Here is a 112,420-nt window from a genome sequence, read left to right on the forward strand (position 1 = left end):
CTGGCTCTGAAGCCCGACATCGTGGTGCTGGATGAGGCGGTATCCGCGCTCGACGTGCTGGTGCAGGATCAGATCCTGCAGCTGCTCGCCGATCTGCAGTCCGAGCTCGAGCTGACCTACCTCTTCATCACGCACGACCTCGCGGTCGTTCGGGTCTCCAGCGACCTGGTCTGCGTCATGGAGCAGGGAAAGATCGTCGAGCAGGGCACGGTCGACGAGATCTTCAGCAACCCGCAGCAGGAGTACACGGATCGTCTGCTGCAGGCGATCCCCGGTGCGTCGATCACCCTGGGTGGCGCCGCATCGTGACACCCAGCAGTTCCCCCGAGGGCGTACGGACATTCCGTTCGCCCTCGGGGCTTGTCATGATGATCGCATCCGGCGCGCTGGCCCTCTTCCTGCTGGGCGATGCCGTCGTACGCGCGAGCTGGAGCCAGATGATGCTCCTCGCGCCCTGGGTGCTTCTGGCGCTGTGGCTCGTCTACGAGCTCAGCTTCAGCTCCTTCGTGCGCATCGATGACTCCGGCGTCGTTGTTCAGAACATGCTTCGCCGTACGCAGTTCGGCTGGCGGCGCGTCCGCGACATTGACATGCGCTGGCAGCTCGAATTCGCCCTGGACGATGACCGGACGGTGACCGCCCTCGGCGGCCCGACCCGTGCACGTCCGCCGAGAACGACCCGGAGCGACCGCGAGGGTGGGGGAGTGCGCGTGCCTGCGGGCCTGCGCGACCTGACCGAGATCCGAGACCGCTGGGATGGGGCGCAGGGCGCAGATGTTGATGCGCCGATCCGGCGCACCTGGGACGCCCCCGCGCTCGTGGCGATCGGAGTGATCGCGGTCTGGGCTGCGGCATCTGTCGCCGTCGTGAACATCCGCTAGGCCAGTTCATAGCCTGCGTTGGCATGATCTGTGCATGCAGTGTCCCGCAGATGGTTCCACCCTGGTCATGAGCGAGCGCAGCGGCATCGAGATCGACTACTGTCCGCAGTGTCGTGGCGTGTGGCTGGACCGTGGTGAGCTCGACAAGATCATCGAGCGCTCGGTCTCCCCGCAGCCTCAGTCTCAGAGTGCCGGCCAGGATCGCTACGCGCCTCCCGCCTACGATCGTCGCGAAGAGCGACCACGGTACGAGGACCAGCGCTACGACGACCGTGGGTACGGCGGACAGAAGCGCAAGCGCGAGAGCTGGCTGAGCGAGCTCTTCGACTGACCCTGCGCGCGCGGACTCAGCCAGGAAGCCCGAAGAGTCCCGGCCACGTGGCGGCCGCCCACGGGTACCCGACGAAGACGGCTGCATCGATCAGGAAGTGCGCGACGAGGAAGGGCAGCAGCCTGCCGGTGCGGGCGAAGAGCCATCCGAAGAGCAACCCCATCGCCAAGTTGCCGAAGAAGGCGCCTGGCCCCTGATAGAGGTGGTAGCTCGCTCGGAGGATCGACGTCGCGATGATGATCGGCCAGATGCTCCAGCCCAAGGTGCGCAGTCGCGCGAACAGGTAGCCGAGGACGACGATCTCCTCTTGCAGTGAGGCCCGAGCGGCGGCGAGCAGGAGTACGGGAATCGTCCACCAGTGCTGGGCCTGCGCGCCGGGGTCGACCGCGACGAAGAGCTCCAGGCTGCGTCCGACCAGGTAGAAGGCGAGGCCCGGGATGCCGATGGCGAGCACAAGGCCCACTCCCGAGGCCGTGTCACGCCAGGGGTGGCGACCGTCCAGCCCGAGTGCGCCCAGGTGAGGGCGTTGCGGGTTCCAGAGCAGGAAGCAGACGAGCAGGATCGGCACGAGCGAGAAGCCGATACCCAGCAGCTGATACACGAGGTCGAACACCTCTCGATCGCTGCGCGCCGGGTTGAGGGTCGCGGTCTGCTGGCCCAGTGGTGTCTCGCTCGTGAGGCGGTACGCGAGCTGCACGATCGCATAGACCGCGGACTGGCCGAGTCCAAGCGCGAGGACGATGGCGATCTCCCACCACAGGCGGCGACGCGACGGAGCATCCGAAGAGGTGAGATTCACCCCTCGATCGTAGGCGCCAGCAGGGGTTCTCTGCCTCCGCTCAGCGAGAGCGAAAGCCGGGTGCGCTATTCTGGAACGTCGGCATCCCGGCGCTCCCACTCCACTTCTTAGGATTCCTGCATGGCGCACGCCCTCCGCACTGACCTCCGCAACGTCGCTATCGTCGCGCACGTCGACCACGGAAAGACCACGCTCGTCGACGCGATGCTTCGCCAGACCGGCTCGTTCGGCGAACACGCGCACGTCGAAGAACGCTCGATGGACTCGGGTGACCTGGAACGCGAAAAGGGCATCACGATCCTCGCGAAGAACACGGCGATCACCTACAAGGGTGAGCACGCCGGCGGCAAGGAGATCACGATCAACGTGATCGACACCCCCGGTCACGCCGACTTCGGTGGCGAGGTCGAGCGCGGCCTCTCCATGGTCGACGGTGTCGTGCTGCTCGTCGACGCCAGTGAGGGCCCGCTGCCGCAGACTCGCTTCGTGCTGCGCAAGGCACTCGAGGCCAAGCTTCCGGTGATCCTGCTGGTCAACAAGACCGACCGCACGGATGCTCGCATTCCCGAGGTCGAGGCCGAGGCGCAGGATCTCCTGCTGGGCCTTGCCTCCGACCTGGTCGACGACGTGCCCGACCTCGATGTCGACGCTCTGCTCGATGTTCCCGTGGTGTACGCCTCGGGCCGTGCGGGCGCAGCATCGCGCAACCGTCCGGAGAACGGCGCGCTGCCCGACAACGACAACCTCGAGCCGCTGTTCGAGGCGATCCTCGAGCACATCCCGGCCCCGGCCTACGACGATGAGGCACCGCTGCAGGCCTGGGTCACCAACCTCGACTCCAGCCCCTTCCTCGGACGTCTCGCACTCCTGCGCGTCTTCAACGGCACGCTGAAGAAGGGACAGACCGTCGCCTGGGTGCGCTCTGACGGCACGACGAGCAACGCCCGCATCACCGAGCTGCTGAAGACCCGTGCGCTGGAGCGCTACCCGGCCGAATCCGCAGGCCCCGGTGACATCGTCGCGATCGCAGGCTTCGAGAACATCACGATCGGCGAGACGATCGCCGACCCCGAGGATGTCCGTCCGCTTCCGGCGATCACGGTCGACGACCCCGCCATCTCGATGACGATCGGAACCAACACCTCGCCGCTCATGGGCAAGGTCAAGGGGCACAAGCTCACGGCCCGCATGGTCAAGGACCGCCTCGACAAGGAGCTCATCGGAAACGTCTCGCTCAAGGTCGTCGACATCGGACGCCCGGACGCCTGGGAGGTTCAGGGCCGTGGTGAGCTGGCGCTGGCGATCCTCGTCGAGAACATGCGTCGTGAGGGCTTCGAGCTCACGGTCGGCAAGCCCCAGGTCGTCACCAAGAAGGTCGACGGCAAGGTGCACGAGCCCTTCGAGCACCTGACGATCGACACCCCCGAGGAGCACCTCGGCGCGATCACGCAGCTTCTCGCGAACCGCAAGGGCCGCATGGAGAACATGACGAACCACGGCACCGGCTGGGTGCGTATGGAGTTCATCGTTCCCTCCCGTGGTCTCATCGGCTTCCGCAGTGAGTTCCTCACCACGACCCGTGGCACCGGCATCGCGAACGCGATCTCGCACGGCTACGAGCCGTGGGCGGGTTCGATCACGACGCGTCAGAACGGCTCGATCGTCGCCGACCGCCAGGGTGTCGTCACCCCGTTCGCGATGATCGCGCTGCAGGAGCGCATGTCGTTCTTCGTGCAGCCGACCGCCGAGGTGTACGAAGGTATGGTCATCGGCGAGAACTCGCGTGCCGACGACATGGACGTCAACATCACGAAGGAGAAGAAGCTCACCAACATGCGTGCGGCGAGCTCCGACAGCTTCGAGTCCATGACGCCGCCCCGCGTTCTTACCCTGGAAGAGAGCCTCGAGTTCGCGCGCGATGACGAATGCGTCGAGGTCACGCCGGAGGCCGTGCGCATCCGCAAGGTGAATCTCGACCAGAACACGCGTGCGCGTGAGGCGTCGCGTCTCAAGAAGCAGGGCTGAGCGCCTCAAGCCTCAGTGCTCAGAGGACCACGCCTGAGTCACGCATCGAAGACCCCCGCCGTCGCACACGCGATGGCGGGGGTCTTCCGCATGTGCGTGGGGCGAAGATAACGAACCTGTAACACATCTTCCTGGGGATGTGCGCGCCGATTCTCGGCGACTGGACGGGGAATGTCCAGGCCAGGGCAGGGATTCGCCCAGGGAGGCGGCGCAGGCTTGTTCTTCGTGCCCGGGTACTCGCTCCCGATGAGCAGCCCCAGCGCGGGTCCGGGCCGACGACGACCCGAAAGTCGAACCCATGCTTCATCTTCAGAACACGCGCGCCTCCCGGCGTGTGGCATCCGCAGCGTCAGCGCACTCAGCCCTGCGTCGTCCACTGATCGGCGTCGCCATCGGCGCCTCGCTGCTCGCCAGCGCCGCCGCGGGCATCGCGTTCGCGCCTGCCGCACTTGGCGCGGTCCCCTCGGAGGCGGCTCTCGCTCAGGCGGCCCAGGCTGTCGACCACGGAAAGGTCGCGCTGACCAACGCCCAGGCAATGAACAATGTCGTCGCGCAGTCGGCCGTGCAGCCGACCGCCGCCGCGATCGTCGCTGTGGGTGAGCTGCGTGACGACGTCCGTGCCCTCTCTGCGCCCGACGACATGTCTGGGCAGCGCCTCATCGAGTTGACCGAAGAGGTCGCTGAGGGCACCGCGGCCTTGCGCGGCCAGACGACCGCGCTTCGGGATGCACTCGGTGCGGCACGGGTGGCTCAGGCCGCCGAGGATGCGCGTGTGCAGGCAGAAGCCGCCCGCATCGCGGCGGAGGAGGCCGAGGCTGCGGCCCAGGCTCTCGCTGCGGCGAACACCCCGGAAGGTGCGAAGGCGACGGCGGCGGCTATGGCATCCGAGGTCTACGGCTGGGGATCCGGTGAGTTCTCGTGCCTGGAGTCGTTGTGGACGAAGGAATCCGGCTGGAACTATGAGGCCTACAACAATGACGGCGGAGCCACCGGCATCCCGCAGGCGCTCCCCGGAGACAAGATGGCAACCGCGGGTGCGGACTGGCAGACCAACGCGACGACGCAGATCGCGTGGGGTCTCGACTACATCCAGCGTGCGTATGGCTCCCCGTGCAGCGCGTGGGGTCACTCGCAGGCGGTGAACTGGTACTGACGCGGATCAGCGCAGTTCGCTGATCAGCACGGCACTTGTGCCGACCGCGTGTGACTCGAAGAGGTGCGGCGCGTCACCGGGGTACGACAGGTAGTCACCGGGGTGCAGGAGCACGGGAGCATCGGCGGGACCGATGAGCGCCTCCCCGCTCAACAGCACCACGTGCTCGGTCGTGCCGGCATGGTGGGGGAGTGAGCGTCGAGGCTCTCCGGGCTCTGCCTGGATCAGGTAGATGTCTCTGCGCGTGCCCGGTGCGGCTGCGGAGAGAAGTGTCGCGAGGTAGGGCGACGCAGTGGACGGGACGCCGGCGTGATCTCCGAGGCGGATGAGCCGTGGTGCCGTCGTTCGCTCTTCGACCAGCGTCGCGAAGGGAACGCCCAGTGCGTCGCCGATCGCCCACAGCGTCTCGACGCTGGGATTGCCTGAGCCGTTCTCGAGCTGCGAGATCGTCGCCTTGGAGACGTTCGCGCGACGGGCCAGCTCCGAGACGGAGAGGCCGAGCGTCTCGCGCTCGCGACGGAGCGCGCGTGCGATCCGGGCTTGAAGATCATCCATTCGTTCAGTATTCCAAACGAACGTTCACTTTGACAGCCGACTCGCAACCGTTCAGAATGGTGGACATACGTTCAGTCGAGTGAACGGCCGCGAGGGAGCGAGGCGAGTGGATGGATGACGCAGATCCGGCGACCCAGGTGCGCAACGCGCGTCGCGAAGCCGTCGGCGTCTCTCTCGCAACGAGCGCATACGGCATCTCCTATGGCGCACTTGCCGTCGCCGCCGGGCTCGATGTCTGGCAGACCTGTGTTCTCAGCCTCGTCATGTTCACGGGGGGATCGCAGTTCGCGTTCGTGGGGGTCTTCGCCGCGGGCGGCGTGGCGGCGCTGCCGTCGGCCGTGGCCTCCGCTGTCCTCCTCGGCGCGCGCAACATCGCCTACGGCATCCGGATGTCTCCGGTCATCGGATCAGGCTTCTGGCGGCGCCTGGGCGCCGCCCACTTCACGATCGACGAGAGCACCGCGGTCTCGCTGGCGCAGACCGATCGCCGAGCGCGGCTGATCGGGTTCTGGGTGACCGGGATCGGCATCTACATCGGGTGGAATCTCGCATCGCTGCTCGGAGGTCTGCTCGGCGACGTACTGGGTGACCCCAAGACCTGGGGGCTGGATGCCGCCGCTGCCGCCGCCTTCCTCGCACTCCTCTGGCCGCGCCTGCGCCAACGCCAGGCCATCGCGGTCGGTGTGGCGGCCGCATTCGTCGCCGCCGTACTCACGCCGTTCGTGATGCCCGGCCTTCCCGTGCTCATCGCCGCCGTCGTTGCCCTCCTCGTCGGGTGGTTCAACTGGTTCGACGGTTCGCGGACAGAGCGCGTGCGGGAGGTGCGCGCATGACCCTGTGGAATGCGATCCTGCTTGCCGCGATCGCCTGCCTGGCGCTCAAGGCCGTCGGCTATCTCGTGCCCCCGTCGGTGCTCGAAGCGCCGCGACCGGCACGCATCGCCGATCTGCTCACCGTCGCCCTGCTCGCGGCGCTGGTCGCAGTGCAGAGTCTGGCGAGCGGTCAGGAGATCATCGTCGACGCGCGCGTGCCCGCCGTGCTTGTCGCGGCGGGACTGCTCTGGATGCGCCAGTCGTTCCTCGTGGTCGTGTTCGCCGCGGCACTGGTGGCGGCGCTCCTGAGGCTGTTCGGCCTCGCCGCATAGAGTCGGCGCAGGGCGGTCGAAGCTACACTGGCAGGATGCCGACCTGGATCATCCGCACTCTCTCCTGGCTGGCCGCAGGCCTGGTCGGCGCCGTCTTCGGGGTTGCGGCGACTATTGCGCACAGTGCCACCTGGGGGCCGATTCCGGTCGGGATGATCCTCGGAACGATCGCCTGCGCCGGCATCCTGATCGCGATCCGTGCACTCACCGGCGACCGCTGGTCGGCGTTGGCTGCGGGAATCGGCATGCTGCTGCTTCTCATGATCATCTCAGGGCGGGGACCCGGAGGCTCCGTCGTCGTCCCGGATACCCTCTACGGGCGCATCTGGGGATACATCGTCGCGGGCGTCGTCATGCTGGTCGTGGCCTGGCCGGACCTTTCGCGGCTCCGTGCCCGTGACGAGAAGTAGACTGAACCCGTGACGTATGTGATTGCTCTTCCGTGCGTCGATGTGAAGGATCGCGCCTGCATCGACGAGTGCCCCGTGGACTGCATCTATGAGGGTGACCGGATGCTCTACATCCACCCCGACGAGTGCGTCGACTGCGGTGCCTGCGAACCGGTGTGCCCGGTCGAGGCCATCTACTACGAGGATGATCTTCCCGAGGAGTGGGCCGATTACTACAAGGCCAACGTCGAGTTCTTCGATGAGGTCGGCTCGCCCGGCGGTGCCGCCAAGGTCGGTGTGATCCACTCGGACCACCCCGTCGTGAGCGCGCTTCCTCCGCAGGCCGAGTAGTGTCCGTCGGAAACCTGCCGGATTTCCCCTGGGACTCCGTCGCACCGTACGCCGCCACCGCGCGCGCCCATGCCGACGGAATTGTCGACCTCTCGATCGGCTCGCCCGTCGACGAGACGCCGCCGCTGGTGCGTGCCGCGCTGGCCGCAGCGACCGATGCGCACGCCTACCCGCAGACGGTCGGCACGCCGGCTCTGCGCGCCGCCATCGTCGACTGGTTCGCCCGTCGTCGCGGAGTGACGCATCTCACCACTGATCAGGTCGTTCCCACCGTCGGCTCGAAAGAGCTCGTCGCCCTGCTGCCCATGCTGCTGGGTGTCGGCGCGGGCGACACTGTCGTCTATCCGCGCGTCGCGTACCCGACGTACGAGGTCGGAGCCCGACTTGTAGACGCCACACCGCTGGCGTCCGACGATCCCGCCGAATGGCCCGAGGGCACGCGCCTGATCTGGGTGAACTCGCCGGGCAACCCGGACGGCCGGGTATGGACGGCGGAACAGCTGGCTGCTGCCGTCGCGCGCGCCCGTGAACTGGGTGCGGTCATCGTGGGCGACGAATGCTATGCAGAGCTCGGCTGGGATGCTCCGTGGGACACCACGCCCATCCCGTCATTGCTCGACGCGCACGTGACCGGCGGAGACGACACGGGGGTGCTCGTCACCTACTCGCTCAGCAAGCAGTCGAACCTGGCAGGCTATCGGGCGGCGTTTCTCGCCGGGGACGAGGCGCTCATCGCCACCGTCACCACGGTGCGCAAGCACCTCGGGCTCATGGTTCCGTGGCCGGTGCAGCACGCGATGGTCGCCGCGCTCAGCGACGATGCGCACGTGCAGGTTCAGAAGGAGCGCTACCGTGAGCGGCGCGACATCCTGCTGCCGGCACTGCGTGAGGCCGGGTTCCGCGTCGATCAGTCGGAGGCGGGGCTCTACCTCTGGGTGACCGAGGGGCGCGATGCCTGGGAGACGATGCAGCGCCTCGCCGAGATCGGGATCCTTGCGGGACCGGGGCCCTTCTACGGCGCAGACGCTGTGCAGTATGTGCGACTGTCGCTCACGGCGACGACCCCCAGGGTGCATGCCGCCGCCGAGCGGCTGCGCCACAGCATGCGGAATCTGTAGAAGACCACAGTCGAACGTCGGTACCTCTTGGCGATTGTCACAGTAGGTCTCTGGGCGCACTAGGCTGTAGAGGCGATTTGGCATCGAGAGCCGTGGCATTCGCGTGCCATTACGAAGAATCGCCCTCGACGAACAACCTGCAAGGAGGTCCGCGTGAGTGCAGCGGGAGATCGGCCCACCACGGCGAAACTGACCATCGGTGAGACGACTGCTGAGTTCCCTGTTCTGCACGGGACCGCAGGCCACGACAGCATCGACTTCTCGACGCTGACCCGGCAGACGGGCCACACGGCCCTCGACTACGGGTTCGTGAACACGGCGTCGACGAAGTCGGCGATCACCTTCATCGACGGCGATCAGGGCGTCCTGCGCTATCGCGGCTATCCGATCGATCAGATCGCCAAGAACTGCACCTACCTCGAGGTGGCCTGGCTGCTCATCTACGGTGAGCTGCCCTCGGCGAGCGAGCTCGCTGACTTCGATGAGCGCATCCGTCGGCACACGCTTCTGCACGAAGACCTCAAGCACTTCTTCTCGGCGCTGCCGCACACCGCGCACCCGATGTCGGTGCTCTCCTCGGCTGTCGCGGCGCTCTCGACCTACTACGAGGGCCAGACCGATCCGAACAACCCCGAGCACATCGAGCTCAACATGATCCGCATGCTCGCGAAGCTGCCGGTCATCGCCGCCTACGCGCACAAGAAGAGCGTCGGCCAGGCCTTCCTGTACCCGGACAACTCGCTGAGCTTCGTCGACAACTTCCTGAAGCTCAACTTCGGCGTCCACAGCGAGGCCTACGAGGTCAACCCGGTCATGTCCAAGGCGCTTGAGCTTCTGCTCATCCTGCACGAAGACCACGAGCAGAACGCCTCGACCTCGACCGTGCGCCTCGTCGGCTCGACCGGGGCGAACCAGTTCGCATCGATCTCTGCCGGCATCCAGGCGCTGTCGGGCCCGCTGCACGGTGGCGCCAACGAAGCCGTCCTCACGATGCTCGCGCAGATCCGCGACTCGGGCGAGAGCATGCAGCGCTTCGTCGAGCGGGTGAAGAACAAGGAAGACGGCGTCAAGCTCATGGGCTTCGGACACCGTGTCTACAAGAACTACGATCCGCGGGCGAAGCTCGTCAAGGAGGCCGCCGACGAGGTGCTCGCCTCTCTCGGTGTCACCGACCCGCTGCTCGACCTCGCGAAGGAACTCGAAGAGATCGCCCTCGCGGACGACTACTTCCGTGAGCGTCGCCTGTACCCGAACGTCGACTTCTACACCGGTGTGATCTATAAGGCGATGGGCTTCCCGACGCGCATGTTCACGGTGCTCTTCGCGATCGGTCGTCTGCCGGGATGGCTGGCGCAATGGCGCGAACTGCAGCTGGACCCGCAGACCAAGATCGGCCGCCCGCAGCAGCTGTACACAGGCGCCGCAGAGCGTACCTTCCTCCGCCCCTGAGCGCATAAGAAAAGGCTGGCCGCCCCGTGAAGGGGCGGCCAGCCTTTTCTGTGCCGTGTTGTGTCAACTACGGGCGCTGTGCGCGGCGCGGCTGGCGCGCGGGACGCGCGGTCGCATCCGAGGCGCGTCGATTGTCACGCGGCTCGTGGCGGGATGCGGGGGCCTGACCGGTGTGCGCCTGCGCGGCACGCGTCTGCGTACCCTGCGTGGCAGCCGGACGCCCCTGCGAGGAGTGACGGGGTGCGGACGAGCGCTGACCGGCCTGAGGCTGGCCGCCCTGGCCGGAGCCACCGCGGCGGCGGCGCCCCTGGCCAGTGCCCTGTCCCTGTCCCTGAGGCGCCCCAGCCGGCTTCTTCTTGGCAGCGGGACGCGCCTGCTGCTGCACCGGAACCGGCTTGACGTAGGGCGCGTGCTCGCCGACGAGATCGACGACGGCAGCACTGTCGGCCGTGACCTGCTCGATGCCGACCGCGATCTGCGCCTTGCGCAGGAGGTCCTTCACATCGCGACGCTGTTCGGGCATGAGAATCGTGACGACCGTGCCGGAGGCACCGGCGCGCGCCGTGCGTCCCGAGCGGTGCAGGTACGCCTTGTGCTCCGCCGGCGGGTCGACGTGGACGACGAGTTCGACGTTGTCGACGTGCACGCCGCGGGCGGCGACGTCGGTCGCGACGAGCACACGCACGCCACCGTCGGCCGGGTCACCGGAGAAGGCCGCGAGGTTGCGCTCGCGTGCGTTCTGCGACAGGTTTCCGTGCAGATCCACGGCGGGGATGCCCGAGGACGTCAGCTGCTTCGCGAGCTTCTTCGCCTGGTGCTTGGTGCGGGTGAAGAGGATGCGGCGCCCGAGGCCCGACGCGAGCGTCTGCACGAGCTCCTTCTTGGCGTCGGCGTCGCGCACTTCGAGCACGCGGTGCTCCATGTCGGCTTCCGGCACGCTCGACTCGTCGACCTCGTGGCTGACGGCGTTCGTGAGGAACTTGCGTGCCAGGGTGTCGATGCCGTTGTCGAGTGTTGCGCTGAACAGCAGACGCTGACCGCCCGAAGGCGTGGCGTTGAGAATGCGCGTGACACCGGGCAGGAAGCCGAGGTCAGCCATGTGGTCGGCCTCGTCGAGTACGGAGACCTTCACCGCATCCAGTCGGACGACGCCCTGCTTCATGAGGTCTTCGAGGCGGCCGGGGCAGGCGACGATGATATCGACGCCGCGTCGCATCGCGTCTTCCTGGGGGCGCTGGCTGACGCCACCGAAGATCGTGGTCACGCGCAGGCCGGCGGCCTTCGCCAGCGGCTCAAGGGTCGCCGCGATCTGGGTGGCGAGTTCGCGCGTCGGCGCGAGCACCAGGCCGCGCGGGTGACCCGGGCGGGCAGAAGTGCCGGTGAGGCGCGCGACGAGCGGCAGTGAGAACGCGATGGTCTTGCCACTGCCGGTACGGCCACGGCCGAGCAGGTCGCGCCCGGCGAGGGAGTCGGGCAGGGTGTCGCGCTGGATGGGGAACGGCTCGGTCTTGCCCGAGGCGGTGAGGACGGCGGCCAGCGGTGCGGGCACGCCAAGGTCAGTGAAAGAGGTCATTGAGAATCTCCGTGCGCGCACGAACGAGGGCGCGCAGATAAGGGTGGGCGACGGCGCGGGATCGCGCATCGGTTCGCCGTTCGAGAAGGCAAGAGGCCTGAATCGAGAGGGGAGCCGGTGGCTCGTTCTCTCGTTGAGAATCCTGAATCTGACGACGCGGCTGCCCGGCTCTACGCACAGGCAACTAGTCGACTGTACCAGGAGTTCGCTGAGCGGATGCTACGCGTGCAGCGCCTCGTTCAGCGTGACACCGACGCCCGCACGACGCACGGCCTCGACCGCGCCGGTCAGCGAGTTTCGTCGATAGAGCAGCCCGTTCTCGCCAGAGAGGTCTGCGCCCTTCACGATCGGCAGCGCGCCCGTGGCATCCGGGGCCTCGTCGGCGCGGACGATCTTGCTGCCCGCGGTGACGTACAGCCCGGCTTCGACGACGCAGTCATCGCCGAGGGAGATGCCGATGCCCGCGTTCGCGCCGAGGAGGGTTCGGGCGCCGATGGCGACCCGATGCGAACCTCCGCCGGACAGCGTTCCCATGATGGAGGCGCCGCCGCCGATGTCACTGCCGTCACCCACGATCACGCCCTGCGAGATACGACCTTCCACCATGGAGGCGCCGAGGGTGCCGGCGTTGAAATTGACGAAACCCTCGTGCATGACGGTCGTGCCGGGGGAGAGGTAGGCGCCGAGACGCACGCGCGAGGCGTCGGCGATGCGCACCCCTTCGGGCAGTACGTAGTCGGTGAGCCGCGGGAACTTGTCGAGTCCCTGCACCTGGATGCCGGCACGCTGCAGCGCCGGACGCACCAGCGCGGCATCCGACGGAAGCATCGGCCCCGCGGAGGTCCAGGCGACGTTCGGAAGGAAACCGAAGATGCCGTCGAGGTTGAGCTCGTTCGGGCGCACCAGCAGATGTGACAGGGCGTGCAGACGCAGGTAGACGTCGGCGGTGGATGCAGCGGGAGCGTCGAGGTCGATCTCGAGTTCGATCACCTGCAGTGTGACGCGGCGACGCTCGTCCGCGCCCGCGTCGGACTGCAGCTCAGCAGCGAAAGTGGCGTCCGCGGGGAGTGCACCTTGGCCGAGCGAGGGGAACCACGCGTCGAGGATCGTGCCATCGGAGGCGATCGTGGTGAGTCCTGTACCCCAAACGGTGCGCGCGTACGTCATTCCATCAAGGCTAGCGAACGCGAGAAGTCACACGCGCCCGTGTGTCGTCGCGCGTCGCAAGTAGGCTGATCGTATGGCGCTCGATCTTCGACTCTCCTCTCTCGACATCACGCGCGCGATCTGCGATGTGTACAGCGTGTCGGGCTCCGAGCAGCATCTGGCCGATCTCATCGAGGAGGCCCTCGGCGCCTATCCGCACCTGCGGGTGCTTCGTCACGGCAACACGATCGTGGCCCGGACCGAGCTCGGCCGCAGCCAGCGAGTCGTCATCGCAGGGCACATCGACACGGTCCCCGTGAACGCGAACCTCCCCACCCGAGACATCGAGATCGACGGCACGCCCTACCTGTGGGGACGCGGCACGGTCGATATGAAGGCCGGCGTCGGGGTGCAGCTCAAGCTCGCCGCAGAGCTCACAGACCCTCCGATCGACATCACCTGGATGTGGTACGACAACGAAGAGGTCGATGCATCCCTCAACGGACTCGCCCTGCTCGCCGCGCAGCATCCGGAGCTCTTCGTCGCCGACTTCGCGATCCTCGGCGAGCCGACGGATGGGCAGATCGAGGGCGGATGCAACGGCACGCTCCGGGCGAGCGTGCGCACGAGCGGAGTGCGTGCCCACAGTGCGCGGTCGTGGGTCGGCGAGAACGCGATCCACCGGGCAGCGCCCATCCTCATGCGCCTGGCCGAGTACCGAGCACGCGAGGTCGCGGTGGAGGGACTCGTCTACCGTGAGGGACTGAACGCCGTGGGCATCTCGGGTGGCATCGCAGGCAACGTGATCCCCGATTCCTGCGTCGTCGAGGTCAACTATCGCTTCGCCCCGGACAAGACAGCCGCGGAAGCGGCCGAGTACGTCCGCAAGGTCTTCGCCGGATTCACGGTCGACATCACGGATGCCGCGGATGGCGCGCGCCCAGGGCTCGATGCCCCGATCGCACAGCAGTTCCTCTCCGCGGTCGGTGGCACAGCGCATCCGAAGTACGGGTGGACGGATGTCGCCCGCTTCTCCGCACTCGGGATCCCCGCGGTCAACTACGGCCCCGGCGACCCGCATCTTGCGCACCACGACGAGGAGCGAGTATCGGTGGCGCAGATCCTCGCGGTCGAAGAAGGCCTGCGCGCCTGGTTGAGTGCGCGCTGACGCCGGCATGTCCGCCGCATCCGCGCCATCCTGGCTCTCCTCTGCCGCCCAGCGTGTTCGACGCCTGCCGGCGCCCCTCACGATCGCACTGATCTATCTGGCTGCCCGGACGATCACGACCGCCTTCCTCGCGGTCGCCGCTGTGCAGTCGACCTCGCTCTCGCGCTTCGGCGCAGGGGCGACCGTCGGAGATCTGTCTCTCGGCTGGGACGCGCAGTGGTACTGGCTGATCGCGGTCGCCGGTTATCCGAGTGAGCTGCCTCTGACCGATGCCGGAGAGGTGGCCGAGAACGCGTGGGCGTTCATGCCGGTGTATCCGATGCTCGCACGGGCGGTCGGACTTCCGCTCGGCAGCTGGGGCGCAGGGGCCGTCGTGGTGTCCTTCGTCGCCGGATACCTCGGATGCCTGGTCCTGCATCGTCTGCTCTCGCCGCGCATCGGGGGTGGGGCGGCGCTCGTCGCGGTGGTGTTCTTCGCCAACGGTCCGCTCGCGGCGCTGTTCCAGGTCGGCTACGCCGAGTCTCTTGCGATGCTGTTCCTGCTCCTTGCCCTGGATGCGGTGCTGCGGCGTCGCTACTTCTGGTTGTACCTGCTTGTTCCTGTGCTCGGGTTCACGCGGCCAGGGGTGCTCGCGTTCGCGCTGTTCCTCGGGCTGGTGCTGGTGTGGCGTTGGATGCGCCGACGCATCGACCCGCTGCCAGGAACCGAGATCGCGCACTTCTTCGCGCTCGGTGCGCTCGCGACGATCGTCGGATTCTCGTGGCAGATCGTCGCGGCGGTCGTGACGGGTGATCCGGGCGCCTACCTGGCGACCGAACTCGCCTGGCGGCGCAACTGGGGATCGAGCGGGGCTGCCGGCTTCATTCCGTTCGAGGGATGGGTCGATGCATCCGCCTTCTGGTTCACGTTCTGGGGGCTGCCCACGTTCCTCGGGCCCGTGGTGCTCGTGCTTCTCGTGGCGGGCGCGGCCGCGCTGCTGCTGTTCGACCGTCGTGTGCGCGCCCTGGGCGTCGAGGTGCGGCTGTGGAGTGCGAGCTACCTGCTCTACCTGCTGGCGGTGTTCTTCCCGCAGTCGAGCACGCTGCGACTGCTGTTCCCTCTCACGCCGCTCTGGGGGGCTGTGGCGATTCCGCGCTCCTGGTGGTATCGGGCGGGCGTGCTTGTGCTGTGTCTCGGAGCCCAAGCGGCCTGGATCTACAACATGTATGCGATGGGCGACACCTTCTGGAGAGTGCCTTGAGCGTCATCTGAGGGCGCGTGCGGGCGACAACGTCTTCAAAACCGATAAACTTGAGGTAACGACCACCGAGGAAAGGGAGCACCGCGATGGCAGCGATGAAGCCGAGGACCGGCGACGGACCCATGGAGGCCGTGAAGGAAGGACGACTCATCATCGTCCGTGTTCCGCTTGAGGGTGGCGGACGCTTGGTCGTCTCTGTAAACGACGCAGAGGCCAAGGAGTTGCACGGCGTGCTTGACGCCGTCGTCAACCCGGCCTGATATTACTTCGACGGTAAGAAGGGGTGAGAAGCGCTCAGCGCCTCTCACCCCTTCTGCGTAAGCAGCAGATGCTGCTCAGGCGTCCTCTGCGGCGATGCTGACCAGTGGATACCAGTGCCGCTCGCGCAGTGGCGAAGATCGGCCCTGGAGGGAGAGCCAGCTGCCGTCGATGAGTGGTGGATGCTCGGACTCCCAGATGCCGAAATGCGCCAACGGGCGAGGCCAGGGGTAGTCTGACCCGGCCGAATCGACGACGTTGCGCACCGCCCCCAGATACCGCGGCGTGGGGGCGGGGCCGATGACCGAATCCGCGAGCGTGGTGATCGACACCGCGCCGTCAGGATCATCGGCGACAGTCAGCAGCATGGGAAGGTCAAGCGCGTTCGAGTCGACGCGTGGTACGCAGAAGACGTCATCCCCGCGACGCAGGAGCAGTCTCACGACCGACATCGGCTTCGGCGGCTCCGTGCCCTGGATGACTTCGGCTCGGCCAAGCGACGGGAGCCATGGCGCGTTCAGCCGGGTGTGTACGACCCGGTGCTCAGACATCATCACACGAGGAAACGGGCACAGCTCAGACGTTCTCAGCTGCGATGCTCGTGAGCTGCAGAAGGCCCTCGCCAACCGTCGAGATCGCGGCGAGCACGGCTGCGGACTGCTGCGTCTCCTGGATGAGGGAGCGGTAGGCGACCGTGACCGCGTCGCGTTGCACAGGATCTGCGACGCGGCCGCCCGCGAGGACGCGAGGGACCAGCACAGTGCCGCCTGCGCGGACGAGACGCAGACCATGCTCGACATACTCGATGACGTTCTCGGGATCGGCGTCGACGAACACGATGTCGTATGCAGCCTCGTTCATGCGGGGCAGCACATCGGCGGCGCGTCCGGTGATGAACCTGGCGCGGGTGGCGGGGATCTTCGCGTCGTGGAAAGCGCTGCGGGCGGCGGCGAGGTGCTCGGGCTCATTGTCGATGGAGGTCAGCACGGCCTTGGGGGCACCGCGCATGAGCCAGAGACCGGAGACGCCGGCGCCGGTGCCGATCTCGAGGATCGCCCTGGCGTCGGTCGCGGCGGCGATGAGCGCGCTCTGCGCACCCACTCCTGCACTGATCGGGGCCGCGCCCAGCTCGACCGCGTGCGCGCGCGCACGAGCGATCGCATCGGGCTCGACGATGGCCTCGCGGATGTATCGCGCGTTGGCGTCGTGCTCGCTCACTGGTCCTCCGTTGGCCGGGTCTCGGGCACCGCGCGTCGACCGGGCGGTGTTTTCGCGGCCGCATCCAGCGTAAAGCGCGAACACCACCATCGCGCTCAGGCGCGACGGGTACGCTGAACACATGAACTTCAACGGGATCACGCTCGAGAAGCTCGTGCTGATCGCCGTGATCGCGGGGATCATCATCGGGCCGGAGAAACTGCCGGGCTACGCCGAGAAACTCGCGCAGATGGTGCGCAAGGGCGGCGAGATGCTCAAGGGCGCGCGCAGCCGCATGCGTGAAGAGATCGGCGCGGAGGCGGACGACCTCGACTGGCGAAAGCTCGATCCGCGTCAGTACGACCCCCGTCGCATCATCCGTGATGCTCTGCTCGACGACTCGCCCGCGCCGCGCCCGAGCGGCCAGAGCGCGATCGTCGAGCCGGCGAAGCCCGCGGCCCCCAGCGTTCTCGGGCGGGAGTTCTCTCGCGAGACACCCCCGCCGTTCGACCTCGAAGCGACCTGACCCGGCGCTGACCGCTTCAGACGCTCAGCGGAAGGGAGCGCCCGGACAGCCCGCGCCCCTGACGATCCAGGGACTCCGCGAGGGTGATGATCGCGTGCGCCGCGGGATCTGCGGGGGCGCTGAGGACGACGGGTGTGCCGGCGTCTCCGCCCGTGCGGAGTGCGGCACTGAGGGGAACGGATGCCAGGAGTGGAACGACCTCTCCGCCGGTCGACAGCGCCTCCGCGACGGCCGCGCCGCCGCCGGCGCCGAACAGGTCGAGCACGGTACCGTCGGGCAGTGTCATCGCCGCCATGTTCTCGACGACGCCGATGAGGCGCTGCCCGGTCTGACGGGCGACGAGCCCACTGCGGATCGCGACATCCGATGCCGCCTCCTGCGGGGTCGTGACGACGAGCACCTCGGCATGGGGGAGCAGCTGTCCGATCGAGATGGCGATGTCGCCCGTGCCGGGAGGCATGTCGATCAGCAGGACGTCAAGGTCGCCGAAGAAGACATCCGTGAGGAACTGCTGCACAGTGCGGTGCAACATCGGCCCGCGCCAGGCGACGACCGACTCGCCCTCGCGGAGGAACATGCCGATCGAGATGACCTTCACATCGTGTGCCACGGGCGGCAGCATGAGGTCGTCGATGCGGGTCGGATGCGGCGCGACGCCGTTCTCCATCAGCCCGAGAAGCCCCGGGATCGAGAAGCCGTGCACGTCGGCGTCGATGAGCCCGACGCGGCGGCCGCGCGCGGCGAGCGCGACAGCGAGGTTCGCGGTGAGGGACGACTTCCCGACGCCGCCCTTGCCGCTGCTCACGAGCATGACACGGGTCAGCGAGTCGGGGCCGAAGGGCATCGTGCGCGGCGCGCGTCCGGCTCGAAGCCGCTCGGTGAGGGCTTTGCGCTCCGCCGGAGTCATGACGCCCACCTGCACGTCGACGCCGGTGATGCCGGCCACGGATGCCGCGGCCGCACGGACATCGGATTCGATGCGCGTCGCGGCGGGGCATCCGACGATCGTCAACGCGATCCCGACGTGCGCGACACCTCCGATCACGGTGATGTCGCGCACCATGTCGAGCTCCGACAGGGGACGCCGCAACTCGGGGTCCACGACGGAGCCGACAGCCGCGCGAACTGCATCGACTGCCCCAGGAAGGGCGGTCATGCCGAGTTCTCGCGTTTCGTCGTGGGGGGGTCGTCCTCGTCCGATTGCAGCTCCGCGAGCAGGGCACGGAGCTCCTGGCGGAGGACATCGCGGGTCACGACCTGTGTGGTGCGATCTTCCAGCGCCATCCGGAGGGCGACGATCTCGCGAGCGAGGTACTCGGTGTCCGCGAGATTGCGCTCGGCGCGCTGTCGATCCTGTTCGATCTGGACGCGGTCGCGATCATCCTGACGGTTCTGCGCGAGCAGGATCAGTGGAGCGGCGTAGGAAGCCTGCAACGACAGCATGAGCGTGAGAGCGGTGAAGCCGAGAGCCGCGTCATCGAAGCGGATCCCCTCGGGCATGAGCGTGTTCCAGCCGATCCAGAGGATGCAGAACAGGCTCAGGATCACCAGGAACGCCGGTGTGCCCATGGCGCGGGCGACCCATTCGGTGAACCGGCCGAAGCGGTCACGAGACGGCTGCGGTGCGCGTGACTTCGCACCGTGGCGCGGGGCGTCGAGCCCGACGCGTGTGCCGCGGGCCATCACTGTGCACCTCGCGTCTTGGGCGAGTCTTCACTCGCATCCTGGGACCGCCAGTCATCGGGCAGCAGATAGTCGAGCACGTCGTCGATGCTGATCGCGCCGACCAGCCGGTGCGCCTGATCGACGACCGGGAGAGAGACCAGGTCGTAGCTGGCGAGGCGCCGGGCCACCTCTGCCGCCGACGCCGTGACCGACACGGGCTCGAGGGAGTCATCGACGATCGCGCCCAGACGCTCGTGCGGGGGATAACGCAGCATCCGCTGGAAGTGCACGACACCCAGCAGGCGACCCGTGGGCGTCTCGAACGGGGGAAGGGTGAGGAAGACCGCCGCGGCGAGGGCGGGGTGCAGCTCGTGGCGTCGGATCAGGGCGAGCGCCTCGGCGACCGTCGCGTCCGCCGACAGGATGATCGGCTCGGGAGTCATCAGACCGCCGGCCGTGTCGGGACCGTACCGCAGGAGCATCCGGACGTCTTCCGCCTCTTCCGGCTCCATGAGCTCGAGGAGGTGTTCGAGGCGACCCTGGGGAAGCTGCGCGAGCAGGTCTGCGGCGTCGTCGGGTTCCATCTGGTCGAGGATGTCGGCGGCACGCTCATCGCCCAGTCGATCCAGGATGTCCATCTGATCGTCTTCGGGCATCTCTTCCAGCGCGTCGGCGAGGCGCCCGTCAGGAAGCTCTTCTACGACCTCGATACGTCGCTGCTGTGGCAGATCGAGCAGCGTGTTGGCGAGGTCGGCGGGGCGCAGCTCGGAGAAGCTTGCGACGAGCTGCTCGGCGGACTGCGCTTCACCGGGAGCGTGCTGCTCAAGGACCTCGGACCAGGCGGCGAACGTCGTCGGCCCCTTCGCGAAGGGAGAGGCGCTCGTCTTCGGCTTGCGGAGGAAGAGCTGGCCGACCGCCCATTCACCGAGACGGTTCGGCTCGATCGCGATGTCCTCGATGACAGCGCTGCCACTGCCGTCGGTGAGGTCGACGCGGCGGCCGATGAGCTCGGCCATGACACGGACCTCGCCCGGACGCGGTTGGAACCGGCGCACGTTGATGAGGCCGGTCGTGATGACCTGGCCGGTGCTGATCGAGGTGACCCGGCCGATGGAGAGGAATACCTGGCGTCGCCCGGGAATCTCGCACACCAGGCCGATCACACGAGGCGCCGCGGTACTTCGATACACGACGACGACATCCCGGACCTTGCCGAGCCGGTCGCCGGCGGGGTCGAAGACGGCGCAGCCTGCCAGGCGCGCGACGAAAACCCGCTGAGTGCTCACTTGACCAGCGTAGCCCTGCCCTGCGGGGAGGCCTGGGAGGATGACAAGGTCCGCGTGGGACAATGACCGCATGAGCATGCTGAATCGTCCGGCCGCGAGTACCGAAATCGGCGAGACCGTCGCCACGATGACGGAATACGAGGCTGCCCAGAAGATGGTCTCAAAGCTGATCGCGGCAGAGGTTCCCGCCCGCGACATCGCGATCGTCGGCATCGGCGTCCGCACGGTCGAGCGCGTCACCGGACGACTCGGCTACGCGACGGCCGCACGTTCGGGTGCGATCAACGGCCTCCTGATCGGTCTGTTCCTCTCGGCGATCTTCGTGCTCGGAAACCCCGCCGCGACGATGGGCGCGTTTGTTGGTGTCCTGCTGGTCGGCGTCGCGGTGGGCATGCTGCTCAGCATCATCACGTTCACGATCGTGCGCCGTCGCCGCGACTTCGCCAGCGTCACGCAGCTCGCCGCCGACCACTACGACGTCACCGTGATGCCGGCGTCGCTGCACAAGGCGCGCACGGCGCTGGGACGCCACACCACGCCTCGCCCTGCCCCCGTGATCTCAGACGAGCCTCCGCGCTACGGTGAGCGGATCGACCCGGCGACGGCTGCGGCGGCAGCGCAGGCGAAGCCCGGTGCGGGAGTGCCGGATGTCCCTGCGGCCCCCGTGATCCCGCCGCGTCCGGAGGCTCCTCGCTACGGAGTGCGCGTGGAACCGAACGCCGCACCTGTTCTGGGCGAGCAGCCGCCGGCTGCGCCCGTTGCCGAAGAGGCATCCGCACCTGCGACAGCTGAGCCGACTTCGGAGTCGGCGGAATCCTCTGCTCCGGCAGCGCAAGAGCCGGAGACGGATTCCGACCGTCCCGCCGCGCCGGGACAGGCGTGAACGCACCCGCAGAGACCCACCTACGAATCGCAGTCGCCCTGCCTTCGGGCGACGCGACAGTCAGCGCCGCTTTCGGTGCCGCAGGTTCGGGCGCGCGCGGAACGATCGTGATCGCGCATGGCGCGGGCGCCGGAATGGATCATCCGTTCCTCACCGGCTTTGCCGACGCGATACGCGCCGAGGGCTTCTCGACGGTGCGGTTCAACTTCCCGTACCTGGAAGCCGGGCGGCGCATGCCTGGGCCCGCCGCCCATGCGACCGCCACCTGGCGTGCGGTGATGGACCGTGCGCCAGAGCTCGGTTCCGGGCCCTTGGTCGCATGCGGAAAGTCGTATGGCGGGCGGATGGCGTCGATGGCGGTCGCGGAGGGCATGGATGCTGACGCGCTGGTGTACCTCGGATACCCACTGCACGCGCCGGGAAAGCCGGAGAATCCGCGTGCCTCGCATCTTCCGGCGATCACCGTGCCACAGCTGTTCGTGGAGGGATCGAATGACCCGTTCATCCAACCCCTGGCACAGTTCGAAGACGTCGTCGCCGGGTGTCAGAATGCGCAGATCGCCTGGATCGACGGCGGCGGCCATGCCTTCGAGGTGAAGGGGCAGAGGCGCCCGGCGGAGGCGATCGGGGCGTCGCTCGCTCCGATTGTGGCAGCGTTCCTCGACGTCTGAGCGGCGGGCCCAGCCCTCGATCCGGACACGAAAGGAGCCTCCCGTCGGTCCACGCGGGTGAAAACAGACGGAAGGCTCCTTTGCGCGAGGGCTCAGCCTTGGATGCGCGCGATCCAGGCCTCGACTTCCGTGGAGGTCCGCGGGATGTCAGCCGAGAGGTTCACCGGACCGTCGGCGGTCATGAGGATGTCGTCCTCGATGCGCACGCCGATGCCGCGGTACTCCTCGGGGACCGTGAGATCGTCAATCTGGAAGTACAGGCCGGGCTCGATCGTGAAGACCATGCCCGGCTCCAGGATGCCGTCGTAGTACATCTCACGACGCGCCTGCGCGCAGTCATGCACGTCGATGCCGAGGTGGTGGCTGGTACCGTGCACCATGTAGCGGCGGTGCTGACCGCCCTTGTCGGCGTCCAGGGCCTCCTGCGCGGTGACGGGAAGAAGACCCCACTCGGCGGTGCGGCGCGCGATGACGTCCATCGCGGCCTCGTGGATCGTGCGGAACGGCACTCCGACGCGGGCGGCGGCGAAGGCGGCATCCGCAGCCTCGACGACCGTATCGTAGATGCGGCGCTGCACCTCACTGAACGTGCCGCTGACCGGTAGCGTGCGCGTGATGTCGGCGGTGTAGAGACTGTCGGCTTCTGCGCCTGCATCGATCAGGATCAGGTCGCCCGGCAGCACGGCGCCATCATTGCGCGTCCAGTGCAGGTAGCAGGCGTGCGGGCCGGATGCGGCGATCGTGTCGTAGCCCTCCCAGTTGCCGTCGCTGCGGGCACGCTGGTGGAAGACGCCTTCGACGATGCGCTCGCCACGAGGGTGCGCGATCGCCCGCGGCAGGTCACGGATGATGTCGTCGAAGCCGTTCGCCGTGATCTCCACAGCCCGGCGCATCTCGGCGATCTCGAACTCGTCCTTCACAAGACGGAGCTCGGAGACGACGCGAGTGAGCTCTTCGTGCTCGTCGACGACGAGATCGGCCTCACCTGCGCCGAACTCGTGGAGATGCGCGGTCGCGACACCGAGGTCGGCGGCGACGCCGCCGAGGGCGGGACGCGGGCCGATCCAGAACTCACCGATCGTGGCATCCGAGTAGAACTCCGCCGTCGTGCGGTCGGCACGCTCACGGAAGTACAGGGTGACGTCGTGACCACCGGTGTTCGGCTCGAAGACCAGCACGGAGTCCGGCTCGGAGTCCGCCTCCCAGCCGGTCAGATGGGCGAAGGCGGAGTGGGCACGGAACGGGTAGTCGGTGTCATTGCTGCGCTGCTTGAGCGACCCGGCCGGGATCACCAGGCGCTCGCCGGGGAATGCCGCGGAGACACGGGCACGGCGCGCTGCGGCGAACGAGGCCTGCGCCCGCGGTGCGGGCAAGGACTCGGGATGCTCCGCCCACCCGGTCGAGATGGTGTCGAGGAATCCGCGGGGGAACGGCTGCTTGCGGTTCGTCTTGGCGGCTTCGGCGGTGGCCTCAGTGTCGGTGGTGATCGTGTCACGCTCTGCGCTGCTCATTCCTCCAGTCTCTCACCGAACCCTGTGCAGACGTAGGCTGGCATCATCATGACTTCCCACTTCCGTCGCACGTCCGCCGCGCTCATGGCGGGCATCGACGTCGTTCTCGTGCTGATCTTCGCGACGATCGGGCGCGCCAGTCACGAGCGGGGTCTGTCGGCCCTGGGCATTCTCGAGACGGCCTGGCCGTTCCTTGTCGCGTGGGGAATCGGATGGCTCGCGCTGCGCGCGTGGCGCGCTCCGGACGCGGTGCTGCGCACCGGGGTTCCGCTGTGGATCATCACCGTCGCCGGAGGCATGCTGCTGCGCGCCGTCACCGGAGCCGGAACCGCGCTGCCGTTCGTCATCGTCGCCACTCTCACGCTGCTGATCCTGCTCGTCGGCTCACGTCTGGTCGCGACGCTCATCCGCAGCCGCCGCGCGGCGTCGACGCGCTAGCCCGCGGGCTCGTACTGCACGACGACCGCGCGATGGTCGCTGCGCGAATCGGCGCTGCTGAGCACGTGCGAACCGGTCGGGGTCCAGTTGGGCGTCGCCATGATGTGGTCGATCGGGGATCCTGCGAGGGCCGGGATGCTGGCGGGCCAGGTTCCCGAGAGGCCGTTGCCCGTGCGCGCCGCCGCGTCGCGACAGGCGCCCATGTCGCCGCCGTCGACGCCGAGGCCGCTCATGTGGTCGAGCGTCGCATTGAAGTCGCCGGCCAGGATCACATTGCCGCCGGGGCACTGGTCGGCCACCCACTGGAGATCACTGCGCCACTGGTCCATGTCGTCGGGACGCGGCGCGACCGCGTGCACCGCCACGACGGTCGGACCGTGACCGTCGATCGGCATGACCACCGCGCTCGGCACCGAGCCGGTGTTGCTCGTGCCATCCGTCGAGGAGGGGATCACGGAGTAGTCGCCCAGTTCCGGCGAGATGAGGATCGTCGTGAACCAGGACTGCGGGCCGTTGGTCACCTCGGGATTGAACTGGACATGGTGCACCCACATGGGCTGCCCCTGCTCGCGCATCATCAGCGCGATGCGCTCGCCGACCTCCTCCGAGGTCTCGGGCAGCGTGACGATGTCGGCGCCGTTGGAGACGATCTCCTGGGCGATGCGCTCGGCGGACACCGCTTCACCGGCGGTGTTCCAGGTCATGACGCGGATGCTGGCTTCGGTCGGCTCCGGCATCTCTCCGGGGCCGATGCCGCGCGTCACTCCGATCACGGCTGACGCGCCCCCGCCGAGAAGGGCGATGATCGCGATCGAGGCGGCGAACCCTCGCATCCGTCGGGAGATGCTCAGCAGCAGTGCCAGCACGAGAACGAGTGCGAATCCGACGACCAGCCAGCCGCGCACCGCGACGAGCTGGGCGAACGGGAAGCTCTGTTCCAGGCGGAAGAACTGCGGCCAGGTCACGATCGCCGTTGCGATCGCGAACAGCACGGTCAGCAGCACGCCCAGAAGTCGAAACACGCTTTCGAGCCTAGGGGAGCCGGCTGGGAAGGCTCTGGCGTGCGTCATTGACCCAGCTGGGAAACGCGGTGCGCGGATGCGACCGTGGGCGTCTCTTCGCTCGCTACGCTCGAAGGATGACCATGCACGCAGATTCGGCCGCCCCCCGCATCCGCGGACCGATCGATCTGCACCTGCACTCGAACCGCTCCGACGGCACCGAGACGCCCGCGGACGTCGTCCGCCAGGCGCACGCCCATGGTGTCCGCACGCTCGCGCTCACCGACCATGACACGACGGTCGGATGGGAAGAGGCGGCGCAGGAGGCGGCTGCTCTGGACATGACGTTCATCCCCGGCATGGAGATGTCTGCCCGCGACGGCTGGCGCAGCGTGCATGTCCTGGCGTACCTCTTCGACCCGACGCATCCCGAACTCGTCGCGGAGCTCGAGCGCGTTCGGGAAGATCGGGTCGGTCGTGCCGAGCGGATCGTCCGAAACATCGGGCGTGACTATCCGCTGCACTGGGACGACGTGCTCGAGCAGCGTCGGGGGGATGCCACGGTGGGGCGCCCGCACATCGCGGATGCTCTCGTCGCCCGAGGCATCGTCCGTGACCGTGTCGAGGCCTTCGACAGCATCCTGCACCCGCGTGCGGGGTACTTCGAGGGGCACTACGCGCCCGATCCGCTGCGCGTCGTCGAGCTGATCACCGCGGCCGGGGGAGTGTCGATCATCGCGCACCCCGCCACGGGTGAGCGTCAGCGCATGCCTGAGACGCTCATCGAGCGGCTCATCGAGGCGGGCCTCGCAGGCCTGGAACGCGACCACCGTGAGAACACCCGCGCCGGGCGTGAATGGCTGCAGAGCCTCATCGACCGACACGATCTGATCGTCACAGGCTCCAGTGACTACCACGGCGCGGGAAAGCCGAACCTTCCGGGCGAGAACCGCACAAGCGAAGACATGCTGGCGAGGCTCATCGCGCGGGCGCGCTGACACCTCGCTGGGACGAAGAAGGGGAGCGGATGCTGCGCAGCATTCGCTCCCCTTCTTCGTTGTGTACTCGGGTCAGGCACCCACGGGTGCTGCGCCGTCCGCGCCGCCACGGCGACGGCGGCGACGGCGACGCTGGGGTGCGGCATTGCCGTCGTGGTGCTCGCTGCCCTTGCCGTCATGAGTGCCGGCGCCGTCGTCGTCGCGGGCGGCGGCGGGCGCCGCATCCGCGTTCGTGGGTGCCTCAGCGCCCTCGGCAAAGGTCGAGCCGACCTTCTCCGCGGTGCGGCGGCGGCGGCGACGGCGCGTGCGCTCTTCGCCAGCACCCTCAGCGGCGGCATCCGCGGCACGAGCCGGACGGGGAGCCTTCGGGGCCTGCGCCTTCGGTGCGGTGACCAGACGGCCCTTCGTGCCAGCCGGGATGTTCAGATCGGTGTACAGGTGCGGGCTCGACGAGTAGGTCTCGGTCGGCTCGGGCTGACCGAACTCGAGAGCGCGGTTGATGAGCGCCCACTTGTGCAGGTCATCCCAGTCGACGAACGTGACCGCGATACCGGTGCGGCCGGCGCGGCCTGTGCGGCCGGCGCGGTGCAGGTACGTTTTCTCCTCGTCGGGGATCGTGTGGTTGATGACGTGGGTGACGTCATCGACGTCGATACCGCGGGCGGCGACGTCTGTCGCGACCAGAACGTCCTTCTTCCCGGCCTTGAACGCGGCCATCGAGCGCTCGCGCTGATCCTGGCCCATGTCGCCGTGCACGCCGCCGACGTTGAAGCCGCGGTCGCTGAGCTCGTCGACCAGGCGCTGTGCGGCGCGCTTCGTGCGTGTGAAGATCACGGTCTTGCCGCGCCCCTCCGCCTGCAGGATGCGCGCGATGACCTCGTCCTTGTCGAGGGAGTGCGCCCGGTAGATGAGGTGCTGGATGTTCGCCTGCGTCAGACCCTCGTCCGGGTCGTTCGCGCGGATGTGCACCGGGTTCGTCATGAATCGGCGAGCAAGCGCGACGATGGGGCCGGGCATCGTCGCCGAGAACAGCTGGGTGTGGCGCACAGCCGGCACCTTCTGGAAGATCTTCTCGATGTCGGCGAGGAAACCGAGGTCGAGCATCTTGTCGGCCTCGTCGAGCACGACCTCTGTCGCGTTCGAGAGGTCGAGCAGACGCTGACCCGCGAGATCGATCAGACGACCCGGGGTGCCGACGACGATTTGTGCGCCGGCCTTGAGCTGGTCGATCTGACCCTCGTAGGCCTTGCCGCCGTAAATCGCGACGACGCTCGTCGAGCGGCCCGAGGTCAGCAGGTCCATGTCTTCGTAAACCTGCACCGCGAGCTCACGGGTCGGAACGACGATGAGCGCCTTGACGCCAGGCTCCGGGTTCTGGCCGAGACGCTGCACGACGGGAATGCCGAAACCGAAGGTCTTGCCAGTGCCGGTCTTGGCCTGGCCGATGATGTCCTGGCCGGGCAGGCCCAGCGGGATGGTCTGTTCTTGAATGGGGAAGGCATCCACGATGCCCTTGGACGCGAGTGCGTCGACGATGTCTTGATCAATGCCGAGATCGGCGAAAGTCGTCACTATGGTTGCCTGTCCGGCGGCCGCGAAGCCGCCTCGATACGAATCCACGCCGTTTCGAAGCTCAGGCGCGGGGGCTCCGATCCGATGCCGGAGCAGGGCAATCCTACCCGAGCGCCACACGGCCGCACGGTAGGCTGATCGCGTGGTGAGGTGGTTCTGGCAGCGCGACAAGGCGCCCAAGCGTACTCTGGCGCTCCGATCGCGAGGCGATCTGGGGGATGCGACGCGCGTGGATTTCGCCGAGCTCGCCCCGGAACTCGACACGTTCCTCGGGCAGGCCGCGTATCTGCAGCTGGGCTATTTCGAGACGCTCACCCGCCTGATCCGCGGCACGCCGGAGCTCTCCGAGAAGGAAGCGCTGTCCCGCGCGGCGGGAGCGGCACTGACCAAGCATCGCGAGATCGTCGAGATCATCCGCAGTCGCGGCGACGACCCGACCCACATCATGCTGCCGTTCCGTGAGCAGCTCGATGCTTTCCGCCGCAAGACGATCGGCGTGCGCCCGCGCGAGACGCTGCTCGCTGTGTACATCACGGCGGGGATGCTCGACGACTTCTACCGCGCTGTGGCCTCCAGCTACGGTGACGTCGGTGCCCGTGTGGTCGAGATCCTCTCGGCGGACGACGAGACCCACGAGATCGTCGAGATCGTCCAGGCGACGATCACGAGCGACGAGGAATGGCGCTCGCTGCTGTCGATGTGGGCCCGCCGCCTCGTCGGCGACACGATCCTCGTCGCGCGCGCCGCGCTGCGACCGGGACCGCTGGCGATCGACGATGAGAAGCGCGTTGAGCCGGTATTCACCGAGCTCATGGGTGCGCACGCACGCCGCATGGATGCGATGGGACTCGCCGCGTAGAGGCGATCCGGTCTAGATGCCGAGTGCGCTGCGCTCTGTGGCGTCCGTCCGGCGTCGCTGTGCCGTGAGCAGCGCACCGGCGATCGCGCTGAGTGCCAGCCCGCCGCCGATCGACGCGAGCCACAGCCAGAAGTCGTCCTCCGCGACGCCTGCCCACTGCAGGCCGGTGTAGACGAGCGCTGCGGCGACGGTCGCGATCGCGGGCACCACCGCCACGCCCCGCAGTTCGCGATCGGGCAGCAGGAAGTGCACGGCGATGGCGAGGGCGCAGGCGGCGATGACCGCGAGAAGGATGAACATCGAGGTGTCAGCCGACGAAGCCGATGCGGCGGGATTCTTCGGTGCCCAGCTCGACGTAGCCGATGTTGGCGGTCGGAACGATGAAGGAGTTGCCCTTCACATCGGTGAAGCTGACGATGGGGGTGCTCTGCTCGAGGGCAGACGTGACGAGTCCGCGGATCTCGTCTGCTGCCGTGTGGGTCTCAAAGCTCAGTTCGCGGCCGGTGTTGATGATGCCGATGCGGATTTCCACGCGCCTACTCCTTGCAGATCAGTTGTGACGCCACTCTATCGCTGACCGTCGGCGGGCGAGCCGAGTGCGGCGGAGTCCGTGAACGCTGAGGGCGAACGGCCGGAGGGGCGCCCTGCGGCAATGTCGGTGTCCGCGACTACCGTGGAGTACGTGATCGTGGATGCCGCTCAGCGTCGTGTCACCGAGGCGCCAGTGACGTCCTCGGCAGTTGTCATCGGCGCACCCGGAACAGGAAAGACCGCGGCTCTGATCGAGCGCATCGTGCACCTGTTGGGCTCTTTCGGACTGGCACCCGAAGAAGTGCTGGCGCTCACTCCGAGCCGACAGGCCGCCACCGCGCTGCGCGACCGCATCGGCGTGCGCATCGAGCAGGCGACGCCGGGGGCGATGGCGCGTTCGCTCGGTTCGTTCGCGTTCCAAGTCGTGCGCGGAGCCGTCGTCCGCGAGGGCGCAGAGCCGCCCGCGCTGCTCACCGGCGCCGATCAGGACCGCATCATCGCGGACCTTCTCGCCGGTGACGCCGAAGACCAGCGCATCGCGTGGCCCGAGGCACTCAGCCCACCCGTACGGGCATCGCGCGGCTTCCGCTCCGAGCTGCGCGCCTTCCTCGCCGCGTGCACCGAGCTGGGGGCCGATGCGCACGAACTGCGGGCGCTCGACGATCCGGTGTGGACGGCCGCGGCAGATTTCATGACCGACTATCACGCCGTGCTCGCCGGACTCCGCGTCGATCACCGCGACGCGAGTGAACTGCTTGCTGAGGCCGCGGCGATTCTCCAGCGGGCGGATGCTGCCACGCTGGGCCCGCTTGCCCACCTGCGCGTCGTGCTCATCGATGATGCGCAAGAGCTCACGAGGGGCGGCATCGCGATCGTGCGCGCCCTGCGGTCGCGGGGCGTCGCCGTGCTGGCCTTCGGCGACCCCGACATCTCCTCCGGAGCGTTTCGCGGTGCGAGTGCCGAGCTGTTCGCCGAGCTCGCCGGTGCGCTGGGCGACGTGCTCGTACTGGATGCGCCGCATCGACAGAACGCCGCGCTCACGGCGCTCACCCGCACGATCACCCAGACGATCGGTGTCGCCGGTCGGGTCGATCATCGCCGCGCGCCGCTGCCGGTCGACGATGATGAGAATGCCGCGGTCACCACGTTCATCGCCCCTTCTCCGCATGAAGAATTCGACCGGATCGCAGGGTTCCTGCGGGACTGGCATCTGAACGCCGACATGCCCTGGGATCAGATGGCCGTGATCGCTCACGACACTCGTCAGATCACCATGCTCGAGACCGAACTCGCAGCACGAGAGATTCCCACGCGCGCGGCCGGCGTGCAGCGTCCCCTGGGCAGCGAGGGCGTCGTGCGTGACATCGTGGGCATCGTGCGGCTGGCCCTGATGCCGGCGGAGGAGCGCACGGCCCCGCTCTGGGAAGAGGCCCTGCTCACCCCGTTCGGGGGGATGGACGCGATCGGCCTTCGCCGTCTGCGGGCGCGTCTGCGCCACCTCGAGCTCGCCGACGGCGGGGCGACACCGGCGCGCGAGCTTCTGCGGCAGGCGATGGCCGCCCCCGCGCACTTCCTCCTCATCGACGCCCCCGAATCACGCGTCGCCGGCCGCTTCGCAGAGACGGTTCAGGCGCTCGCCGCGGGGGCTGCCGAGGGGGAGACGATCCACGATCTGCTCTGGCGGCTGTGGGACCGTGCGCGTGCGGTCGACGGCCGCAGCTTGCAGATCGCGTGGCGTGAGGCATCCCTCAAAGCCACCGGAGCCGAGACCGCGGCGGCACTCGATGCCCTCGTGTCCCTGTTCGATGCGGCGAAGCGCTTCGTGGAGCGCACGCCGAACGAGAAACCCGACGCCTTCGTACATGACATCCTCGACAGCGAGGTTCCCGAAGACTCGCTGTCCGCGCCCGATCGACCGGGCAGAGTGACCCTGCTGACGCCCGCGACGGCACTGGGCACCGAGTTCGACGGCGTGGTCGTGGCCGGAGTGCAGGACCGCATCTGGCCGAACGTGCGCCTGCGCGGGGGCATGCTCCAGACCTGGCGTCTCGCGGATGCGATCCTCGCTGCACGCGGTGGCGCGCCTGCCGAAGACCTGGGCGTCGTCGATCGACGCCGCGGGGCCTTGCACGATGAACTGCGCCTGTTCGTGCGGGCCGTGTCCCGTGCACGGTCGCGTCTGCTGATCACGGCGGTCGACGACGATGACCTCACCCCGAGCCCGTTCTTCGCCTTTCTGCCGCAGCCGGATCCGCCCGAGCGCCACGCCTCGGCGGAGCACCCGCTCACCCTGCGCGGCCTGGTGGCACGCTATCGGCGTGTGCTCACGGCGGTGCCCGCAGGCACGCCCGCGAACGATGCACTGCGGGCAGAGGCGGCAGCGCAGCTCGTCGTTCTCGTCCGGGAAGACGTGCCGGGTGCCGACCCTGAGGACTGGTATGGCGTCGCTGCCGCATCCACAAATGCGCCGCTGCGCGACCTCTCACGGTACAGCGCCCGGGTGTCGCCGTCGAAGCTGGAGTCCTTCGAGGAGTGCGGCCTGAACTGGGTCGTGTCCGCGCTCGGCGGAGACACCGTGCTGCCACCGACCGCGGGAATCGGCACGATCGTGCACGAGGCGATGGAGCGCGTTCCCGAGGGCGACCTCGCCGAGATGCAGCGCATCCTCGCCGAGCACTGGCCCGAGCTCGACTTCGAGACCGAGTGGATCGGCAACAAGGAGCGGCGTCGCGCCGACCTCTACATCGAACGGCTGCACGCGTATCTGCGCGCGGTCATCGACGACGGTGGCCGGGCGCTCGCGAGCGAGGTCGAGTTCCGATTCGCGGTCGACGTTCCCGACGACGAGCAGACGGATGCTGCGGCGGAAGCGCATCCGGTCGGCGAAGACGCATCGGGCCAGGCGATCGTGCACGGCTACATCGACCGCGTCGAGGTGTACCCGCGGGACGCTGGGGAGCATGCGAACGCCCGCGGACGCGGATGGGAGAAGATGTCGGTGCCGGGCGAGAGAGTAGTCGTGGTGGATCTGAAGACGGGCAAGCGCGACCCGGAGTCCGACGGGCTGGTGCGTGAGCATGCCCAGCTCGCGGCGTACCAGATCGCGGTGCAGCAGGGACTCGTCGACGGCGCGGCGCCCGAGGCGCTCGCCGGGGCGCGCCTCGCGATCGTCTCGAAGACACTCGCGAAGAGCGACTACCGGATCGCCCACCAGCACACGCTCGACGACGACGAACGCGCGCTCTTCCTGCGTCGCGTGGCCGACGCTGCCCGCGGCATGTCCGCTGCGAGCTTCACCGCGCAGGTCGAGGCGCACTGCGCCGATACGCAGGGTCACACGAAGGCGTGCCGTATCCACACCGTTCCTGCGGTGAGCGCATGAGCATGCTCGAGACGGTGCACGATCACATCGGCCTGACGCAGTGGCCGGGAACCCTGGCCCTGTCCGCGACCGATGTCGCTGCGGCCCTCTCACAGCCTTCGCCCACGCCGGCGCAGCAGCGGGTCATCGAGGCGCCTCCGGCACCGGCGCTTGTCGTCGCCGGGGCGGGAAGCGGCAAGACCGAGACGATGTCGGGGCGAGTCGTCTGGCTCGTCGCCAACGGTCATGTGCGCCGGGATGAGATCCTCGGCCTCACCTTCACCCGCAAGGCCGCAGGCGAACTGTCCGAGCGCATCGCCGCCCGGCTGAGAGTTATCGATGAGTTCGGGCATCGTGGGCTGCTCCCGCACCTGGCAGAGATCGTGGCCTCGGGTGCGTTGCGCCGGGTCGATGATGCGGCCCCCGGGCGGCAACGCGAACTCGTGCGCACGCACGTGCTCGACGAGCTGGCCGAAAGCTACGCGACGGGGTGGGACCCGACCGCACCGCGCACAGCGGAAGAGATTATGATCCGCCCCCGCGTGTCGACCTACAACGCGTTCGCCGACGGCATAGTCCGCGAGCACGCCGCGCGCATCGGGCGCGACCCCGATGTGGCGATGCTGAGCCAGGCGGCGTCCTGGATGCTGGCCCGCGATGTCGTGCTGCGCGCGGATCTGCCTGAGCTCGAAGAGATCGAGTACTCACTCGGCACCGTGATCGATGCGGTGCAGAAGCTCGCGGGCGAGGCGCTCGATCACCGTGTCGATCTCGACCGTGCCGTGGCGCTCGCCGCCGCGCAGGCTCGAGAGTTCGAGCCTTATCGCAGCAACGGCGATGTCGACAAGGCGAGTGCGAACCTCCTGAGCCTGTCGACACTGTCCCAGCTCGTGCGGTCGTACGTCGCAGAGAAGCAGCGCCGCGGCGTCTTGGACTTCGCCGATCAGGTCAGCGGTGCCTATGACATCGTCGAGTCCGCGCCCGACGTGCGTGCCGAACTGCGCGAGCAGCATCGCGTGGTGCTGCTCGACGAGTATCAGGACACCTCGGTCATCCAGACGCAGTTCCTGGCAGAGCTGTTCCGCGACTCCGCCGTCATGGCGGTCGGCGACCCCCACCAGTCGATCTACGGATGGCGCGGGGCGAGCGCCGACAACCTCTACGCCTTCTCCCGAGCCTTCTCGGCAGACGGCTCCGCGCAGACGTACAGCCTGATGACGAGCTGGCGCAACGACCGACGCATCCTCGACATCGCCAATCGTGTGCTGGAGCCGCTGCAACGGCCCGGGCTCGACGTGCCGCCGCTCGATCCGCGTCCGGGGGCCGATGAGGGGGCGGTGGATGTGCGCTTCGCCTTCACGGTGGACGACGAGGCCGACGAGGTGGCGGAGTGGTTCGCCGCGCGCCGTGAATCGCATGATGCTGTCCGCGCCGGGCGCCCGCACACCGGAGCGCTGCTGTTCCGCTCGAAGAAGCACATGCAGACCTTCGCGGCGGCGCTCGCCGCGCGCGGCATCCCGCATCGCATCCTCGGTCTCGGAGGCCTGCTCGCGACACCCGAGGTGGTCGACGTCGTCTCGACGTTGCGCGTCGTGCACGATCCGACCGCCGGTTCCGCGCTCATCCGCCTCCTCACCGGTCCGCGCTTTCGCATCGGCGTGGCCGACATGGCCGCGCTCTACGACCTCGGACGGACGCTCGCGACGCGCGACCCCGCCATGACGCCCCTGCCGGACGAATTGCTGGCGCGCGTGCGGTCCTCGCGCGGAGCGGATGAGGCCGTCTCCATCATCGATGCGGTGGATGTGGTCCGCGCGGTGCGCGACGACTACCGCCTGCTGGAGAACATCACCCCGGAGGGGCGTGCCCGGGTGCGCGCCGCGGGGGAGATGCTGGAACGGCTGCGGCGGGCGGCGTCGCAGCCGATCCCGGAGCTGCTGCGACTCATCGAGATCGAGCTGCGGCTGGACATCGAACTCGCCGTGAACGAGACACGAGGGCCGGCTCGCGTCGCCGCGACGCAGCTGCGGGCGTTCTCGGACGAGGTGCGCACATTCCTCGCCGCGGATGATCGTGGTTCGATCGGCAGTCTGCTGGCCTGGCTCGACAAGGCGGAGAGCAGCGACGAGCTCATGCCGCGCCCCGAGCCTCCCGAGCCCGGAGTCGTGCAGCTGCTGACGATTCACGGCTCGAAGGGACTGGAGTGGGACGCGGTCGCCGTCGTGCGTCTCGTCGCAGATGAGCTCCCCAGCCGCACCTCCGACACCGCGGGATGGTTCGGCTTCGGCGTCGTGCCGTTCGCGCTGCGCGGCGACCGCGACGCGCTGCCCCGGTTCGAGTGGGATCCTCATGCAGAGATGGGCGATGAGATCGACGAGGGCAGACGCCAGAAGCGCGCGCAGTCCTCGCTCTCGGGGGGCGCGACGAAGGCGAACCCGCAGGGCGGCGCGCTCAAGCGCTTCAAGGACGCCTACCGCGAGTACCAGCAGCAGGAGGAGCGTCGACTCGCGTACGTCGCGGTCACTCGCGCGCGCACGCACCTGCTGCTGAGCGGTGCCCACTGGGCGGGACAGAAGTCGCCGCGAGCGGCGAGCCCCTACCTGGAAGAGGCGCAGGAGGTGCTCGGTCTCGATCCGATTCCGGCGGTCGACAAAGACGAGAACCCCTATGACGGACCCGGTGCCACGCTGAGCTGGCCCCAGGATCCTCTCGGCGGGCGTCGCGGCGTCGTCATGGCCGCCGCAGAAGCGGTGCGCGCCGTAGCCTCCGCGTCGCGACCACTCGAGCCCACGGAAGAGATCGCCCGGCTCCTGCAGGAGCGTGCGGCCCGTCTACGCGGCGCTGATGTCCCGGCGCCGACACGCGTGCAGGCGTCGCGCTTCAAGGACTACATCACCGACTTCGAGGGCACGCTGTCGGCGATTGTTCGGCCCATGCCCGAGCGGCCGTACCGGCAGACTCGACTCGGGACCCTGTTCCACGCATGGGTCGAGCATCGCTCCGACCTGGTCGGCACGGGCACCCGCATCGACGAGGCGCTCTGGGACGTCGATGAAGAAGCACCCGACGATCAGGGAGTGTTCGCTGCCGATGCCTCGGCGGCCGATGCGGCCGACCTTGCCACGCTGCAGACGATTTTCGAGCGGAGCGAATGGGGCGCGCTGCGTCCCGAGGCCGTCGAGATCGAGATCAACTTCTCCCTCGGCGACGCCGGGCACATCGTGATCTGCAAACTCGATGCGGTCTACCGTCGCGCGGACCGAGGTGGGCGCATCGAGATCGTCGACTGGAAGACCGGGCGACCACCGGCGACGGCGAAGGAGCGCGAGGAGCGGATGCTGCAGCTTGCGCTGTATCGCCTCGCGTACCACCGCATGTACGGGGTGCCACTGGAAGACATCGACGTGGCGCTCTTCTATGTCGCGGACGATCTCGTGATCCGCGATGAGCGGGTCTACTCGGAGGAGGAATTGGTCCAGCGCTGGAACGCCGCGCGCGCGGCGCGCTGAGCGTCTTCTTCCTCGGCGGCCCGGTGCTGTTGCGCCTCAGTGTGTGCGGCGACGTCCTCGATGAGCATGGACGGTTCGGGCAGGTCGATGGCTCCGGTCGCCAGGTCGTCGTCCGCGGAGACATCCCTCGCGGAGGTGTCGTCTGCGGCCGCCTCCTCGACGTCGGGGTCCTCGGGGTCGAACAGGCGCGGCTGGGCGGCGGTCGTTGCGGTGTCGTCCGCACCATCCTCCGGCTCGGATGCGCCGACGCCGTAGCCGCGGGTGTCCGCGCCGTAGAACTCACCCGGGTCGTAGGCATCGGTGTGCATCGACGTGTCCGCCGCGGGTGCGGCGTGCGCGGGGACGCTGTCGAGAGCGCTCATCGCCTCATCGACGTCGCTCGTGCGTCTGGCACGGGGAAGCAGGTCTTCATCGCGGACACCGTCCGCGAGTGCGTCCAGAAGCGCTGCGGCGTCGTCCACGATGTCGGCACGGTGGGTCTTCGTGCCGTGCACGAGCCAGCGCGCGAACTCCAACTCGGCGAGCAGGCGCGCGCGGATCGGCAGCGCGGCGTCCGGGGATCGCAGGGCGCTGCGACCGTAGCCGAGGTGCACGGAATCAGCTGCGTCCGGGGCGGAGGAGAGCCACGCCAGATCGGCCGCCGGGTCGCCTATGGACAGTCCGTGCCATCCGATCACGCCGACGACCTGAGGGCCGACGAGCTCATCGTCCTCGAAGACGAAGGAGGCGGCATGCGCGGCACCGAGGACGACGGTCGACTCGAAATGCCACAGCTCGTCGGCCTCGACGGCTTCACGCCAGCGCACCGTGAGTCGCGCCGAGACGCGGCCCGTCGCGGCGGCGCGGTCGACGAGTTCGCGGACCTCCGCCCGCACCTCTGCGGGCGTGCGTTCGGACAGCCCTGCACCTCGGACGACCGAGGCGGGAAGCGCGTGCACGCCGGCGATCGCGGCACCGATCGCCTCGGCGGCGCCGCGGCCCGCCGGGATGTCGGCTTCGGCGACCTGGAAACCGCGGATCAGAGAGGTTACGAGCGCACGTGCCTCGCCGACACGCACCTCCCCGTGATACTCGGGCGCGTCGAAGGGAAGCATCTCGCGGGCGCCGGCGGTCAGCGCACGCAGCGCGAGGCTCTCCGCGGCGAGCTCGCCGGCGGTCTCCTCGTCGGTCGCGGCTCTCAGCACCACTTCGCGTCCGTCCGCGAGCGAGGCGACGGCGGAGTCGAATCGCGCGTCACCGTGCGCGGTGAGAGCGCGAGCCCCGACGACCTCGGCTCCAGGCATCGCCGCGGTGACGGCCGCGGCTAGAGTGAAAGGTGAGCGTGCCATGCCCCCAGGGTAGGCGCGTGGAAGGGCGCGATCGCCGACGCCACGCTGCGAGAGAGGGAGTCGATGACCGCAATGGCACCGATGATCGACCGGCTCGCCGCTCGACGCGCCGAGCCGAATCTGATTGATGAACTGCGCGCCGACGCCTCGGTGAAGGTGCTGATCGTGCGTCACGGTCAGGTTCCCGCCGGCGACGGACTCCGTTTCGCGACGACCGCCGAGACGGAGCACCTCGATGCGGAATGGGCCGCTCTCGCGGCACTCGCCGACGGCACGGTCGTGCTCCTCGCGGCGATCGCCGACGCCGATGACGACCCCTCAGCAGTCGACGATGCGCCACGCTGGGCGGGAGTGCGAGAACTCGCGCCCGGACTCAGCACCGAGCACAGTGAACTCCTCGTGACGGCCGCCGCCCTGGGCGCATGGTTGCGGGACTCGCCGTTCTGCGTCGGGTGCGGCACGCGCACGACAGTGCATCAGGCCGGCTGGGCACGCTCCTGCCCGCAGTGCGGACGCGAGCACTTTCCCCGCACCGATCCTGCGGTCATCGTGGCAGTGGAGAGCGCCGACCGTGAGCGCCTCCTCCTCGGTGCGAACGCCCAGTGGCACGGCGCCGTCTATTCGTGCTTCGCCGGATTCGTCGAAGCGGGGGAGTCGCTTGAATCGACCGTGCATCGTGAGATCCTCGAAGAGGCGGGTGTGCGCCTCCGTGACATCCGCTATCGGGCTTCACAGCCCTGGCCCTATCCGCGCTCGCTGATGCTCGGATTCCGGGCCATCGCCGTGGATGAGTCGACGGCACGCGGGGACGGCGAGGAGATCCTGGATGCCCGGTGGTTCACCCGCGCGGAGATCGGCACCGCACTCGCGGGCGACGCGGACTTCCGTCTGCCTGGCTCCGCCTCCATCGCCTCCCGACTGATCCGAGAATGGTACGAAGAACGAGCATGAGCGCGCTGGATGGACTGGACGAACGACAGCGCGAAGCAGCATCTGTGCTCCGCGGTCCCGTCGCCGTGCTCGCCGGTGCAGGGACGGGAAAGACCCGCGTCATCACGCATCGCATCGCCCACGGCGTGGAGACGGGTGCGTACACGCCGTCGCGCGTCATGGCTGTCACGTTCACGGCGAAGGCGGCAGGCGAACTGCGTGGCCGTCTGCGTCGACTCGGTGTGGAGGGCGTGGCCGCGCGGACCTTCCACGCGGCAGCGCTCTCGCAGCTCGGCTTTTTCTGGCCGACACTCGCCGGCGCCCCTGCTCCGGCGATCGTCGACAACAAGGTGCGACTGCTCGCCCAGGCTGTCGAAAGCCTGCGGATGCGTCCCGACACCGCGACGCTGCGTGACATCGCCTCTGAGATCGAGTGGCGCAAGGTGTCGATGCTGTCGATCGATGAGGCCGTCGGGCGGGGACGCGTCGTGGGCAAGCTCCCGCCGTCGACGCTCGCCGACATCATGCGCGCGTACGAGACGTTGAAGGACGAGCGCCGCCAGCTGGATTTCGAGGATGTCCTGCTGGCCTGCGCCGGGATGCTGGAGGCCGAGCCCCGAGTCGCCGCTGCCGTGCACGAGCAGTACCGGCACTTCACGGTGGATGAGTACCAGGATGTCTCGCCTCTGCAGAACAGGCTTCTGGAGCTGTGGCTCGGCGACCGCAAAGACATCTGCGTCGTGGGGGATGCGTCGCAGACGATCTATTCCTTCGCGGGGGCCGACCAGAAGTACCTGCTGGAGTTCGAGCGACGCTATCCGGATGCCACGGTCGTGCGTCTGGAGACGAACTACCGTTCTGCGGGTCCCGTGCTCGCGGCGGCGAACGCGCTGATGCGCGGGCGCTCCGGTGCGCTGGAACTCACGCCCGCTCGTGCTCACCCCGCGGCGGAGCCCCCGCTCGTCACCGCCTACGAGACCGAGACCGACGAGGCTGCGGGGATCGCTCGACGCGTCGCCGCGCGGATCGCAGAGGGCGAGTCTCCGCAGGACATCGCCGTCCTCTACCGTGCGAATGCGCAGTCCGCTGTGCTGTTGTCTGCGCTCGCTGCAGCCGGGGTCGCGACGACGACCCTCGGTGGCAAGCGCTTCTTCGATATGCCCGAGGTCCGTCAGGCGATCCTCGCGTTGCGCGGCGCGGCCGTTGCTCCGAACGATCTTGGTTTCCTGCCGACGGTGCGCGATGTGCTGCGCAGCCTCGGCTTCCGCGAGGATCCGCCCGAGGCCGGAGGGGCGCTGCGCGACGGGTGGGAAGCACGCCGCGCGCTGCTGCGCTTGGCGGAGGAAGCTCCGCAGGGTATGACTCTTCGCGTCTTCAGCGATCAGCTGCTCGCCCGCGCGAAGGACCAGCACGAGCCCACGCTGCAGACGGTGACGCTCTCGACGCTGCACGCGGCGAAGGGGTTGGAATGGCCGCACGTCTACCTCGCGGGGTGGGGCGAGGGTGCGCTGCCGATCTCGTACGCCAAGGGTTTCGACGCGATCGACGAGGAGCGTCGCCTCGCCTACGTCGGCATCACGCGAGCCGCGCGAACGCTGGAGCTGTCGTGGTCGCGCACGGCAGGACGAGGGGAGCGCGAACCGTCTCGCTTCCTGGGAGAGATCGGCAGTGGCATTCTTCGTGAAAGCGCACCGCGCGCGATTCGCGGTGGCCGTCGCTTCTGATGCGGATGCTGCGCGTCTCGGTGAGCTCGTCTGCCGCACCTTCTGCGGCGAAGAGCTCGGCCACGGCAGCGGCCGCGGCGACGATGTGACGCAGCGGAATCATCTCGGGGGCGCGTGACATCAACTGGGTGTGCACCGCGGCCCAGCCCGGCACCGTGTCGCGATCATGCCCATCACGGCATACAAGGCAGGGTGTGACTCCGGGACGCACCAGTGGCCCCGCCGTCACGCCGTTGCCGTCGAACGCAATGGGCAGGTGCGCCTGCTCGCTCTGCAGGAATGTCGCGGTGCGGGTGGCGACAGCGACGCCGTGGAACAGGATGAGCGCAACTGTGGGGGCATCGTCATTCGCGTCTGTGCGGATGCCTTCGTCGTCGAGTGCCTCGCAGAGCCGATAGGCGGTCGCGACATCGACGTCGTCGGCTGCCGTGACGCGCACGGACGGGGGCAGCGCGGGCTCTGCGGCGAGGACGGGCGTGAGCTCTGCGAGGAAGGTGCGTGCCGCCGCGCGGGGCGCTCCGTGCTCATGCGCCACTGCGTCGAAAGCGCGCCGGCGAACACCCGCACGGAGTGCGAGGACGATTCGGTCCATCCACGGTTCGGTGATCGTCAGCGTGACGATGGCATCCACGCCGAACTGCAGCGTCTCGCCGTCTTGCCAGAGCGGCGGATGTGCGGGGTCGAGGCGCAGCAGATCCATGCCCCGATTCTCGCGGGAGAGGCGTGCTGTCGGTTCTCCGTGGACGAATCCGTGGAGAACCGACAGTCACCCGGCGCCCGTGCAGAAGACGCGGACGAGCGGTGCTCAGACCGGGCGCTCGCCGCCCGTGGAATCGTCATCCGTGTCTGCGTCGGAGTCGCCGCTGGTGGCATCGTTCGGTGCGGCATCCGTCTCTCCTGACGGTGCGGAGAAGTCGTCGCCGTCGAGCAATCGCGCAAGCGCCTCGTCGAATTCGTCGGGCTGTGGCTGCTCGCCGCGTGCGTGCGCCTGCAGGCGCGCCACGAGTGCCTCGGGGTTGTCGATGTCTTCCGCGGTGGGCATGAGGTCGGGATAGTCCCAGAGTGCGTCGCGATCGGCGATGCCGACCGCGTCGGTGACCGCACGCCACATCGCGGACGCTTCGCGCAGACGGCGCGGACGCAGCTTGAGGCCGACGAGCGCCCCCAGGGCATCTTCGGCGGGGCCGCCCGCCGCACGACGGCGGCGTGCGGACTCGGCGATGCGCGCGCTCTCGGGCAGGCGAGCGGTCGCCTCGGTGGTGACCACATCGACCCATCCGTCGATCAGGGCGATGAGGTTCTCGAGGCGCTCGAGAGCCTCACGCTGGGCGTCGCTCTGCGCCGGCAGCAGCGCGCCCTCTTCGATCGCGGCGCGCAGTTCCTCGGGGTTGCTCGGGTCGAGGCGACCGGCCAGGTCTTCGAGAGCATCCACGTCGACGGTGACGCCCCGCGCGAAGTCGGTGATCTGGCTCATCACGTGCAGGTGCAGCCAGCGTGCGTGGCGATACAGCCGCGCGTAGGCGAGTTCGCGCGCGGCGAGATACAGGGCGATCTGGTCTTCGGGGATCTCGAGTCCCTCGCCGAACGTCGCGAGGTTCTGCGGGATCACGGCCGCCGTTCCCGGCGGCAGGACCGGGATGCCCACGTCGCCGCCGCTCACGACCTCCAGTGACAGGTTTCCGAGCACCTGACCGAACTGGGCCGCGAAGAGGGATCCGCCCAATCCGCGCATCAGGCGTCCTGCCCCCTGCACCATGCCCTTCATGTCGTCGGGCACCTGACTGTCGAGGGCAGTGGTCAGCGCGTCGGCGATGCTGGTCGAGACGGGGGAGGCGACCTCCTTCCACACGGGCAGCGTGCGTTCGACCCATTCGCCGCGGGTCATCACGCGCGCGGGCTCGGCGAGCTCGGAGATCGTCGTGGCTTCGCTCAGCCAGAGATTCGCGAGTCCGAAGGCATCCGCGACCGAGTGGCGGCTCCCATCGGTGATGCCCAATCCTTCGCGGTTGGCGATGTGCAGAGCGGCGCGCTGCGCAGCATCCCAGGGGTCGCCGTTGAAGGCCTTCTGGAACTGCTGCATGAATCCGGCCATCATCGCCGGGTCCAGACGCAGTCCTTCCAGGCCCTCCATGTTCTGCAGTGCGCTCAGGTCGAAATCGGCGCCGGATGCTTCGAACATGCGGCGCAGGAACTCTTGGAAGTCTTCGGGGTTCGGGTCGTTGTCTGCCATGGCGGGCCCTCTCAGCGCGTGTATAGCCGTGGGATCTACGCTAGTTGCAGGATTTCGATCACGCCCGTGAACTGCGGGCATCGCTGTACGCCGCTCGCGAACGAGCACAGGAGGACACCCGTGACGCAGCCGCGTACCGAAGCCAGTCGCACAAAGGTGGGACTCACCGCGCTCGCGATCGCACTCGTCGCCCTCGTGGCACTGACCTTCCTGCCGACTCCCTACGTGATCCAGAAGCCTGGGCCCGTCTACAACACTCTCGGCACGGCTCTGGACGCCGACGGCGAAGAGATCCCGCTCATCCAGATCGATGACGCGGAGACGTTTCCCACCGATGGCGCGCTCGACCTCACCACTGTCCAGGTCGTCGGGAGCCGGGAGCGCCCGGTGTCGTGGTTCGAGCTCGCGCTCGCCTGGGTCGATTCCTCCAAGGCCGTCGTCCCCATCGAGAGCGTCTTCCCGGAGGGCGTGACGCGCGAGCAGCGCGAACAGCGCAACTCCATGCTGATGATCGACTCCCAGCACGAGGCGACGGCCGCCGCCTTGCGCCAACTCGGCGAAGAGGTCCCGGCGACGATCTCCGTCGTCGAGGTGCTCGACGACGGAGCCTCTGCTGGGGTACTCGAGGCAGACGACCAGATCACCGAGATCGACGGCGTTGCGGTGTCCGACATGGATGCGCTGCGCGCGAAGATCCAGGAGGCCGAGGGCAAGGCGGTCACGCTCACCGTCGTTCGCGATGACGAGGAGCAGACCGTCACGGTCACGCCGCAGAAGCGTGAGGCGAACGGCACGACGACCTGGCTCATCGGGGTCACGCTCATCCTCGAGTACGAGTTCCCGATCGATGTGACGCTGCAGCTCAACAACGTCGGCGGTCCGAGCGCCGGGCTCATGTTCGCCCTCGGGATCATCGACGTCCTCACTCCGGGTGAGCTCAACGGCGGTGAGAAGGTCGCCGGCACCGGCACGATCAACGGTCTGGGCGACGTGGGGCCGATCGGCGGTATCCGTCAGAAGCTGTACGGTGCCCGTGACGCGGGTGCGACCTTCTTCTTCGCCCCGGAAGCCAACTGCGCCGAGGTCGTAGGGCATGTTCCGGATGGGCTTCAGGTCGTCAAGACCGCGACGCTGGATGATGCGCTGGACGCGCTGGAGGTCATCGCCGAGGGTGGTGACGTCGCCGACCTGCCGACCTGCGCGGCAACGGCGAAGTAGGTTCACTTTCGGCGGAAAAAGGACTCTGGAGAGCACAGCCTGCGCTCATATTCCTTCCCTAGGATGGAAAGGTGACCTCGACTTCAGAGCCGCAAGCGGCCACACCATCCCCTTCACGACGCATTCTGACTGTGGTCGTGACGATCATCGCGGCGCTCATCGCCGCGTTCTTCGCGTTCTCGTCGCTCTTCACGGACTTCCTCTGGTTCGACCAGCTGGGGTACACCGAGGTGCTGACCACGAAGTGGATCGCCACGGTGGTGATGTTCCTCGTGGGGTTCATCGGCATGGCCGTCCCGCTGTTCGTCACGATCCAGCTGGCCTACCGAATGCGCCCGGTGTACGTGCGCCTGAGCTCGCAGCTCGATCGCTACCAGGAGGTCATCGAACCCCTGCGTCGCTTGGCGATGTGGGGCATGCCGATCTTCTTCGGACTGTTCGCCGGTTTTGCCGCGGCGGGCTCCTGGGAGACCGTCTGGCTCTGGATCAACGGCGTCGCGACGTCGACCACCGACCCGCAGTTCGGCGTCGACACCGGCTTCTACCTCTTTGCGATGCCCTTCTACCAGGCGCTCGTCGGCTTCATCTCCGCCGTGCTGATCCTGTGTCTGCTGGTCACGGCACTCGTCTCGTACCTCTATGGTGCGGTGCGCATCGGTCAGGGAGAGCTGCGCATCTCGAAGTCCGCGCGCATCCAGCTCGCCATCATCGCCGGCCTCTACCTGCTGACACAGGCCGCAAGCCTCTGGCTTGACCGCTATGTCACGCTCGTCACACCGGAAGACCGGATCACGGGTGCCGCCTACACCGGCGCCAACGCGACGATCCCGGGTCTTGCGATCCTGTCGATCATCGCCGCGCTCGTCGCCGTGCTCTTCTTCGTCACCGCGATCATCGGCCGCTGGCGCTTCCCGCTCGTGGCAACAGGTCTGCTGCTGGTCGCATCCCTCGTCGTCGGAGTCGGCTACCCGTGGGCGGTCAACACCTTCCAGGTGAAGCCGAACCAGAACGCCTACCAGGCCGAGTTCTATCAGCGCAACATCGACGCGACCCACGACGCCTACGGCATCGGTGACCTGAATGTCACGCCCTTCAAGGCGCAGACCGATGCCGAGGCTGGCCAGCTGCGTGAAGACGCCGACACGACCGGATCCATTCGCATCCTCGACCCGATGATCGTGAGTCCCACGGTGCAGCAGCTCGAGCAGTACCGCGGCTACTACCAGTTCAACTCCGAACTCGACGTTGACCGCTACGAGATCGACGGCGAGATGCAGGACACCGTGGTCGCCGTCCGCGAGCTCGATGTCGATGAGCTCGGCGACGCCGGTAACTGGAACAACCGGGCTGCCGTGTACACGCACGGCTATGGACTGGTCGCTGCCGCCGGAAACCAGCGAACGATCGAGGGTGAGCCGGTCTTCCTGGAGCGGGGCATCCCCTCGGCGGGCTTCCTCACGGACGGGGAGAAGTTCGAGCCCCGCGTCTACTTCGGTGAGAAGTCTCCGGAGTACTCGATCGTGGGCGCCCCTGAGGGCACGGCTCCGGTCGAGATCGACTACCCGCGCGGCAAGGAGGGTGCGACCGACACGAAGACCACCTTCGAAGGCTCGGGCGGGCCGGCGATCGGCAACCTCTTCACGAAGGTGCTCTATGCGCTGAAGTTCCAGTCCGAGCAGATCCTGTTCTCGAACCTCGTCAACGAGGAGTCGCAGATCCTCTATGACCGCGACCCCAAGACGCGTGTGCAGAAGGTCGCGCCCTACCTGACCCTCGACAGCGATCCGTACCCGAGCGTCGTCGACGGCCGCATCGTATGGATCGTCGACGGCTACACGACGAGCTCGACGTACCCGTACTCGTCGAGTGTCGCCCTCTCGAGCGCGATCAGCGACGCGAACAATGCCGCGCCCAGTTTCGTGACCGATGAGATCAACTACATCCGCAACTCGGTCAAGGCGACCGTCGACGCGTACGACGGATCGGTCACGCTGTATGCCTGGGATGACGAAGACCCGCTGCTCCAGGCATGGTCGAACATCTACCCGACGACGATCGAGCCGATCAGCGAGATGTCGGGTGATCTCATGAGCCACGTGCGCTACCCGACCGACCTGTTCAAGGTGCAGCGGGCGATGCTCGGTGTGTACCACATCGATGACGCGCAGTCCTTCGCACAGCGCGACAACGCGTGGCAGACGCCGAACGACCCGCAGGCCGCCGACAACCTGCAGTCGCCGTACTACATGACGATGAAGATGCCGGGACAGGAGTCGCCGCGCTTCTCGATGTTCACGACGTTCATCCCGGCGTCTCAGGGTGAGAACTCCCGAGAGGTGCTCATGGGCTACCTCGCGGTGGATTCGGATGCAGGATCCACAGCGGGCAAGAAGGCGGATTCGTACGGCGAGCTGCGGATGCTCGAGATCGACGCCGACACCACAGTGCCGGGCCCCGGTCAGGTGCAGAACACGTTCGACACCGACCCGCAGGTCGCGCAGCAGCTCAACCTGCTCAAGCAGGGGCAGTCCGAGGTTCTTCCTGGCAACCTGCTCACGCTTCCCGTGGGGGGCGGTCTGCTCTACGTGCAGCCTGTCTACGTCGAGGCATCCAAGGGTACGAAGCTGCCCCGTCTGCAGAAGATCCTGGTGGCCTTCGGAGACCGGATCGCCTTCGCAGACACCCTGACCGAGGCGCTCGACGAGCTCTTCGGAGGCGACGCCGGTGCGACCGGTGGCGATGACAACGTCGAACCCGCCGAGCCGACCGATCCGGCGAATCCGACTCCCGAGGTGCCCGTGACCGCGGACGCCGCGATGAAGGCCGCGCTTGAGGACGCACGCACGGCGATGACGGCCCGTGATGCCGCGCTCAAGGCCGGCGACCTCGCGAAGTTCGCTGAGGAGGACAAGAAGCTCACGGACGCGATCAACAAGCTGCTGGAGCTGGATGCGGCCGCAACGCAGGAACCTGCGGCTGACGACGCGAAGTAGTCTCACCAGACAGATGGGCGCCTCCTCCGGGAGGCGCCCATCTGCGTCTCCGGGGGAGCGGCGTCGTGCTACTGTTTCGGTGTACCGCACGGGTGGCGGCCTTCCTTATCTGATCCTTCTTGATCCCTGTGGAGGCCAAACATGAATTCTGCTCCCCGCGCCCGCCTGTTCCGCCGCGATGATCGCGACCAGCTCGCCGACCTCGTGAACGCGCATCTCGCCGCTGTGATCCCTGGCGCACGCGTGTCGGTCAACACTGTGCTGAGTGCCCTCGAGCGTCAGCCGGAGGAGTATGTCGTCGACCCGTGGGTCACGGAGCGGGTCACGATCGTCGTCGAGGTGCGCGAGCGCATCGTCGCCGCCGCACACCTGCAGCGGTTCGCGGACGATCCTCGCGTGAGCGACGATTATCGGCGCGCAGGTCTCATCCAGTGGGCGCTGGCCTACCCCGGAGACCCCGGCGACGAGGAGAGTGCTGCGTCGGCGCTCGACGCGACGGGGATGCTGCTGCGGGCCTGCGACGCTCAGTTGCATGCCTGGGCTGTGACGGTCGCGTACGCCGACGGACAGCTTCCGTATCCCGGTGTCTACGGGGTTCCGGCGCAATGGCCGCACGTGCGTGATGCCTTCGCACGGGCAGGATTCGTGTGGGACGGAGCGCGGGAGAGCATCCTGCTCGCGACGCCTCAGACGCTGCCGGCCGTGTGTGGCGACTTTGCGGCGCGGAGCGCCCGCGTCGAGCGCACTCTCGGTGCCGCTGGCGCGCGATTCACGGCGTACCGCGAAGAGGATGTGCACGGCTTCGTCGAGCTCGATCTGACGGCCGGGCGCACCGAACGTTTCGGGACTGACCGAGCGGTCGCCGAGATCGCGGACTGGGACGCACCAGGGGCCGAGTTTCTCACCCGGATTCTCGTGGAGGTCCGGGAGTGGCTGGAACTCAGCGGCGTGCGGCACCTGCTTGCTGCGACCGACCCCGACGACGCGGAGGAGACGCGGATGCTGGAGGAGGCGGGCTTCCGTGAGGTGACGACCACCGCGCGCGGATGGCGTCGGGACCTGCGCTGATTCGGTGCATTGTCTGACCCGTGAAACCCGGGTCGGACAATGCAGAAGGCCCTGATCGGGATTTCTCCTGATCAGGGCCTTCTCTTGGTTGCGGGGACAGGATTTGAACCTGCGACCTCCGGGTTATGAGCCCGGCGAGCTACCGAACTGCTCCACCCCGCGTCACAAGAGATAGCCTAACACGGCCCTGGAGGGGTGGCGAATCGAGGGGCATGTGGGTGCGGCCCGGGCGCGTCGTGCGAGAGGATGAGGGCATGTCCGCTGCGCCTCTCGTCACCGTCGCCGTCTGCCAGTTCGCGCCCACCGCCGACCGGGAGAACAATCTTCTGCGCATCGCAGAGCAGACGCGCACGGCCGCGGCCCGAGGCGCTCAGCTCATCGTGTTCCCCGAATACGCCAGCTACTTCGCGGCCCCATTCGATGCCACACTGCGCGAGAACGCCGAAGAGCTGGACGGGCCCTTCGTACACGGCCTTCGTGCGATCGCCGGCGAGCACGATGTGACGATCGTCGCTGGCCTCGTCGAACGGAGCGGCGACGCCGCGCTCGTCCGCAACGCCCTGGTCGCGGTCGACGCCGTCGGCATCCGGGCGCGGTACCGCAAGCAGCACCTGTACGACGCCTTCGGCGCACGCGAGTCGGAGTGGCTGAGCGCGGGGGACATCGGCGCCCCCGAGACGTTCGAGTTCGGCGGCATCCGCTTCGGACTCATGACCTGCTACGACCTGCGCTTCCCGGAGGTGGGGCGCACCCTCGTCGACGCCGGGGCGGATGCACTGATCGTGCCGGCGGAGTGGGTCCGCGGTCCGCTCAAGGAGCACCACTGGATGACTCTTCTCGAAGCGCGGGCGATCGAGAACACCGCCTACGTGATCGCCGCAGACCATCCCGCACCGGTCGGTGTCGGGCACTCCGCGGTGATCGACCCGCAGGGGGTGCGCATCGCCGGGGTGGGCAGCGAAGAAGGCGTCGCCATCGCCGAACTCGATGTCGAGTTGATCGCGCGCACCCGAGAGATCAACCCGGTGCTGCGCGTGCGTCGCTATCGCGTCGTGCCCGCCGCGCAGAGCTCAGAGGGAGCCTAGGCGCTCGACGGCTTCCTCCAGCACCTCGCGCCTCTTGCAGGCGGCGAAGCGGACGAGCCCCGCATAGTCGTCCCGGTGCTCCGGGAGGACGAAGGCCGAGAGGGGGATGGCGACCACACCGGCGCGCTCGGGGAGTGCTCGACAGAAGGCCGCCGCGTCCGCACCGCCGAGCGCCGTGGCATCCGCCACCGTGAAGTAGCCGCCCTGCGGCGGGCTCACAGTGAAGCCCGCACCCCGGAGGCCGTGGCCGAGGAGCGCGTGCTTGTCGGCGAAGGCGGATGCTGCGCCGCGGAAGTAGTCCTCGCCGAGGCGCAGTCCCGCGGCGACGGCAGGCTGGAACGGGCTGCCGTTGACGTATGTGAGGAACTGCTTGACCGTGAGGACCGCGGTGATGAGCGCGGCGGGCCCGTGCACCCAGCCGATCTTCCAGCCCGTCACCGAGAAGGTCTTGCCCGCCGAGGAGATCGTGAGTGTGCGCTCGGCGGCACCCGGGAGCGTCGCGATCGGGACGTGCGCGCTGTCGAACGTCAGATGCTCGTACACCTCATCCGTCACGATGATCGCGTCGTGGCGGTCTGCGAGCCGGACGATCTCCTGTTGCACCTCCGCGCTGAACACGGTCCCTGTCGGGTTGTGCGGGTCGTTGACGAGGATGATGCGGGTGCGATCAGTGACAGCGGCGGCGAGCTCTGCAAGATCGGGTTGGAAATCCGGACGTCGCAGCGGAACGGTCCGCAGTCGCGCACCGGACAGCGCGATGATGGCCGCATAGGAGTCATAGAACGGCTCGAAGACAACGACCTCGTCGTCGGGGGAGTCGATCAGAGCGAGGAGCGTTGCCGCCAGCGCCTCGGTCGCACCGGCGGTGACGATGACCTCACGATCCGGATCGACGGAGAGGCCGTAGAAGCGCTGCTGGTGCTCACTGATCGCAGCGAGGAGATCCGGGATGCCACACCCGGGCGGATACTGATTCGCACCGCGTGCGATCGCTTCACGGGCGGCCTCCAGGACGACATCAGGACCGTCCTGATCGGGGAAGCCCTGACCCAGATTGATCGCACCGGTTCGGGCCGCGAGGGCCGACATCTCTGCGAAGATGGTGGGCGCCACCTCTCCGCTGGCGGACAGCAGACCTGCTCCTGCGGCGGTGCGGCGCCAGGCCCCGGACACAATTCCCATGTGGCTCAGGGTACTGGCATAGCGGAATCTCATCCCTGACATAAGAAACGCACAGGTCAGGGAGTCACTCTGAGAGGGCGTTGTTATGAAAGGGAGTACATCATGAACGACCAGAACCCTCGCCCCGAGATCCCGGAGTCGTCGGCCGCATCCGGCCACGACCTTCCCGCCACGTTCTCGTCCGATTCCACGCCCGCGACTCCCGCTCCGGTCGTCCCCGAGGCCCCGTCCGCGCCCGCAGCCAGCATCCCGGAGCGCCCCGCGCTTCCGACGGCGGTGCCGCAGGCGCCGACCTTCGCCGCCCCGGACGGTGCGACGCTGCCGCTCGGCGCCACCGCACCGGTCGCCCCGGGTGCCGCGTTCGGCGCCGCTGCTCAGATTCCGACCCCGATCGAATCCGCACCCTCGGCGCAGAAGAAGTCGCTCGGCGGAACAAAGGTCGCTGCCATCATCCTTGCCGCCGCCCTTGTCGGCGGTGCTGCGGGTGTCGGAGGCAGTGCACTGTACGCCGGGCTCAACGGCGGATCCTCCACCGGCCCGGTGGCAGGACCATCGACCGTGACGGTCAACAACCCCGACGAGGTCACGTCTGCCACGGCGATCGCCGCCAAGGCGCTGCCCTCGGTCGTGACGATCGAGGTCGCCGGCAGCTCGAGCGGCGGCAGCGGCTCGGGCGTCATCCTCGACGAGCAGGGGCACATCCTCACGAACGCCCATGTCGTCACCCTGGACGGGCAGGCGACAGAGCCGGCGATCCGCGTCACGACATCCGACGGGCGTCTGCTCGATGCTGAGGTCGTCGGGATCGACCCGCTGTACGACCTCGCGGTCATCAAGGTGTCGGATGCCTCCGGGCTCACCCCGATCGAGTTCGCGGACTCGTCCGAAGTCAACGTCGGCTCCGTCGCCGCTGCGGTGGGCGCGCCCCTCGGCCTTGCGAACTCGGTCACGACCGGCATCGTGAGTGCACTGAACCGCAGCATCTCAGTGCAGTCCTCGGCACTTCCCGAGGTGCAGGGCGCTCCGGACGGCGAAGACTCGCAGGGCGACCAGCCCTTCCAGTTCGACCTCCCGGGTGCGACACCTTCACAGGGTCAGCGCGAGTCCATCTCGATCTCGGTCATCCAGACGGATGCCGCGATCAACCCGGGCAACTCCGGCGGCGCGCTCGTCGACGGCGACGGACGCCTCATCGGCATCAACGTCGCGATCGCCACCGCGAGCGGCAGCTCGGATGCAGCCGGCTCCATCGGCGTCGGATTCGCCATTCCCTCGAACATCGCTCAACGCATCGCCGATGAGCTCATCGAGAACGGGGAAGCCACCCACGGCCTCCTCGGTGCGAGCGTCTCGCCGGCCAGTTCCGTCGAGGATGCGACGGTTCTCGGCGCCTACATCGCGAACGCGACGCCGGGCGGAGCAGCAGAGGCTGCAGGGCTCCGCGAGGGTGACATCGTCACCGCGTTCAACGGCACCCCGATCAGCAACGCGCGGGACCTCACCGCCCAGGTGCGCTCGGTCGCCGCGGGCGCCGAGGCGGAGGTCACCTTCGTTCGCGACGGCCGTACGCAGACCGCGACGGTCACACTCGGAGACCTGAACTCCCTGGCCGAATGACGAACGCGGGATGCCGCGCTCGCCGAGTGCGCTCCCACGGTCACGACGCCACCCCGCGATAGGCTCGCGGGGTGGCGTCGTTCTCTTTTCGCACAGGCAACGCGGGCAAGCTGCTGCGCCTGCCCCTCTTCGTCGCCGGGCGACTGGCCACCCTTCTGATTCCGCGCGGTCGCCGATGGGTCTTCGGCTGTGGCGCCGGCATCGGCGACGGCGCGCTCGCGCTCTGGCGGTACGCGCAGGCGGAGGGCCACGAGATGGTCTGGCTGACCGGTTCGGCCCGTGAAGAGGCGGATGCTGCCGCTCTGGGCATCCCGACGCTGCCGAAGCACAGTGTGCGGGGCTGGTGGGCGACCACCCGCGCGGGCGTCATCGTGATCACGCACGGCTTCGGTGATGTGAACCGCTACGCCATCTCCGGTGCCTTCGTCGTGCAGCTCTGGCACGGGATTCCCCTGAAACGTCTGGGGCTGGACTCACCCGTGACGGTGCAGAGTTCCTTCCTGTCGGGGTTCGCACCGCTGCGGTGGCTGCTGTCGGCGCTTTACCGGGGTGCGGCGCAGCGCATCCGCATCCTGCCCGCGGCATCGGACCGGTCTCGTGCCCGACTGGAGTCCGCCTTCGGGCTCGGCGTGCATCAGGTGCTGGTGACCGGGGAGCCGCGCGTCGACGTGCTGTCGGTGGGCGACGCACAGACGAGGCGGGCCGCTGCGATCACCCGGAGGGATGCGGCAGTCGGGGCGTTGCCCGAAAGCGCGCGCGTCGTCCTGTACGCCCCGACCTGGCGTGACGGTGCCGCGGACCCCGCCGTTCCCAGCCCCGCCGAGTGGGAGGCGATCGGCGAAGTCCTCGAGTCGCAGAACGCGGTTCTGCTCATCCGGTCGCACCCGATGGGGGAGGGCGATTACACGCCTCCGTCCGACATGCCGCGTGTCCGCATGCTCGGCGCATCCGTCGTCACCGATGTCACCCCGCTGCTCCCCGCCGTCGACCTGCTCATCACCGACTACTCCTCGCTCGCCTACGACGTCGGACTCCTCGCGATGCCCGTCATCTACTTCGCACCGGATGCGGAGGACTATGCGCGCCTGCGCGGCTTCTACGGACGCTACGCGGAGATCGCCGGCGATGATTTCGCACGGGACTGGGCCACGACCCTCGATCAGGTGCGACGCACCCTCGCCGACGAGGCCGCGTTCACCGAACGAGCCCAGGAATCCAGTACTCTGAGCGCCGAGATGCACGCGTTCCGCGATGGTGAGAACACCGCGCGGGTGTATCGGGCAATCCGCGCACGCGGGGTCCCCGCAGCGAAGGGTTCAGCATGATCAGCGTTCGGATCGACGAGCAGAAAGAGATGCTCGTCGTCGCGGGTGAGGGGGCCAAGCCGGCCGCCGCCGTCCTGCAAGGCGCGCGCGCCTGTGTCGAGGCCCGTCTCACCGGTGGGGGAACCACCTGGAAGGCGACCTTTCCTCTGCGGCTCGCCCGCTGGGGCGGTCAGGCGCTGCCGCTTCCCAGCGGTCACTACGCGCTTGTCGTCGACGGGCAGGATCTCTCCGCGCTGGCGTTGCCGATGACGCTGCTGCCGATTCTGCGGGCGGCGGTCACCGGGGCGGACGTCGAGATCGGCCCGCCGCTGGATCCGGTGCACAGCACGCCGGAAGGTCAGGCGACGCTTGAGGGCCGCTACGCCGCTCAGGCGGGCGGGACCGAGAACGCGGTGTTCTTCGAGAGCTTCTATGGCCGCAGCGCCGGATGCAACCCGGGAGCGATCGACCGGGAGCTCGCGGTGCGTGCTCCCGGCGTGACCCGCTACTGGAGTGTGACCGACCTCTCCGTGGCTGTTCCTGACGGCGCGATCGCGGTCGTCGAGGGATCGCCGGAGTGGTGGCGCGCCCGCGGCGCTGCGCGACTGCTGATCGTCAACGACTGGCTGCGTCGGCGCTTCGTGCGCAAGCAAGGGCAGCGCGTGATCCAGACCTGGCACGGCACACCTCTGAAGCGCCTCGCCCTGCACCGACCGGGCTTCGATCCGCGTCGCATGCTCGCTGTCTTCCGCGAGTCTCGCCGCTGGGATGTGCTGCTCGCGCAGAACCCCTACGCTGAGCGGGTGCTGCGCAAGGCGTACGCGTTCCTGAACCGCCCGATCTGGGTCGACGGATACCCGCGCAACGACGTGCTGACGACGGGCGATCCCTCGGCCGTCCGTGCGCGCCTCGGCATCGCGCCGGAGGAGACCGTGCTGCTGTACGCACCGACCTGGCGCGACGACCGCGCCGAGATGGTGGACTTCGTCGATCCGGAGTCTCTCGCCCAGCAGGCGGATGCGGTCGTACTCGTGCGCGGACACTCCCGCACGATCACGTACGGCCGGGATCAGTCCGGCGCCCGCGTGATCGACGTGACCGGATATCCGGACACGGCGGAGCTCATGCTCGCGGCCGATGCGCTCATCACGGACTATTCCTCGGTCATGTTCGACTTCAGTGTCACGGGAAAGCCCATGTACTTCCTCGTGCCGGATCTCGAGCACTATCGCGGCGAGCTGCGCGGGTTCTACTTCGATCTCGGCGAACGCGCCCCGGGGCCGCTCGTGCGGTCGCAGGCGGAGCTGCTTGCGGCGCTCCAGGATGCGGGGGCCATCGCGCGCTATGCGGAGCGCTACGTGTCCTGGCAGGAGCAGTTCAACGGTCGCGACGACGGTGCGGCATCCGCACGGGTGGTCTCCAGGATCCTCGACCTCGGTTTCGTCCAGGCCTGAGCGCGCCCGCTAGGGCAGCGGGGTGTTCTGTGTACCCAGGCGGGAGGCGTCCACGGTGTCACCCGCGCCGCGCACGACGCCGGTGAGGAATCCCAGGCCCCAGGCGAGGTGCATCGTGGGAAGAACCGCGAGTGTCCAGAGGCGCTCGCGGATGCTGCGCGGCGGATCCGACGGCTTCGCAGGCAGCAGCGCCATGACGATGACGAGCAGCGCGTAGGCGGCGAGCGGGAGGTAGACGGCGGACGCGATGAGCGAGGCGAGACCACTGAGCACACCGGTCAGCTGCAGAACGCCGACGACGAGTGCGAGTGCGACGTTGAGCGCTAGCGCAGGGGGCGCGAAGAACCGGATGCCGTTGCGTCGGCCGTACCGCCGAACGAGCTCGCCGCGCCAGGCGCCGGTCGCGCGGAACTGGCGCGCCAGGCGGATCCAGCTCTCACGAGGCCAGTACGTCACGGCGAGTTCGGGATCGAACCACACGAGGTTCCCCGCTTGGCGGATCCGAAGATTGAGTTCCCAGTCCTCGCCACGGCGCACACTCTCGTCGAACAGACCGACGGCATCCAGGACGTCACGACGCATGACGCCGAGGTAGGCGGACTCGGCCTCCCCCTCGCCCGCACCCACGTGGTACGCGCCGCCGCCCAGGCCCGCAGGGGAGTTGTAGGCGCGTGCGACCGCCGCCTGGAAAGGCGTGCGACCATCCGCGCGCATGATGCCGCCGACGTTCGCCGCGCCGGTGCGACGCAGCGTCGCGATCGCCCGACGCGCATAGCCGGGGGAGAGTTCGGAGTGCGCGTCGACGCGCACGATCGTGGGGTAGGAGCTCGCGCGGATGGCTGCATTGAGGCCGACCGGGATGTGCGCCGCCGGATTGTGCACGATCGACACACGCGGGTCGGCGGCGGCGATGCGTTCGGCCAACTCGGTCGTGCCGTCGGACGACGGACCGAGCGCGAGCACGAGCTCGGCCGGCTCATCGAGGTCCTGGGCGAGCACAGACGCGACGGCGTGCTCGAGATAGGCGCGCTCGTTGAGCACGGGCATCACGAAGGAGACACCGGGGGCAATGGCTGCTGTCTCGCGGGCGCGGTCTTTCGCTGTCACTGAACGATCATGTCACGGGTGACCCTCAGGGCGGCTGGGTAGGCTGGAGGGATGGGTGTTGTGTCAGATGCGCAGAAGTCGTATCGCCTGCTTCGTCGTGCGTTGGCCTCTCGATCCGCCGTGCAGAGTGTGCGCCGTACGCTCGCCGCACGGGAGCCGCACCCGCGCAAGCACTTCAAGATCGCGGTGTACTTCGCGGACGGCGCCGTGAACATGTATCAGATGCGTCAGTGGTACCGGCCCCTCGCCGAGCTGGCGAAGCGATGGCCGGTCGTCGTGATCTCCCGCGCCGCCACAGGTGCGCAGGCCATGCTCGGCGAAGACGCCCCGCCGGTGGCGTTCGCGCCGACGGTGCGTGACATGGAGCGCTTCATCGCGCAGCAGGACATCCGCATCGTGCTGTACGTGAATCAGAACACCCGCAACTTCCAGATGTTCCGCTACGGGCGCCGCTGGCACGTGTTCATCAACCACGGCGAGTCCGACAAGATGTACATGACCACCAATCAGTACAAGGCGTATGACTACGCCCTGGTGGCCGGCCAGGCTGCACGGGATCGCCTCTCCCGCGTGCTGTGGGACTACGACATCGATCGCCGCACGATCGAGATCGGCCGTCCGCAGGCCGACCACTACTCGGGCACGCTGCCGTACACGCCGGACGAGCGCACGGTCGTCCTGTATGCGCCCACCTGGGAGGGCGACCGCCCGTCGGCGCACTACGGTTCGATCGCGAGCCACGGCGAAGCCCTCGTCTCCGCGCTCCTCGCCACGGGCGAGCATCGCGTGGTCTACCGGCCGCACCCCCGCAGCGGCGTCGTCGACAGCGAGTACGGCGCCGCGAATCAGCGCATCATCGCCGCGATCGCCGCCGCGAACGCGGCAGATCCCGCCGCGCACCACGTCTTCGACGACGGTCCGGAGCTCGGCTGGCAGCTCGCTGCGGCGGATGTCGCGATCGTCGACATCTCTGCGATGGTCTACGACCGTCTCGCCGCGGGCAAGCCGCTGCTGATCACGCGACCTGTGGATGAGCGCGCCTCCGTCGACGAGAGCGGCTACCTGTCGTCGTGCGAGTGGCTGTTCGCCCACGCCGCACCGCAGATCGTCTCCGAGGTCGCGCGCGTGCAGGGCGACGAGGAGGCGACCGCACGCCTGCGGACCTGGGTGCAGCACTACTTCGGCGACACCACGCCGGGCGTCGCGACGGAGAAGTTCCATGCCGCGATCGAGACGCTCATGGAGCGCTGGGACGCCGAACACGAGCGGCACCTGCGCGACGTCGCCTCCGAGGACGAGAGTGACGACCAGGACGACGACGAGATGAGTCTCTGACCGCCGATCCGCTCTCCGCGCCGACGAGCCCCTCGGGCGGGGCGGTTGTTCAGCGCTCGATCGGCTCCCAGCGGCCGCCGTTCTGCCAGTAGGTCTCGATGTCTTCGAGCGGGCGTCCCTTGGTCTCGGGTGCGAGCGTGAACACGAAGGCGAATGCGGCGACGGCAAGGATGCCGAAGACGATGAAGGTGCCGCCGCCGCCCAGCTGGGTGAGCAGCGTGAGGAAGACCCCACCGACGATCACGTTCGCGATGAGGTTCGAGGTGAGCATGACACTCGCGCCGATCGAACGCAGATGCGCAGGCATCGCCTCGCCGGCGTAGACCCAGACGAGCGAGCCGAAGCCGAATGCGAAACCGGCCGTGAAGAGGACGAGCCCGGCGAAGCCCAGCGCGGTGAGCACGCCCGCGAACTCCCCGCCGCCGATGAAGAACACTGTGACGAGAAGGGCGTTTGCCAGGACCATGATCCCGATGCCGATCAGGAGCACCGGGCGCCGGCCCATCCGATCGATCACCAGCAGCGCGATGACGACGGCGATCAGGCTCGCGAACTGCACCAGCGCGGACAGGCCGAGCTTCACGGTGTCGTCGGTGAAGCCCATCGCCTCGAAGATGCGGGGGCTGTAGTACACGATCGCGTTGATGCCGGTGATCTGCACGAAGAATCCCAGGCCCACGACGAAGATCGTCGCGCGCAGGTACGGCCCGCGCACCAGATCACGCCAGCCGCCCTTTCGCCCCGTGCGGAAGCTCGCCGTGATCGTCTCCAATTCCTTGTCGACGTCGACGTTCGTGCCTTCGATGCGCTCGAGGGTGCGTCGCGCGTCTTCGGGACGCCCCTTCATGACGTACCAGCGCGCGGTGTCGGGCAGTCTCAGCAGCAGGAGCGTGACGATGATTCCGGGAATCGCCGCGAGCGCGAGCATCCATCGCCAGCTCTCGCTTGGTGCCAGTGCCATGGCGGCGAGGTAGCCGAGGATGATGCCGGAGACCGTTGCGACCTGGTACATGACCAGGAAGGCGCCGCGGGCATGCGTCGGAGCAGATTCGGCGACGAACACCGGCACGACTACCACCGACACGCCGATGGTGAGGCCGAGCAGGAAGCGCGCGATGATCAGAACGGCGAGCGAGGGCGCCAGACCGCAGAGCAGAGAGAAGAGCGTGAAGGTCACTGCGACGGCGACCATCGTGGGTTTGCGGCCGAAGCGGTTGGCGATCGTGCCGCCGGCCAGTGCTCCGAGGATCTCACCGACGACGACCGTCGTCGTCACGAGCTGCTGCTGCTCGACCGTGAGGGAGAACTCGGCGGCGATGTAGAGCATCGCACCGCCGATGTTCGAGGAATCGTAGCCGTAGATCACTCCGACGGTTGCTGCGGCGATGCCGACGATGATCGCCAGACGACTGGTCTTCGGGGAGGTGGTGAGATGCATGGGGACCTTCTGTGCGGGGAAGCATTGCGACTGTACACGTCGTGCGGAGGTTCGCACGACCTGCGCGACGCGCTCTCACCCGTTCGGGGGAGAAGGCTTCGTCACAACGCCATCTGGGATCACTGCTCCGACGGAGACGCGGTATCGGCCGATTCCACGGCAGCTGCGGCGTCTGTCTGCGGGCTGCGCCGTACGATGGCGGCGGCCTTGCGACCTGCCCAGCTGACGCCGCGCGCGGCGGTCCCCGCGGCTCCGGCGATCGCGGTTCCGGCGTAGGTGGCTCCGCGCAGCATCCGATTCTCCAGCCGCTCGGCCCCGGGCACCGGCTCGAGCTCAGCCGGAAGCATGACGGGCGGCACACCGAACGCCTTGCGAGAGTTGACCAGCACCCGACGGCCGAGGATGTTGTTGCCGGCGCCGCCGACCGCCGCGCCGACGCCGAAGGGCAGTGCCTTGCCGATGAAGGAGGCGCCGCCGCGTGCAGCGAACTGCTTGATGAACGCGCTCTTCAGGCGGTCCGCAAGGGGTCCGACCGCTGCGCGGGGGAGAGTCTTGGTGACGAGCTCGCCCCAGTAGGACGACCGGGTGCCCGTCTTTCCCGCGGCCTGGCCTGCGAGCTGCGCGACGAGATCGACGCCTTCTTTGCCGAGCATGAGCGTCATCACGAGCGCCCGTGCGCGGTCTGGGTTCTCGACCGTGATGCCGTGCACCTCCGCGATGGACTGCGCGAACAACGCCGTCGACTCCACGAAGCCCACGGTCTCCACGCCGGAGAGCGCGAGTGTGATGCCCGTAGAGATGCCCGGGATCACCGCGGTGGCTCCGACTGCTGCCCCACCTGTGGTCACGGCGGCCAGGTAGCGGCGTTCCAGGAGGCGGACGATCTCGCTCGTCGAGGCATCCGGATGGCGCAGACGGATGCTGCGGATGTGCGCGAGAACGAGCGGGCGCTGGATCGCCAGCACCCGGTCCAGGCCGCGCACCATGAGCGGGTGCTCTTTCGAGCCTTCAGGAGGCAGGCCCGTGTCCCACGGGCTGTCGTCCGGGAGCGAGTGAATCTTGTGCACCTTCGGGGCCATGCTCGAATCCTAAGCAGTGCAGCCGCGAAGACCCCGTGAGCAATCCGTGGCGCGTCCGGGAACGCAGAAGGGCCGTCCCCGCGGGGACGGCCCTTCTGTCTTGTCGAGCGAGGCTCAGACGAAGAGGTTGGCGCGCTCGAGGTCTTCAGCGAAGTCGACCTCGACGGCGTAGAGGTCGGAGATGTCCATGGGCTCGAGCAGCAGACCGTTCTCGGCGATCGCGAGCTCAAGACCCCGTTCGAAGTAGTCCTGGTCGTCGACGCGCTGCAGCTGACGCATGAACGCCTGCTTGTCGGCGGAGGAGATGTAGTTGATGCCCACAGCCTCGCCGATGCCGCCCTTGACGACCTTCGAGAGCTTGTCGATGAAGCCCTCGGCGGTGACGGTGTACTTGACCTCTTCGTCGCTGACCTTCGCGGTGTTGACAGTCACGAAGGACTGGTCGCGCTCGATGTAGGCGATCGCGCGGCCGAGGATGCGCGGATCGAAGACGACGTCGCCGTTCATCCACAGCACACCCGACTTGCCGGTGGCGGCGAGAGCGCGCAGCAGGCTCTTGGAGGTGTTGGTCTGGTCGTAGCGCTCGTTGTGCACGTAGTTGACGCGCGGGAACGCCTCGATGATGGTCTCGGCCCGGTAGCCGACCACCGTGGTGATGCGGGCGTCGGATCCGAAGGCGGCACGGATGTTGTCGTGCTGCTGCTGCATGATGCTGCGGCCGTCATTGAGCTCGGTCAGCGGCTTGGGGAGGGCGCGACCGAGGCGCGAGCCCATGCCAGCGGCGAGAATTACGGTCTGAAGAGTCACAGAAAAGCTCCTGTTAAGTGTGTTCACTGTCGATTTACCGACGAGACACTCCTTCGTGCCGGGATTCATGCTAGCGATCGTGCCTGGGAAGCCTCGGGAAAAGTGGCGGGCGTTGTCATTTCGTGATCGAGTCCACGGGCGTTGCTCAGGGAAGGATTCTCCGCAGATCGCGCGGAAACGGCGCAAACTGTGTCGTTCTTCGCGCGCGCCGAGGCCAATCACAGACGAGATTGATAGCGTGAGTGCGTGACTGCCGCCGCGACTGAAGATCACGGGGGTGCCCCGGGGGGCGCGCCCACCGCCTCGTCGTCGACGGATGCCGTTTCGGCGTCGTCGGCCACATCAACAGCTGTCCCTGCACAGGGCGCGAACAAGGGGAGCGGGCCGAAGAAACGCCCCGCCGCGAAGAAGACGCCGACGAGGTCCGCCGCTGCCAACGCCGCGAAGACGTCGACGACCGCGCGCCCGGCCTCCAAGACCACTGCCACCACCGGAAAAGCGGCCACACCGAGCACGGCCAAGGCCACCGCTGCCAAGAGCACGGCCGCGAAGACGGCTGCGGTGAAAGCCAGCGCAGCAAAGACCGCCGCCGCGAAATCGTCGGCCACGACCGCGGCGAAGAAGGCCACCGCCGCCAAAGTCCAGGCCGTCAAGGCCTCCGCGTCCGATGCGGATGCTGCGAAGAAGGCGGCCGCGCGTTCGGCTGCTGCGAAGAAGGCGGCGGCAACACGTGCCGCACGCGCACGCGAAGCGGCACGTGCGGCCGAGGCCGCTGCAGCGAAAGAGAGCAAGGCTGCGCTCGTGCGGGCCGAGACAGACTCCGTTGCTCCCGCGGAGGTGGCTGCTCGCACGGCCCTTACCGCGCCCGTTCCGACCGGCATCGAGGCGGACGCTCCCGAAGCTCATGGGGTCCCGATCGATACTGTCGAGACGGTTGCGCCGATCGAAGCCATCGAAACGGTAGAAGCTGACGTCGAGACGATCGACACCTCCGCTTCGGAGGACACTGCTGAGTCGGTCCTCGACGCCCCCGCAGACGAGGCCGACGCTCACGCCGTGTCCGAGACGCCGGACGAAACGGAACCTACGAGCGAGGATGCCCCCGCCGAGGATTCGACAGAAGAGGCATCCGCAACGACAATTCTCGCGGCGCCAGTCGTCGCCGACGTGGAAGGCAGCGGTGAGCACGCGCTGGAAGTGCGCGAGCTCAGCAAGTCCTATGGCGACACCCGCGCCGTCGAGGCCATCTCACTGAGCGTTCCTACCGGCGCCTTCTACGGCATCGTCGGGCCCAACGGTGCAGGCAAGACGACGACCCTGTCGATCGTGGCGGGGCTCCTGCGACCGGACTCCGGCACCGTCAAGATCGCGGGACTCGACCACTCCACCGGCGGAGCCAAGCGCATTCTCGGTGTGCTGCCCGATCGGCTGCGCACCTTCGACCGCCTGACGGGGCGTCAGCTGCTGCACTACTACGGACTCCTGCGTGGCCTCTCTGCCGACGTTGTCGAGAAGCGCACAGCGGATCTCGCCCGCGCGTTCGACCTCACCGGGGCGCTGGGGCGTGTCGTCTCCGACTACTCGGCGGGAATGACGAAGAAGATCATGCTCGCTGGCGCCATGATCCACTCTCCGCGGGTTCTCATCCTCGATGAGCCGTTCGAATCGGTGGACCCGGTGTCTTCGGGCATCATTCTCGACATCCTGCGTGCCTACGTCGCACACGGAGGCACGGTCGTCCTTTCCAGCCACGGCATGGATCTCGTCGAGCGCGTCTGCTCGCGGATCGCTGTGATCGTGGGCGGCAGGGTCCTCGCCGAAGGCACGGTAGACGAGGTGCGCGGTGAGCAGTCGCTCGAAGAGCGGTTCACGGAACTCACCCGCGGCGCCGGTGAGGTGGAGGGGCTCGAGTGGTTGCACACGTTCTCCGCCTGAGACTGGCGCTGATGTTCGGTGCCCTGCGCGGGGACCGGCGACGCGTGTTGCGTACGGTGATCGAGCTGATCGTGCTTCTGGCCGCCACCGCCGCCACCGTCGCAGCGGTGCTGAGCCTGCAGACAGCGACCTCGGGCACCGCCACCACGGTGATCATCGTGGGCGGCGCACTGTTCATGCTCGGCTTCTTCCTCGCGCCGATCCTCGCCGGCACGGTCGATCAGTTGGACCCGCGGCGCTTCGCCGTCTTCGGGCTCAGCCTGCGCCGTCTGCCCTGGGTTCTGGCGCTTGCGGCTCTGATCAGCGTGCCCACGCTCGCCCTGGCCGCTGTGATCGTCGCTGTCGGCATCGTGGCGAGTGCTTTCGGTGCGCCACTCGTACTGACCGTTCTCGGCGGCGTGCTGGCACTGATCACGGCGGTGCTCGCTGCGCGCATCGGGATGCTGCTGATCGCGCTCGCCCTTCCCGAGCGGCGTTCCCGTGAACTCACGGCCCTGTTCACTCTGGCGCTTGTCGTCGTGGCTGTCCCCGTCGGCGTCTTCGTCGCATCGATGAGCTGGAACGGTGATGTTCCACCGGCTCTGGAGACCGCGGCCTCCGTCCTCAGCTACACCCCATTCGGTGCGGCGTTCGCGCTGCCCTTCGCCGCGGTCGCTGCGGAGTGGGGCGCCATATGGGTCATCGGCGTGATCGCCGTCGTGACCGCCGGGCTTCTTGCGGCGCTGTGGGCGTGGCTGGTGCGTCGAGCACTCACGACGACGGGACGCCGTGCGGCATCGCGAGAACGTCCCGGCCTCGGATGGTTCGCGCTCCTGCCGTCGACGCCCTTCGGAGCGATCGCCGCGCGAAGCCTGGTGTACTGGCTGCGCGATCGTCGTTACCTCGTGAACGTGGCGATCGTCCCGATCGCGGGCGTTCTCTCGGCGGTTCCCCTCCTTGTCGCCGGTGTACCTCTCACGTATGCAGCGGCATTGCCCGTTGCCGTGATGGCGCTCTTCTTCGGCTGGTTGCCGCACAACGACATCGCGTATGACTCCACCGCGTTCTGGACGCACGTCGTGAGTGACGTGCGCGGCATCGCGGATCGTCTGGGGCGCCTCGTGCCGATCATCCTCATCTCCCTGCCGATCCTCGCCATCGCCGTCGCGCTCACTCTCGCCGTGATCGGCCGCTGGTCACTGCTGCCGGTGTTCATCGGGGTCACGATGAGCCTGCTTCTGTCCGGGTTCGGTCTCTCGAGCATCGCCTCTGTCGTGGCTCCCTACGCCGTCTCCCGGCCCGGCGACAGCCCGTTCCAGCAGCCGCAGCGCGCGACCTCTCGCGGAGCGTTCGGGCAGGCAGGTGCGCTCATCGGCGCTGTCGTGGTCTCTGCTCCCACGATCTGGCTCGCCTGGCTCGCGCTGAGCGATCCGATGGCCTCCGTGCAGGTGCCGCTGTGGGTGGGGCTGGGCACCGGGGTTCTGGTGCTGACGGTCGGCACTGTCATCGGTGCGCGGTTCTACGAACGTCGTGAAGAGCGCGTCATGGAGTTCATCGAGACGGTCTGACGCGGCCCATCCGCTGACGATCGCGGCTAGAATCGCCGCTATGAGTACTCCGCTGGATGCCCCTGACGCCGGAGGCGTGGCCACACTCGACCGTGACCTCGAACGCCTTCTCGAAGAAGAGCTGCAGGAGCCGGGAGACCACGAGCGCTTCTCGCACTACGTCAAGAAAGAGAAGATCCTCGAGTCGGCGTTGACGGGCAAGCCCGTACGTGCGCTGTGCGGCAAGAAGTGGACTCCGGGTCGCGACCCCGAGAAGTTCCCGGTCTGCCCGACCTGCAAAGAGATCTACGAGTCGCTGACGAAGTAGACGTCAGAGCGCGTCGACGTACACGGTCGGGATGGCCGGGTCCGACTTGCTGAGCGCGAGCGCGCGCACCGGCATCTCCTCGCGCACGCGCAGATGGTGGGCGCGAGCGGATTCGGTGCCCTGCGGGCCCTCGTACGAGGAATCGATCTCGCCGTTCTCGACGAGCGTCACCTGCAGAGGGCGACCTCCTGGGTGCTCCTCGGCGGTGTCGACCTCGTCGAAGCCGGAGGAGACGGCGATGGTCTCGGCGACGGCGACGCCGTTCTCGAGCGTGCGGAAGGCCGCCTTGCGTCCGCCCTGGGAGCCCTTGTCCTGCGAGGCCTTGGCGACACTGACCCAGCTCCCTGTGGCGTCCTGTCGGGCGACGAGCTTGTAGACCATGCTTGCGGTCGGATAGCCGGAGCCGGTGACGACGGATGTGCCGACGCCGTAGGCATCGACGGGGGAGGCTGCGAGGGCGGCGATCGCATACTCGTCGAGGTCGCTGGTCACGGTGATGCGGGTACCGGTCGCGCCGAGCTCATCGAGCTGGTCTCGCACGCTCGCGGCTACGAGCGGCAGATCGCCGGAGTCGATGCGCACGCCGCCGAGGCCGGTGCCGGCGACGCGGATCGCGGTCTCGACGCCGCGGCGGATGTCATAGGTGTCGATCAGCAGCGTGGTCGAGGTGCCCAGCGCATTGACTTGAGAGCGGAACGCGTCTTCTTCGCTGTCGTGGAGGAGCGTCCAGGAGTGCGCGGCGGTGCCCATCGTGGGGATGCCCCAACGGAGTCCCGCTTCCAGGTTGCTCGTCGCGCTGAAGCCGGCGATGTACGCGGCGCGCGCGGCGGCGACGGCCGATTCCTCCGCGGCGCGACGTGAGCCCATCTCGGCCAGCGGGCGCTCCCCGGAGGCGATGCTCATACGCGACGCGGCCGTCGCGACGGCGGAGTCGTGGTTGAGTACGCTGAGCGCGAGCGTCTCGAGGATGACCGCGTCGGCGAAGGTGCCCTCGACGGTGAGGATCGGCGATCCCGGGAAGTACAGCTCGCCCTCGCGGTAGCCGCGGATCGTTCCGGTGAAGCGGTAGTTCTCCAGATAGCGCAGCGCCTGATCATCGACGATCCGGTTGTCACGCAGGAAACGCAGCTCCTCCTCGCCGAAGTGGAAGTCCCGCAGCAGGGACAGCAGCCGACCGGTGCCGGCGACGACGCCGAAGCGACGGCCGCCGGAGAGCCGACGGGAGAACAGTTCGAAGACGCAGGGACGAGACCCTGTTCCATCTCGCAGAGCCGCATCCAGCATGGTGAGCTCGTACTGGTCGGTCTTGAAAGCGGTGGAACCGGTCATGCGTTCAGTGTAGTGAGAGCACGATTCCGCCGAGTCGCGGACCCAACCATCCGGCGACGCGACTAGGCTTTGAGATCATGAACGACGCGCCTATCGGCATCTTCGACTCTGGTGTCGGCGGGCTCACCGTGGCACGAGCGATCCGTGCACAGCTGCCGCGAGAGTCGTTCGTCTACATCGGCGACACGGCGCATTCGCCCTATGGCCCGAAACCGATCGCCGATGTGCGGCGCTACGCGCTCGAAGTGCTGGACACCCTCGTCGATCAAGGGGTGAAGATGCTCGTGATCGCATGCAATACGGCGTCCGCCGCGATGCTCCGCGATGCGCGTGAGCGCTACAGCGTCCCTGTTGTCGAGGTCATCGGCCCCGCGGTTCGTCGTGCGGTCTCGACGACGCGCAATGGCAGGATCGGTGTGATAGGCACCGCAGGGACGATCGCGTCGCGTGCCTATCAGGACATGCTCGAGGTCAACGAGAGGCTCGAGGTCTTCACGGCGGCGTGCCCGCGCTTCGTCGAGTTCGTCGAGGCCGGGATCACAGACAGCCCCGAAGTCCTGGCCGTCGCGGAGGAGTACTTGGCTCCGCTGCGCGAGGCCGGGGTCGACACCCTGGTGCTCGGATGCACGCACTATCCGTTCCTGCGCGGCGCGATCGGCTACGTCATGGGGGAGGGCGTCGCGCTGGTCTCCAGCGACGACGAGACCGCCGGCGACGTGTACCGCCAGCTCGTCCGCGGCGACCTGCTCGCGCCGCAGAACGCTCGACCGCGCTACACCTACGAAGCCACGGGCGCCTCCGCTGAGGATTTCACGGCGCTCGCCAACCGGCTGATGGGTCATGAGGTGCGCGACGTGCAGCTCGTGCAGACGGGCGTCATCACCCTTCCGGAAGAGTTCGCCGAGCTCGACCGCATCACCGACTGACCGACCACGCGCAGCATCCGCTCCGACGCGAACAGAGAAGAGAACCGCATGTCCGACATCGTCCGCGCCGACGGCCGCAGCACCGACCAGCTTCGTGAGATCACGATCGAGCGCGGCTGGAGCGCCCATGCCGAAGGCTCTGCGCTCATCAGCTTCGGCGGCACGAAGGTGCTGTGCACCGCGTCGTTCACCAACGGGGTGCCGCGCTGGTTGACCGGCAAGGGCAAGGGCTGGGTCACCGCTGAGTACGCGATGCTGCCTCGGGCGACGAACAGCCGCAACGACCGCGAGAGCATCAAGGGCCGCGTCGGCGGACGCACGCACGAGATATCCCGTCTCATCGGGCGCGCGCTGCGCGCGGTCGTCGACACGAAGGCGCTCGGCGAGAACACGATCGTGATCGACTGCGACGTGCTGCAGGCGGACGGCGGAACGCGCACGGCCGCGATCACCGGTGCGTATGTCGCCCTCGCCGATGCGATCGAGTGGGGCCGTACGAAGAAGTTCATCGGGCAGAAGTCCCAGGTGCTGATCGACTCCGTCGCCGCCGTCTCGGTGGGAATCATCGACGGTGAGCCGATGCTCGATCTCGCCTACGTCGAGGACGTGCGCGCCGAGACCGACATGAACGTCGTCGTCACCGGGCGCGGCCTCTTCGTCGAGGTGCAGGGCACCGCTGAGGGAGCGCCCTTCGACAAGCGCGAACTCGACGCGCTGCTGGACCTCGGCGTCGCTGGCTGCGCCGACCTGCGCACGCATCAGCTCGCGGCGCTCGACGCGGAGTGACGATGCAGATCGTCCTCGCCACGCACAATCCGCACAAGGTCGCCGAGTTCCACGGCATTGTGCGCGATACCCGTCCTGACCTGGAGGTCATCGGATACGACGGCCCCGAGCCGGTCGAGGACGGCATCACGTTCGCGCAGAACGCACTGATCAAGGCGCGCGCGGCCTCAGCCCACACAGGGCTCGCCGCTCTCGCAGACGATTCGGGCATCTGCGTCGATGTTCTCGGCGGGGCGCCCGGAATCTTCTCCGCGTACTGGGCAGGGCAGAAGAAGGATGCGATCGCCAACCTCGAACTGCTGCTCGACCAGCTGCACGACATCGCCGATCCGCACCGCACCGCGCACTTCCTGTCGACGATCGCGCTTGTCCTGCCGGACGGTCGCGAGTTCACCGTCGAGGGAGTCTGGCCGGGACGCCTTGCGCACGCGGCGTCAGGGAAGGGGGGATTCGGCTACGACCCGATCTTCATCCCGGACGAGCAGCCGACGGACGTGGAACGTTCCGTGGGGGAATTCACCGCGGAGGAGAAGCAGGCGCATTCACACCGCAGTCGTGCGTTCGAGGCACTCGGCCCCCTTCTCGCCCAGCTCTGAGCGCGCTCGCGCCAGCCGTCAGCGCGACGTCGGAATTCCCGACGTCGGCGTGCGGTCGGCGATAGTGTCAACGGCCTCCGCCGCTTCACGGACGCGGCGTCGAATGCGCAGCAGGCGCGCGACGACGAACCAGAGAAGCAGCGCTGCGATCACAGCGATCACCGCCTTCGACAGCACGCCGCTCCACTGCTCAAGCACCGGCGCGATCGCGGGGCCGAAGGCGAAGCCCAATCCGATCCAGATGCCGTTCCACACGCCGGATCCGAGGAACGTGTAGCCGGTGAACTTCAGCAGCGGCATCCGCTCGATGCCCGCCGGGATGGAGATGAACGAGCGAACCAGGGGCACGCAACGTCCGAAGAGCACGGCGAGCCCGCCCCAGCGGAGGAAGAACGCCTCCGCCTTGTCGAAGTCGTCCGTGTCCATGAGAGGGATGCGCCCGACGAGACGTCGCGTGCGATCCCGGCCCAGGGCGGCGCCGATCCCATACCAGGCCAGCGCGCCGAGTACGACGCCGAGGGTCGCGGCGAACCACGCACCCCAGAAGCTCATTCGCCCTTCGTAGGCGAGGAACCCGGCTCCGGGAAGCAGCGCTTCGGAGGGGATCGGGGGCACGAACGTCTCGATGAGCACGGCCACGCCGACGCCGATCTCGCCGAGGGACTGCATGAGCGAGAGCACCCAGCCGATGAATCCTTCGTACTGCGGGTCGGTCGTCATCGGCACTGTGAGCGCGCTGGTGATCATCGTCGGCGTCCTCCCTCGTCGACGCTCGTCGCGCCCTCTCCATGGTGCCACGGGGGTGCGGGAGAGACCTGGGTAACCTCTGGGGGTGTCGACGTGCGAGTGAGAACCGTTACCGTTCCCGACTAGGCCTTTTCGCCCGTGACGCCCGTGGATGCGGCCTAGCCTGGAGGCATGCACGATCACGCTCCCGCCGCCGGCGGCATCCGCTCGGCCAATCACCGACGCCTGCTGACGATCTCCCTGTCGCTCACCGCGACGGTCATGGTCGTGCAGATCGTCGGCGCGCTGCTCAGCGGGTCACTCGCCCTGCTCGCGGACGCCGCGCACATGTTCACGGATGCCTCGGCGCTCGTCATCGCACTCATCGCGAGCACGGTCGCCGCCCGCCCGGCCGACGACCGTCGCACCTTCGGCTATCAGCGGGCCGAGGTGTTCGGGGCGCTCATCAACGCCATCATCCTGATCCTCCTCGCCGGATGGGTCGCGATCGAGGGGGTGAGCCGCCTGATCAATCCGGGCGAAGTCGAGGTCGCCGGCACACTCATGCTCATCGTCGCGGCTGCCGGCCTCATCGCGAATGCGACGTCGATGTGGATCCTCAGTCGCGCGCAGAAGACGAGCATCAATGTGCGCGGCGCCTACCTGGAGGTCATGGGTGACCTGATCGGATCGGTCGGCGTGATCGTCGCCGCGGTCGTCATCATCGTCACGGGATGGATGCCGGCGGATGCGATCGCCTCGCTGTTCATCGCGGCGATGATCATCCCGCGGGCGATCAGCCTGCTGCGGGAGGTGTTCTCCGTCCTCGCGGAATCGGCCCCGAAGGGCACGGCCGTCAGCGAGATCCGCACGCACCTGCAGGGCTTCGACGGAGTCACGGGCGTGCATGATGTGCACGTGTGGCAGCTGACGCGCGGAGCGCCCGTTTTCACCGCACACGTCACGGTGGCACCCGAGGTGTTCTCCTCTGGTCGCTCCGGCGCGCTTCTCGCGGAGATGCAGGAGTGTCTCGCCGACCACTTCGACGTCGCCCACTCGACCTTCCAACTCGAACCCGACGACCACGCGGAGTGCGAGCCCTCGCACGCCTGATGATGCGGGCGACGCTCAACGTTCGACGATGATCTCGTCGATGCCCTTGTCGGGGCGCAGGCCTCGCCAGCGGGGATGCCGCAGGTGTCCACCGGGCGTCCAGTTCGCGAACTCCACCTCAGCGACGAGCACGGGATCGACCCACTGCGCGTCGGAGGCATCGAGCGACGGCACGCCGACGAGGCCGGGTTCCTCGGCTGCGAGCGGTGCGAGCCGCACGGCGAGGTCGCGCAGCATCCGATCGGTGAATCCGGTGCCCACGCGACCCACGTACCGCAGCCCTTCGGATTCGGGCACTCCGAGCAGCAGGGAGCCGATGCGCCCCGTGCGGTCTCCCTGCCCGGGGCGGATGCCCCCGATCACGACCTCCTGCGTGCGCGTGTGGGCGAGCTTCAGCCACGATCCGGAGCGCTCGCCGGGTCTGTAGCGAGACGAGGCGTCTTTCACGACGATCCCCTCGAGCCCGAGTTCGGCACTGAGATCCAATGCCGCGTCGACATCCTCGAACACCGGGGGAACGACGATACGGGCATCGGCATCCTCTGACACCCGTTCCAGGAGTTCTCTGCGATCGCGCAGCGGAAGAGCGGTGATGTCGTGTCCGTCGAGATGCATCAGATCGAAGAGGTGGTAGCGGATGGGGGTGCGCACGACCTCTCTTTCGATCTCGCGCGCCGAGGCGAGGTGCATGCGGTTCTGGAGCAGCGCGAAACTGGGGCGTCCCGTGGCATCCAGCGCGACGATCTCGCCGTCGACGATGGCCTCCTGCGCGCTGAGGTGAGGCGCGCCGTCCGCGGTCAGCTCTGGGTAGCGGTCCGTGATCTCGATGCCGCTGCGGGCGAAGAGCCGGAAGCGCCCGTGACGCCAGGTGCCGATCGCGCGAATGCCGTCCCACTTGATCTCTGCCCACCGTGACGGATGCGACGACGCGCCGGTGCCCGACGAGCCCAGTGACCGCGCGAGTCCCGATGTGCCCCGAGTGGCGAGCATCGGCCGCGGTGCGGTGAAGGGCCCCGCCGATGTGGCGTCCGGGTCGGTGACGGTCGGTGACGTCCACGGTCTCGGTGCGTCCCGCCGCGCGCTCGTGCGCGACGGCACCGGCGTGGGCGTCGGATCAGCGGGAACCTGGGCCACAGCGAAAGGGTCGATGCCCTGGGCGGCGCGGTCGAGGACCTCTTCAGCGGTGAGCTGGGCGAGATCCGGGTCGTCGAGTTCCTCCCAGGTGCGGGGAGCTGCGACCCAGGGGTGCGCGCGCCCCCGCAACGAGTAGGGGGTGATCGTCGTCTTCGCGCCGTTGTTCTGGCTCCAGTCGATGAACACCTTGCCCGGGCGCATGACCTTCGCCATCGTGCTCGTGACGAGGTCAGGATGGTCACTCTCGATCGCCTGTGCCAGGGCCTTCGCGACGGCCGAGACCTCATCGCTCGTCTGCTCTCCGGGCAGCGCGGCGTAGAGGTGGATTCCCTTGCTGCCGCTCGTGACGGGCACCGCATCCAGACCCATGCCGGTCAGAATGCCTCGGGCGAGGCGCGCCACCTCGGCGCACTGCGCGAGCGATGCCCCCGGGCCGGGGTCGAGGTCGAGCACCATCCGGTCGGGGCGCAGACGGGTGGCGTCGGCATCGAAGCGCCACTGAGGGGTGTGCAGTTCGATGCTCGCCACCTGGGCGAGCCAGGCGAGGGCTGCGACCTCCTCGATCACCGGATACTCCTTCGCGCCTCCGGAGTGCTCGATCGGGACGCGGCGGATCCAGTCGGGTGCCCCGCGTTCGAGCTGCTTCGTGAAGAACGAATCTCCCGGATGCTGCGCCGTCCCGACGCCCTCGACCCAGCGTTTGCGGGTGACGGGGCGACCGGCGAGCTGGGGGAGCAGGAGCGGCGCGATGCGCGTGTAGTAGCTGATCACGTCGCCCTTGGTGGTGCCCGCGTCGGGGTAGACGATCTTGTCGAGATTGGTCACGCGCAGGCGGCGGCCATCGATCTGCACGACCTGACCGTCCTTCGCCATGCCGTCAGAGTACACCGCGGGGACATCTCTGGTGGGAAGCGAGCCGCTGGTGTGTACTGGTGCCATGAGGACGATCTGGAAGGGCGCGCTCACCTTCGGCCTGGTCAACGTGCCTGTCAAGGTGTATTCGGCGACGGAAGACCATGATGTGCCGCTGCATCAGGTGCACGGTGAGGACGGCGGGCGCATCCGCTACCAGCGCACCTGCGAGGTGTGCGGGCAGGTGGTCCCCTTCGCCGACATCGACAGGGCCTACGTCGATGACGGGCAGACCATCGTGCTGACGAAGGATGACCTCGCGGCTCTTCCCGCGGAGCGCAGCCGCGAGATCGATGTCGTCGAGTTCGTCCCGAGCGACCAGGTCGATCTGCTGACCCTCGACAAGGCGTACTATCTCGAGCCGGACTCCTCGTCACCCAAGGCCTACGTTCTGCTGCGCCGCACGCTGGAGGCTACGGATCGCACGGCGATCGTGCGCTTCACCCTGCGGCAGAAGACGCGGCTCGCAGCACTGCGTGTGCGCGGCGACGTTCTCGTGCTGCAGACGCTGCTCTGGGCGGATGAAGTGCGCGAGCCCGCATTCCCGGCGCTGGACGAACCGGTGAAGATCTCGGACAAGGAGCTGGAGCTCTCGGCGAGTCTGGTCGAGAGCTTCTCCGGAGACTTTGACCCCGAGACGTTCGTCGACGAGTACCAGGCGGAGCTGCGCACCCTCATCGACGCGAAGATCGAGAAGGGCGAGGGGTTCGAGGTCTCGGAGACCTTCGCGGCGTCAGACGGTGCGGAGAAGGGCGGCGAAGTCATCGACCTGATGGAGGCGCTGCGGGCGAGCGTCGAACGCTCCCGCGCCGCGAGGGCGAAGGACGCCGGATAACGCAGAAGCGCGTGTCCGCCGGATCGGCAGACACGCGCTTCGAGTGCAGGGATGTCAGTGCTTACCGTCTCCGTCGAGGTCGGGTGCGCGGTCGAACACATCGCTGTCGAGGACGAGCTCCTCGGCCTCTGCGGCATCCGTGACGACATCTTCGCCGGCCGCTGCCGCCTTCTTCGCCTTGTGGCGCTCGACGAGGTAGTGCCACAGCGTGACGAGGGCGGTACCGCCCACGGCGATCAGGAGGATCACATCGATGTACTCGGTGACGAGGTCGCGGATCCACGGGATGTAGGCGATCAGGTAGCCGACCATCGTCAGGCCGAAGCCCCAGATCATCGCGCCGATGAAGTTGTACAGCGAGTAGCGGCGCCACGGCATGTGGCCGACACCGGCGGCGACAGGGGCGAAGGTGCGCACGATGGGGACGAAGCGCGCGAGGATGACCGTCAGCCCGCCGAAGCGCTCGAAGAACGCGTTCGTTCGTTCGACGTTCTTGCGACTGAACAGCCCGGATTCTTTGCGTTCGAAGACGGCAGGCCCGCCCTTGTGGCCGATGAGATAGCCGACCTCGCCGCCGACGAAGGCCGCGAGGGCGATGAGCAGCGACACCACCCAGATGTTGAGACCGAACACATCGTTGGTGTGCGTGAGAAGGCCCGCGATGATCAGCAGCGTGTCGCCGGGAAGCAGGAAGCCCACGAGGAGCCCCGTCTCGGCGAACACGATGAAGCACACGACCAGGAGCGCCCAGGGGCCCGCGCTGGAGATGATCAGCTGCGGGTCGAGCCAGGGGATGAGTGCTGCGTTATGCAAATGAGGTCCCGTCAGATGTGACTTTCGGCGGCCAATGAAGGGGATGCCGCAGCATCCGGAATCGACGGAGCCTGAGCCCGTCTTGTGCGGAAGGGGGGACTTGAACCCCCACGCCCGAAGGCACAGGAACCTAAATCCTGCGTGTCTACCAATTTCACCACTCCCGCGCGGTCGGTTCATTCTACTGATGCGCAGGCTCGTTCTGACGTGGGGTTATCCCGAAACCGCCCTGTGGATAACTTCTGCGGGCGTGTCGCCGTTCTTGCGACGATGCTTCGCGTGAATCAGCCCACCGCCGTCGTCGCCGAGCGCGTGCGCGCCCGTCTGCGAGCTGAGCGGCGCGATCCGTCTGTCGACCCCGATGAGGTTCGGCGCATCGCGCAGCTCGAGGTACGTCGGCACAACGACCTCGCGCTCGCCCGTGGCACGGCGACGATCGACGACGAGGCGGCCTGCGTGCGCGATATCCTCGCGGGAGTGAGCGGTTTCGGTGCGCTGCAGACGCTGTTGGATGATCCCGACATCGAAGAGATCTGGTTGAACGGTCCGGAGCGGGTGTTCATCGCGAAGGGCGGCACGACTCAGCGCGTGCCCGTGCAGCTGACCGACGCGCAGCTGCGTGATCTCGTCGAGCGGATGCTGCACACCAGCGGTCGCCGGGTTGACATCAGTCAGCCCTTCGTCGATGCGTCCTTGCCGGACGGCTCGCGTCTGCACGTCGCGATCGCGGATGTGGTCCGCGGCTCGTGGGCGGTGAACATCAGAAAGTTTCTGCCCCGGTTCCGCACGCTCGATTCGCTCGTGCGCCAGGGCGCCGTCACGCCGGACATCGCCGAGCTGCTCGGCCATGCGATGCGCGAAGGGCTCAGCGTCGTCGTCTCCGGCGCGACGCACGCCGGCAAGACGACACTGCTCGCAGCGCTCATCGGAGAGTGCCAGAACCAGCGCATCATCACGGTGGAGGAGACGTTCGAGCTCGCCGTCGACGCGCCTGATTTGGTCGCTCTGCAGGGCCGTCAGGCCAGCCTCGAAGGAACGGGCGAGATCACGCTGCGCCGCCTGGTGAAAGAGGCGCTGCGCATGCGCCCTGACCGCCTGGTGATCGGTGAGGTGCGCGACGCTGAGGCTCTCGACCTCGTGCTGGCGCTCAACACCGGCGTCCCCGGGGCTGCGACCGTTCACGCCAACTCGGCCGCCGACGCTCTCGAGAAGCTCGCGATGCTTCCGTTGCTTGCCGGGCGCAACATCGACAGGGCGTTCATCGCGCCGGCGCTCGCCGCGTCCGTCGACCTCGTCGTCCACTGCGCGCGGGATGCCGCTGGACGGAGGCGGATCGTCGAGGTGCGGGAGCCGCTCAGCGCTGACGCCGACGGGCGGATCCGCTCGCGGCTGATCTACCACGTCGACGAATCTCCGATGCCGGTCGACCCGTTCCTCGAGGTCGCCGGATGACTCTGCTTCTCGGAGCCCTGCTGGCCGCAGGACTGCTGCTCACGGCCTCGCCGTGGCTGTGGCCGCCGCGCGCGAGCGTGCCGAAGGGACCCCGCGACACTGTTCTGATCCGTCTGGTTCGCGAGGCTGGGTTCAGCGGCACTCCTCGAGTGGTCATTGCCGTGACGGTCGCGGGCGCGCTGGTGACGGCCTCCGTGCTGTGGTTGGCGACGGCATCGGCGCCGCTCGCGTTGGTGGGAGCAGTCGCCGCGGCGAGCGCTCCGATCGTCTATCTGCGCTCTCGTCGTCTCGCGCTCCTGCGCCTTCGTCGTGCGCTCTGGCCAGACATCTGCGACCTGCTCGTCGCCTCGATCCGTGTCGGCATGTCGCTTCCCGATTCGGTGAGCGCGCTGGCGGGTTCCGCACCCGCGCCGCTTCGGCCCGCGTTCGCACGCTTCGCCCGTGACTTGCACGCCACCGGGCGCTTCGACACGAGCGCCGAGAAGCTCAAAGAAGCGCTCGCTGATCCGGTCGCCGATCGGATCGTCGAGACGCTCCGCATGGCGCGCGAGGTCGGAGGCACAGAACTCACGACCGTGCTGCGCGCGCTCTCCGCGTCGGTGCGCGCGGAAGCGGCGCTGCGAGCCGAGGTGGAAGCCCGCCAATCCTGGATTCGCGGTGCGGCGGTGCTCGGTGCGGTCGCTCCCTGGGTGATCCTCGTCCTTCTGCTGCTGCGCCCCGAAGGAGCCAGCGCCTATGCGAGCGCCGAAGGTGTGCTCGTGATCCTCGCGGGGGCGGGGGTGTCCGTTCTCGCCTTCCGTCTCATGCTGCGCATCGGACGCCTTCCTGAGCAGCGACGGTGGTTTCGATGAATCCCACATCTGCGCTCGCCGTGTCGATCCTGCTCGGGGGTCTTCTCGGAGTCGGCGCCTTTCTGCTGCTGTCCGCGCTTCCTCGGTGGCGCGCGCTCCCGCTCGCTGTGCGCATTGCACCGCACCTGCGTGACGTCACCGGAGAGACCGAGCAGCCTCGGCTCTGGAGCGCCCGCATGCCCGCCTCTACGGGAGCACGATGGTCGGAGATCGCTCACCGTCTCCTGGGCGTGATCGGTGCGGGTGGTGGCACGGTCCCGCTGCGGCTCTCTCAAGCGGGCGTCGACCGCACGCTGGCCTCCTTTCGGGGCCGGCAACTCGGCTGGGCCGTCGTGGGCGTCGCCGTCGGGGCGATCGGCGCCATCGCGCTCGCCCTCGCCGGTCGGATGAGTCTGCCCGCCGTCCTGCTGCCCGTCGTCACCGGTGCTGTCGCGGGCGTGATCTACGACTATCTGCTCTCGATGCGCGCCAAAGCCCGCATCGCTCGTCTCGGCGAGGAGTTGCCGACCGTCCTGGAGTTCTTCGCCCTCTGCCTGTCGGCGGGCGAGACACCCCTCGACGCGCTGCGCCGGGTCGCCTCCACGGGATCAGGCGAACTGAGCCAGGAACTGCGACTCGTGGTGCTTGCCGTGCACACGGGGTCGGGCCTGGGTGAGGCGTTCGGCGAGAGCGCGCAGCGTCTGCAGATTCCCGCTTTCTCCCGGGTCGTCGATCAGCTGGTGGCTGCACTGGAGCGGGGTGCCCCGCTCGCCGCGGTGCTGCAGGCTCAGGCCACCGACGCCCGAGAGGAATCGAAGCGTGGGCTCATCGAGAGCGCGGGTCGCAAAGAGATCCTCATGCTCCTGCCGCTCGTGTTCCTGATCCTCCCGCTCAGCGTCATCTTCGCCGTCTTTCCCGGCATGTTCATCCTGCGACTCGGACTGTCCTGAGCCGCACCAGAAAGGAGTCTCATGAATGCCCTCTCCGTGCGCGCGATGCGCCGCCTGCATGCCATCCTCGATGAAGACCGCGGTGATGTCCCCGGCTGGGTTCTGATCACGTTGATGACCGCGGGCCTTGTGGTTCTCATCTGGGCGGTCGCCGGGCCGGCGCTGACCGCGATGTTCGAGGACGCGCTGAGTCGCGTGAGCGGCATGTCCTGAAGCGCGGACCGATGACGCAGAGTGAGCGGATGCGACGCGGGTGGCGGGCGCGGCGGATGCTGCGCGACGACGCGGGCTCGAGTCCGGTCGAGTTCGTTCTCGTCGGCACCCTGCTCACTGCTCTGACGCTCGCCGTGCTGCAGATCGCCGTGGCGGTGTACGTGCGAAACGTGCTGCACGACGCGGCAGTTGAGGGCGCGCACTACGCGGCCCTCGCCGACTCCACGCCCGCCGAGGGCATCGCCCGGACACAGGAGGCGATCACCCGAGCGGTGGGGGCGGCATACGCCGAGGACGTGACCGTGTCGAGCTCACGGGCGCTCGGAGCGCCCACGATCGAGATCCGCGTGCGCGCCATGCTGCCCGTGTTCGGGCTGCTGGGAGCTCCGCAGGGGCTGGAGGTGAACGGCCGTGCGCCGCTCGAATCCTTCGACGACTGAGCATCGCCACCTCTGGCGCGACGAGACCGGTTCTGCGGCGCTGGAGTTCATCACGGTCGGCGTGATCCTCCTGGTGCCCTTCATCTATCTCGTGATCGCCCTCGGAACCGTGCAACACCAGATGCTCGGTGCCGAAGCGGCCGCCCGCCACACGGCCCGGGCGATCAGCGCCGCAGCCGGACCCGCAGACGCCGAAGTCCGGGCAGAGCAGGCCATGGCGGCGACGCTGGCCGAGTACGACATGGCCGCAGTCGACGTCACTGTGGATCTGCGCTGCATCCCTGTAGGCGTCACATGCCCCTCTGCCGGGACGACGATCGCCATCCAGGTCAGTACGCGCGTGCAGATGCCCTTCGTCCCGCCGATCTTCGGGCTTGACCGGGTCACGAGCATCCCGATCGAAGCCTCCGCCGTGCAACGCGTCTCGCGAACCTGGAGGGACCGATGAGACGCGCACTCGCGCTGTTGCGTGAGGAGGAGGGCAGCACACTGCCGCTCATCCTCGGGTATCTGCTCCTGGCGATCGCGGTCACCCTGGTGTGCGTCTGCGCCACTGATCTGTACATCGCGCAGAAGCGGCTGGATTCCCTGGCGGATTCTGCGGCGCTCGCCGGTGCCGACGGGTTCGTGCTCTCGGTCGGCGCCGACGGTGCGCGCGCGGAGCTGACCGATGGTGGGGTGCGCGAGCAGGCCCTCGCGATCGTTGCGGTGATCGACAGGGACGCCGAGGTTCTCGCCGCGACGACGCCGGACGGCGTCTCCGCCCGGGTCAGTGTGCGGGCGGTGTGGAACCCGCCCGTGCTCAGTCCGTTCATTCCAGGCGGAGTCGAACTCATCTCCACCGCCACGAGTCGCACCGCGCTGCGCTGAGCGTGCACGTCATCTTCAGGAGCAACGGCGAGCTCAGCCCTAGGCTTCACGCATGACAATCGACTGGCGCGACGACCGCATTGGTGCAGCTCTCCGCGGCGAGAACCCCACCGTGCTCGGCGAGACAAAGGCAGGCTTCGCCGTCATCGGCGACACGCAGTTCCTTCCTGGATACAGCGTGCTGCTCTCGCGCACGCCCGGGCCGACAGTGCTCGCCGAGCTTCCGCGCCCCGAGCGTGTGCAGTTCCTCGCCGACACCGACCTCCTCGCGACCGCCGTCGAACGAGCCTGCCGTCGGGTGGGTGAGGGATTCACACGCATCAACATCGACATCCTCGGCAACAAAGACGCCTTCGTGCACGCGCACGTCTGGCCGCGGTTCGATTGGGAAGACGAGGTGCGCCGCCGCTACCCGGTATGGCTGTACGACGGTGCCAACTGGTCAGACCCCGCGCACGCCCTCGGCCCGCAGCACGACGAGTTGCGACAGGCCATCAGCGACGAGCTCGCGGCAGCGCAGGCAGAGTTCGCCGACTAGTCGCGCCCCGGAGGGCGCGGCGCGAAGCGCGGGATCCACCGGAGGAATCCGGCCGCGCCCAGCAGTCCGATCACGCCCATCGCTCCCGTCGCGACCATGATCGACGACGCGGCGGCGATGGCCGAGAACAGCAGGGGAGCGGTCGCCCCTCCGACATCCGTCAGCGTCCGCCACGACCCGAGAAAAGCGGCCGGGGCATCCTGCGGTGCGACATCCGCTCCGAGCGTCAGCAGGATGCCGCTGGAGAGCCCGTTGCCGACTCCCAGCACCGCCGCGAAGAGCCCGAACCACAGCACCGCCATGTCGCCGTCGTGCGTGAACGAGAGTGCGATGAATCCGCTCCCCATCAGGATTGTCGCCGGCAACGCTGCCCAGAGCCTGCCGAACCGGTCCATGACCTGCCCGCTCGCGTAGAAGAGCGCGAAGTCGATCGCGCCGGTCACACCCATGACGAGCGCGATCGTCGAGGCATCCAATCCGATCGAGACGCCCCAGATCGGCAGCGCCACCTGCCGCGCCGAACGGACGGCCGACAGTGCAGCAGCGGCGAGTCCGAGTCGGGAGAGCACCCCGCGGCTCTGCCACATCGTGCTGAAGACGCCGCGTCGGGCCTGCGACGGGATGGAACCCGTGACCGCCTCACCCGAGTCCTCCACGAGCTCGGGCCCGTTCGCAAGCGCCGCCTGCTCTTCCGGATCCGGCCCGAACAGAACCAGCAGGATCAGCACGACCAGGCACGCGCCGAAGAACCACAGCGTCGAGAACTCTGTCTGGAACGCCGACAGCAGCACAGCCGACACGAACGGTCCGACGAACATGCCGAGGCGGAACGATCCGCCCAGCAGCGACAGTGCTCGCGCGCGGAACTCCAGCGGCACCCGTGTCGTCATGAACGCGTGGCGGGCGAGCCCGAACGCCGACGCCGAAATGCCGATGACGAACACCGCGAGCGTGAAGAGCGGAAGCGACGGAGCCAGCGCGCACGCCACGGCGCCCAGGAGCGCGATGATGCCCGCGATGACCATCGTGTAGCGCTCACCGAGACGGGCCACCGCCCAGCCTGCCGGCAGGTTGCCGCAGAGCTGGCCGACGACGAGAGCGGATGCCACGAGCGCCGCCGTCGCGAGATCCGCGCCCATGTTCGCGGCGATGACCGGGATGAGCGGCAGCACGGCGCCCTCGCCCAGCGAGAACAGCACGGTCGGGAGATAGACCATGGGCCCGTACTGCCAGAGAACCGTCGACGCTCGCGTACGCATTGCCCCACGGTATCGCGCGGGATGGTGAGTCCACGGCTCGGGCGCGATAGTCTGGGCAGGTCATGCTCGAACTTGATCTCTCCGCCCAGATCGCGGACCTCCGTCAGACCTACAGCGATATCGCCGAGGTCGTCGACGTCGAGAAGCTCCGTGCCGATATCGCCCGTCTCAGTGAAGAGGCCGGTGCTCCCGACCTCTGGGACGACCCCGAAAGCGCGCAGAAGGTCACCAGCGCCCTCAGCCATCGGCAGGCCGAGCTGAAGCGCGTCCTCGAGGTCGGCCAGCGTCTCGATGACCTCGAGGTGCTCATCGAACTCGCCAATGAGATGGAAGACGAAGACTCCGCGGCCGAGGCGCGCGCCGAGCTCGACGCGTTGACGTCCGTCATCAACCAGCTTGAGGTGCAGACGCTGCTCGACGGCGAGTACGACGAGCGTTCCGCCATCATCACCATCCGCTCGGGTGCCGGCGGCGACGACGCCACCGACTTCGCCGAGATGCTCATGCGCATGTACCTGCGGTGGGCCGAGCAGCACGGCTACTCCGTCAAGGTCATGGACACGTCCTACGCCGAGGGTGCAGGAATCAAGTCCGCCACTTTCGAGGTCGACGCGCCCTATGCTTTCGGCACGCTCTCGGTCGAAGCGGGCACACACCGTCTCGCGCGCATCAGCCCCTTCGGATCGGCTGACAAGCGCCAGACATCCTTCGCGGCCGTCGAGGTGATCCCTCTCATGGAAGAGGCGACCGAGGTCGAGATCCCCGAGAACGACATCCGCGTCGATGTCTTCCGCTCGTCCGGTCCGGGCGGGCAGTCGGTCAACACGACTGACTCGGCCGTGCGCCTCACGCACCTTCCGACGGGCATCGTCGTGTCGATGCAGAACGAGAAGTCGCAGATCCAGAACCGCGCCGCCGCGATGCGCGTGCTGCAGACGCGCCTGCTGCTCCTGCAGAAGGAGGAAGAGGCAGCGAAGAAGAAGCAGCTCGCCGGCAACATCACCGCGAGCTGGGGCGATCAGATGCGCTCCTACTTCCTCTACGGCCAGCAGCTGGTGAAAGACCTGCGCACCGGTTTCGAATCGGGCAACCCGGCCAACGTCTTCGACGGCGACCTCGACGGATTCATCTCCGCGGGCATCCGCTGGCGCAAGCGCAAAGACGAGGACTGATCCACACGGCAGCGGATGCTGCCCAGGGGAGTGTCGCTCGCCGCAGGCGGGTGCCTGCCGCTTAGGCTCAAGACGCCATGATTCGGTTCGAAAACGTCACCAAGCGCTATCGCGGCACGAAGCGTCCCGCCCTCTCGGGCGTCGATTTCGAGGTGCAGCGAGGAGACTTCGTCTTCCTCGTCGGCACGTCGGGATCGGGGAAGTCCTCGTGTCTGCGGCTGATCCTCCGTGAAGAGATCCCGACGAGCGGCCGTGTGGCCGTGCTCGGCCGTGACCTTCGCACGCTCGCGAACCGCAAGGTGCCGTACTTCCGGCGCAACATCGGCTCGGTGTTCCAGGACTTCCGGCTGCTGCCGTCGAAGACGGTCTTCCAGAACGTGGCGTTCTCGCTGCAGGTCATCGGCGCCTCTCGCGGATTCATCCAGCAGGCCGTGCCGGAGGCGCTCGCACTCGTCGGTCTCGAAGGCAAGGAGAAGCGTCTTCCGCACGAGCTCTCCGGCGGTGAGCAGCAGCGCGTCGCGATCGCGCGAGCGATCGTGAATCGCCCGCAGGTTCTCCTCGCCGACGAGCCCACCGGAAACCTGGACCCGGCGACCTCGACAGACATCATGCAGCTGCTGGCGCGGATCAACGCCGGTGGCACGACCGTGCTCATGGCCACGCACGAGGCGGCGTTCGTCGACCAGATGCAGCGGCGCGTGATCGAGCTGCGTAACGGTGAGATGGTGCGTGACGAGGTCGGCGGCGGATACGGCGACACCTCGCACGTCCCGATCCTCACGCCGGAGGCGATTCGCGGTGCGGCCGCCTCTGCCGCACTCACCGCGGTTCTCGAGGTCCAGCGCGAGACCGCCGCGGCGATCTCGGGCGACAGTCTCGCCGCAGCCGCCGTGATCGCGGCCGCGATCGAGACATCCGATGCGGCAGCGCCCGCACCGGTGGCGCCTGCCGCCGAAGACAGTGTGCAAGCAGAGGCATCCGAGTCTGCGGAGCCCGCCGCAGACATCACCGCGACGGGGGCACAGCAGCCCATCGCGCTACCCGACGTCGACATCGCCGAGATCGGCGTCGCAGGTCGACTCGGACTCGAATCCAACGACGACGAGGAAGTGGGACCCACCTCATGAGGCTCGGTCTCATCCTCTCCGAGGCGCTGACCGGTCTTCGCCGCAACGCCTCCATGGTCATCTCCGTTGTCCTGGTGACCTTCATCTCGCTGACCTTCGTCGGCGCCGCGATCCTCATGCAGTCGCAGATCGGTGCGATGCGCGAGTACTGGGAAGGCCGCGCACAGATCGCGGTCTACATGTGCTCCGAGGTCTCACAGACCGAGACCTGCGTCGACGGCGTCGCCAATGAGGAGCAGCTTGCTTTCGTCGAGTCGGAACTCGCCAGTGACACGCTTGCACCGCTCATCGCGGATGTGCGCTTCGAGGACCGCGACGAGGCGTACCAGAAGACCGTCGACCTCGTCGGCGACGACTACGCGAGCGTCATCACGCCCGAGCAGATGAATGAGGTGTTCTGGGTCAACCTCAAGGATCAGACCCAGTCGACGGTCATTGTGGAGGCGTTTCAGGGGGTGAAGGGCGTTGAAGAGGTCAAGGACCAGCTCGAGTACCTCGATCCGCTCTTCTCTGCACTGACGATCGCGACCTACATCGCCGTCGGCATCGCCGGACTCATGCTGATCGCCGCCGTGCTGCTGATCGCCACCACCATCCGGCTCTCGGCCTACGCGCGCCGCAAGGAGATCGGCATCATGCGACTCGTCGGTGCGTCGAACCGATTCATCCAGACGCCGTTCGTGCTGGAAGGCGTGTTCGCGGCGGTCATCGGGTCGCTGCTCGCGAGCACCGCCGTGCTGCTGGGAGTGCACTTCGGGGTGCAGGAGTACCTGCGCGGTCGAGTCACATTCATCACGACGTGGGTCACGATGCAGGACGCGCTGCTCGTCGTGCCGATCATCGTGGGTATCGGAGTCGTGCTGGCTGCGCTGTCCGCCGGTTTCGCGATCCGCCGCTGGTTGCGCGCGTAGCATCCGCACCGCAGTTGCCGGCGGCGACCGCGGTGTTGTTAGACTGACAGGCTGCCGTGCGCCCGCATGGCTGCAGAGGAGAGCACTATGCCCAGGGAACGCGGGGAGAAGGTCATCGCGACCAATCGTCGCGCACGTCACGACTACAACATCGAGAAGTCGTACGAAGCGGGGCTCGTGCTGACCGGCACTGAGGTGAAGTCGCTGCGCCAGGGGCGCGCGAACCTCAGCGACGGCTACGCCTTCATCAAGGGCAACGAGGCCTTCCTCGACGCCGTGCACATCCCGGAATACTCCCAGGGGCACTGGACGAACCACTCGGCCAAGCGCATCCGCAAGCTCCTGCTGCACCGGGAAGAGATTGCGAAGCTGTCGCACGCGGTCTCCGCCGGCGGGTACACGCTCGTGCCGCTGCGCCTGTACTTCTCCGACGGGCGCGCCAAGGTCGAGATCGCACTTGCCAAGGGCAAGAAGGAGTACGACAAGCGTCAGACGCTGCGCGAACGGCAGGACAACCGGGAAGCAGAGCGCGCCATGCGTCTGCGCAACCGGATGGGCGAGTAGCCCTCGACCGTCAGATCTTCGGGGCGAACCCGAAGGCCTCGCCGAGGAAACGAAGCTCCGCCTCAGCGACGGTGATGATCGTCTCCGCCTGGCGGAAGCCGTGTCCTTCGCCCGGGAACAGCAGGTACTCATGGGGGATGCCACGCGCAGCCAGCGCGTCACGGATCGCCTCCGACTGTGACGGGGGAACCACCGCGTCATCCTCGCCCTGCAGCAGCAGAACGGGCACATCGATGCGCTCCGCGTGGGTGAGCGGCGAGCGTTCGATGTAGACGGCCTCGGCCTCGGGCAGCGGGCCCACAAGCGCGTCGATGTAGTGCGCCTCGAAGTCATGGGACTCGGCAACCAGCGCGCGCAGGTCTGCGACGCCGTATCGGCTGACGCCCGCGCCGAAGACGCCACCGCGCACGAGCGCTGACAGCACAGTCCAACCGCCCGCGGATCCGCCACGGATCGCGAGACGCGCGGGATCAGCTGCGCCGGATGCGGCAAGCCCGGCGGCCGCGGCGAGCACGTCATCGACGTCGACGACGCCCCACTGTCCATTGAGGCGTTCGCGATAGGCGCGGCCGTAGCCGGTCGAGCCCCCGTAGTTCACGTCCAGAACGCCGATGCCGCGACTGGTGAGGTAGGCGATCGCGGGGGAGGCTGCACCGGCGACATGCGCCGTCGGACCACCGTGCACGAGCACGACATAGGGAGGGCGCTCACCCTCGGGCGCCGTCGCCAGAGGATTCGTGGGCGGGTAGTCGAAGGCGTGCACAGGGCCGTGGGTCCCGTCGATCGTGAGAGGACGCGCGACCGGCACCCACGCCGGATCGAACGTTCCACCGCCACGCACCGAGGTGACCCGCCCATCCGCGGTGTCCACGAGCCAGAGACCAGCCGCGCTCGACGGGCCGGCGCCGGTGATGAGGACGCGTGTGCCCGACGCATCCTCCACGCTGAGTCCGGCATTCATCGGCACGGTGAGCGTGCGGGTCGCGCCGTCGGGCGTGATCACCACGACCTCATCAGTGCCGTTCGTGCGCAGCGCGACGATGCTGCCGTCGTCCAGTGGCTGGTACCACCGCTGTCCGAGAACCCAGAGACCACCGCCAGTATCCGCGTCTGCGGGAGAGACGGGGGTGGGCCCGGCCGTCACCGCGAGGCCGTCGAGCTCGAGGTGCTGGAGGTTCCAGCGGTCGGTGGGATCATCTGCATAGAGCAGAGAGGTGTCGGAGAGCCACTCGGGCTGCAGGGCCGCACGCGTCGGGGTCTGGGAGACAGCGTCGCCATCGATCTCCTGCACGCGCAGATGCGCGCTGTCCCAGGGCATCTGCCGCCCCGACCATTCGACGAACGCGACGCGTGTGCCGTCGGGCGAGAGCGTCGGGTGCGCCCAGAATGCGGTTCCCTCCACGAGCACGCGGATCTCCGAGGCATCCGCGCCAGCACGCCCGTCGGTGGGAATCTCGACGAGCGCGCGCAGATGTGGCTGCACCGTGAGGTCCTCACGCACCGCCAACAGTCGGCCCGACTGCACGCGTAGCCCACCGTGGCGTGGGCCGGCGGGGGTCAGCGGCTCCGGCGTGCCGCCCGGGGAGAGTCGATACACGCGTTGATCGGCTGCCTCGACGAAGAACAGCGTGCCCGTCGCATCCGCCGTCCACGCGCCGCCGCCGTACTCGTGCACCTTGGACCGAGCGCTCCAGGGTGCAGGGAGCAGGTCGACGGTTCCGGATGCCTCGCCGCGACGGATCGTCACCCGCCCACGCTCGGCCGGGACCGACTCGCCCCACCAGATGTCATCCCCGACGAAGCGCGCCCCGTCGATGCGGGAGCCGGCGACTGCGAGATCTGCTGCGGTGAACGGCGAATCCCAGGCACCGTACGGAGCGGTGTACGACAGAGCGGAACGGTCAAGCATTCTTCGAGCCTACGCGGGCTCCGCATTCCGGGGCTCGCGATCGGGCCTTGGAGCGGCCCCGGTGGTCGCCGCATCATCGAGGCCGGCGTGGGGTGCTCGCAACACCCCACGCAGATCTCAGACGGCGCGCAGGACCGCGACGATCTTGCCGAGGATGGTCGCTTCGTCGCCGAGGATCGGTTCGAATGCGGAGTTGCGGGGGAGCAGCCAGGTGTGACCGTCTCTGCGGCGGAATGTCTTGACGGTGGCTTCGCCATCGAGCATCGCGGCCACGATCTCACCGTTCTCCGCCGTGTGCTGTGCGCGCACGACGACCCAGTCGCCGTCACAGATCGCCGCGTCGATCATCGACTCGCCGGACACCTTGAGCATGAAGAGGTCTCCCTTGCCCACGAGCTGACGGGGAAGCGGGAAGATTTCTTCGACGTGCTGATCAGCCGTGATCGGCACGCCTGCGGCGATCTGGCCGACGAGGGGGACGAGCGCCGCATCGCCCACGGATGGCGCGGTGTCAGCCGGGTTCTCTCCGGCCGTGCCGGGGAGGTCGATGAGAACCTCCATCGCACGGGTCTTGCCCGGGTCGCGGCGCAGGTATCCACTCAGCTCGAGCTGTCCGAGCTGGTGCGTCACGCTCGAGAGCGACTTGAGGCCCACAGCGTCGCCGATCTCGCGCATGCTCGGCGGATAGCCGTTCACCGCGATCGATGTCTGGATCACCTCGAGGATCGCCAGCTGCTTGGCGCTGAGGTTCTTGCGGCGCCGAGTACGTGCGACCTCTGCGTCGGACGATGCGGTGTCGCTCATGGGTGCTCCTTCGTCGTGATTGTCGCGTCGTGGGATCGGATCCCTGATTCCGCCGGGGAAATGACCTCGCGGGCCGAATGTCTGAGGCCCGTGGTGGGCTGTGTTCATCGAAACCGTAGCCGATGTTCGGACGAAAACGGAATATCTGTTCGAGCGTGTCGAGCTGGTTTCGAAGAGTTTTCTCGAACAAACCTTGACACACGTTCGAAATCGAAGATATCTTCGGAACGTAGGTTCGCATTCGGCTCTCTCGGCCGAGAGCCGAATGCGAACACTGCGTCACACCTCTTCTAAGGAGCAGGCGACATGACCACCATGACCCTCACCCCGGCAACGCCCGTCCAGACGCGTCTGCGCATCACGGCGCGAGGTCGTCGGGTGCTGGCCGCTCTCATCGCGCTTCCGATCGCGATCGGGATCGCCGCAGCCGCTCTGAGCGGCGGCAGTGCGACGGCCTCTGCGGAGGCGAGCGGTGGGGTGTCCTTCGAGACGGTCACGGTGGTTCCCGGTGACACGCTGTGGTCGATCGCGACGACGATCGCGCCAGAGGCTGATCCTCGCGACGTGATCGATGAGATCCGCCGACTGAACCTTCTGCAGAGCGGCGCGCTCTCCGTCGGGCAAGAGCTCGCACTGCCCGCTGCGTACACGAAGTAGAAAGTGCCAGCATCCGTGGGCTGACACAGTGCGAAGCGGCCCATGGGCGCGGCCTACGATGGCAGGGTGACCGTTTCACTCGATGATCTCCCTCTTCGCGACGACCTTCGCGGTCTGCGCCCCTACGGCGCTCCGCAGGCGCCACTGCCTGTGGCGCTCAACGTCAACGAGAACACGCATCCGGTGCCTGAGGCGGTGGCGAGTGACATCCTCGACGACATCGCCGTCGCTCTGCGCGACGTGAATCGCTATCCGGATCGTGAGTTCACCACGCTCCGTGAAGGATTCGCCACGTACCTCGGACACAACCTGCAGGCAGAGAACATTTGGGCGGGCAACGGCTCGAACGAGGTTCTGCAGCACATTCTTCAGGCGTTCGCGGGCCCGGGGCGCACGGCCTTCGGATTCGGGCCGACGTACTCCATGTATCCGCTCCTCACGCAGGGAACCGGCGCGCGCTGGATCTCCGGCGTCAGGGACTCGGACTACTCGCTCACCGCAGAAGATGCCGCGGCGCAGGTGCGAGCGGCAGATGCCGACGTCATCATCCTCTGCGCGCCGAACAATCCGACGGGCACGCCCCTCGGTCTCGACGTCGTCGAAGCCGTGTACGAGGCGGCCCGCGGCATCGTGATCGTCGATGAGGCCTACCAGGAGTTCGCTCCGAGGGAATCACCTTCCGCACTGACACTGCTCCCTGGGCGCCCGCGCCTCGCGATCTCCCGGACGATGAGCAAGGCCTTCGCCTTCGCGGGTGCGCGGGTCGGGTACCTCGCGGCCGACCCGGCCTTCATCGACGCGTTGCGCCTCGTCCGTCTGCCGTATCACCTCAGCGCCCTGACGCAGGCGGCCGCGGTGGCCGCACTGCGGAACGCGCCGACGATGCTGTCGATGGTCGACGAGATCGTCGAGCAGCGTGATCGCATCTCCGCCACACTCGAAGCGCTGGGCTACACGCCACACGAGTCCTGGTCGAACTTCGTTCTCTTCGGGGGCGTGACCGATCCCGCAGCAACCTGGCGGGCGCTCTACGATCGCGGCGTTCTGATCCGCGATGTGGGCATCCCCGGACACCTCCGTGTCACGGCCGGGACCGAGGCCGAGACCACCGCATTCCTGGACGCTCTCGCCTCGATAGGATCAGCAGCATGACCGCTCGTACCGCCCGCCGCACCCGTTCCACCTCCGAGTCGACCGTGGAGCTCGAGCTCAACCTCGACGGCACCGGCGTCAGCGACATCCACACGACGGTTCCCTTCTTCGACCACATGCTCACCGCCTTCGCGAAGCACTCGCTGACCGACCTCACGGTTCGCGCGACGGGCGACACCCACATCGATGCTCACCACACGGTGGAAGACATCTCCATCGTGCTCGGCCAGGCGATTCGCGATGCGCTTGGCGACAAGGCAGGCATCTCTCGCTACGGCGACGCCCTCGTGCCGCTGGACGAGGCGCTCGCTCAGGCCGTCGTCGACATCTCGGGTCGCCCCTTCCTCGTGCACGAAGGTGAGCCCGCTGGCTTTGAGTTCCACCTGATCGGCGGTCACTTCACCGGATCGCTCGTGCGCCACGTCTTCGAGGCGATCACGCTCAATGCCGGTCTCACGGTGCACGTGCGCGTGATCGGCGGGCGCGATCCGCACCACATCGCCGAAGCCGAGTTCAAGGCGTTCGCGCGCGCATTCCGTCAGGCGAAGTCGATCGACCCACTGGTGCAGGGAATCCCCTCCACCAAGGGCGCGCTGTGAGCGAGCGTCCCAAGGTCGTCGTCTACGACTACGGCTCCGGCAACGTCCACTCGGCGGTCAAAGCTCTGATCGCGGCGGGTGCGGATGCGGAGCTCTCGAACGATCGCACGGCGGCGATGGAGGCCGACGGACTGCTCGTTCCGGGGGTCGGTGCGTTCGCGTCCGTGCGTGAGGCCCTTGCGGAGCATCGTGGCGAGGAGATCATCGGCCGACGCCTGGCGGGCGGACGCAAGGTGCTCGGAATCTGCGTCGGCATGCAGATCCTTTTCGAACACGGCGTCGAGCGCGGCGTGAACGTCGAGGGTCTCGGTGAATGGCCGGGTACGGTGACCGAGCTCGATGCGCCGGTACTGCCGCACATCGGTTGGAACACCGTCGAGCCAGGGGAGGGCAGCGTGCTCTTCCGCGGCATCGAGAACGAGCGTTTCTACTTCGTGCACTCGTATGCCGCCCAGCACTGGGAGCTCGACGTCATCCCGCCGTTCCCCGGCCCCGCACTGACCTGGACGACGTACGGTTCGCCGTTCCTCGCGGCCGTCGAGAACGGGCCTCTCTCGGCGACGCAGTTCCACCCGGAGAAGTCGGGGGATGCCGGCATTCAGCTGCTCCGCAACTGGATCGGCTCACTCTGACGCACAGGGGCCTTTTTTCGCTCGCGATGCGGGCGTACGCTGTGCCCTTGTGTCATCGTTTTGAAGCCCACGCGATAGCGGGCTACTCTCGGTTCTCGTGCCTCTCGGCGCGCCACCCCGACTTCCGCACCAGCGCGTGATGACCGCGCCGGGCGCTTTCTGATCAAAGGACGACATGAACGACTTCGCGTCAACCCCGGCCCTCACTCTGCTTCCGGCTGTCGATGTGGCCGGCGGCAAGGCCGTTCGCCTCACGCAGGGCGAGGCGGGCTCCGAGACGAGCTACGGAGATCCGATGGATGCCGCCGCAGAGTGGGCGGAGCAGGGCGCCGAGTGGATCCACCTCGTCGACCTGGACGCGGCGTTCGGCCGTGGCAGCAACACCGCCATCATCCGCAAGGTCATCAAGCAGTTCCGTGGGGTGAACGTCGAGCTGTCCGGTGGCATCCGCGACGACGCATCTTTGGAGGCGGCGCTGGACAGTGGCGCGGTGCGCATCAACCTCGGCACGGCGGCGCTGGAGAACCCCGAGTGGGCAGCAGATGTCATCGCACGCTATGGCGAGGCCATCGCCGTCGGTCTGGACGTGCGTGGGACCACGCTCGCCGCGCGCGGCTGGACGAAGGATGCCGGTGACCTCTGGACCGTCCTCGACCGGCTCGAGGATGCGGGGTGCAGTCGATACGTCGTCACCGACGTCACCAAGGACGGCACGCTGCGTGGCCCGAACCTCGAGCTTCTGCGCGAGATCGTGGGTCGCACCCCGAAGCCCGTCGTCGCTTCCGGCGGCATCGCGAACCTCGATGACATCGCCGCACTGCGTGAGCTCGTCCCGCTCGGCGTCGAGGGCGCGATTGTCGGTAAGGCGCTGTACGCGGGGGCCTTCACGCTCGCGGAAGCACTGGACGTCGCCGGAGACTGACTCCGCCATGACCAGTCACCACGACCATCACAGTCTCAACACCGGCGACTCCGCGGGCGTGCCCTGGGAGGGACGCCGCTTCGAGGAGAACACGAGGGCCGATGACGACGGCTCCGCCGACCCTGCACTGCTCGATGCGCTGATCCGTTTTCGCGCGGGGGAGGCGAGCGAGACCGAGGTCGTCGATGCGTTCCGTTCAGCGCGGGTACTCATCCCGCTGCTCGCGGAGAAGGGCGATGAGGGTGTTGGCCCGACCGGCTTGAAGGTCGACAAGACGCAGGAGCTCTCGATCGTCACGGTGTCTGCGCCCGACGGGCGTCGCGTGCAGCCCGTGTTCTCGTCTGTGGAGTCGATGTCCGCGTGGGATGCTCTCGCGCGTCCGATTCCGGTCGAGGCGCGCCGCGCGGCGCTGGCGGCGTCCGCGGAGCAGACCGACCTCATCGTGCTCGACCCAGGATCCGCGACGGAGTTCGTCGTGCGTCGCCCCGCCGTCTGGGCGGTCGCGCAGGAGCAGCCGTGGGAGCCGAGCCCGGTCTCGCCCGCCGTGTTCGCCGCGCTCCAGGAGAGTGTGGCCACCGAGATGTGGGTCATCGACGTCGCGGTGGTGCCCGGAGATCCGGATGCCCGTATGCACGGCCCAGAACTGATCGTGGTGCTGGAGCTCGTGGATGGACTGGAGCGGGAGCAGCTGGATGCCGTGCTGCAGCGTCTCGCGACCCGCTGGTCGGCGGATGACCGCATCGCGGTGCTCGTGGACTCGTTAACGGTCAAGCTCCGCCGCAGCATCTAGCCACGGCGGAGCTCTGAAGGCGTCGGGGATGGGCCGTCAGTTGACGGGACCGGTCCACTTCTCGCCGGGACCCTTGCCGATGGGGTCGGGAACGGTGGACGCCTCACGGAACGCCAGCTGCAGGGAGCGCAGCCCGTCACGAAGTGAACGAGCGTGCATGTCGCTGATCTCGGGAGCGCTGGCGGTGACCAGTCCGGCGAGAGCGTTGATGAGCTTGCGCGCTTCGTCGAGATCCATCTCCGCATCGGGGTCGTGGGCGAGGCCGACCTTTACAGCGGCAGCGCTCATGAGGTGAACGGCCGTGGTCGTGATGACCTCGACGGCGGGCACATCGGCGATGTCACGAGTTGCGGAGCTCGCTGCTTCTTCCTGACGCGCCCACTTCTCGTGGCGGTCGTCTGCGGACTCGTGCGCTGCCTGATTGGTCACTCTGCCTTGCTTTCTGTTAGACTTGTGCGGGCTCCGGGGCGTCATGCTCCGGACAGAAAGAGGATTCATTCCCACCCGCGCTTGCCGTTCCAGGCTACCGGGTCTTGCACTCCACCGGCGCGAGCCGGCAGAAAGGGTGCCAAGCCAGTGTCTGAAAGCTGGCGGGTGGGGCGATCCGATTTCGCCCGCAGTGTCTTCATCTAGGCATCGCGGTGGCCGAAACCCCTCACCTAAGGAGCACCGCATCAGCGATCCCCGTACCAATGAGCGCATCCGCGTCCCCGAGGTCCGCCTCGTCGGCCCCGCGGGTGAGCAGATCGGCGTCGTCCGCATCGAGGCCGCACTGCGCCTCGCGCAGGAAGCAGACCTCGACCTCGTCGAGGTTGCACCGAACTCCAAGCCGCCCGTGGTCAAGATCATGGACTACGGCAAGTTCAAGTACGAGGCTGCCCAGAAGGCGAAGGAAGCGCGTCGCAACCAGGCCAACACGATCCTCAAAGAGGTCCGCTTCCGCCTGAAGATCGAGGCGCACGACTACACGACCAAGCTCAAGCGCGCAGAGGGCTTCCTCCAGGCGGGCGACAAGGTCAAGGCCATGATTCTCTTCCGCGGTCGCGAGCAGTCGCGCCCGGAGCAGGGTGTGCGTCTGCTGCAGAAGTTCGCAGAAGACGTCGCCGAGTTCGGCACCGTCGAGTCCAACCCGACGATCGACGGCCGCAACATGGTCATGGTGGTCGCTCCGCTCAAGAACAAGTCCGAGGCGAAGGCCGAGCAGAACGCGGTGCGCGCAGCTGCGAAGAACGCCGCGCGCTCCGGTCAGAACGATGCAGCCCCCGAGGCCGCGTCGGCTGAAGACGCGGAGTGATCCGCCCCACAGACTCCCGCACCGCGGGTTGACAACGTCGCCTGAAGAGGCGCCACCACGAAGGAAGAGAAGATGCCGAAGCAGAAGACCCACTCGGGTGCCAAGAAGCGCTTCAAGATCACCGGCAGCGGCAAGCTGAAGAAGCAGCAGGCTGGCATGCGCCACAACCTCGAGCACAAGTCGAGCCGTCGCACGCGTCGTCTGAACCAGGACCAGGTTCTGTCCCCGGCAGACGCCAAGGTCGCAAAGAAGCTTCTCGGCCGCTGAAACGCGTCCGATCTTTTAGGAAGAGGAACAACACGTCATGGCAAGAGTCAAGCGGGCAGTAAACGCCCACAAGAAGCGTCGCGTCATTCTCGAGCGCGCTTCCGGTTACCGCGGTCAGCGTTCGCGTCTGTACCGTAAGGCCAAAGAGCAGGTCATCCACTCGCTGGTCTACGCGTACCGTGACCGTCGCAAGCGCAAGGGCGACTTCCGTCGTCTGTGGATCCAGCGCATCAACGCTGCGGCCCGTCAGAACGGCATCACGTACAACCGCTTCATCCAGGGCCTCGGCCTCGCGGGTGTCCAGGTCGACCGCCGCATGCTCGCAGAGCTCGCCGTGAACGAGCCCGCGACTTTCGCGTCGCTCGTCGCGACCGCGAAGAAGGCTCTTCCGGCCGACGTCAACGCACCGAAGTCAGCTGCGTAAGCGTCTCGCTCTTCCGAAGGGGCGCCCTCTCTTGAGAGGGCGCCCCTTCGTCGTCTCCGGTCGGCGCGCCTTGCGTGGCTCCCGAAGCGAGGTGGGCGGACTGCCTAAACTGGGGGAGTGCTGGAGAATCCTCGGTCCCCGCGTGTTCGCGCCGTTGCCAAGCTGACGAAGCGCGCTGCGCGCAGCGACACCGGTCTCTTCCTTCTGGAGGGGCCGCAGGCGGTTCGTGAAGCGCTGACGTATCGACCGGATGCGATCGTGGAGCTGTATGCGACGCCGCAGGGGTGGGAGAAGCATCCCGACATCCGCGATGCCGCGCAGGAGCACGGGGTGCGGGTCGACCTCGTCGCCGAGGACGTGCTGCGCGCGATGGCTGACACCGTCACGCCGCAGGGGCTGATCGCGGTGGCGCGTCAGACGCCGGCGTCTATGCGCGACATCTTCGCCGCGCGCCCGCAGCTGGTCGCGATCTGTGAAGAGGTGCGCGACCCCGGCAACCTGGGCACGATCATCCGGGCTGCGGATGCGGCGGGAGCGGATGCCATCGTGCTGACCGGTCGCACGGTCGATCCGTACAACCCGAAGGTGGTCCGTTCGACGACGGGATCCCTCTTCCACGTTCCTGTCTCCGTCGGAGGCGATCTCGCCGATGTCATCGAAGCGGCGCATCGCGCGGGAATGTCGGTCGTCGCGGCGGACGTCAAGGGTGACGATCTGCTCGCCGCCCGCGCGGAGGGGGCCCTGAGCGGTCCCACCGCGTGGCTGTTCGGCAACGAGGCCAGGGGGCTGGAGGACGCAGCCCTCACACTCGTCGATCGTGTGCTGAAGCTGCCGATCTACGGACGTGCGGAGTCGTTGAACCTCGCGACCGCGGCGAGCGTGTGCCTCTACGAGACAGCCTTCGCGCAGCGCGATCCCGCATCGAAATAGGTATCCCGGTATACCGTTCGGTTACATCTCGGTAACCTCGACGGGGCACTCTGGCGCGTTCTCTCCCGCCTCCATAGGTTGGGATGCATGGATGCACACAGTCGTGATTCCGCGCTCGTCGTCGTCGAGAACGTGCAAAAGCACTACGGCGACTTTCAAGCACTGACGAACATCAACCTCACGGTCGACAAGGGCGAGGTCGTCGTCGTCATCGGTCCCTCGGGCTCTGGCAAGTCCACTCTGTGCCGCACGATCAACCGCCTGGAGACCATCACCAGCGGAGCGATCCGCATCGACGGGCGAGAGCTTCCCGCCGAGGGACGCGGACTCGCCACCCTCCGTGCCGACGTCGGCATGGTCTTCCAGTCCTTCAACCTGTTCGCGCACCTCACGATCCTCGAGAACGTCACCCTCGGCCCGATCAAGGTGCGCGGAATGAAGAAGGCGGACGCAGAGAAGGAAGCAATGGCGCTCCTCGAGCGCGTCGGCGTCGCGCAGCAGGCCGCGAAGCTTCCCGCCCAGCTCTCCGGTGGCCAGCAGCAGCGCGTCGCGATCGCTCGCGCCCTCGCGATGCATCCGAAGGTCATGCTCTTCGACGAGCCGACCAGTGCGCTCGATCCGGAGATGATCAACGAAGTGCTCGACGTCATGGTCGGCCTCGCCAAGGAGGGCATGACGATGATCGTCGTGACTCACGAGATGGGCTTCGCCCGGAAGGCCGCGAACCGCGTCGTCTTCATGGCCGACGGTCAGATCGTCGAGGAGGCCACACCGGAAGAGTTCTTCACCAACCCGAAGAGCGCCCGCGCGAAGGATTTCCTCTCCAAACTTCTCACCCACTGAGCGCCCCCACCCAGGGTGCCCAGACGCAATGACCATCCTGAAGACCAAACGAAGGAGACGCACATGCGACGTACACGGACACTGGCAGGAATCGGGATCGCCGCAGCAGCGCTGCTCGCGCTGACCGCCTGCAACAGCGGATCGCCATCGGCGCCCGGAGGCGGCGATGCCACGGACGGTGGCGACACAGGGGGTGACACGGGCACCTGGTTCGAGGTCGCCACGGACGTCACGCTGGAGGGAAGTCCCACCTTCGATGCGATGAAGGAACGCGACGGCGTCGTCGTGGGCGTCAAGGAGGATCAGCCGAACCTCGGCTTCCTCGACGTGACGACGGGGGAGCGCACCGGCTTCGACATCGACATCGCCCGCTGGATCGCGGCATCCCTCGGCTTCAGCGAGGAGCAGATCGAGTTCAAGCCGATCGCCTCGGCGAACCGAGAGCAGGCGATCGTAAACGGCGACATCGACTACTACGTCGGAACCTACTCGATCAACGACAAGCGCAAGGAGCAGATCGACTTCGCGGGTCCCTACTTCATCACGGGGCAGGGACTGCTGGTCGCCGCTGATGCTCCGGAGGCCACCAAGCTCGAGGACTTCAACGGCAAGACCGTGTGCTCGGCGACGGGGTCGACGCCGATCCAGAACATCAAGGCGAACTTCCCTGAGATCAAGACGCAGGAGTACGACCTGTACTCGGCGTGTGTCGAGGACCTCCTCAACGGCAAGGTCGACGCGGTCACGACCGACCAGGCGATCCTGATCGGCTACGCCGCCCAGTACCCGGATGAGATCAAGGTCACCGGCGGGCTCTTCACGGAGGAGCGCTACGGTGTGGGCCTGCCGAAGGGTGATGACGCTCTGCGCGGATTCATCAACGACATGTTCACCGACGGCGGCGACATCTGGCAGGCGATCTTCGACAAGAACCTCGGTTCCTCGGGCATCAAGGTCAGCCAGCCGCAGGTCGACGCGTACTGACCGTCGTGGGGGTGACCGCTGATTCCAGCGGTCACCCCTGCTTCACCGCACGCCAACGCAGAAGGGGAGGGTGACGTGGACGTCATCTTCGGCAATCTCGACCTCTGGGGAGAGGCGATCGGCAACACGCTGCTCGTCTTCTTCGTCGGCGGTCTCATCGCCCTGGTGCTGGGGTTGATGGTGGGCGCGATGCGCGTCTCACCCGTGCCCATCGCCCGTGGGGTCGGCACGGTGTACGTCAACCTCGTCCGCAACACCCCCCTGACGCTGGTCTTCTTCTTCTTCGTGTTCGGATATCCCCAGCTGGGCCTTCCGGAGCTCTCGAACACGGTGCTCGGGATCCTGGCGATCGGGATCTACACGGCCACCTATGTGGCAGAGGTGCTGCGCGCGGGAATCAACACGGTGCCGGTCGGGCAGGCAGAAGCGGCTCGCGCGATCGGGTTGCCGTTCGGCCAGGTCATGACGCTCGTGATCCTGCCGCAGGCGTTCCGCTCGGTCGTTCCGCCGATGATGAGCGTGTTCATCGCGCTGCTGAAGAACACCACGGTTGCCGCTGGATTCTCGATCGCCGAACTGGCCGCTCTGCGGGCAACCATCAATGATGCCGCCGACCGCCCCGGCAACCCGATGGAGGTTCTGCTCTGGGTCGCGGTCGTGTTCGTGATCCTGGTGCTGGGTCTGAGCGCCGTGCAGCGAACGCTCGAGAATCGATGGAGGATCGCGCGATGACTTCCGTGCTCTATGACGTCCCGGGTCCGAGGGCGATCGCCCGCAACCGCATCCTGGCGGTCCTGACCGTCCTCGTCGTGCTCGCGGCGATCGGCTTCATCGTGTATCGGATGGCCGTGACCGGTCAGTTCTCGCCGGAGAAGTGGTACGTCTTCACCTTCACCAACGTGTGGAACGGCATCCTGCGTGCCCTCGGTGCGACGCTTGCTGCCTTCGGGCTCGCGGCGGTGCTCAGCGTGGTGCTCGGTTTCGTCCTCGCGATCGGGCGCCTGTCGGATCATGCGTGGGTGCGTGTACCGGTGACGATCATCACGGAGCTGTTCCGCGCCGTGCCGGTGCTCGTGTTCATGATGCTCCTGTACTACGGTCTGCCCGTCCTCGGGATCAGGATGGATCCGTACTGGGCAGTTGTGCTCGCGCTCATGGCCTACAACGGCTCGGTGCTCGCCGAGGTTCTCCGCGCCGGCATCGAGGCCCTGCCGCGGGGACAGAAGGAGGCCGGCTACGCGATCGGTCTCCGCAAGAGCGGCGTCATGCGGTTGATCCTGTTCCCGCAGGCGGTGCGCGCGATGCTGCCGGTGATCGTGGCGCAGCTCGTCGTGACGATGAAGGACACCGCCCTCGGTTTCATCATCACCTACCCCGAACTGCTCTACTACGCGAAGCAGCTCACGGCCCAGCAGGGGCGGCCGATCCTGCAGTCGGCGTTCGTCATCGGCGGCATCTACATCGTGATGTGTCTGATCCTCGCAGGCATCGCGAAATGGGTCGAGGTGCGCACGCGGCACTCACCGAAGGTGCGCGGATTCACCCCAGTCGACACAGATGGCGACCCACGGATCCACGAGGGTTCCACGGTGACCGAGGTCATCGCGCTGCAGAAGGGCGGGGGCAAGTTCGACGGCACCAACACCGCCGGTGGAGGGCAGTGATCGCGGCGGGATCGGGCCGGGACCCCCGGTAGACTCGGTTCTCGTGTCGGATGCTCCAGAAATCACCCCAGAAGCGGTAGAAGCCGCCGTCGCCGCGGCGATCGCCGCGATCGATGCCGCTACCACGACGACCGAACTCAAGGCGGCACGTGCCGCCCACGTCGCGGAGGGCTCGCCGCTTGCGGTTCTCAACGCGTCGATGCGTCAGGTCGCGCCGGAACACAAGGCCGCGTTCGGCAAGCTCGTCGGCCAGGGCCGCGGTCAGGTGACGAAGGCGCTCGCGGCGAAGGAAGAGCAGCTCGCTGCGGCCGAGGTCGCCGAGAAGCTTGAGGCGGAGCGCATCGATATCACGGCTGTCGCATCGCGCACCCGTGTCGGCGCGCGGCATCCGCTTACCCTTCTGCAGGACCAGGTCAGCGAGATCTTCGTCGGCATGGGATGGGAGATCGCCGAGGGGCCAGAACTCGAGCACGAGTGGTTCAACTTCGACGCCCTGAACTTCGATGTCGACCATCCGGCGCGTCAGATGCAGGACACGTTCTTCGTCGACCCGGCCGATCGTCACCTCGTGATGCGCACGCACACGAGCCCGGTGCAGGTGCGCTCGATGCTCGACCGTGAGGTGCCGATCTACGTGCTGTGCCCCGGCCGTGTGTACCGCACCGACGAGTTCGACGCCACGCACCTCCCGGTCTTCACCCAGTTCGAGGGTCTCGTGATCGACAAGGGCATCACGATGGCGCACCTCAAGGGCACGCTCGACCACTTCGCGAAGCTGCTCTTCGGCCCGGAGGCGAAGACGCGCTTCCGCACCAACTACTTCCCGTTCACCGAGCCGTCCGCCGAGCTCGACCTGTGGCACCCGACCTTCAAGGGCGGCGCGCGCTGGATCGAGTGGGGCGGATGCGGAATGGTCAACCCGAACGTGCTGCGCGCGGCGGGCATCGATCCGGAGGTCTACAGCGGCTTCGCCTTCGGGATGGGCATCGAACGCGGACTCATGTTCCGCAGTGATGTGAAAGACATGCGCGACATGGCCGAGGGTGATGTGCGCTTCAGCGAGCAGTTCGGGATGGTGGTGTGATGCGCGTCCCGCTTTCGTGGTTGCGTGAGTACGTCGAGGTCGCAGCGGATGCGACGCCGGACGATGTTCTGGCGTCCTTCGTGTCGGTCGGTTTCGAAGAGGAGGACATCCACCGCTTCGAGATCGAGGGACCCGTCGTCGTCGGACAGGTCGTCTCCTTCGAGGAGGAGCCCCAGTCGAACGGCAAGACGATCCGCTGGTGCCAGGTCGACGTGGGCGAGGCGAACGGCGGCGTCCGTGGCATCGTCTGCGGCGCTTCGAACTTCGCCGTCGGCGACAAGGTCGTGGCGACCCTTCCCGGTGCGGTGTTGCCCGGTCCTTTCCCGATCGCGGCACGCAAGACGTACGGCCATGTGTCAGACGGCATGATGGCCTCGGCTCGCGAGCTGGGTCTCGGCGAGGAGCACAACGGCATCATCGTGCTCGCCGACCTCGGAATCGATGCGCCGGTCGGCACGGATGCGATCGCGCTCCTCGGTCTCGATGACGTCGCGGTCGAGGTCAACGTGACGCCGGACCGCGGCTACGCGTTCTCGCTTCGCGGCATCGCCCGCGAGTACTCGCACGCCACGGGCGCGGAGTTCCGTGACCCCGCCGCGCGTGACTTCGCGGAGCTGGCGCCGGGCGCGGGTTTCGCGATCGTCGTCGACGATCAGCGGCCGATCCGCGGACGCGTGGGTGCGAGCGAGTTCGTCGCGCGGGCCGTCCGCGGCGTCGACCCTTCTCGACCGACTCCGCCATGGATGGTCGCACGTCTGACGCTTGCGGGCATGCGCTCGCTCGGAGTGCTGATCGACATCACCAACTACGTGATGCTGGAGCTCGGCAACCCCGTGCACGGCTACGACCTCGACAAGCTCTCCGGTGGCATCACGGTGCGTCGGGCGGCCTCGGGCGAGAAGATCGAGACTCTGGACGGCCAGGTGCGCACCCTGCACGTCGAGGACCTTCTCATCACGGACGAGTCCGGACCGATCGGCATCGCCGGTGTCATGGGCGGTGCGACGACCGAGATGACCGAGACGACGCGCAACGTGCTCATCGAGGCGGCGACCTTCGACCCGACCACGATCGCCCGCTCGGCGCGCCGTCACAAGCTGCCCAGCGAGGCGTCGAAGCGCTTCGAGCGCGGCGTCGACCCGCTCATTCCGTTCGTGGCCGCACGGCGCGTCGCCGATCTCATGGTCGAGTTCGCAGGCGGAACCCTGGACGAGCTCGGCGGCGCCGTGTTCGCGGAGGTCTTCATCGAGGGCATCCACCTGGCCTCCGGCTTCGTCGCAGGGCTCATCGGCGTCGACTACACGGCTGACGAGATCGTCGGGGCGCTGGAGACGATCGGCGCCGAGGTCACGGAGGAAGACGGCACCGGCTGGCACGTCATTCCGCCGAGCTGGCGACCGGATCTCACCGACAAGTGGACGCTCGCAGAAGAGGTCGCGCGCATCCACGGCCTCGACCGGATTCCTTCGGTGCTGCCGACACCGTCGGGCGGGCGCGGACTCACGCTCCTCCAGCAGGGGCGCCGACGTGTCGCGGACGCTCTGGCCGCGGCAGGCTTCGTCGAGACGCCGGCCTTCCCGTTCACGACCGACACGAGCAACGACCTGCACGGTTCGGCATCAGGGGAGCACCTGCCCAGCATCCGCCTGGCCAACGCTCTCGACGGCCAGGCCCCGTTCCTCCGGCGTTCGCTGATTCCGGGACTGCTGACGACCGCGCACCGCAACATCTCGCGCGGCATGGTCGACCTGGCGATCTTCGAGACCGGCACCGTCTTCCTTCCGGAACCCGGTGTGCAGTACGGCACCGCTGAGGTGCCGCCGCTCGGCGCACGGCCGTCGGATGAGGTGCTCGCGCAGCTGAACGCCTCGATCCCGCCGCAGCACCGCCACGTCGCCGTGCTGTTGACCGGCAACATCACCCCGCGACAGCCGGGTCGTGCGGCCGAGGCCGCAGGCCTGGCCGATGCCCTCGACGCGGTGCGAGTGATCGCCACCGCAGCGGGTGTCGACATCGACGTCGTGCAGGGCGAGCGCGCGGCGCTCCACCCGGGACGCACCGGCGTGCTGAGCGTGCGCGGTGAGGAGATCGGCTACGTGGGCGAGCTGCACCCGACGGTCGCCGCGGATGCAGACCTCCCTGCCCGGGCCGTCGTGCTCGAGTTGGATCTCGATCGCGTGCTGACCCTCGCCGGTGAGCGTGTCGTCGTCGAATCGCTCTCGACGTATCCTGCGGCGACGCAGGATGTCTCGCTCGTTGTGCCCGCGACGGTGCCCGCGGCCGACGTTCGCGCTGCTCTCGTCGAGGGAGCCGGCGCGTTGCTGGAATCGGTGCGTCTGGTCGACGACTACCGCGGTGAGGGCGTGCCGGCGGACGCGAAGAGCCTGAGCTTCGCCCTGCGCTTCCGTGCATCGGATCGCACGCTCACGGCGGCAGAGGCGTCAGAGGCGAAGCTCGCCGGTGTCGCCGTCGCGGCCGAGCGCTTCGGCGCCACGCTGCGCGAGTAGGTCGCGGAAGAACTGTGGAAGGCGGGCAGCCCGAGAGGGGGGCGTGCCCGCCTTTCCCGTGCGCCCACAGCGAACCCGCTTCCCTTGTGGGGCGGATGCTGATGGCATGGCGTCATGACGGACGTTCTCATCCTCGGCGGAACCGGATGGCTGTCGGGTCGCGTCGCCGCGGGGTGGGTGACGGCGGGCGCAGCGGTGACGTGTCTGGCGCGGGGCGCACGTCCGGTACCCGCCGGTGCCACGCTCATGCAGGCCGATCGTGACGATCCGGATGCCTATGCGGGGGTCGCCGGGCGAGAGTGGGACGAGGTGGTCGACATCTCCTCGCAGGCGTCGCACGTGGCGGCTGCCGTGCAGGCTCTCGGTGAGCGGGCGGCGCATTGGACGTACGTGTCGAGTGCCTCGGTGTACAGCGATGACGAGACGATCGGGGCGGATGAGTCGGCTCCGAGACATGCGCCTGCGCGCCCCGGAGACGAGTATGAGTACGGTGCGCAGAAGGTCGCCGCGGAGGATGCCGTCGCAGCGCTCGGAGACCGGGCGCTGATCGTGCGCCCCGGCCTCGTCGTCGGCGCGGGGGATCCGAGCGACCGGTTCGGATACTGGTCGGCGGCTTTCTCGCGCGCCGGTGCTGGCCCGGTCCTGCAGCCGGAGACGGACGGGCGCCGCGCACAGTTGATCGATGTCGAGGATCTCGCCCGCTACATCGTGGATACTCGTCACTCCGGTGTGGTCAACGCGATGGGGGATGTCCTGCCGTTGGGGGGCCTTCTCGCTCGCATCCGGACGATCGCCGGCCACACGGGTGACATCGTGACGGCACCGGACGAATGGCTGGTCGCCCGCGACGTGCAGTACTGGATGGGCGCCCGCTCGCTTCCGCTGTGGCTGCCGGCGGACATGCCGGGGTTCATGGCGCGCTCGAACACGCGCTTCACGCAGACCGGCGGCGTGCTGTCGCCGCTGGAGGTGACGATCGACCGTGTGCGTGCGGACGAGGAGGCGCGCGGCATCGATCGTGAGCGCCGGGCTGGGCTGACACGCGTCGACGAGAGGGAGCTTCTGCAGCGGATAGACTGCCCGCAGTGACACGGGGTGCCGCGCCATCGCGGCTGAGAACAGACCCGTCGAACCTGATCTAGTTCGTGCTAGCGAAGGGATGTCGCAATGAGCGATCGTCTGCGTGTGCCATCATCCGTCTCTGCCGCCCGCACGGGCGCGCCGTTCATTCCGCGAGTGCTCAGCATCGCGGGCAGCGATCCGTCCGGTGGGGCCGGGATCCAGGCCGATCTGAAATCCATCTCTGCCAACGGCGGATTCGGGATGGCCGCGCTGACCGCCCTGACCGCCCAGAACACGCAGGGGGTGCGCGATGTGCATGTGCCTCCGGTGTCGTTCCTCCGTGCGCAGCTGGAGGCGCTCGCCGAAGACATCCAGATCGATGCGGTCAAGATCGGGATGCTCGCTAACGAGGACGTCATCGTCGAGGTGGCGCGCTGGCTGGTGGAGGTGCGCCCCGGGGTCGTCGTGATCGATCCGGTCATGGTCGCCACGAGTGGGGACCGCCTGCTGGACCCTGCGGCGGAGGATGCGTTGCGCAGACTGCTGCCACTCGCGCACCTGGTGACGCCGAACCTGCGCGAGCTCGCAGTGCTGACCGGCCGAGAGATCGGTGAGGAGTGGGATGCGGCGCTGGATGCGGCGGAGCAGCTGTCGCTCGATCTCGGCACCGCCGTGCTCGTCAAAGGCGGGCACCTTGCCGGCGCCCACACTCCCGATGCCCTGGTCGATGCTGCTCGTGCGCTCCGGCAGGAGTTTCCCGGGGCGCGCATCGACACCACGCACACGCACGGGACCGGATGCTCTCTGTCATCGGCGCTGGCCACGCGTCGCGCGTCCGGCGAGGACTGGCCGACCGCCGTGGCCTCCGCGCGTACGTGGCTGCGGGAGTCTCTGGAAGCGGCAGACGAGCTGCAGGTCGGGAGGGGAAGCGGACCCGTTCATCACTTTGCGGGCCTGTGGGCGCGGGGGAGCGTGATGACGCGCCCCCAGGCCGAGCAGCTGGCCTCCGACTGGTGGGAGATCATCCGACCGATTCGTGACGGCATCGACGAGCTGCCCTTCATCCGTGCACTCGCGGACGGCACGCTCGCGCACGCGCCGTTCGTGTTCTACCTCGCACAGGACGCGCTCTACCTCCGGGAGTACGCCCGCGTGCTCGCGGAGGCGGCGCGCCTGGCCCCGACATCTGAGGAGCAGGCGTTCTGGGCGGGATCCGCACAGGGCGCGATCGCCGGGGAACTTGAGCTGCACGCGTCCTGGCTCACCCCCGCGCAGGGCATCACTGCCGAGACATTCGCCGCCGCGCAGGCTCCGGCAACCACCGCCTACCTCGACCACCTCCGTGCCACCGCGTTCGACGGCGACTACGCCGTGCTGATCGCCGCACTCCTGCCCTGCTTCTGGCTGTACTCCGATCTGGGGGAGCGCCTGCACGCGGGGGCTTTCGGCGAGTACGCGCGCGATCCGGAGCATCCCTACGCTTCCTGGCTCGCGACCTATGCCGACCCCGCGTTTGCAGAGTCCACCCAGCAGGCGGTCGCCTTCGTCGGGCGGGCCGCAGGATCCGCGAGCCCTGAGGTGCGAGAGCGGATGCTGCGCGCGTTCACCGCCGCGTCGCAGCACGAGCTCGCCTTCTTCGCTGCACCGCTCCCCGTCGCACTGTGACGGCGAGATGACGGTGTGATTTGCGCAGGCCGGGCGCGGCGCGTTATCGTCGCGGCATGCGCTCGGCCTCTCACACCGCTTCGACACTCGTCTCGAGTGTCGCTGGTGCGCGCCGACGTCAGGGCGGACGCCGACTCTAGGCGACCCCTGCGCTCCTGCCTTCGGCGGGATGAGTGCCGGTGTCGCCGCCCCGGTCCCTCCAGCTCCGACCGTTAAGGTAGATACATGACGTATTCCGTCGCCGTCTCCGGCGCATCCGGCTATGCGGGTGGCGAGATTCTTCGCTTGCTCGCTGGCCACCCCGACATCGAGATCCGCACAGTGACCGCGCATTCCAATGCCGGCCAGCCGCTCATCGAGCACCAGCCGCACCTGCGTTCGCTCGCACATCTCACGCTGCAGGACACGACGCCCGCGATCCTCGCCGGTCACGACATCGTGTTCCTCGCGCTGCCGCACGGCCAGTCCGGCCAGTACACCGACGCGCTCGGCGACACTCCGCTCGTCATCGACGCAGGAGCCGATCATCGCCTCACCTCGCAGGACGCGTGGGACGCCTTCTACGGCGGCGCATTCCACGAACCCTGGTCCTACGGCGTTCCGGAGCTTCTCGTCGACGGGACCAAACAGCGCTCCCACCTTGTCGGGGCGCGGCGCATCGCCGCTCCCGGATGCAACGCCTCGACGGTGAGCCTCAGCCTTGCGCCGGGCGTCGCCGCCGGCGTCATCGATCCGTCCGACATCGTGGCGGTCCTCGCCGTGGGTCCCTCCGGAGCGGGCAAGAGCGCGAAGACGAACCTGCTCGCGAGCGAGATCCTCGGTTCCGCGAACCCCTACGCGGTCGGCGGCACCCACCGCCACATCCCCGAGATCCGGCAGGCGCTCGCTGCGGCATCCGGCGTCGCCGACGATCGCATCCGGATCTCCTTCACTCCGGTTCTCGTGCCGATGTCGCGCGGAATCCTCGCGACCGTCACGGCACCGATCGTCGAGGGAATGAGCGACGTGCAGATCCGCGCGGCGTGGCAGGACGCCTACGGCGATGAGGCCTTCGTGCAGCTGCTGCCCGAAGGGCACTTCCCGCGCACGGCTGACGTGCTCGGCGCGAACACGGCCCTGATGGGCCTCGCGATCGACCGTGCGGCGAACCGTGTCACGGTCGTCACCGCGGTCGACAACCTCGTCAAGGGCACCGCGGGCGCGGCCGTCCAATCCATGAACATCGCGTTGGGTCTTCCCGAGGGCACCGCGCTCAGCACGAACGGAGTAGCCCCGTGAGCGTCACCGCCCCGCAGGGATTCGAAGCGGCCGGAGTCGCCGCAGGCCTCAAATCGACCGGCAGGCCCGACGTCGCCGTCGTCGTGAATCGAGGACCGCGGAAGGTCGGTGCCGCCGTGTTCACGAGCAACCGCGCCAAGGCCAACCCGATCCTGTGGTCGCAGCAGGTCGTCGCCGATCGCGTCGTCGAGGCCGTCGTCCTGAACTCCGGGGGAGCGAACTGCTTCACCGGCGAGTTCGGTTTCCAGACGACGCATCAGACGGCGGAGAAGGCTGCGGAGCTGCTGGGCATCAGCGCCGGCGACGTCGTGGTCTGCTCCACCGGGCTGATCGGCGTCGGCGACGAGACGTTCCGCGCCAATGTGCTGGCCGGCGTCGAGGCCGGCATCGCGGCGCTCAGCGCGGACGGCGGACAGAGCGCGGCCGAGGCGATCATGACGACCGATTCCGTCTCCAAGACGGCCGTGGTGCAGGGCGACGGCTGGACGATCGGCGGCATGGCGAAGGGAGCGGGCATGCTCGCACCGGGGCTCGCCACGATGCTCGTCGTGATCACGACCGACGCCGACCTCGAGGCTTCCGAGGCGGATGCACTGTTGCGTCGCGCGACGGGCGTGACGTTCGATCGCCTCGATTCGGACGGCTGCATGTCGACGAACGACCAGGTCACCCTCCTCGCGAACGGCGCATCGGGTGTCCGTCCCGATCTCGACGAGTTCGCGGCAGCGCTCACCGGGCTGAGCCAGGAGCTGGCACAGAAGCTGCAGGGCGATGCCGAGGGCGCCAGCCATGACATCACGATCGAGGTCCGCGGCGCTGCGAGCGAAGAGGACGCTGTCGAGGTCGGCCGCTCCGTCGCTCGCAACAACCTCTTCAAGGCCGCCATCTTCGGCAACGACCCCAACTGGGGCCGGGTGCTCGCCGCGATCGGCACGACCCGTGCCGATTTCGACCCCTACAACGTCGATGTCTTCATGAACGGCGTGCGCGTCTGCACGGCAGGCGGGCCCGATCGCCCGCGCGAGGAGGTCGACCTGACCCCGCGCGCGACGCACCTCGTCATCGACCTGCTGGTCGGCGAGGCGACCGCCACGATCCTCACCAACGACCTCACACACGACTACGTTCACGAGAACAGCGCATACGCCTCATGACCGACATCCAGGACACTCCCGCCGGAGTCGCCGCCGAGAAGGCGACGACCCTCATCGAGTCGCTGCCGTGGCTGAAGAAGTTCCGCGACCAGATCGTCGTCGTCAAGTACGGCGGCAACGCGATGGTCTCGGACGAGCTTCAGGACGCGTTCGCGCAGGACATCGCCTACCTCCGCTACGTCGGAGTGCAGCCGGTCGTCGTGCACGGCGGCGGCCCGCAGATCTCGAACATGCTGGACCGCCTCGCGATCCCCAGTGAGTTCAAGGGTGGCTACCGTGTCACGAACACCGAGGCCATCAGCGTGGTGCGGATGGTGCTGACCGGACAGGTCAACCCGCAGCTGGTCGGCAAGATCAACTCGCACGGCCCGATCGCCACGGGGCTCAGCGGCGAGGACGCCGGCCTCTTCGGCGGACGCCGCCGCGGTGTCATCGTCGACGGCGAAGAGGTCGATCTCGGTCGCGTCGGCGACGTCGTGCAGGTCGACCCGACGCCGGTACTCGATCACCTGGCCGCGGGTCGCATCCCGGTCGTCTCGAGCATCGCACCCGACCTCGACAACCCCGGACAGTCGCTCAATGTGAATGCGGATGCGGCTGCCGCCGCGCTCGCGGTCGCGCTCGGTGCGGTGAAGCTCGTGATCCTGACGGACGTGCCCGGCCTCTATGCGGACTGGCCGAACCGTGACTCGCTCGTGTCGCATCTGACCTCCGAGGAGCTCACCGAGATGCTGCCGCGACTGGAGTCCGGCATGATCCCGAAGATGCGCGCCTGCCTGGACGCTGTCGAGCAGGGCGTCAACGCGGCGGCCATCATCGATGGGCGTGTACCGCACTCGGTGCTCGTGGAGCTGTTCACCAGCAAGGGAATCGGAACTGAAGTTGTTGCAGGAAAGGCAGTGAGATGAGCGGTTGGCAGGATGACGCGCAGCGCGACCTGATCAAGAATGTCGGCCCGCGGATGGAGCTGCTCACCCGCGGTGAAGGCGCCCACGTGTGGGACGGCGACGGACGTCGCTACCTGGACTTCCTCGCCGGTATCGCGGTGAACTCGCTCGGCCACGCGCACCCCGTTTTCGTCGAGGCGATCTCCCGCCAGGCGGCGACGCTGGTGCACATCTCGAACTACTTCGCGTCCCCGCCGCAGCTTGCGCTGGCTGCACGTCTCAAGCGCCTGGCTGGCACGGGCGAGGAGGGGCGGGTCTACTTCTCGAACTCGGGCGCCGAAGCCAACGAGGCCGCTTTCAAGCTCGCCCGTCTGCACGGCGGCGCGGCGCGGCCGCGCATCATCGCGCTCGACAATGCCTTCCACGGTCGCACGATGGGTTCCCTCGCGATGACCGCCAAGCTGGCGATGCGCGAGCCTTTCCTCCCGATGCCCGGTGGCGTCGAGCACATCCCGGCGACGATCGAGGCGCTCGAAGCCGCGATCGATGACACCGTGGCTGCTGTCATCGTCGAGCCGATTCAGGGCGAGGCGGGCGTCGTCGAACTCCCTGAGGGATACCTCGCCGCAGCACGCGCGCTGACCACGAAGCACGGCGCGTTGCTGATCATCGATGAGATCCAGACCGGCGCCGGACGCACCGGTGCGTGGTTCGGCTACCAGCACGAGGGCATCGTGCCCGACGCGATCACCCTGGCGAAGGGCATCGGCGGCGGGTTCCCGATCGGCGCGATCGTGACGTACGGGGCAGCCAGCCAGCTGTTCACTCCGGGAAGCCACGGTTCCACCTATGGGGGCAACCCGCTGGGTACGGCTGTGGCCGATGCTGTCCTCGGAGAGATCGAGAACGCGGGACTCGTCGAGAACGCCGCTCTTCGCGGCGCCCAGGTGCGGACGGCCATCGAGGAGATCGGATCCCCGCTCGTCGTCGGCGTGCGAGGCCGCGGTCTGCTGATCGGTGTCGCCCTTGCGTCACCGGTCGCCGGCGAGATCGTCGCTGCCGCACAGCGTCTCGGACTGATCGTCAATGCGGCGAACCCGTCGACGGTGCGAATCGCACCCCCGCTCAACATCGGTGACGCCGAGATCGCGGAATTCCGCACACTCTTCACTGCCGCACTCGCCGAGGTCGAGGCTTCCACGCCCGCCGCAGCATCATCCTCGACCGGCGCCACGGCTGCCGACTCCGGAAAGGTCCCCGCATGACGCGCCATCTCCTTCGCGACGACGATCTGACGTCGGCCGAGCAGACCGAGATCCTCGATCTGGCCCTCGAGCTGAAGAAGGATCGTTTCGCCAACAAGGCCCTCGCGGGTCCGCAGACGGTCGCCGTCATCTTCGATAAGTCTTCGACGCGTACCCGCGTGTCCTTTGCGGTGGGAATCGCGGATCTCGGCGGCTCGCCGCTGATCATCTCGACCGCGAGCAGCCAGCTCGGCGGCAAGGAGACTCCCTCCGACACCGCCCGGGTGCTCGAGCGTCAGGTCGCTGCGATCGTCTGGCGCACCTACGCGCAGTCGGGCCTGGAAGAGATGGCGGCGGGCACGCGCGTCCCCGTGATCAACGCGTTGTCGGATGACTTCCACCCGTGTCAGCTGCTGGCTGATCTGCTCACAATTCGCGAGCACAAGGGCGAGCTCAGAGGGCTCACGCTGTCGTTCTTCGGTGATGGCCGCAGTAACATGGCGCACTCCTATGTTCTGGCGGGCGTGACCGCCGGCATGCACGTGCGGGTCGCATCGCCCGTCGAGTATGCGCCGCGTGCCGACGTCGTGGCCGCCGCGCGGGCACGCGCAGCGGAGACCGGCGGATCCATCACGCTCCTCACCGACCCTCAGGAAGCGGCGGTCGGCGCGGATGTCGTCGTCACGGACACCTGGGTCTCGATGGGCAAGGAAGAAGAGAAGATCGCGCGCCTGCGCGACCTCGGCCGCTACAAGGTCACGACGGAGACGATGAGCCTCGCCGATCCGGAAGCGATCTTCATCCACTGCCTTCCCGCAGACCGCGGCTACGAGGTCGACACGGACGTGATCGACGGACCGCAGAGCGTCGTCTGGGATGAGGCCGAGAACCGTCTGCACGCGCAGAAGGCTCTTCTGGTGTGGCTGCTCGGGAAGCAGGACGAGAAGTGAGCGGCACCGGCGGAACGAACGAGGGCGCACTCTGGGGTGCGCGCTTTGCAGGCGGACCCGCACCCGAACTCGTCGAGCTCAGTCGATCCACGCACTTCGACTGGATTCTCGCGCCGTATGACATCGCAGGATCCCACGCGCACGCCAAGGCGCTCGCGGCCGCCGGCTACCTCGAACCCGAGGAAGAGCAGCGGATGCACGAGGGCCTTGACGCCGTCGCGCGTGCCGTGGCGGATGGCTCGCTGCGGCCGCAGCCGGGCGATGAGGATGTGCATGGAGCGCTGGAGGCAGCGCTCATTGCGGAGCTCGGTCCGGAACTCGGCGGACGCCTTCGCGCCGGTCGCAGTCGCAACGATCAGATCGCGACGCTCGTGCGCATGTACCTTCTCGATCACGCGCAGGTGATCGCGCGTGACATCCTGCGCCTCATCGATGCCCTCGTGGCCCAGGCGGAGGCGCACCCGGGTGCGATCCTTCCGGGACGCACGCACCTCCAGCACGCACAGCCCGTCTTGCTGGCGCATCATCTCCAGGCCCACGGGTGGCCGCTCGTGCGCGAGCTCGAGCGACTTGTCGACTGGCGTGCACGTGCGGTGGTCTCGCCGTACGGTGGGGGAGCGTTGGCGGGCTCCACGCTGGGCCTCGACCCGGAACTCGTCGCACGGGAACTCGGGCTGGATCGTCCGGCCGAGAACTCCCTCGACGGCACCTCGGCACGCGACGTCGTCGCGGAGTTCGCCTTCATCTCGGCGATGATCGGCGTCGACCTCTCGCGTCTGTCCGAGGAGATCATCCTCTGGAACACCCGCGAGTTCGGCTTCGTGACCCTCGACGACGGCTACTCGACGGGGTCGAGCATCATGCCGCAGAAGAAGAATCCCGACATCGCCGAGCTCGCGCGAGGCAAGTCGGGGCGTCTGATCGGCAACCTCTCCGGCCTTATGGCGACGCTCAAGGGGCTTCCGCTCGCGTATAACCGGGATCTGCAGGAAGACAAGGAACCGGTCTTCGACTCGGTGCAGACGCTTGAGGTCGTCCTGCCTGCGTTCACGGGCATGGTCGCGACGCTGCGCTTCGACACCGACCGCATGGCCGAGCTTGCACCGCAGGGATTTTCGCTCGCAACGGACGTTGCCGAGTGGCTCGTCAAGCAGCGCGTGCCGTTCCGGGATGCCCACGAGATCTCCGGCGCGCTCGTTCGCGCCTGTGAGGAAGCCGGAATCGGACTTGAGGACGCGTCGGATGAACTGCTCTCTCAGGTGTCGTCGCATCTCACTCCCGCCGTTCGAGAGGTTCTGAGCATCGAAGGCTCGGTGGCCTCCCGCACGGGAGCGGGTGGCACGGCACCGATTCGTGTCACGGAGCAGCGCGCCGGGCTGGTCGCTCGTGCACAGGCTGCCGCGCACGCGCTGGGGCTCTGACTCCGCACAGTTTCAGCAGCTCATTCACCCCGGCTCCCTGCACAGCGGAGGGACCGGGGTGAATAGCATCCGAACGTATGTCGACAACTCCTTGATTTCATGAAGTTGTATACCCTTCTCCGGTGAGACTGGGATCGCGGTACTCCTCCGCAATCCCAACCTCACGGAGATGAAAATGCCCCGGTTTCGACGTGCGCTCGGCGCGACCTCGACGACGCTGATCGCTGCAGGACTCGCAGTCGCTGCGCCCTCTGCAGCGCAGGCCGCCGAATACAAGGAACTGCCTGACGGAACGCACACCACCAAGACGCTGGTCATCGGGATCGATGGCGCAAGCTTCGACTTCATGGCGCCCGAGTCCATGCCGAACCTGACCTCCCTGCGCACCAACGGCATGACGGCTGTCAGCAACCTCTTCGCCAACCCGATGGCGGGCACGATCTCAGGCGCAGGATGGTCGACGATCGCGACGGGCGTCTGGCCCGACAAGCACAACGTCGTGGACAACAGCTTCGCCGACCCTCGCTATGACGAGTACCCCGACTACCTGACGCGGATCGAGGTCGCCGATCCGGCGGCGTCGAACCTTGTGGTGGGCACGTGGGGGCCCATCTCCCAGCAGGTGTTCGGGCCTGCGGTCGACCTGCGGGTCGCGGGTGGCAACGACGCGGGCACCACGCAGACGGTCGTCGACTACTTGAGCACGGGGAATCCCGACAACGTGTTCGTGCACCTCGACGAGGTGGATGGCGCAGGGCACTCCGTGGGCACCAACGGACCTGCCTACGCGGAAGCGCTGCAGCGTGCAGATGCGCAGATCGGCGAGATGCTCGCTGCGATCGAGGCCCGTGCGACGGCGGAGTCGGAGGACTGGCTCGTCGTCGTCACATCCGACCACGGCCACCGCCCGACCGGTGGGCATGGTGGGAACACCGCGGCGGAACGGCGCACCTTCGTGATCGCCGCGGGCGCAGGCATCCCGGCCGGTGTCGAACGCCATGACACCAAGCTGGTCGAGATCGCCCCGATGGTGCTGCAGGCGAATGGCATCTCGATCGACGGCGGTTGGGACCTTGACGGCCACACGATCGACACGCTCGTCGCTGACGACTTCGATGCGCTGCGACCGGTGCTGCGGACTCAGGTGGATGAGACCCGTCCGGGCGCGAGCACACTGGGCTGGACGAACGAGACACCGGAGGGGTGGAGCATCGACAACTCGCGGATGCCCGCGGGCGGTGTCACCGAGTGGAGTGGATGGAGCTTCGCGACGGATGAGTTCTGGACCGGGGTGGAAGCCGGCCAGATGCGTGAGACGAGTGTTCGCAACCGCGATGTGTTCGCGGTCGCGGACTCGGACGAGTGGGACGATCGCTCGCACGCTCCCGGTCCCTTCGACTCGACGCTGAACTCACCCGCCTGGGCTCTGAACGGTGCGGCGACCGCGACGCTGTCGTACGCGACGAACTACTTCATCGACGGACCGCAGACCGCCGACGTGCGTGTGAGCTTTGATGGTGGCGAGCCGCAGTCGCTCAAGACCTACAAGGTCGACACCAACCGCGTCGAGAATCTGAGCTTCGAGGTGCCGGCCGGTGCGACGACCGCGCAGGTCTCCTTCCACTACACCGGGCAGAACAGCGCGTTCTGGACGATCGACCAGGTGGTGCTCGTGCAGGAGGAGCCTCCCGCACCGATCGTTCCGGTCGCACCGACCGGCCTTTCGGTCCTCGCAGGGGATGGCTCGCTCCGCGCGAGCTGGCAGGCGTCGGTGAGCGAGGTCGACGTGACGGGATACACGGTGACGGCTGTACCCGTTGTCGACGTGAACGCTCGCGCGGAGTCGGCGACCTGCGCGACGACGGGGGAGACGACCTGCGAGATCGTCGGTCTCCGCAATGGAACTCCTTACTCGGTGACGGTTCGTGCACACGGCGCGGAAGGTGACTCCGTCGAGTCGGCAGCCTTCGGCCCCGTGACGCCGGTGGCCGTGGACCCGGAGACGCCGGGAACAGAGATCCCGGGTACCGGGACTCCCGGGGGAGAGGGCTCGGGTACGGGCCACTCCGCAGGGGCCGGCGGATCCGATGCGGGCAGCTTGGCGACGACGGGTGCGGATCCGCTTCCGCTGATCCTTCTCGGCAGCGGCGTCCTCGTCATCGGCGCACTTGCCACCGTCGTGGGCCTTCGTCGTCGGAGTGCGATGGACACCGTCGAGTAGAAGCGCGACTCGGCGGGGAGGGTTGCGAGCGGACCTTGCCGCATCACTCCACGTCGTGCACAGAAGAGGCGATGATCCGATCGGGGTCGTCGCCTCTTCGGCGGTGGGAGTCCCCAGCGCTCCTTTTGTCCTCACGCGCGTGCTTCCTGAGAGGCATGCGGCGACACGCCCGGCGGGGTGGGTTGATTTGTGGGTTGGTGGGGTTGCGCGTAAGTTATTACTTGTTCGCCCCACAGGGAAGCGGAAGGGCCGGAAGGCCTCACTCCCCTCATGCTGGCGGACAGCCCACCACACTTCGAAGCCT

The 112,420-nt window shown here is 67.8% G+C and carries 107 protein-coding genes, 2 tRNA genes and 1 riboswitch (1 of these 110 running past the window's edge); of the genes, 77 read left to right on the plus strand and 32 right to left on the minus strand.

Going from position 1 to position 112,420, the window contains the following annotated elements; genetic code table 11:
* The 3 genes in view from AC1REM_RS09350 to AC1REM_RS09360 are tightly spaced (at most 56 nt apart) and all read left to right on the plus strand, a layout consistent with a single transcriptional unit that may run on beyond the window.
* Positions 1–309, plus strand: the final stretch of a protein-coding gene (locus AC1REM_RS09350; RefSeq protein WP_492514371.1) for a dipeptide ABC transporter ATP-binding protein. 1,377 nt of this gene lie to the left of the window's left edge; 309 of the gene's 1,686 nt are visible here — the last part of the coding sequence; the start codon falls outside the window, past its left edge; it ends in the stop codon at positions 307–309.
* 56 nt (positions 310–365) lie between these two features.
* Positions 366–881 carry a PH domain-containing protein gene (locus AC1REM_RS09355; RefSeq protein ID WP_492514372.1) on the plus strand — a complete coding sequence of 172 codons (516 nt, stop codon included), beginning with the start codon at positions 366–368 and terminating at the stop codon, positions 879–881.
* A gap of 34 nt (positions 882–915) precedes the next feature.
* Positions 916–1,212, plus strand: a complete 297-nt coding sequence (locus AC1REM_RS09360) for a TFIIB-type zinc ribbon-containing protein (RefSeq protein WP_492514373.1) — start codon at positions 916–918, stop codon at positions 1,210–1,212.
* A 16-nt stretch (positions 1,213–1,228) separates the two neighbouring features.
* Here the strand turns inward: AC1REM_RS09360 and AC1REM_RS09365 are convergent, their stop codons facing one another.
* Complete coding sequence (locus AC1REM_RS09365; RefSeq protein WP_492514374.1) at positions 1,229–2,011, minus strand: CPBP family intramembrane glutamic endopeptidase; 783 nt, start codon at positions 2,009–2,011, stop codon at positions 1,229–1,231.
* 120 nt (positions 2,012–2,131) lie between these two features.
* Here AC1REM_RS09365 and typA point away from each other — a divergent pair, with 120 nt between their 5' ends.
* Complete coding sequence (gene typA, locus AC1REM_RS09370) at positions 2,132–4,036, plus strand: translational GTPase TypA (protein WP_492514375.1); 1,905 nt, start codon at positions 2,132–2,134, stop codon at positions 4,034–4,036.
* A gap of 298 nt (positions 4,037–4,334) precedes the next feature.
* Positions 4,335–5,189: an aggregation-promoting factor C-terminal-like domain-containing protein gene (locus AC1REM_RS09375; RefSeq protein WP_492514376.1), complete on the plus strand. Its 855-nt coding sequence runs from the start codon at positions 4,335–4,337 to the stop codon at positions 5,187–5,189.
* Between the two features lie 6 nt (positions 5,190–5,195).
* Here the strand turns inward: AC1REM_RS09375 and AC1REM_RS09380 are convergent, their stop codons facing one another.
* Positions 5,196–5,744 (minus strand): helix-turn-helix domain-containing protein, encoded by a 549-nt coding sequence (locus tag AC1REM_RS09380; protein ID WP_489969145.1) that lies wholly within the window; start codon positions 5,742–5,744, stop codon positions 5,196–5,198.
* A gap of 110 nt (positions 5,745–5,854) precedes the next feature.
* Here AC1REM_RS09380 and AC1REM_RS09385 point away from each other — a divergent pair, with 110 nt between their 5' ends.
* The 6 genes from AC1REM_RS09385 (at position 5,855) to AC1REM_RS09410 (ending at position 10,195) form a co-directional block, all read left to right on the plus strand.
* Positions 5,855–6,577 carry an AzlC family ABC transporter permease gene (locus AC1REM_RS09385; protein WP_492514377.1) on the plus strand — a complete coding sequence of 241 codons (723 nt, stop codon included), beginning with the start codon at positions 5,855–5,857 and terminating at the stop codon, positions 6,575–6,577.
* Complete coding sequence (locus AC1REM_RS09390; RefSeq protein WP_492514378.1) at positions 6,574–6,888, plus strand: AzlD domain-containing protein; 315 nt, start codon at positions 6,574–6,576, stop codon at positions 6,886–6,888. The genes AC1REM_RS09385 and AC1REM_RS09390 overlap by 4 nt, the downstream gene beginning before the upstream one ends.
* A gap of 35 nt (positions 6,889–6,923) precedes the next feature.
* The gene (locus AC1REM_RS09395) at positions 6,924–7,298 is read left to right on the plus strand and encodes a histidinol dehydrogenase (protein ID WP_492514379.1); all 375 of its coding nucleotides are present in this window, start codon (positions 6,924–6,926) and stop codon (positions 7,296–7,298) included.
* Between the two features lie 9 nt (positions 7,299–7,307).
* Positions 7,308–7,628: a ferredoxin gene (gene fdxA / locus AC1REM_RS09400; RefSeq protein ID WP_204939573.1), complete on the plus strand. Its 321-nt coding sequence runs from the start codon at positions 7,308–7,310 to the stop codon at positions 7,626–7,628.
* On the plus strand, positions 7,628–8,746 hold the full coding sequence (dapC, locus tag AC1REM_RS09405; RefSeq protein WP_492514380.1) for a succinyldiaminopimelate transaminase: 1,119 nt from the start codon (positions 7,628–7,630) through the stop codon (positions 8,744–8,746). The genes fdxA and dapC overlap by 1 nt, the downstream gene beginning before the upstream one ends.
* A 153-nt stretch (positions 8,747–8,899) precedes the next feature.
* Positions 8,900–10,195, plus strand: a complete 1,296-nt coding sequence (locus AC1REM_RS09410; RefSeq protein ID WP_492514381.1) for a citrate synthase — start codon at positions 8,900–8,902, stop codon at positions 10,193–10,195.
* Positions 10,196–10,262: 67 nt separating this feature from the next.
* On the opposite strand, the gene AC1REM_RS09415 is transcribed toward AC1REM_RS09410, so the two are convergent.
* Together AC1REM_RS09415 and dapD are read right to left on the minus strand one after the other, a co-directional pair.
* Complete coding sequence (locus AC1REM_RS09415; RefSeq protein WP_492514382.1) at positions 10,263–11,768, minus strand: DEAD/DEAH box helicase; 1,506 nt, start codon at positions 11,766–11,768, stop codon at positions 10,263–10,265.
* Positions 11,769–11,987: 219 nt separating this feature from the next.
* Positions 11,988–12,935: a 2,3,4,5-tetrahydropyridine-2,6-dicarboxylate N-succinyltransferase gene (dapD, locus tag AC1REM_RS09420; RefSeq protein ID WP_492514383.1), complete on the minus strand. Its 948-nt coding sequence runs from the start codon at positions 12,933–12,935 to the stop codon at positions 11,988–11,990.
* A 73-nt stretch (positions 12,936–13,008) separates the two neighbouring features.
* On the opposite strand from dapD, the gene dapE reads away from it, so the two are divergent.
* From dapE to AC1REM_RS09435, 3 genes are all read left to right on the plus strand, one after another.
* Entirely contained in the window at positions 13,009–14,082 is a 1,074-nt protein-coding gene (gene dapE, locus AC1REM_RS09425) for a succinyl-diaminopimelate desuccinylase (protein ID WP_492514384.1), read from the plus strand.
* Positions 14,072–15,322, plus strand: a complete 1,251-nt coding sequence (locus tag AC1REM_RS09430) for a hypothetical protein (protein WP_492514385.1) — start codon at positions 14,072–14,074, stop codon at positions 15,320–15,322. Before dapE ends, AC1REM_RS09430 begins: the two co-directional genes overlap by 11 nt.
* A gap of 86 nt (positions 15,323–15,408) precedes the next feature.
* Positions 15,409–15,582: a DUF3117 domain-containing protein gene (locus AC1REM_RS09435; protein WP_087130671.1), complete on the plus strand. Its 174-nt coding sequence runs from the start codon at positions 15,409–15,411 to the stop codon at positions 15,580–15,582.
* 75 nt (positions 15,583–15,657) lie between these two features.
* Here AC1REM_RS09435 and AC1REM_RS09440 read toward each other — a convergent pair whose 3' ends face one another.
* Together AC1REM_RS09440 and AC1REM_RS09445 are read right to left on the minus strand one after the other, a co-directional pair.
* Positions 15,658–16,134 carry an NUDIX hydrolase gene (locus AC1REM_RS09440; RefSeq protein ID WP_492514386.1) on the minus strand — a complete coding sequence of 159 codons (477 nt, stop codon included), beginning with the start codon at positions 16,132–16,134 and terminating at the stop codon, positions 15,658–15,660.
* A 22-nt stretch (positions 16,135–16,156) separates the two neighbouring features.
* Positions 16,157–16,798, minus strand: a complete 642-nt coding sequence (locus tag AC1REM_RS09445; protein WP_492514387.1) for an O-methyltransferase — start codon at positions 16,796–16,798, stop codon at positions 16,157–16,159.
* Between the two features lie 121 nt (positions 16,799–16,919).
* On the opposite strand from AC1REM_RS09445, the gene AC1REM_RS09450 reads away from it, so the two are divergent.
* Positions 16,920–17,303 (plus strand): twin-arginine translocase TatA/TatE family subunit, encoded by a 384-nt coding sequence (locus AC1REM_RS09450; protein ID WP_492514388.1) that lies wholly within the window; start codon positions 16,920–16,922, stop codon positions 17,301–17,303.
* Positions 17,304–17,319: 16 nt separating this feature from the next.
* Here the strand turns inward: AC1REM_RS09450 and AC1REM_RS09455 are convergent, their stop codons facing one another.
* Genes AC1REM_RS09455 through AC1REM_RS09465 form a run of 3 tightly spaced genes read right to left on the minus strand, consistent with a single transcriptional unit; the run spans position 17,320 to position 20,254 of the window.
* Positions 17,320–18,459 carry an Mrp/NBP35 family ATP-binding protein gene (locus AC1REM_RS09455; protein WP_492514389.1) on the minus strand — a complete coding sequence of 380 codons (1,140 nt, stop codon included), beginning with the start codon at positions 18,457–18,459 and terminating at the stop codon, positions 17,320–17,322.
* On the minus strand, positions 18,456–18,986 hold the full coding sequence (locus tag AC1REM_RS09460; protein WP_492514390.1) for a DUF1003 domain-containing protein: 531 nt from the start codon (positions 18,984–18,986) through the stop codon (positions 18,456–18,458). The genes AC1REM_RS09455 and AC1REM_RS09460 overlap by 4 nt, the downstream gene beginning before the upstream one ends.
* Entirely contained in the window at positions 18,986–20,254 is a 1,269-nt protein-coding gene (locus AC1REM_RS09465; protein ID WP_492514391.1) for a magnesium transporter MgtE N-terminal domain-containing protein, read from the minus strand. The genes AC1REM_RS09460 and AC1REM_RS09465 overlap by 1 nt, the downstream gene beginning before the upstream one ends.
* 70 nt (positions 20,255–20,324) lie before the next feature.
* Between AC1REM_RS09465 and AC1REM_RS09470 the strand changes: the two genes are divergently transcribed.
* Positions 20,325–21,137, plus strand: a complete 813-nt coding sequence (locus tag AC1REM_RS09470) for a YflT domain-containing protein (protein ID WP_492514392.1) — start codon at positions 20,325–20,327, stop codon at positions 21,135–21,137.
* Positions 21,134–21,808: an alpha/beta hydrolase family protein gene (locus AC1REM_RS09475; RefSeq protein ID WP_492514393.1), complete on the plus strand. Its 675-nt coding sequence runs from the start codon at positions 21,134–21,136 to the stop codon at positions 21,806–21,808. Before AC1REM_RS09470 ends, AC1REM_RS09475 begins: the two co-directional genes overlap by 4 nt.
* Before the next feature lie 92 nt (positions 21,809–21,900).
* Here the strand turns inward: AC1REM_RS09475 and AC1REM_RS09480 are convergent, their stop codons facing one another.
* Entirely contained in the window at positions 21,901–23,319 is a 1,419-nt protein-coding gene (locus AC1REM_RS09480; RefSeq protein ID WP_492514394.1) for an aminopeptidase P family protein, read from the minus strand.
* 48 nt (positions 23,320–23,367) lie between these two features.
* On the opposite strand from AC1REM_RS09480, the gene AC1REM_RS09485 reads away from it, so the two are divergent.
* Complete coding sequence (locus AC1REM_RS09485; RefSeq protein ID WP_492514395.1) at positions 23,368–23,757, plus strand: DUF3054 domain-containing protein; 390 nt, start codon at positions 23,368–23,370, stop codon at positions 23,755–23,757.
* Here the strand turns inward: AC1REM_RS09485 and AC1REM_RS09490 are convergent.
* Positions 23,754–24,779, minus strand: coding sequence for an endonuclease/exonuclease/phosphatase family protein (locus tag AC1REM_RS09490; RefSeq protein WP_492514396.1), 1,026 nt, complete (start codon positions 24,777–24,779; stop codon positions 23,754–23,756). The two genes, AC1REM_RS09485 and AC1REM_RS09490, sit on opposite strands and share 4 nt — an antisense overlap.
* 116 nt (positions 24,780–24,895) lie before the next feature.
* On the opposite strand from AC1REM_RS09490, the gene AC1REM_RS09495 reads away from it, so the two are divergent.
* Positions 24,896–25,756: a PHP domain-containing protein gene (locus tag AC1REM_RS09495; RefSeq protein WP_492514397.1), complete on the plus strand. Its 861-nt coding sequence runs from the start codon at positions 24,896–24,898 to the stop codon at positions 25,754–25,756.
* A gap of 72 nt (positions 25,757–25,828) precedes the next feature.
* Here AC1REM_RS09495 and AC1REM_RS09500 read toward each other — a convergent pair whose 3' ends face one another.
* Positions 25,829–27,328, minus strand: coding sequence for a DEAD/DEAH box helicase (locus tag AC1REM_RS09500; protein WP_492514398.1), 1,500 nt, complete (start codon positions 27,326–27,328; stop codon positions 25,829–25,831).
* A gap of 142 nt (positions 27,329–27,470) precedes the next feature.
* On the opposite strand from AC1REM_RS09500, the gene AC1REM_RS09505 reads away from it, so the two are divergent.
* Positions 27,471–28,187, plus strand: a complete 717-nt coding sequence (locus tag AC1REM_RS09505; protein ID WP_492514399.1) for a ferritin-like fold-containing protein — start codon at positions 27,471–27,473, stop codon at positions 28,185–28,187.
* Positions 28,188–28,199: 12 nt separating this feature from the next.
* Here the strand turns inward: AC1REM_RS09505 and AC1REM_RS09510 are convergent, their stop codons facing one another.
* Complete coding sequence (locus AC1REM_RS09510) at positions 28,200–28,487, minus strand: hypothetical protein (protein ID WP_492514400.1); 288 nt, start codon at positions 28,485–28,487, stop codon at positions 28,200–28,202.
* 7 nt (positions 28,488–28,494) lie between these two features.
* The gene (locus AC1REM_RS09515) at positions 28,495–28,719 is read right to left on the minus strand and encodes a DUF3107 domain-containing protein (protein ID WP_204939592.1); all 225 of its coding nucleotides are present in this window, start codon (positions 28,717–28,719) and stop codon (positions 28,495–28,497) included.
* 126 nt (positions 28,720–28,845) lie between these two features.
* Here AC1REM_RS09515 and AC1REM_RS09520 point away from each other — a divergent pair, with 126 nt between their 5' ends.
* Both AC1REM_RS09520 and AC1REM_RS09525 read left to right on the plus strand, forming a co-directional pair.
* Positions 28,846–32,100 carry a UvrD-helicase domain-containing protein gene (locus AC1REM_RS09520; RefSeq protein WP_492514401.1) on the plus strand — a complete coding sequence of 1,085 codons (3,255 nt, stop codon included), beginning with the start codon at positions 28,846–28,848 and terminating at the stop codon, positions 32,098–32,100.
* Between the two features lie 2 nt (positions 32,101–32,102).
* On the plus strand, positions 32,103–35,588 hold the full coding sequence (locus tag AC1REM_RS09525) for an ATP-dependent DNA helicase (protein WP_492514491.1): 3,486 nt from the start codon (positions 32,103–32,105) through the stop codon (positions 35,586–35,588).
* On the opposite strand, the gene AC1REM_RS09530 is transcribed toward AC1REM_RS09525, so the two are convergent.
* Positions 35,534–36,916 carry a phosphotransferase gene (locus tag AC1REM_RS09530; protein ID WP_492514402.1) on the minus strand — a complete coding sequence of 461 codons (1,383 nt, stop codon included), beginning with the start codon at positions 36,914–36,916 and terminating at the stop codon, positions 35,534–35,536. The genes AC1REM_RS09525 and AC1REM_RS09530 overlap by 55 nt on opposite strands.
* A 63-nt stretch (positions 36,917–36,979) precedes the next feature.
* On the opposite strand from AC1REM_RS09530, the gene nudC reads away from it, so the two are divergent.
* Positions 36,980–37,867, plus strand: coding sequence for an NAD(+) diphosphatase (nudC, locus tag AC1REM_RS09535; protein WP_492514403.1), 888 nt, complete (start codon positions 36,980–36,982; stop codon positions 37,865–37,867).
* Positions 37,864–39,570 (plus strand): ATP-dependent helicase, encoded by a 1,707-nt coding sequence (locus AC1REM_RS09540; RefSeq protein ID WP_492514404.1) that lies wholly within the window; start codon positions 37,864–37,866, stop codon positions 39,568–39,570. The genes nudC and AC1REM_RS09540 overlap by 4 nt, the downstream gene beginning before the upstream one ends.
* Positions 39,571–40,375: 805 nt before the next feature.
* Here AC1REM_RS09540 and AC1REM_RS09545 read toward each other — a convergent pair.
* Positions 40,376–41,800: a zinc-dependent metalloprotease gene (locus tag AC1REM_RS09545; RefSeq protein WP_492514405.1), complete on the minus strand. Its 1,425-nt coding sequence runs from the start codon at positions 41,798–41,800 to the stop codon at positions 40,376–40,378.
* A gap of 120 nt (positions 41,801–41,920) precedes the next feature.
* Between AC1REM_RS09545 and AC1REM_RS09550 the strand changes: the two genes are divergently transcribed.
* The 3 genes from AC1REM_RS09550 to AC1REM_RS09560 all read left to right on the plus strand — a co-directional run bounded on the left by AC1REM_RS09550 (position 41,921) and on the right by AC1REM_RS09560 (position 47,079).
* Positions 41,921–43,018, plus strand: a complete 1,098-nt coding sequence (locus AC1REM_RS09550) for a YlbL family protein (RefSeq protein WP_492514406.1) — start codon at positions 41,921–41,923, stop codon at positions 43,016–43,018.
* A gap of 71 nt (positions 43,019–43,089) precedes the next feature.
* Entirely contained in the window at positions 43,090–46,011 is a 2,922-nt protein-coding gene (locus AC1REM_RS09555) for a UPF0182 family membrane protein (protein WP_492514407.1), read from the plus strand.
* A 141-nt stretch (positions 46,012–46,152) separates the two neighbouring features.
* Positions 46,153–47,079, plus strand: a complete 927-nt coding sequence (locus tag AC1REM_RS09560) for a hypothetical protein (protein ID WP_492514408.1) — start codon at positions 46,153–46,155, stop codon at positions 47,077–47,079.
* 85 nt (positions 47,080–47,164) lie between these two features.
* Here the strand turns inward: AC1REM_RS09560 and AC1REM_RS09565 are convergent.
* A tRNA-Met gene (locus AC1REM_RS09565) sits at positions 47,165–47,241 on the minus strand.
* Between the two features lie 92 nt (positions 47,242–47,333).
* Here AC1REM_RS09565 and AC1REM_RS09570 point away from each other — a divergent pair.
* Complete coding sequence (locus AC1REM_RS09570) at positions 47,334–48,164, plus strand: carbon-nitrogen hydrolase family protein (protein WP_492514409.1); 831 nt, start codon at positions 47,334–47,336, stop codon at positions 48,162–48,164.
* Here AC1REM_RS09570 and AC1REM_RS09575 read toward each other — a convergent pair.
* A complete protein-coding gene (locus tag AC1REM_RS09575) occupies positions 48,150–49,346 on the minus strand; it encodes an aminotransferase class I/II-fold pyridoxal phosphate-dependent enzyme (protein ID WP_492514410.1) in 1,197 nt (398 codons plus the stop codon). The two genes, AC1REM_RS09570 and AC1REM_RS09575, sit on opposite strands and share 15 nt — an antisense overlap.
* Positions 49,347–49,448: 102 nt before the next feature.
* On the opposite strand from AC1REM_RS09575, the gene AC1REM_RS09580 reads away from it, so the two are divergent.
* The 3 genes from AC1REM_RS09580 to AC1REM_RS09590 all read left to right on the plus strand — a co-directional run bounded on the left by AC1REM_RS09580 (position 49,449) and on the right by AC1REM_RS09590 (position 53,721).
* Positions 49,449–50,963 (plus strand): S1C family serine protease, encoded by a 1,515-nt coding sequence (locus AC1REM_RS09580; RefSeq protein ID WP_492514411.1) that lies wholly within the window; start codon positions 49,449–49,451, stop codon positions 50,961–50,963.
* A 71-nt stretch (positions 50,964–51,034) separates the two neighbouring features.
* The gene (locus AC1REM_RS09585) at positions 51,035–52,288 is read left to right on the plus strand and encodes a CDP-glycerol glycerophosphotransferase family protein (protein ID WP_492514412.1); all 1,254 of its coding nucleotides are present in this window, start codon (positions 51,035–51,037) and stop codon (positions 52,286–52,288) included.
* Entirely contained in the window at positions 52,285–53,721 is a 1,437-nt protein-coding gene (locus AC1REM_RS09590; protein WP_492514413.1) for a CDP-glycerol glycerophosphotransferase family protein, read from the plus strand. Before AC1REM_RS09585 ends, AC1REM_RS09590 begins: the two co-directional genes overlap by 4 nt.
* Before the next feature lie 9 nt (positions 53,722–53,730).
* Here AC1REM_RS09590 and AC1REM_RS09595 read toward each other — a convergent pair whose 3' ends face one another.
* The gene (locus tag AC1REM_RS09595; RefSeq protein ID WP_492514414.1) at positions 53,731–54,828 is read right to left on the minus strand and encodes a glycosyltransferase family 2 protein; all 1,098 of its coding nucleotides are present in this window, start codon (positions 54,826–54,828) and stop codon (positions 53,731–53,733) included.
* 51 nt (positions 54,829–54,879) lie between these two features.
* On the opposite strand from AC1REM_RS09595, the gene AC1REM_RS09600 reads away from it, so the two are divergent.
* Positions 54,880–56,163, plus strand: coding sequence for a CDP-glycerol glycerophosphotransferase family protein (locus AC1REM_RS09600; protein WP_492514415.1), 1,284 nt, complete (start codon positions 54,880–54,882; stop codon positions 56,161–56,163).
* Positions 56,164–56,212: 49 nt separating this feature from the next.
* Here AC1REM_RS09600 and AC1REM_RS09605 read toward each other — a convergent pair whose 3' ends face one another.
* From AC1REM_RS09605 to AC1REM_RS09620, 4 genes are all read right to left on the minus strand, one after another.
* A complete protein-coding gene (locus tag AC1REM_RS09605; protein ID WP_492514416.1) occupies positions 56,213–57,658 on the minus strand; it encodes a sugar porter family MFS transporter in 1,446 nt (481 codons plus the stop codon).
* 62 nt (positions 57,659–57,720) lie between these two features.
* Positions 57,721–58,680, minus strand: a complete 960-nt coding sequence (locus AC1REM_RS09610) for a hypothetical protein (RefSeq protein ID WP_492514417.1) — start codon at positions 58,678–58,680, stop codon at positions 57,721–57,723.
* Positions 58,681–58,794: 114 nt separating this feature from the next.
* The gene (locus tag AC1REM_RS09615) at positions 58,795–59,487 is read right to left on the minus strand and encodes a phosphocholine cytidylyltransferase family protein (protein WP_204939609.1); all 693 of its coding nucleotides are present in this window, start codon (positions 59,485–59,487) and stop codon (positions 58,795–58,797) included.
* 269 nt (positions 59,488–59,756) lie between these two features.
* Positions 59,757–60,095, minus strand: a complete 339-nt coding sequence (locus tag AC1REM_RS09620) for a hypothetical protein (protein WP_492514418.1) — start codon at positions 60,093–60,095, stop codon at positions 59,757–59,759.
* Between AC1REM_RS09620 and AC1REM_RS09625 the strand changes: the two genes are divergently transcribed.
* From AC1REM_RS09625 to AC1REM_RS09635, 3 genes are read left to right on the plus strand one after another with little or no spacing between them, the layout of a single operon-like run.
* On the plus strand, positions 60,049–61,422 hold the full coding sequence (locus tag AC1REM_RS09625; RefSeq protein ID WP_492514419.1) for an ABC transporter ATP-binding protein: 1,374 nt from the start codon (positions 60,049–60,051) through the stop codon (positions 61,420–61,422). The genes AC1REM_RS09620 and AC1REM_RS09625 overlap by 47 nt on opposite strands.
* Positions 61,398–62,969, plus strand: coding sequence for a hypothetical protein (locus tag AC1REM_RS09630; RefSeq protein ID WP_492514420.1), 1,572 nt, complete (start codon positions 61,398–61,400; stop codon positions 62,967–62,969). The genes AC1REM_RS09625 and AC1REM_RS09630 overlap by 25 nt, the downstream gene beginning before the upstream one ends.
* Positions 62,970–63,009: 40 nt before the next feature.
* Positions 63,010–63,276 (plus strand): DUF3039 domain-containing protein, encoded by a 267-nt coding sequence (locus tag AC1REM_RS09635; protein WP_204939612.1) that lies wholly within the window; start codon positions 63,010–63,012, stop codon positions 63,274–63,276.
* A gap of 3 nt (positions 63,277–63,279) precedes the next feature.
* Here the strand turns inward: AC1REM_RS09635 and AC1REM_RS09640 are convergent, their stop codons facing one another.
* Complete coding sequence (locus AC1REM_RS09640; RefSeq protein ID WP_492514421.1) at positions 63,280–64,605, minus strand: nicotinate phosphoribosyltransferase; 1,326 nt, start codon at positions 64,603–64,605, stop codon at positions 63,280–63,282.
* A gap of 77 nt (positions 64,606–64,682) precedes the next feature.
* On the opposite strand from AC1REM_RS09640, the gene murI reads away from it, so the two are divergent.
* Genes murI through rdgB form a run of 3 tightly spaced genes read left to right on the plus strand, consistent with a single transcriptional unit; the run spans position 64,683 to position 66,913 of the window.
* Positions 64,683–65,531: a glutamate racemase gene (murI, locus tag AC1REM_RS09645; protein ID WP_492514422.1), complete on the plus strand. Its 849-nt coding sequence runs from the start codon at positions 64,683–64,685 to the stop codon at positions 65,529–65,531.
* A gap of 48 nt (positions 65,532–65,579) precedes the next feature.
* Positions 65,580–66,317, plus strand: a complete 738-nt coding sequence (gene rph, locus AC1REM_RS09650) for a ribonuclease PH (protein ID WP_492514423.1) — start codon at positions 65,580–65,582, stop codon at positions 66,315–66,317.
* 2 nt (positions 66,318–66,319) lie between these two features.
* The gene (rdgB, locus tag AC1REM_RS09655; protein WP_492514424.1) at positions 66,320–66,913 is read left to right on the plus strand and encodes an RdgB/HAM1 family non-canonical purine NTP pyrophosphatase; all 594 of its coding nucleotides are present in this window, start codon (positions 66,320–66,322) and stop codon (positions 66,911–66,913) included.
* Between the two features lie 18 nt (positions 66,914–66,931).
* Here rdgB and AC1REM_RS09660 read toward each other — a convergent pair whose 3' ends face one another.
* Complete coding sequence (locus tag AC1REM_RS09660; RefSeq protein ID WP_492514425.1) at positions 66,932–67,660, minus strand: DedA family protein; 729 nt, start codon at positions 67,658–67,660, stop codon at positions 66,932–66,934.
* A 171-nt stretch (positions 67,661–67,831) separates the two neighbouring features.
* Here AC1REM_RS09660 and AC1REM_RS09665 point away from each other — a divergent pair, with 171 nt between their 5' ends.
* Positions 67,832–68,752, plus strand: a complete 921-nt coding sequence (locus tag AC1REM_RS09665; RefSeq protein WP_492514426.1) for a cation diffusion facilitator family transporter — start codon at positions 67,832–67,834, stop codon at positions 68,750–68,752.
* Between the two features lie 15 nt (positions 68,753–68,767).
* Here the strand turns inward: AC1REM_RS09665 and ligD are convergent, their stop codons facing one another.
* Positions 68,768–70,759 (minus strand): non-homologous end-joining DNA ligase, encoded by a 1,992-nt coding sequence (gene ligD, locus AC1REM_RS09670; RefSeq protein ID WP_492514427.1) that lies wholly within the window; start codon positions 70,757–70,759, stop codon positions 68,768–68,770.
* Positions 70,760–70,823: 64 nt separating this feature from the next.
* On the opposite strand from ligD, the gene ku reads away from it, so the two are divergent.
* Positions 70,824–71,633, plus strand: a complete 810-nt coding sequence (gene ku / locus AC1REM_RS09675) for a non-homologous end joining protein Ku (RefSeq protein WP_454128047.1) — start codon at positions 70,824–70,826, stop codon at positions 71,631–71,633.
* Between the two features lie 54 nt (positions 71,634–71,687).
* On the opposite strand, the gene AC1REM_RS09680 is transcribed toward ku, so the two are convergent.
* Both AC1REM_RS09680 and AC1REM_RS09685 read right to left on the minus strand, forming a co-directional pair.
* Positions 71,688–72,446 (minus strand): DedA family protein, encoded by a 759-nt coding sequence (locus AC1REM_RS09680; protein ID WP_492514428.1) that lies wholly within the window; start codon positions 72,444–72,446, stop codon positions 71,688–71,690.
* Between the two features lie 85 nt (positions 72,447–72,531).
* A tRNA-Leu gene (locus AC1REM_RS09685) sits at positions 72,532–72,613 on the minus strand.
* 310 nt (positions 72,614–72,923) lie between these two features.
* On the opposite strand from AC1REM_RS09685, the gene AC1REM_RS09690 reads away from it, so the two are divergent.
* From AC1REM_RS09690 to AC1REM_RS09725, 8 genes are read left to right on the plus strand one after another with little or no spacing between them, the layout of a single operon-like run.
* Positions 72,924–73,898 (plus strand): TadA family conjugal transfer-associated ATPase, encoded by a 975-nt coding sequence (locus AC1REM_RS09690; RefSeq protein ID WP_492514492.1) that lies wholly within the window; start codon positions 72,924–72,926, stop codon positions 73,896–73,898.
* Complete coding sequence (locus AC1REM_RS09695; protein WP_492514429.1) at positions 73,895–74,749, plus strand: type II secretion system F family protein; 855 nt, start codon at positions 73,895–73,897, stop codon at positions 74,747–74,749. Before AC1REM_RS09690 ends, AC1REM_RS09695 begins: the two co-directional genes overlap by 4 nt.
* Positions 74,746–75,678 (plus strand): type II secretion system F family protein, encoded by a 933-nt coding sequence (locus tag AC1REM_RS09700; RefSeq protein WP_492514430.1) that lies wholly within the window; start codon positions 74,746–74,748, stop codon positions 75,676–75,678. Before AC1REM_RS09695 ends, AC1REM_RS09700 begins: the two co-directional genes overlap by 4 nt.
* A 21-nt stretch (positions 75,679–75,699) precedes the next feature.
* Complete coding sequence (locus AC1REM_RS09705; RefSeq protein WP_492514431.1) at positions 75,700–75,891, plus strand: hypothetical protein; 192 nt, start codon at positions 75,700–75,702, stop codon at positions 75,889–75,891.
* An 11-nt stretch (positions 75,892–75,902) separates the two neighbouring features.
* Positions 75,903–76,331, plus strand: a complete 429-nt coding sequence (locus AC1REM_RS09710; RefSeq protein WP_492514432.1) for a TadE/TadG family type IV pilus assembly protein — start codon at positions 75,903–75,905, stop codon at positions 76,329–76,331.
* Positions 76,303–76,779, plus strand: a complete 477-nt coding sequence (locus AC1REM_RS09715) for a TadE/TadG family type IV pilus assembly protein (protein WP_492514433.1) — start codon at positions 76,303–76,305, stop codon at positions 76,777–76,779. The genes AC1REM_RS09710 and AC1REM_RS09715 overlap by 29 nt, the downstream gene beginning before the upstream one ends.
* Positions 76,776–77,201 (plus strand): pilus assembly protein TadG-related protein, encoded by a 426-nt coding sequence (locus AC1REM_RS09720; RefSeq protein ID WP_492514434.1) that lies wholly within the window; start codon positions 76,776–76,778, stop codon positions 77,199–77,201. The genes AC1REM_RS09715 and AC1REM_RS09720 overlap by 4 nt, the downstream gene beginning before the upstream one ends.
* Before the next feature lie 52 nt (positions 77,202–77,253).
* A complete protein-coding gene (locus tag AC1REM_RS09725) occupies positions 77,254–77,739 on the plus strand; it encodes an HIT family protein (RefSeq protein WP_492514435.1) in 486 nt (161 codons plus the stop codon).
* Here AC1REM_RS09725 and AC1REM_RS09730 read toward each other — a convergent pair.
* The gene (locus tag AC1REM_RS09730) at positions 77,736–78,998 is read right to left on the minus strand and encodes an MFS transporter (protein WP_492514436.1); all 1,263 of its coding nucleotides are present in this window, start codon (positions 78,996–78,998) and stop codon (positions 77,736–77,738) included. The genes AC1REM_RS09725 and AC1REM_RS09730 overlap by 4 nt on opposite strands.
* A 62-nt stretch (positions 78,999–79,060) precedes the next feature.
* Between AC1REM_RS09730 and prfB the strand changes: the two genes are divergently transcribed.
* From prfB to smpB, 4 genes are all read left to right on the plus strand, one after another.
* Positions 79,061–80,170: a peptide chain release factor 2 gene (gene prfB / locus AC1REM_RS09735; RefSeq protein WP_204939629.1), complete on the plus strand. Its 1,110-nt coding sequence runs from the start codon at positions 79,061–79,063 to the stop codon at positions 80,168–80,170.
* A 77-nt stretch (positions 80,171–80,247) separates the two neighbouring features.
* Complete coding sequence (ftsE, locus tag AC1REM_RS09740) at positions 80,248–81,297, plus strand: cell division ATP-binding protein FtsE (RefSeq protein ID WP_492514437.1); 1,050 nt, start codon at positions 80,248–80,250, stop codon at positions 81,295–81,297.
* Positions 81,294–82,208, plus strand: a complete 915-nt coding sequence (gene ftsX, locus AC1REM_RS09745; protein ID WP_204939631.1) for a permease-like cell division protein FtsX — start codon at positions 81,294–81,296, stop codon at positions 82,206–82,208. Before ftsE ends, ftsX begins: the two co-directional genes overlap by 4 nt.
* Positions 82,209–82,295: 87 nt before the next feature.
* Positions 82,296–82,772, plus strand: coding sequence for an SsrA-binding protein SmpB (smpB, locus tag AC1REM_RS09750; RefSeq protein ID WP_204939632.1), 477 nt, complete (start codon positions 82,296–82,298; stop codon positions 82,770–82,772).
* A gap of 10 nt (positions 82,773–82,782) precedes the next feature.
* Here smpB and AC1REM_RS09755 read toward each other — a convergent pair whose 3' ends face one another.
* Together AC1REM_RS09755 and lexA are read right to left on the minus strand one after the other, a co-directional pair.
* Positions 82,783–84,681, minus strand: a complete 1,899-nt coding sequence (locus AC1REM_RS09755) for a S9 family peptidase (RefSeq protein ID WP_492514438.1) — start codon at positions 84,679–84,681, stop codon at positions 82,783–82,785.
* Between the two features lie 117 nt (positions 84,682–84,798).
* Positions 84,799–85,485 (minus strand): transcriptional repressor LexA, encoded by a 687-nt coding sequence (gene lexA, locus AC1REM_RS09760; RefSeq protein ID WP_204939634.1) that lies wholly within the window; start codon positions 85,483–85,485, stop codon positions 84,799–84,801.
* A 306-nt stretch (positions 85,486–85,791) separates the two neighbouring features.
* On the opposite strand from lexA, the gene AC1REM_RS09765 reads away from it, so the two are divergent.
* From AC1REM_RS09765 to AC1REM_RS09790, 6 genes are all read left to right on the plus strand, one after another.
* Positions 85,792–86,142 carry a LysM peptidoglycan-binding domain-containing protein gene (locus AC1REM_RS09765; protein WP_454128028.1) on the plus strand — a complete coding sequence of 117 codons (351 nt, stop codon included), beginning with the start codon at positions 85,792–85,794 and terminating at the stop codon, positions 86,140–86,142.
* A gap of 66 nt (positions 86,143–86,208) precedes the next feature.
* Positions 86,209–87,294, plus strand: a complete 1,086-nt coding sequence (locus AC1REM_RS09770; protein ID WP_492514439.1) for a histidinol-phosphate transaminase — start codon at positions 86,209–86,211, stop codon at positions 87,292–87,294.
* On the plus strand, positions 87,291–87,893 hold the full coding sequence (hisB, locus tag AC1REM_RS09775; RefSeq protein WP_204939637.1) for an imidazoleglycerol-phosphate dehydratase HisB: 603 nt from the start codon (positions 87,291–87,293) through the stop codon (positions 87,891–87,893). Before AC1REM_RS09770 ends, hisB begins: the two co-directional genes overlap by 4 nt.
* Positions 87,890–88,525 (plus strand): imidazole glycerol phosphate synthase subunit HisH, encoded by a 636-nt coding sequence (gene hisH / locus AC1REM_RS09780; protein ID WP_492514440.1) that lies wholly within the window; start codon positions 87,890–87,892, stop codon positions 88,523–88,525. The genes hisB and hisH overlap by 4 nt, the downstream gene beginning before the upstream one ends.
* Before the next feature lie 175 nt (positions 88,526–88,700).
* Positions 88,701–89,447 (plus strand): bifunctional 1-(5-phosphoribosyl)-5-((5-phosphoribosylamino)methylideneamino)imidazole-4-carboxamide isomerase/phosphoribosylanthranilate isomerase PriA, encoded by a 747-nt coding sequence (priA, locus tag AC1REM_RS09785; RefSeq protein ID WP_204939639.1) that lies wholly within the window; start codon positions 88,701–88,703, stop codon positions 89,445–89,447.
* A 7-nt stretch (positions 89,448–89,454) separates the two neighbouring features.
* Positions 89,455–90,237 carry an SseB family protein gene (locus tag AC1REM_RS09790; RefSeq protein WP_492514441.1) on the plus strand — a complete coding sequence of 261 codons (783 nt, stop codon included), beginning with the start codon at positions 89,455–89,457 and terminating at the stop codon, positions 90,235–90,237.
* A 36-nt stretch (positions 90,238–90,273) separates the two neighbouring features.
* Here AC1REM_RS09790 and AC1REM_RS09795 read toward each other — a convergent pair whose 3' ends face one another.
* Positions 90,274–90,666 carry a DUF1844 domain-containing protein gene (locus AC1REM_RS09795; protein WP_378789127.1) on the minus strand — a complete coding sequence of 131 codons (393 nt, stop codon included), beginning with the start codon at positions 90,664–90,666 and terminating at the stop codon, positions 90,274–90,276.
* Positions 90,667–90,856: 190 nt separating this feature from the next.
* Here AC1REM_RS09795 and infC point away from each other — a divergent pair, with 190 nt between their 5' ends.
* The 19 genes from infC (at position 90,857) to AC1REM_RS09890 (ending at position 112,116) form a co-directional block, all read left to right on the plus strand.
* On the plus strand, positions 90,857–91,531 hold the full coding sequence (infC, locus tag AC1REM_RS09800; RefSeq protein ID WP_492514442.1) for a translation initiation factor IF-3: 675 nt from the start codon (positions 90,857–90,859) through the stop codon (positions 91,529–91,531).
* 72 nt (positions 91,532–91,603) lie between these two features.
* Positions 91,604–91,798 carry a 50S ribosomal protein L35 gene (rpmI, locus tag AC1REM_RS09805; protein ID WP_204939642.1) on the plus strand — a complete coding sequence of 65 codons (195 nt, stop codon included), beginning with the start codon at positions 91,604–91,606 and terminating at the stop codon, positions 91,796–91,798.
* Between the two features lie 37 nt (positions 91,799–91,835).
* A complete protein-coding gene (gene rplT / locus AC1REM_RS09810; protein ID WP_492514443.1) occupies positions 91,836–92,222 on the plus strand; it encodes a 50S ribosomal protein L20 in 387 nt (128 codons plus the stop codon).
* 117 nt (positions 92,223–92,339) lie between these two features.
* Positions 92,340–93,152 (plus strand): TrmH family RNA methyltransferase, encoded by an 813-nt coding sequence (locus tag AC1REM_RS09815; protein WP_492514444.1) that lies wholly within the window; start codon positions 92,340–92,342, stop codon positions 93,150–93,152.
* Between the two features lie 87 nt (positions 93,153–93,239).
* Positions 93,240–93,995: an amino acid ABC transporter ATP-binding protein gene (locus tag AC1REM_RS09820; RefSeq protein ID WP_492514445.1), complete on the plus strand. Its 756-nt coding sequence runs from the start codon at positions 93,240–93,242 to the stop codon at positions 93,993–93,995.
* Positions 93,996–94,058: 63 nt separating this feature from the next.
* Positions 94,059–94,979, plus strand: a complete 921-nt coding sequence (locus AC1REM_RS09825) for a glutamate ABC transporter substrate-binding protein (protein WP_454128022.1) — start codon at positions 94,059–94,061, stop codon at positions 94,977–94,979.
* Between the two features lie 75 nt (positions 94,980–95,054).
* A complete protein-coding gene (locus AC1REM_RS09830; protein ID WP_492514446.1) occupies positions 95,055–95,711 on the plus strand; it encodes an amino acid ABC transporter permease in 657 nt (218 codons plus the stop codon).
* Entirely contained in the window at positions 95,708–96,643 is a 936-nt protein-coding gene (locus AC1REM_RS09835) for an amino acid ABC transporter permease (protein WP_492514447.1), read from the plus strand. The genes AC1REM_RS09830 and AC1REM_RS09835 overlap by 4 nt, the downstream gene beginning before the upstream one ends.
* A 43-nt stretch (positions 96,644–96,686) precedes the next feature.
* Positions 96,687–97,727 (plus strand): phenylalanine--tRNA ligase subunit alpha, encoded by a 1,041-nt coding sequence (gene pheS / locus AC1REM_RS09840; protein ID WP_204939649.1) that lies wholly within the window; start codon positions 96,687–96,689, stop codon positions 97,725–97,727.
* On the plus strand, positions 97,727–100,234 hold the full coding sequence (pheT, locus tag AC1REM_RS09845; RefSeq protein ID WP_492514448.1) for a phenylalanine--tRNA ligase subunit beta: 2,508 nt from the start codon (positions 97,727–97,729) through the stop codon (positions 100,232–100,234). Before pheS ends, pheT begins: the two co-directional genes overlap by 1 nt.
* Before the next feature lie 114 nt (positions 100,235–100,348).
* Positions 100,349–101,323 (plus strand): NAD-dependent epimerase/dehydratase family protein, encoded by a 975-nt coding sequence (locus tag AC1REM_RS09850; protein WP_492514449.1) that lies wholly within the window; start codon positions 100,349–100,351, stop codon positions 101,321–101,323.
* Positions 101,316–101,411: riboswitch (TPP riboswitch) on the plus strand. It overlaps the preceding gene by 8 nt.
* Positions 101,402–102,961: a bifunctional hydroxymethylpyrimidine kinase/phosphomethylpyrimidine kinase gene (locus AC1REM_RS09855; RefSeq protein ID WP_492514450.1), complete on the plus strand. Its 1,560-nt coding sequence runs from the start codon at positions 101,402–101,404 to the stop codon at positions 102,959–102,961. It overlaps the preceding riboswitch by 10 nt.
* 225 nt (positions 102,962–103,186) lie before the next feature.
* Positions 103,187–104,239, plus strand: a complete 1,053-nt coding sequence (gene argC, locus AC1REM_RS09860) for an N-acetyl-gamma-glutamyl-phosphate reductase (RefSeq protein WP_492514451.1) — start codon at positions 103,187–103,189, stop codon at positions 104,237–104,239.
* Positions 104,236–105,393: a bifunctional glutamate N-acetyltransferase/amino-acid acetyltransferase ArgJ gene (gene argJ, locus AC1REM_RS09865; protein WP_492514452.1), complete on the plus strand. Its 1,158-nt coding sequence runs from the start codon at positions 104,236–104,238 to the stop codon at positions 105,391–105,393. The genes argC and argJ overlap by 4 nt, the downstream gene beginning before the upstream one ends.
* Positions 105,390–106,301 (plus strand): acetylglutamate kinase, encoded by a 912-nt coding sequence (gene argB, locus AC1REM_RS09870; protein WP_492514453.1) that lies wholly within the window; start codon positions 105,390–105,392, stop codon positions 106,299–106,301. The genes argJ and argB overlap by 4 nt, the downstream gene beginning before the upstream one ends.
* A complete protein-coding gene (locus AC1REM_RS09875) occupies positions 106,298–107,545 on the plus strand; it encodes an acetylornithine transaminase (RefSeq protein WP_492514454.1) in 1,248 nt (415 codons plus the stop codon). The genes argB and AC1REM_RS09875 overlap by 4 nt, the downstream gene beginning before the upstream one ends.
* Positions 107,542–108,474: an ornithine carbamoyltransferase gene (argF, locus tag AC1REM_RS09880; RefSeq protein ID WP_492514455.1), complete on the plus strand. Its 933-nt coding sequence runs from the start codon at positions 107,542–107,544 to the stop codon at positions 108,472–108,474. Before AC1REM_RS09875 ends, argF begins: the two co-directional genes overlap by 4 nt.
* Positions 108,471–109,895, plus strand: coding sequence for an argininosuccinate lyase (gene argH, locus AC1REM_RS09885; protein ID WP_492514456.1), 1,425 nt, complete (start codon positions 108,471–108,473; stop codon positions 109,893–109,895). The genes argF and argH overlap by 4 nt, the downstream gene beginning before the upstream one ends.
* A 175-nt stretch (positions 109,896–110,070) precedes the next feature.
* Positions 110,071–112,116, plus strand: a complete 2,046-nt coding sequence (locus tag AC1REM_RS09890) for an alkaline phosphatase family protein (protein WP_492514457.1) — start codon at positions 110,071–110,073, stop codon at positions 112,114–112,116.
* Positions 112,117–112,420 lie beyond the last annotated feature (304 nt).

Source organism: Microbacterium sp. GW823-FHT02G05 (assembly GCF_058797175.1).

What these genes read in the sequence shown, in the direction of transcription:
- ftsE (WP_492514437.1), top strand. Translation starts at nt 80,248, where the DNA reads ATGATTCGGTTCGAAAACGTCACCAAGCGCTATCGCGGCACGAAGCGT.
- AC1REM_RS09485 (WP_492514395.1), top strand. Translation starts at nt 23,368, where the DNA reads ATGACTTCCCACTTCCGTCGCACGTCCGCCGCGCTCATGGCGGGCATC.
- priA (WP_204939639.1), top strand. Translation starts at nt 88,701, where the DNA reads ATGAACGACTTCGCGTCAACCCCGGCCCTCACTCTGCTTCCGGCTGTC.
- AC1REM_RS09635 (WP_204939612.1), top strand. Translation starts at nt 63,010, where the DNA reads ATGAGTACTCCGCTGGATGCCCCTGACGCCGGAGGCGTGGCCACACTC.
- murI (WP_492514422.1), top strand. Translation starts at nt 64,683, where the DNA reads ATGAACGACGCGCCTATCGGCATCTTCGACTCTGGTGTCGGCGGGCTC.
- AC1REM_RS09540 (WP_492514404.1), top strand. Translation starts at nt 37,864, where the DNA reads ATGAGCGCGCTGGATGGACTGGACGAACGACAGCGCGAAGCAGCATCT.
- argB (WP_492514453.1), top strand. Translation starts at nt 105,390, where the DNA reads ATGACCGACATCCAGGACACTCCCGCCGGAGTCGCCGCCGAGAAGGCG.
- AC1REM_RS09705 (WP_492514431.1), top strand. Translation starts at nt 75,700, where the DNA reads ATGAATGCCCTCTCCGTGCGCGCGATGCGCCGCCTGCATGCCATCCTC.
- rph (WP_492514423.1), top strand. Translation starts at nt 65,580, where the DNA reads ATGTCCGACATCGTCCGCGCCGACGGCCGCAGCACCGACCAGCTTCGT.
- ftsX (WP_204939631.1), top strand. Translation starts at nt 81,294, where the DNA reads ATGAGGCTCGGTCTCATCCTCTCCGAGGCGCTGACCGGTCTTCGCCGC.
- AC1REM_RS09730 (WP_492514436.1), bottom strand. Translation starts at nt 78,998, where the DNA reads ATGCGTACGCGAGCGTCGACGGTTCTCTGGCAGTACGGGCCCATGGTC.
- AC1REM_RS09575 (WP_492514410.1), bottom strand. Translation starts at nt 49,346, where the DNA reads ATGGGAATTGTGTCCGGGGCCTGGCGCCGCACCGCCGCAGGAGCAGGT.
- AC1REM_RS09355 (WP_492514372.1), top strand. Translation starts at nt 366, where the DNA reads ATGATGATCGCATCCGGCGCGCTGGCCCTCTTCCTGCTGGGCGATGCC.
- AC1REM_RS09360 (WP_492514373.1), top strand. Translation starts at nt 916, where the DNA reads ATGCAGTGTCCCGCAGATGGTTCCACCCTGGTCATGAGCGAGCGCAGC.
- argC (WP_492514451.1), top strand. Translation starts at nt 103,187, where the DNA reads ATGACGTATTCCGTCGCCGTCTCCGGCGCATCCGGCTATGCGGGTGGC.
- AC1REM_RS09480 (WP_492514394.1), bottom strand. Translation starts at nt 23,319, where the DNA reads ATGAGCAGCGCAGAGCGTGACACGATCACCACCGACACTGAGGCCACC.
- AC1REM_RS09450 (WP_492514388.1), top strand. Translation starts at nt 16,920, where the DNA reads ATGAACTTCAACGGGATCACGCTCGAGAAGCTCGTGCTGATCGCCGTG.
- AC1REM_RS09820 (WP_492514445.1), top strand. Translation starts at nt 93,240, where the DNA reads ATGGATGCACACAGTCGTGATTCCGCGCTCGTCGTCGTCGAGAACGTG.
- AC1REM_RS09855 (WP_492514450.1), top strand. Translation starts at nt 101,402, where the DNA reads ATGAGCGATCGTCTGCGTGTGCCATCATCCGTCTCTGCCGCCCGCACG.
- AC1REM_RS09725 (WP_492514435.1), top strand. Translation starts at nt 77,254, where the DNA reads ATGACAATCGACTGGCGCGACGACCGCATTGGTGCAGCTCTCCGCGGC.
- AC1REM_RS09660 (WP_492514425.1), bottom strand. Translation starts at nt 67,660, where the DNA reads ATGATCACCAGCGCGCTCACAGTGCCGATGACGACCGACCCGCAGTAC.
- AC1REM_RS09470 (WP_492514392.1), top strand. Translation starts at nt 20,325, where the DNA reads ATGAGCATGCTGAATCGTCCGGCCGCGAGTACCGAAATCGGCGAGACC.
- AC1REM_RS09695 (WP_492514429.1), top strand. Translation starts at nt 73,895, where the DNA reads ATGACTCTGCTTCTCGGAGCCCTGCTGGCCGCAGGACTGCTGCTCACG.
- AC1REM_RS09790 (WP_492514441.1), top strand. Translation starts at nt 89,455, where the DNA reads ATGACCAGTCACCACGACCATCACAGTCTCAACACCGGCGACTCCGCG.
- AC1REM_RS09765 (WP_454128028.1), top strand. Translation starts at nt 85,792, where the DNA reads ATGACCACCATGACCCTCACCCCGGCAACGCCCGTCCAGACGCGTCTG.
- rdgB (WP_492514424.1), top strand. Translation starts at nt 66,320, where the DNA reads ATGCAGATCGTCCTCGCCACGCACAATCCGCACAAGGTCGCCGAGTTC.
- AC1REM_RS09590 (WP_492514413.1), top strand. Translation starts at nt 52,285, where the DNA reads ATGATCAGCGTTCGGATCGACGAGCAGAAAGAGATGCTCGTCGTCGCG.
- AC1REM_RS09825 (WP_454128022.1), top strand. Translation starts at nt 94,059, where the DNA reads ATGCGACGTACACGGACACTGGCAGGAATCGGGATCGCCGCAGCAGCG.
- AC1REM_RS09835 (WP_492514447.1), top strand. Translation starts at nt 95,708, where the DNA reads ATGACTTCCGTGCTCTATGACGTCCCGGGTCCGAGGGCGATCGCCCGC.
- AC1REM_RS09640 (WP_492514421.1), bottom strand. Translation starts at nt 64,605, where the DNA reads ATGACCGGTTCCACCGCTTTCAAGACCGACCAGTACGAGCTCACCATG.
- AC1REM_RS09850 (WP_492514449.1), top strand. Translation starts at nt 100,349, where the DNA reads ATGACGGACGTTCTCATCCTCGGCGGAACCGGATGGCTGTCGGGTCGC.
- AC1REM_RS09545 (WP_492514405.1), bottom strand. Translation starts at nt 41,800, where the DNA reads ATGGCAGACAACGACCCGAACCCCGAAGACTTCCAAGAGTTCCTGCGC.
- hisB (WP_204939637.1), top strand. Translation starts at nt 87,291, where the DNA reads ATGACCGCTCGTACCGCCCGCCGCACCCGTTCCACCTCCGAGTCGACC.
- AC1REM_RS09875 (WP_492514454.1), top strand. Translation starts at nt 106,298, where the DNA reads ATGAGCGGTTGGCAGGATGACGCGCAGCGCGACCTGATCAAGAATGTC.
- prfB (WP_204939629.1), top strand. Translation starts at nt 79,061, where the DNA reads ATGCTCGAACTTGATCTCTCCGCCCAGATCGCGGACCTCCGTCAGACC.
- AC1REM_RS09390 (WP_492514378.1), top strand. Translation starts at nt 6,574, where the DNA reads ATGACCCTGTGGAATGCGATCCTGCTTGCCGCGATCGCCTGCCTGGCG.
- nudC (WP_492514403.1), top strand. Translation starts at nt 36,980, where the DNA reads ATGACCGCAATGGCACCGATGATCGACCGGCTCGCCGCTCGACGCGCC.
- AC1REM_RS09710 (WP_492514432.1), top strand. Translation starts at nt 75,903, where the DNA reads ATGACGCAGAGTGAGCGGATGCGACGCGGGTGGCGGGCGCGGCGGATG.
- AC1REM_RS09665 (WP_492514426.1), top strand. Translation starts at nt 67,832, where the DNA reads ATGCACGATCACGCTCCCGCCGCCGGCGGCATCCGCTCGGCCAATCAC.
- AC1REM_RS09415 (WP_492514382.1), bottom strand. Translation starts at nt 11,768, where the DNA reads ATGACCTCTTTCACTGACCTTGGCGTGCCCGCACCGCTGGCCGCCGTC.
- typA (WP_492514375.1), top strand. Translation starts at nt 2,132, where the DNA reads ATGGCGCACGCCCTCCGCACTGACCTCCGCAACGTCGCTATCGTCGCG.
- AC1REM_RS09610 (WP_492514417.1), bottom strand. Translation starts at nt 58,680, where the DNA reads ATGGCCCCGAAGGTGCACAAGATTCACTCGCTCCCGGACGACAGCCCG.
- AC1REM_RS09385 (WP_492514377.1), top strand. Translation starts at nt 5,855, where the DNA reads ATGGATGACGCAGATCCGGCGACCCAGGTGCGCAACGCGCGTCGCGAA.
- AC1REM_RS09525 (WP_492514491.1), top strand. Translation starts at nt 32,103, where the DNA reads ATGCTCGAGACGGTGCACGATCACATCGGCCTGACGCAGTGGCCGGGA.
- rplT (WP_492514443.1), top strand. Translation starts at nt 91,836, where the DNA reads ATGGCAAGAGTCAAGCGGGCAGTAAACGCCCACAAGAAGCGTCGCGTC.
- AC1REM_RS09580 (WP_492514411.1), top strand. Translation starts at nt 49,449, where the DNA reads ATGAACGACCAGAACCCTCGCCCCGAGATCCCGGAGTCGTCGGCCGCA.
- argF (WP_492514455.1), top strand. Translation starts at nt 107,542, where the DNA reads ATGACGCGCCATCTCCTTCGCGACGACGATCTGACGTCGGCCGAGCAG.
- AC1REM_RS09720 (WP_492514434.1), top strand. Translation starts at nt 76,776, where the DNA reads ATGAGACGCGCACTCGCGCTGTTGCGTGAGGAGGAGGGCAGCACACTG.
- smpB (WP_204939632.1), top strand. Translation starts at nt 82,296, where the DNA reads ATGCCCAGGGAACGCGGGGAGAAGGTCATCGCGACCAATCGTCGCGCA.
- AC1REM_RS09570 (WP_492514409.1), top strand. Translation starts at nt 47,334, where the DNA reads ATGTCCGCTGCGCCTCTCGTCACCGTCGCCGTCTGCCAGTTCGCGCCC.
- AC1REM_RS09495 (WP_492514397.1), top strand. Translation starts at nt 24,896, where the DNA reads ATGACCATGCACGCAGATTCGGCCGCCCCCCGCATCCGCGGACCGATC.
- AC1REM_RS09435 (WP_087130671.1), top strand. Translation starts at nt 15,409, where the DNA reads ATGGCAGCGATGAAGCCGAGGACCGGCGACGGACCCATGGAGGCCGTG.
- AC1REM_RS09380 (WP_489969145.1), bottom strand. Translation starts at nt 5,744, where the DNA reads ATGGATGATCTTCAAGCCCGGATCGCACGCGCGCTCCGTCGCGAGCGC.
- AC1REM_RS09395 (WP_492514379.1), top strand. Translation starts at nt 6,924, where the DNA reads ATGCCGACCTGGATCATCCGCACTCTCTCCTGGCTGGCCGCAGGCCTG.
- AC1REM_RS09700 (WP_492514430.1), top strand. Translation starts at nt 74,746, where the DNA reads ATGAATCCCACATCTGCGCTCGCCGTGTCGATCCTGCTCGGGGGTCTT.
- dapE (WP_492514384.1), top strand. Translation starts at nt 13,009, where the DNA reads ATGGCGCTCGATCTTCGACTCTCCTCTCTCGACATCACGCGCGCGATC.
- pheT (WP_492514448.1), top strand. Translation starts at nt 97,727, where the DNA reads ATGCGCGTCCCGCTTTCGTGGTTGCGTGAGTACGTCGAGGTCGCAGCG.
- AC1REM_RS09600 (WP_492514415.1), top strand. Translation starts at nt 54,880, where the DNA reads ATGGGTGTTGTGTCAGATGCGCAGAAGTCGTATCGCCTGCTTCGTCGT.
- AC1REM_RS09375 (WP_492514376.1), top strand. Translation starts at nt 4,335, where the DNA reads ATGCTTCATCTTCAGAACACGCGCGCCTCCCGGCGTGTGGCATCCGCA.
- AC1REM_RS09460 (WP_492514390.1), bottom strand. Translation starts at nt 18,986, where the DNA reads ATGGCCCGCGGCACACGCGTCGGGCTCGACGCCCCGCGCCACGGTGCG.
- AC1REM_RS09890 (WP_492514457.1), top strand. Translation starts at nt 110,071, where the DNA reads ATGCCCCGGTTTCGACGTGCGCTCGGCGCGACCTCGACGACGCTGATC.
- ligD (WP_492514427.1), bottom strand. Translation starts at nt 70,759, where the DNA reads ATGGCGAAGGACGGTCAGGTCGTGCAGATCGATGGCCGCCGCCTGCGC.
- AC1REM_RS09440 (WP_492514386.1), bottom strand. Translation starts at nt 16,134, where the DNA reads ATGATGTCTGAGCACCGGGTCGTACACACCCGGCTGAACGCGCCATGG.
- AC1REM_RS09755 (WP_492514438.1), bottom strand. Translation starts at nt 84,681, where the DNA reads ATGCTTGACCGTTCCGCTCTGTCGTACACCGCTCCGTACGGTGCCTGG.
- AC1REM_RS09530 (WP_492514402.1), bottom strand. Translation starts at nt 36,916, where the DNA reads ATGGCACGCTCACCTTTCACTCTAGCCGCGGCCGTCACCGCGGCGATG.
- dapD (WP_492514383.1), bottom strand. Translation starts at nt 12,935, where the DNA reads ATGACGTACGCGCGCACCGTTTGGGGTACAGGACTCACCACGATCGCC.
- AC1REM_RS09455 (WP_492514389.1), bottom strand. Translation starts at nt 18,459, where the DNA reads ATGACCGCCCTTCCTGGGGCAGTCGATGCAGTTCGCGCGGCTGTCGGC.
- lexA (WP_204939634.1), bottom strand. Translation starts at nt 85,485, where the DNA reads ATGAGCGACACCGCATCGTCCGACGCAGAGGTCGCACGTACTCGGCGC.
- AC1REM_RS09510 (WP_492514400.1), bottom strand. Translation starts at nt 28,487, where the DNA reads ATGTTCATCCTTCTCGCGGTCATCGCCGCCTGCGCCCTCGCCATCGCC.
- ku (WP_454128047.1), top strand. Translation starts at nt 70,824, where the DNA reads ATGAGGACGATCTGGAAGGGCGCGCTCACCTTCGGCCTGGTCAACGTG.
- AC1REM_RS09560 (WP_492514408.1), top strand. Translation starts at nt 46,153, where the DNA reads ATGAATTCTGCTCCCCGCGCCCGCCTGTTCCGCCGCGATGATCGCGAC.
- rpmI (WP_204939642.1), top strand. Translation starts at nt 91,604, where the DNA reads ATGCCGAAGCAGAAGACCCACTCGGGTGCCAAGAAGCGCTTCAAGATC.